Source organism: Actinophytocola sp., from assembly GCF_050699935.1.
Lineage (GTDB): Bacteria > Actinomycetota > Actinomycetes > Mycobacteriales > Pseudonocardiaceae > Actinophytocola.
In genome coordinates, this window is the sequence record NZ_JBOHGB010000010.1 from 1 (window position 1) to 88,824 (window position 88,824).

An 88,824-nucleotide genomic window follows, 5' to 3' on the forward strand; every position below is an offset into this window, starting at 1 on the left:
GACCTGGGTGGTGGCGGCGACCTGGGTGGTGGCGGCGACCTGGGTGGTGGCGGCGACTTCGGTGGTGGCGGCGACTTCGGTGGTGGCGGCGACCTGGGTGGTGGCGGCGACCTGGGTGGTGGCGGCGACTTCGGTGGTGGCGGCGACTTCGGTGGCGGTGGCGACCTGGGTGGTGGCGGCGACCTGGGTGGTGGCGGCGACCTGGGTGGTGGCGGCGACTTCGGTGGCGGTGGCGACTTCGGTGGCGGTGGCGACCTGGGTGGTGGCGGCGACTTCGGTGGCGGTGGCGACTTCGGTGGCGGTGGCGGCGGGGGCGGGTTCTGATCATCGCCCTGACACCGCGACGAAGGGTCTCGGCGGCTGGCGGGTCGCTCCTCCTCGACCTTGATCACCGAGATCGAGGAAGTCAACACCGACGGCCTCGGCGCCCCCGTGGCCCGCGCCCCGTTGATTCCTCAACTCCGGGTTGATGGCCCCAGCGTGTCGACGAGGCGACCTGGCTGGAGAATGTGCCGGCCATGCGGCACAACCTCGCCGTCGCGTACGCGCAGATGGGCTGTCTCATCGAGGACTGCCATACGACGATCAGCTACGCCGCTGAGGAGAGCGGGATCACCGGGGGTACGGGAGGCGGCGATGATGGCCAACCTCGGTGCAGAACTGGAGGGCTGGGTCCTGCCGCATCCGTACGCACCTGAGCTCCAAGGCCCCTTCCGTTCCATCGCGATGATGACCCGGCGTGGGACGCACAGTTCCCCGACCATCCACTGTCGCGGGCACGGTCGTGGGTGCGGTCGTTGTGTCGGTGAAGTGCCCGCGCGCGGAGGCCTCGAGCGCGGGCGTTTGTCGCCGCGCTGGTCGGGTACCGCCTCATAACTACCCGGGTTGGAGGTGCGTTGTGGGCCGCATTCGCCACCGGCGGGGTGTTCACCGTCGACAACGGCTTCACCGCAGGACGAACTGATCGTCATGACGCGAGCCGGCTCAACCCAGACCGCGGCGGTACTGGTTGGTCACGGCGGCCTGGAGTGCCTGCGGGTGCGCCACGACGTCGCGGTGCCGTCGCCAGGTGTCGGTCAGGTCCTGGTGGCGGTCACGGCCGCGGCGGTGAACAACACCGATCTGTGGACGCGGCAGGGTGCCTACGGGCTTGCCGGCGACCCCGGTGCGTCGGCCGGCTGGCGCGGACCCATATCGTTCCCGCGCATCCAGGGCGGCGACATCGCCGGACGGATCGCCGAGGTCGGTCACGACGTGGACCCCACGCGGGTGGGGCAGCGCGTCGTCGTCGACCCCGCGCGCTATGACGGCCATGGCGACGGCGCTACTCCCGTCGCCTTGTTGGGCAGCGAAGCCGACGGCGGGTTCGCCGAGTACGTGATCGTCGACGCCGAGCGCGCGCACGCCATGGACGACTCACCGCTGACCGACGACCAGCTGGCCTGCTTGCCGATCGCCTACGGCACCGCGATGGGCATGCTGCAGCGCGGCCGGGTTCGGCCTGGTGAGACCGTGTTGGTCACCGGTGCGTCCGGCGGGGTCGGGTTGGCGTTGGTACAGCTGGCGGCTGCCAGTGGTGTGCAGGTCGTGGCGTTGACCCACGAATCTGTGCGCGAGCAGGTCGAGGTGGCTGGTGCGGCGCGGACCGTGTCTCGGTCGGCCGGCGACCTGCGCGCCCAGCTGTCCGATGCCGCCCCCGCCGGGCTGGACGCGGTGCTCGACGTCGTCGCGGGCCACGTGCTCGAGACTGCTTTCGACGCGCTGACCGAAGCTGGTCGCTGGGTCATCGCCGGCGCGATCGCCGGGCCGGTCGTCACGATCGACATTCGGCGGCTGTATCTGCATCAGCGTCAGCTCATCGGCTCCTCGATGCACACGCCCGCGCACTTCCGCCAGCTCGTCGACGCCGCCAGGCAAGGACGCGTGGCCCCGATGGTCGCGGCGACCTACCCGCTCACCGAGATCCACCAGGCTCAGCGCGACTTCGTCGGGGCCGGCCACGTCGGCAAGCTCGTCCTCCATCCCGCCATGGTGGCCGAGTAGCCCGGGCCGCCAGGCCTAGTGAGCGTCCCGGTCGGCGTCGAGGGGGCTCAGATGTCGGCGAGGCCGCGGAGGTGGTCGTCGTTCGCGTTCTTCGCGTCCGCGGGGGATCGTCACACAACGCGCCCGTCGCAACTATGCTGCTTGGGAACTCTTCGGGTGTGCGCCTGATACGGCACGGATGATGGGTGGTCAGACGATTACTGGACGGTACGGAGGCTCTACGGGGCAGAAGCAGCAGGTCTTCGGACGGGTTGACCCGTTCTGTCTGTTCGCCGTGCTGCCGATGCTGAGTATCGCGGGCCTCGTCATGTGGGGCGGCATCGTCATCCTTGGCGTGGTCTTGATCCTCCTCTCGCTCGGGATCGTGGCGGTCGATGCCTGGGCCAACCGGCCGAGAGGGAAACCCGCAAGTCGCTACCGTGGGGACTACTGACTCGCGTGGTCCTGTGGTCCGCCGGTGGTTTCGTGCCGCTCGTGACCCTCTCTTTTCCTGGTCGTCTGAATTGCTGTCGAAAGGGCGGGGAACGGCCGTAGCTATTGAGCACGGCGTTGTCGATACTCCGTTTCGACTCATGCGATGAGGCGGACGGACGCACCACAGACTGCGCTGAACACTCGCCTATTTCCGTCTTCTCAGCGCGCGGAAACTGTCGTACGCTCCACCTCGCCGTCGGATAGGGCCGCGACGGCAAACCAGTACTAAACCCCCTGGGGGAGAATTTGCGCTGCGCCAATTTCGGGATGGTGATAGCCATTTTGGCTGAACCGGAGTTCGTCCAGACATACGAGGTGACGAAATGACGCGCGGTTCTGAGGTGCCTCGGGGTGAGGTCGTGGACCGGGTGCTGGTCGCGTTCGAGGGGGAGGGGGCCGGCGAGGGTGAACTGGCGTTCGGTCAGCGCGGTCTCTGGCAGTCGATCGTCCAGTCGGGCGCGTCCACGGTCACGTACGTCGCGAAGGCCGACCCCGGCACGACCGTCGACGCGGTCGCCGACATGCTCGGCTTCATGGTCGGCAGGCACGAGTCGCTGCGCACGCGCCTGGTGTTGCGGGGGTCCGGGCCGCCGCGCCAGCAGGTGTCCGCGGCGGGGGAGATCCCGCTCCTCGTCGTGGCCTCCGGGGCCGACGATCCCGCCGAGGTCGCCGAGGCGCTCTCGATGCACTGGAAGGTCGTCCCGTTCGTCTACGAGACCGAGTGGCCGGTGCGGATGGCCGCGGTCGTGACCGGCGGCTCCGGCGGCTACACCGTCACGCACGTGGTCACCGTCTTCCTGCACACCTCGATCGACGGGTTCGGGTTGGCCGCCCTGATCGCCGACATCCGCGCGCGCGACCCGGAGACGGGTGCGCCCGCGGGCCCGGTCACGGCGCTCCCGCCGCTCGCGCAGGCGGCGTTCGAGGCGTCACCGGCCGGGCGACGGCAGAACGAGCAGTCGATGCGGTACCTGGAGCGCGTGCTGCGCACCGCGCCCACGCAGCCGTTCGGCGAACCGCGCCATGAGGGCACGCGCCGCTTCGCGATGCTGCGCTACCGGTCACGCGCGATCAGCATGGCTGTCCACACGGTCGCCGCACGGGACCGCCTCTACGAATCGCCCGTGCTGTTGGCGTCGTTCCTGGTCGGCGTCGGCCGGGTCGTCGGCGTCAACCCGTTGCCCACGTTGATGATGGTGAGCAACAGGTTCCGGCCCGGGTACGCCGACTCGGTCAGCGCGCTGATCAAGATCGTGCCCTTCGTGCTCGACATCGCGGATCTCTCCATGGGCGAGGCGGTCGCCCGGGCGTCGGGCAAGGCGCTCAACGCGTACCGGAACGCCTACTACGACGCGTACGAACAGGACGAGGTGGTGAGCCGGGTCGAACGCGAGCGCGGCGAGGAGTTCGATCTGTCCTGCTTCTACAACGACCGCAGGCGGCGGGATCGGGTGCACGCTGGGGTGGCGGCGCCGAGGGCAGCCGAGATCCGGGCCGCGCTCGCGGACAGCGAGCTGTCCTGGAAGCGGGACGCCCACGTCCCGAAGGCCAAGCTCCACCTGTGCGTCGAGGACCCGCCGGGTGCCGTCGAGCTGGTGCTGTCCGCGGACGAGCGGTACTTCTCCCGCGCGGACCTGGCGACGCTCGTGCGGGCGATCGAGGAGGCCGCCGTGCAGGCGGCGACCGACCCACAGGCACCGACCGGCATCACGCACCGGATCACGGCGGACGCGGTGCCGCGCTGAGGTAGCGGTGGCTAGGCGTTCGCTCGGCGGAGGCGTTCGGCTGCCTGTGCGCGGACGGCGTCACAGGACACCGGGGTGTCGCCGTGCAGTGCTTCCCATCGGGCGTTGTGCGCGGCCGGCCACAGGCTGGCCGCCCATGCGATCTCCTGCTCCTCCGCGGTGAACCGGCGCCCCCGAATGTCCTGATAAGCCGCCAGGAACGCGGCGGAGCTCTCGATCGGGGCCAGGGTCGTCGGCGAGCCGCTGGCGAACGCCCCGCACGCCGCACCCGCCAGTGCCGCGTCGGCCTGCCACGCCAGGCTGTCCCAGTCGTGCACGGCCCACACGTCCCCGTCGTGCCAGCGGAGGTTCTGCGCTTCGAAGTCGGCGTGGCCCAGCACGCACGGCAGGTCGGCGGCCAGCATCCGCTTGCGGGCCCGCTCGGCCGTGTCGACGACGTACGCGGGCACGGCGCTCTGGTCCCGGTCATCGAGGAACCCGATCGCCGGCCACACCCCGGAATCCGTGTGGTCCCAACGCGCCCAGCGTGGATTCGGCAGGGGCGGTGCGACGGTCATGTCGGCCAGTTCGGCCATCAGCCGGGCGAACACCTCCGCGTAGCGCACGGCCACGTCCGGCGAGTCGCCGCGCAGCGGCTCGCCGCCGGGCCGGAGCTCCTCGGCGTGCACGGCCAGCGCGCCGACGCCGACCGCGGGCGTGAGCGGCCGGGCGCACGGAAAGCCCCGCTCCGCCAACCGGGCCTGCGCCGCAACACACGACGCGGCCCGGCCGTCGTCCTCGCGCGCCTTCGCCACGACGTCGCGCCCGCCGGCCAACCGCAGCCCGAACACCGCCGAGATCCGCCGCAGCTCGAATAGCACGCTGACCGGCTCGTCCCCCAACTGGTCCACGCACCAGGCCGGCAGCCAGTCCGGCAGGTCATCCCACGGCACGGTGAGGACTGTAGGACGAGGTCGCGCCGCCGGCCGGTGGGGGGCGGGTCGCGGTGTCCAAGCTGGGCAACCTCCGCGGATGGGTCCGCGTCCTCTCGTGCGACGGCGCCTGGTTGCGGGCGTCGAACCGTCATCGACAGCCGACCGGCTAGGGGGAATCGGTGCCGCGTATTCGCCAGCTCTTCGGCAGACGGTGGGTGAAGATCGGCTTGGGCGTGCTGCTCGCGCTCGTACTGCTGGTCGGCGCCGGCCCGTACCTGTGGATCCGGTACGCCACGATGGGGATGGTCCACACGGTGGCCGACGCGCCGGCCGCTCCGGTGGCGATCGTGCTGGGTGCCGGGCTGAACGCGGACGGCTCACCCAAGCCCTATCTGCGGCTCCGGCTGGAGGACACGCTGCGGCTGTACCAGGACGGCAAGATCCGCGCCATCCTGGTCTCGGGTGATCATGGTCAGGTCGGCTACGACGAGGTCGCCGCGATGACCTCATGGTTGGTCGATCACGGCGTGCCGCCCGGCCAGGTGGTCGCCGATCATGCCGGGTTCGACACCTATGACTCGTGCGTGCGGGCGTACGCGATCTTCGGTGTGCGCGCGGCGTTGGTCGTCACGCAGGAGTTCCATGTGCGGCGCGCGGTTTTTCTGTGCCGAGAGGCTGGCATCGACGCGGCCGGCATCGGCTCGCCTGCCTCGGATGACGACACCCGCTACCAGGTGCGAGAGGTGCCCGCGGCGATCAAGGCCATGCTCGACGTGGTAGTCGGCGCCAGCCCCAGGTACCTCGGCAGGTACGAGACCGGCGTCGACGAGGCGCTGAGCACGCCGTAGACCACGCCCGCCGTCAACGGCTGGCCGCCCCCGCTCGCTGCTCGGCCGCCTTCGCGCGGCGTAGGTCGAGGGCGGCGGCGATGACCGTCTTCTGGACCTCGGTCGTGCCCTCGTAGATACGCAGCGCGCGGACCTGGCGGTACAGCCGCTCCGGCACGCTGTCCTTGACCAGGCCCGCTGCCCCGAAAACCTGGACCGCGGCGTCCACGATCTCCTGCGCGGACTCCGTCGCGTACACCTTGGCGATGCTGGAATGTTTCGAGAATCGACGGCTGCCTCTGTCGATCTCCCACGCCGCCCGGGCGACGAGCAGCGCGGCGGCGTTCAGCTTCACTTCCATGTCGGCGAACGTCGTCTTGATCGTCGGGAGGTCGAACAGCTTGCCCTCGCCCATCGGCCGGCTCCGTGCCCAGGCGAGGGCGGCGTCCGCGGCTCGGCGGGCGTAGCCGACCGCTGCCGCGCCCACCGTCATCCGGAACCGCTCCAGCATGTCCATGGCGACGACGAAGCCCTGACCCGGCCGGCCCAGCACGCAGTCCGCGGGCACGTCGCAGTCCTCGAAGTCCAGATGGGCGAACGCACGCGGAGCGATGGCGGCGATCCGTTCGCGCACCCGCAGGCCGGGGGTGGTGCCCGGGACCAGGAACGCGGTCAGGCCGAGCGCGCCCGGGCCCTCGCCGGTGCGCGCGATCACGCACAGGACGTCGGCGATGCTCCCGTGCGCGATCCACGCCTTCTCGCCGTTTAGCCGGTAACCGTCGCCGACCCGTTCCGCGGTCAGCTCGAGACCGGCGATGTCGGACCCGCGCTCCCGTTCGGACAGTGCGAACGAACCGACGAGGGTGCCGTTCGCCATGCCCGGCAGGTAGCGGCGTTTCTGCTCCTCGGTGCCGAACCGGAGGATCGGCCGCGCGGCCAACGTGTGCACGGCGAAGCAGTTGTCCGGCGTGTCGTCGGTGTACGCGAGTGCCTCGCGCCCCAGGCACAGCGACCGGAAGTCGCCGTCCGCCACCGCATCGGGTCCGGCGTCGGGGTCCAGGAAGGCGAACCAGCCGTCCTCCCCGAGCGCGCGCAGGATCCGCTGGACGGTCCGCTCCCGGAACTCGTCCTGTTCATGCGGTACGTCCCACAGGTCGGTGTGGGCGGCGCACCACTCGTCCACGCGCTCGGCGAAGGCCACGTGCCGCGGCTCGTAGAAGGGAAGACCCAGGATCTCTCGATCGAACGAAACGGTCACGGCTGATCCGCCTCCCCGGAATTCAATGTTGTGGTCGCCGTGCGTTGTCGGCTTCCGGTTCGGTACGTACTTGTGGCTGGGTTGCGTCCCGTTCCCCTTGGGTGCGGTTGGTGGCCACTCGGTTCATGCGTGCTTCGTGCTGCTCGACGACCTGTCATGGCTGCGTCAGATCACCAGCTCGTCGGCGGACTCGGGAGCGGTGTGCGCGCCGCCCGTGGCGGTCAGCTCGGCCACCAGTTGCGGCTCGGCGAAGTAGGCGAACGACGCGTAGCCGCGCCAGACGCGCCGCCATTCACCCTCGACGGCAGAGGCACCCAGATCGCGCCGCACGTCGTCCAGGTAGGTCACGATCGCGTCCACCGACTGCCTGGAGTGCCCGGCGGAGAAGTTGTCGATCGTCAGGTGTGCCTCCTCGTAGGCGGTATCGAAGCCGTGGTGGCGCAGCCGTTGGATCTCGTTCATCCGCATCTCTCCGAGTCCGTACATCTCGATGCCGAGGTTGTAGCCGAGGATCTCGTTGTAGAAGCTGTCCGGGAACATCGACATGCTCAGCTGGTGGTTCGCCGACTCGTACTGCCGGTGGCTCTCGGACAGCTGGTCCTGCTCGGTGAACGCGGCGTCCCGGATGTGCGGGAGCGTGAAGTCCATGCTGGCCAGGACCTGGTAGATCAGCGTGAGGTGGTTCTTGTGCAGCTCCCCGCGCCCCATCTCGTCGACGTAGATCGCGAACAGCAGCCCATCGCTGCGCCGGCGGAAGCGGCCGACATTGCCGATCCGGTGTGCCCAGGCGCCGTCGATCATGTTGCCGAGCGCCAGGTCGGCCTGGCCGAAGCGAACCTCCTCGCGGTCGGGGATCTCGGCGAGCGGGTGGTAGGGCTCCACCAGCTTCTCCCAGTAGATCCGGTCGACGCGGGCGCCCAGCGCCTCGGGGGAGTAGTCGAACCAGCTGGCATTGGTGTACCGGCCGCGCGCCCCGTGCGTGAACAGGACCTCCGCCTCGACGAAACCCGCTATCGCGCGTTGCCTGGCGAGTGGCAGCACGTTCGCGAAGTGTTCGACGTTGACCAGCCGGTAGAACAGCTCCCGCTCGTCGCGCGGGTTCGGCTCGGCGAAGCGCAGGTCCGGGGGCGAGGACGAGGCGACCGCAGCACCCCACCGCGCGGCCGCGTCGTCGCCGAGCCGGTTGACCTCGATCTCGATCGGTGACCGGTCCCCGGCCTGTGCCCGCTCCACCCACGCGGTGATCGTCGCGGCCTCGTCGGAGTCGAAGATGCCGAACATCGGTCCACCGAACCGCAGCGCGTTCAGCAGCCGGCAGCCGCCCGACGGCAGCGGCTTGACCTGCCGGGAGCGGCGCAGCTCGTCGAGGAACGCGGCGAGGTCGAGATCGGGGTCGGCGAAGGCCTCGGTGAGGCGCCGGCCCCGGACCGTCACGGTGCCGTGGTGCCGGCCCGCGAAGGGGGCGTGCCGGGCGACGATCTCCGCGAACCGGGAGTGCAGCGACCGCGCCGCGTGCCAGTCGGCCAGGTCGACGAGCAGGCGTACCTGCGCCAGCTCCAGCTCCACGGTGCGGGTGACGGCCGCGCGCAGGCGCGCCCGCTCGGCCGGGCCCCGCACCGAGTCGCGGGTCAGCGACAGGTACTCGGCCAGCGACTCCCGCAGCCCCTGCTCCGTCAGCAGCTCGGGCACGCCGGCGAGCCGGTCGTCGACCCCCAGCGCGTGGTACGCGTAGTGCACCCCGACGACCTCGGGCAGGAAGCTCGTGGCCAGCCGCGACAGCGCCAGGTAGAAGCACGCGTGCCAGGCCGTGAGCGGTCGGGTCCGTGCCGCGGGCAGGAAGTCGTCCGCGGTGATCTCCGGGAGGTAGACCCCGGCCTGCTCCAGTGCGCGCCGCCGGACGTGGTGCACCGAGCGTTGCGGGTTCCCCGCTCCCTTCAGCGCGAAGTGGTCCCGCAGCAGGCGGTTGACGATGAGCGCCGGCTGGGTCGCCGGCGAGGACACGGTGTCCAGCCAGCAGCCGGAGATCTGGCCGAGCGCGGCCCGTTCCCGCAGCGCGGCACCGCGGTGTGCCGGTTCGTGCCGGGCCAGGGTGTCGAGCATCGAGCCGATCTCGGCCCGGGCCGCGGCGACCCGCTCGGCGACCGCGTCCGGCGCGGTGTCCTGGTCGGTGTCCTGGTCGCCGTCACTGTCGGCGCCCGAGGGGAGCATCGCGTGGAGGATGCGGCGGGCGGCCAGCAGCACCGGCTCGGACTCCTGGTCGCGGACGAGCCGGCGGAAGACGTCGTCCGGGCCGCTCGCCAGAATCGTGTCGGCCTGCTCCGCGGCACCGGGGCCGAACTCGAACGTGGTCAGAGCCGAGGACGTGGTCCGGTCCGGAAGTTCCATGCGCAGCCTCCGTTCACTGGTCGGCCGGTCGCTTGCGCAGCAGCACGCCGGCACGGGAGCCGGGCACGCTCGCCGCGAGCAGGTAGTGCTCGCCTTCCCGCAGGTGTCCGGCCGAGCCGCGGTCGACCAGGTTGATCAGGGGATCGGCGGCGAAGCAGTGCCCGATCCGGGTGATGTTGTCCAGGTAGAGCTGGGCCGCGGCGAACCCGGCCTGCATCTCCTTGAGGAAGATGACGGGCTTGTAGACGTTGGTGTGCATGAGCCCGGCGACGTCGGTGAGGGTCAGGCCGAACGGCTTCAGCAACTGCTCGTTGACCTGGATGGCGAGGGCCGGGTCGATCTCGTTCGACCAGTCGAGCTCGGTGGCTCGGTTCGCCGCCGCGCAGGCCAGCAGCTCGAAGCCGTCCGGGTGGTCGTCGGTCACCAGGCAGCTCGCCGCGCCGTCGCTGAACAACGCGAACTTGTCCAGGCGGGTGGTCTCGTCGGTGACCCGGTCGGTGGTGATCACCAGGACCCGGCGGTGCCGGCCGCTGCGCACGTACGCGTCGGCGACCTGCACGCCGGCGAGCAGGTTCGTGCAGCGGTTGATGCCGACGCCGACGAAGTCCGCGTCGGCGATGCCGAGGCCGGTGAGGATCCGTGCCACGAACGCCCCGTGCACTCCGGTGCCGACGGGGAACTCGGTCGAGCACAGGACGACCGAGTCGACCGCTGCCGGGTCGAGGCGCGCGGCCGCCAGGGTCGCCGCCCCGGTCTCCACGGCCAGCTCCTCGATGCTCCGCTCGGTGCGGCGGATCAGGCCCCAGCCCCACAGGCTCGCCTTCGGCTTCATGCGGAACTCGGCGACCCGGTCGGCGAAGTTGACGATCGTGGTGTGGTCCTCGGCGTGCTCGCCGAGGACGTAGTGGGGTGCGGTGAGCACGACGGGCACGGCTAGATCACTTCGACGTGGTCGGTGGCCGGGGCGGGCATGGGGCGCAGGGCGTCGCGCAATATGTCCACGACGGCGGCGGGCCGGTCGGTGAAGTAGAAGTGCCCGCCGTCGCGCCAGTGGTACCGCGGCACGGCGGCGAACTCGCGTTCCCAGGGATGGAGCACGCCGTCGGCCACCCGCCAGTCGTCGGCGCCGTTGACCAGCGAGGCCTCGATCGTCAACGAGGCCGCCGGCCGGTAGCGGTAGTCCGCGAACAGGCGCACGTCCGCCCGCAGTTCGGGCAGCAGCAGCTCCTGCAGCTCGGGATCCTCGACGATCTCCGGCGCCAGCCCCTCGTGCTTCGCCGTCGCCTCGACGAACTCGCGCCACGGCAGCCGTGCCGCCCAGACGATGTACTCGGTCGGCAGCAGCGACGGGGCGGCACACCCCGACACCACCAGGTGCCGCAGCGGCGGCCAGTCACGCAGCCGCCGCGCCACCTCGAACGCGACCAGTCCGCCGAGGCTGTGGCCGAACAGGCAGACCGCGCGGTCGGGAAGGCCGCGGATCGCCTCGGCGGCGCCGTCGGCCAGCTCGTCGAGGCTGGTGGTGCGCGGCTCGCCGACGCGGTGCCCGCGGCCGGGCACGCAGACGGCGCGCACCGTCGCGGCCGGACCGAGGTGCCGCTGCCAGCCAAGGTAGGCACGCGGGTCGCCGCCCGCGTGGGCGAAGCACACCACGGTCGGCGCGTCCGGTCGGGTCGTGGCGCCGTCGGACAGGAACCAGCCGTCGCCGGGCATCGCGCTCACCTCGGCTCCGCCCGCGGGTTCTCCGAGGGACTCACCGAGGCCGCCAGGGTGGCGGGTTCCGGCGTCGCGGCGGCGGGTGGACGTGCGCGCATCCGGGAGATGCCGACCCCGGCGAGGCACAGGACGCCGCCGCCGATCGCGAGCCAGCCCGCAACCTCGCCGAGCACCACCCAGGACATCACGACGGCGAGCGCCGGCACGAGGAACGTGGTGATCCCCATGACGCTCGCGGGGGTGCGGGCGAGCGCGTACGCCCACGTCGAGAACGCCAGCGCGGTCGGGAACACGCCCAGGTAGACCATGTTCAGGATCGCCGACGGCTCGGCCTCGCCGAGCTGCGTGACGAGCTGGCCGGTGAAGGGCAGGCAGGCGACGGCCCCGACCACGCAGCCGAATGTCGTCACCTGTGCGGCGGATGCCTTGCGCAGCGCGGGTTTCTGCAGGATCACGCCGCCCGCGGACGCCGCGGCCGCGAGCAGACACAGCAGCACGCCGCCGAGGGAGTCGTCCGCGCTGCCCGACACGGACAGTCCGATGAGGACGGTGCCGCCGACGGCGACGGCGAGCCCGATGAGGAGGAAGCGCGAGATCTGTTCCCCGAGCACGGGCCCGCTGAGCAGCGCCACGAGGATCGGTGCCACGCCGATGATCATCGCCGCGGTGCCGGCGTCGACCCCCTGCTCACCCTGGTTCAGGGCGACCATGTAGATGCCGAACCACAGCACACCGGCGCCCATGATGGCGGGCCAGGCCGCGCGGGGCGGCAACCCCTCGCGGCGCAGGAGCAGGATCGCGACGAGCACCACCGACGCGGTCAGCAGCCGGCCCAGCGCGAGCGCGCCTGACGTGAAGTGGGGCGCGGCGGCACGAATGCCGACGAATGCGGAGGCCCACAGCAGCATCGTCACGCCCACCGCGACAAGGGCCCACCGCTGCCCGGTTTGCTGGCTCATGAGAATCCCAACTCCAGTGCCGTGCGTCGGGTCACGCTAGCTCGACCGGTCGGCTCGATCCAGGGAATGCGCGCGGCGCGGTCGGGATCCGGCCGCCCTGGCAGGAAGCTGCCACGAGTCGCTGGCAGGTTCCTGCATTCGGTCGCGGGTCGCTCGCACGCGTGCGCCCACCACCTAGACTCCGGCGCACGTCAGAAGGAGGTCGACCGGCCATGACGTCGATCATCGAGTCCCGCAAGCCGGAGATCCGCAGGATCGTCTGCGAGACCCTGGAGATCGATCCCGAGCAGTTGACCGAGACCAGCTCGTTCCGGGACGACCACGACGCCGACTCGTTGCGCGCCATCGAGATCGTCGCGGCGCTCGAGGAGGAGCTGGGCATCAAGATCGACCAGAGCGAGCTGGTCCGCATGGTCGATCTCGCCGGCGTCTACGCCGTGGTGTCCGAGGCGCTCGACGGGCAGTGAGCACTCGCCGCCGTGTCGTCGTCACCGGTCTCGGTGCCGTGTCCGCGATCGGCGTCGGCGCGCGGGCGTACGGCGCCGGCCTGCGCGCCGGCCGGGACGCGGCGAGGCCGGTCAGCTCCCCGGCGCTGAAGGACTTCGGGCACGCCAACGCGTGCGAGATCGGCGACTTCGACCCGTCGCGGTGGATCGAGACCCTCGACCCCGCCGCGCTGGGTCGGGCGGCCTGGTTCGGGCTCGCCGCCGCCCGGATGGCGGTCGCCGAGCTGCCGCTCGACGCGCTGCGTGGCCGGCCGAGCGTGGTCGCGATGGGCACGGCCTACGGCGAGGCGTCCACCGACCTCGACCGTCTGGTCGAGCAGGAGATCGCGCACGGCCCGGCCGGCATGGACGCGGACCTGGCCCGGCGGATGAACGCCGGCCGGCTGGCGACGACCGTCGCGCACGAGTTGGGGCTGCACGACACCGAGGCGGTGACCGTGCCGACCGCGTGCTCGGCCGGCAACTACGCGATCGGCTTCGGCGTGGACGCCATCCGTTCCGGCGACGCCGACCTCGCCCTCTGCGGTGGTGCGGACGCCCTGTGCCGCAAGACGATGGCCGGCTTCACCCGGCTGGGCGCGATGGCCCCGGACCGGTGCCGGCCGTTCGACCGCGACCGGAAGGGCATGCTCGCCGGCGAGGGCTCGGGCGTGCTGCTGCTGGAGGAGCTGGCACACGCGCGGGCGCGTGGCGCGCGCGTCCACGCCGAGGTGCTCGGCTACGGGCTCAGCTGCGACGCCGAGCATCCGGTGGCACCCGCCGAGGACGGCGTGGCTCGGGGCATGCGCCTCGCGCTGCGCGACGCCGGTGTCGAGCCGGGGGAGGTCGACCTCGTCTCCGCGCACGGCACCGGGACCCAGGCCAACGACGTGACCGAGGCGCGGGCGATCCACGCGGTGTTCGGCGAACGTCCACCGAGGACGGTGGGGCTCAAGTCGATGCTCGGCCATACCCTCGGCGCGTCGGCCGCGCTGGGCGCGGTGGGCTGCGTGCTCGCCATCACCGGCGGGTTCGTCCCGCCCACGATCAACCACGTCGAAACCGACCCGGAGTGCGACCTGGACTGCGTGCCCAACACCGCGGTCGAGGCTGACCTGCGGGTGGTGCAGAGCAACGCGCTGGCCTTCGGCGGCAACAACGCCGTCGTCCTCTTCGGACGGTACGGGTCATGACGGTGATCACGGCGTGGTCCGCGGTGTCGGCGTACGGGGTCGGTGCGGCGGCGCTCGCCGACGGTCTGCGCGAGCAGCGGACCGTGGCGTCCACGGTGGACCCGGAAGCCTGGCCGGTGCCCGGTGGGAAGGCCTGCGTGGTCCCCGGGTTCGACGCGCGGGAACTGCTCGGCGCGAAGGGCACGCGGTCGATGGACCGGGTGTCCGCGCTCGCCGTGCTGACCGCGGGTCAGGTGGCGCGCGACGCGGGCGACCTCGGCGAGGACGCCGGCCTGGTCCTCGGCGTCAACAACGGGAGCGCGCAGAGCATGCTGGAGCTCACCCGCGACTCCCTGGTCAAGGCGCGGCCCGAGTTCGTCAAACCGGCGCAGTTCCCCAACACGCTGATGAACGCCGCCGCGGCCCAGTGCGCCATCTGGCACCGGCTGCGCGGTCCGAACGCGACGGTCGCCGCGGGCCGGACCTCCGGGCTGGTCGCCCTGAACCACGCCCGGCGGATGCAGCGGTCGGGGCGGGCCGAGGCCGTGCTGTGCGGTGCCGCCGAGGAGTTCTCCACGACGCGGGCCTGGCTGGAGCACCACGCGGCGCCGAACCGGCCCGATGGCGTGCTGCTGGGCGAGGGCTGCGCGATGCTGCTGGTGGAGCCGGCGGCTCGGCACGGGCGCACCGAACTGGCCGAGTTGCTCGGGTTGGCGTTCGGGGTGTTCCGCGCGCCGGCGGAGGCCGGACCGGCGCTGGCCGGTTGCGTGCGCCGGGTGATCGCCGCCGCGGGGGAGTCGCCGGACCGGGTCTGGGCGCACGCCGCCGCGCACGACCCGGATCTGTCCGATGTGGACAAACCGGTCGATGCGGTGCTCGGCGCGCCGCTGCGGCTGCCGATGACGGAGCTGGTCGGGGACACCCACGCCGCGTCGGCCGCCTTCGGGCTCGCCGCCGTGCTGGCGTTGGCGGTGGACGAGCCGAGAGCCGGCGGCCGAACGGCTCTGGTGACCGCGGCGGACCGGGACGGCACGGTCGGTTGTGCATTGCTGCGCCTCGCGGACGCGGCCGCGTGACCGCCACGGCCGGCCCGTGCGTGCTCCGGGCACCCGTGACGGTCACCGCCCGCAACGGCCGGGCGGTGACCGCGGTGGTTCCGGTTCGGGCCGAGGAGCCGGTGCTCGCCGGCCACTACCCGGGCTTTCCCGTACTACCAGGCGTCTGCGTCATCGAGTGCGTGGATCGCGCCGCGCTCGCGGCGCCACCGGGGACCGTGGAGCTTGCGGCGATCGACTCGGCCCGCTTCCTCGGCCCGGTCCACCCTGGCGACGAGCTGACCGTCGAGCTGGTCTGGTCGGCGGAGGGTGGTGACTGGTGTTGCCGGGCCGAGGCCAGCACCGTCCGGGGCCGGACGGCCACGGTCCGCCTGCGCTACCGCGACCGTCCGCCGGAGCCGGAGGCGGCCGGGCCGCGGGGACTGGAGGCGGGCGCACGCCTCGGCGTCGACGAGATCACCCGCCTGATCCCGCACCGGCCGCCGATGCTGCTGCTGGACCGGGTCGACGGGCTGGTGCCGGGGGAGCGGCTCACCGCCACCCGGACCGTCCGCGCCGACGAGCCCTGGTGCGCCGGGAGGTCCGCCTACCCGGCCGTGCTGGTGGTCGAGTCGTGGTGCCAGGCGGCCGGGGTGCTCGCCGTGTACGACGCACCCGGCCTGAGCGCGGAGTCCGGCCGGGTCATGCTCCTCGGCGGCGTGCAGGGCGTCGAGCTGGCCGGTCCGGTGTCCCCCGGCGACCGGGTCGAGCACCTGGTCCGGTTGTCCGCGTCGGCCACCGACGCCGGGGTGCTGACCGGTGAGTCCTGTGTAGACGGACGGGTAGTGCTGCGGGTGCGGCGGATCGTGGTGGCCATGCGACCGGCCGCCGAACTGGAGGTCGGATGACGGCGTCTCGACGGGTGGCACTGGTCACCGGAGGCTCCCGGGGCATCGGCCGGGCCGTCGTGCTGCGGCTGGCTCGGGACGGCTACGACGTGGGTTTCTGCTACCAGTCCCAACAGGACGCGGCCCGCGACCTGGAGAAGGAGGCCGGTGAGTTCGGCGTACGAGTGCTGTCCCGGCAGGCCGACGTCACCGACGCGGCCGCGGTGGGGCGGCTGGTCACGGAGATCCAGCAGGAGCTGGGCCCGATCGGCGCCGTCGTCACCTCCGCCGGTGTGCTCGAGGACAAGCCGCTGGTGACGATGGGCGACGCGGACTGGAACCGGGTGCTCGACACCAACCTCGACGGCACCTTCCACGTCTGCCGGGCGGCCGTCTTCGAGATGATGAAGCGCAAGGCCGGCTGCGTGGTCACCATCTCCTCGGTCGCCGGGTTGCACGGCAACGCGGGCCAGACCAACTACTCCGCGGCCAAGGCCGGCATCATCGGCTTCACCCGGGCGCTGGCGAAGGAGGTCGGCCGCTACAACATCCGGGCCAACGTGGTCGCGCCGGGTTACATCGACACGGCGATGACCGAGGGCATGGACGCCGGCGCGCTCGACCGGGCGAAGGCCCGGATCCCGCTCGGCCGGCTCGGCCGTCCGGAGGAGGTGGCCGACCTCGTCGCGTTCCTCGCCTCCGATCGGGCGACCTACATCAGCGGCGCCGTGCTGCGGGTGGACGGTGCGTTCGGCTGAGCGTTCGGCTGGCCGGGCAACAGGCGCAGCTCCGCGACGCGCACCCCGGCCTGGAACCGGGACGCCGCGCCCATCCCGCGCAGGATCTCGGCGACGTAGCGCCGGTAGGTCCGCACCGACAGGCCGAGCTTGCGCGCGGCGGCGTCGTCCTTGTGACCGGCGCTCAGGCAGTCCAGGATCTCCAGGGTCAGTCGGTCGCTCGTCGGAGCCGGGCGGTCCGGCGCGGGGCGAGCGGCCTGCCACGTGCTGGTGAACAGCGCGCGCAGCGTCCGCAGGATCGACGGCACGTAGGTGACCGTCGCCGGCGCGTCGGCACCGCCGGGGTCGGGCTGGACCAGCGCGACCCGGTCGTCGGCCATCAGCAGCTCGGGCAGCGGCGAGTCGCTCACCCTGGCCTCGATGCCGTGGGCCACGGCGTTCTCGACGAACTCGACGCCCTCGACGGTCAGCATGGTGTCGGGGGCGCACAGCATCCGTACGGCGATGCCCCGCACCGGCAGCGCGCCCAGCTCCGCCAACGCCCGCCGCGCGCTGTCGGCCCGGTAGCGTGCCGGCGAGGGGACGCAGATCAGCTCCTCGCGGGTGAGTGCGACCAGCCGCCGCACGGTCGCGGACACGGTCTCCTCGTCCGGGGGCAGCTCGACGACGGGGGCCGGCGTGGATCCAACGGCCCGGCGGCGGTGGTTGGAGATCGCCGCGTCGACCAGCGCCCGTGCCGACAGCAGGGCCTGCTCGACGTCGTCGCCCGGCTCGACGGACGGGATCGTCACCGACATTCGTCCCTCCCTACCCCGGCACGCCGGCACGCAGTGAGAAGCTCGCGGTCCGCGACCGCGCTTCGCCGTCCCCCGGGCGCAGGTGCAGTTCCCCGCGCGCGGGCAGCAGCACCACTGTCGCCACGGTCCGCTCGACGGCGATGTCGCCGGTGTCCGGCACCCGGATCGGCGGATCCGAGAGCAACGCGAACTGGTCGGCGACCGTGGCACCGTCCGGCAACGCGGCCAGCCGGGAGCGGCAGGCGTCCAGCCGGCGGGTCGACGAGGTCCGCGCGAACACGTTCAGCTCGTCGTGCGGCGCGAGGTCGGGGTGCAGGAAGTGGTTGGTGTGCGCCAGATCCGTGCCACGCACCACCCGCTGCTCGTCCGTCAGGATCTCGACGTAGGCGGCCTGCTCGGGGTCGCACAGCATGATGGACCGGGAGCTGGCCAGGGGGAGACCGCGCAGGATCTCGACCGCCTCGTCCACGTCGCCCGCGGTGTCCAGCAGGTGCCGGATCGCGAGGTACGGCGGGAGTCCCGGCCGCCACCGCCCACCGAGGACGAGGTTCAGCCCGACCGCCAGCCCGTCGGAGTTGACGCCGAGGTAGCCGAGCAGCCCGGCGAAGCTCAGCACCAGCGACCGCCGTGGCGAGCCGTCGAGGCGGACGTCGAGCACCGCGATCTGGTCGTCGAGGTCGCCGTTGAGATCGACGGTCTGCGCCAGTACCGCCTCGGCGCCGGGCCGCGCGTAGGTCGTGCAGTCTCCGGCGGTCGGGACCCGTCGGTAGCCCATGACCTCGCGGCGCAGCTGCAGCAGCAGCGCCTGGTCGTGGCTGAGCCCGGCGCCGTCGGCGAGCCCGCGGACCTCCTCGGCGAGGTTCGGCGTGGCCGCCTCGAGCACGGCCCGATGCGCCTGGATCGCCGGTCGCAGCGCGTCCATCGAGACGGCGGGTCGCATCACCCGGTTGAGCCGGCAGAGCCCGTCGTCGACGAAGGCGCGCAGGGCGCGCGCCCGGGCGGCGCCGTGCTGCCGGCCGACGCGGTACGGGTCGCCGTCGACCCGCACTCGTTCCGCCTCCTCGGATTTAAAACGTGTGGTCACGTTGGGGAACGGAAAGTCCTGTTGGGGTACGTGCTTGTGGCTGGGTTGCGTCACGTTCCCCTGAGGTGCGGTTGGGGAGTCCTCGGGCTGATTTGATCTCGAGGTTGACATAGGGTGTCATGCCCTCGCGCCCGTATGTACCTTCGGTCCGGACTCCAGCTGGCGCTTGATCTCCGGCCACTCGGCACGCAGCACGCTGTAGTACACCGCGTCCCGCCGCCGGCCGCCGGGCATGAAGTTGAAGCTGCGCATCGTGCCCTCCTCGACCGCGCCGATGTTGCGCAGGCCACGGCGCGCCTGCTCGTTGAGCTCGTCGGTCTTGAACTCGACGCGCTCGGCACCCAGCCGCTCGAACGCGTGCTCCAGCAGCAGGTACTTCGCCCAGCGGTTGATTCCGTGGCCACGGAAGTCCTTGCCCAGCCACGACCAGCCGATCTCGATCCGGGCGTCTGCCTCGGCGAGGTTGCCGAAGCTCATGCTGCCGGCGACGCGCCCACTGGCCTTGTCGGTGATCACGAACACGACCCGCCGGCCGGCGGCGTGGTCGGCGAGCGACGCGTCGAAGTAAGCCTCGTAGTCGGCGTCGGTCTCGACCAGGGACACGAAGTAGCGCCAGATCTCCGGGTCCATGGCGATGGCGCGCACCGGCTCGCGGTCCTCCGGGGTGATCGGCCGCAGCCGCACGTACTCGTTTTCCAATGTGGACGCTGCGGTCTCGGTCCAGCTCATCGCGGTGTCCCTTCTCCGACGAGGTTCGCGTTTCGGGCCAGTGCGGTGACGACGTCGCGCAGCGTTCGCATGGCGGCGACGTCCTGCTCGGTGAAGTTCGCGACGGAGACCCCGGTCCGCTCGCAGACGTCGGTCATGAACAGCACCTTGTTCAGCGAGGTCAACCCGTACTCGCGGACCATGTCGTGGTCCGGGCCGATGTCCTCGGGCGCGACGTCGTCGAGCACCAGCGCCAGGCTGTCGCGTGCCACCAGTTCGATGGCCGCGAGCCCGTCACCCGTGTCACCGTGCATGGATTCCTCCCGTGCTGTCGACGATCTCCGCCCGGTAGAGCTCCAGGATCCGGTTCCGCCGTGGCTTGAACTGCGAGGTGAGCGTTTCGTTGTCCACACTGAACTTCGGCTGGGCGACGACGACCTTGCGGATCTGCTCGTCGCGGCCGAACGCGTCGTTGGTGCGTGCGAGCTGCGCGGCGATGGCCTCCTCGTCCGCCGGCTCGCCGCTCGGCGACACGACCGCGACCAGGTGCGCCCGGTCCGCGCTGACCAGCACGCACTCCTCGATGGCGGGGCTGGTCTTCAGGTGCTCCTCGATCGGGCGGACCACGACCTTCTTCGCGTTGTCCAGCACGATCACGTCGTCCGCCCGCCCGCGGACGTAGAGGAAGCCGTCCTCGTCGAAGTAGCCGAGGTCGCCGGTGCGGACCACCCCGTCCGGGCCGAACACCCGCTCCGACTCGCCGGAGGCGGCGTAGGAGTACCGCCGGTTCACCGGGTGGTCACTGCGGATGCTGATCACCCCGTCGGCGTCGATCAGCACCTCCTTGCCCGGCAACACCTTCCCCACGCTGCCCTCCCGGTGGGCACCGGGGTGGTTCTTGGCCACGATGCAGGTCTCGTTGAGCCCGTAGCCCTCGTAGATCGGCAGTCCGGCAGACGTGAAGAACCGCAGCACGGCGGCGCTGGCCGGGGCCGAGCCGGTCCACAGGTAGCGGATGCGGTCGCCGAACACGCCCCGCGCCGCCTCGGCGGTGACCCGCTCGTCCGGCTCGACGCCTGGGCCGGCCAGGCGGCGGGCCTTCGCCCGGACCTGCTTCATCGCGGTCTCGTAGAACGCGGGCACGCCCATCACGACCGTCGGCCTGGTCCGTCCCAATGCGACGAACGCCGCCTCGTAGGTGCTGACCGTGACGTCATGGCCGAAGCACAGCGCCGAGTAGATCCAGTACCGCTGCTGCAGCAGCGACAGTGGCAGGAACACGAACAGGTCGTCACCCGCGCGGTGGGCGAAGATCTCCTGCACCGCACGCAGCGAGCTGTCGACGCTGCCGACGGTCGCGGCGAGTCCCTTGGGTCTCCCGGTGCTGCCCGAGGTGAACTTCAGCGTGGTCACGTCGTCCGGCGCGTAGTGCACCGGCTCCGGCTCGGCGAGCGCGGGGTCTGGTTCCGCCATGGCCCGCACCTCGCCGATCGGCACGACCCCCGGCTCGTCGGACGTCTCGTCGGTGAACACCAGCCGAAGCTCGTACTCGCCCGCCAGTTCGGCGCCGGGCTTGACGCTGCCCGGCTCGAACCCGGCGGTGACCGCCTTGCACCGCAACGCGGCGAGGTCGAGCAGCACCCACTCCAGACAGTTGCGCGCGACCACGCCAATCCGCTCGCCCGGGCCGACGCCCTGCTCGCGCAGCCGCGCGGCCACCCGGCCGGCCATCGCCCACAGCTGCGGCAACTCGACCGACTCGGTGCCGTCCAGTCGCACCACCGAGATGCGGTGGCCGGGGGAGGGTGGTCCGGCGACCAGCCGGTTGATCACGCTCATCGACCGTCCTCGACGAACTCCGCCATCGCGCGCGGGGTGACCAGCTCGGGCAGCCGCTGCAGCGGGACGCTGACGCCGAACTCCTTGCGCACGGCGGTGACGATGCGTGCGGCGGCGACCGAGTGCCCGCCGAGCTCGAAGAAGTTGTCGTCCACGCCGACCTCGTCGAGCCGCAGTACCGACGCCCACAGCCGGGCCATCACCCGCGCGGATTCCGGTGCCGGTGCGTAGTTGCGCGGCCGGACCCGGGTCGTCGCCGCCTGGCGGGTGAGCGCCGCTCGGTCGACCTTGTTGTTGCGGGTCAACGGAAGCCGCTGGTGCCACACGAACTCCGACGGGACCAGGTACGCCGGTATCCGCGCCGCCAGGTGCGCGCGAAGCTCGTCATCGGTGGGACGGTCGGGCGGTCCGGTCAGGTGCGCGACCAGCCGGTCGCCGCCGGGCGTCTCCTGCCGCACCACCACGGCCTGGGCCACCGCTTCGAGCGCCGAGAGGTGGGTCTCGATCTCGCCCGCCTCGATCCGGTAGCCGTTCACCTTGAGTTGGTGGTCGAGGCGGCCGACGATGTCGATCGTGCCGTCGGGCAGGTACCGGCCGAGGTCTCCGGTGCGGTACAACCGCCCGCGCACCGGGTCGTCGCGGAACTTCTCGGCGGTGCGGGCCTCGTCGCCCCAGTACCCGCGGGCAAGGCCGAGTCCGGCGGCCCAGATCTCGCCGACCACCCAGTCCGGCGCGTCCCGGCCGTCCTCGTCCAACACGTACGCCCGGTTGTTCGCGTTCGGACGTCCATAAGGGATGGTGCGGCCGTCCAACTCGTCGATCGGGTGCAGGATGTTCCAGATCGTGGTCTCGGTCGGACCGCCGAGGGACATCAGCCGCAGGTCGTCGGAGAGCCGGCGGAGCGCGGGGGGCAGCGCCGGCGGGATCCGGTCACCGCTCATCATCACCAGCCGCAGCGTCGCCAGCTTCGCGGCGCCGCCCTCGGCAGCGGCCTGGTCGTGCAGGAGCGAGACGATGGCGGGCACCGAGTTCCACACGGTGACCCCGGCGGTCTCGCACAGGGTGAGCCAGTGCGCGGTGTCGGCGGCCTTGTCCGCGTCCGGCAGCACGAGCGCCGCACCGGCCGACAGCGCGCCGAACACGTCGTAGACGGAAAGGTCGAACGTGAACGCGCTGATGGCGAAGAACCGGTCCGCCGCGGTGACTCCGAACCGCGTGTTGCAGTCCGCCACCACGTTGACCACGCTGCGGTGGCTGACCATCACGCCCTTGGGTTCCCCGGTGGTTCCCGAGGTGTAGAGGACGTAGGCGAGGTCGTCCGGCTTCGCGTGGGCCGGCACGTCGGGCGGCGCCTCAGGTGGCGCGGCGTCGGCGTCGAGCCGCAGCACCGCGAGCGCGTCGGCCAGGTCGGTGGCCAGGTCGGTGTTGGTCAGCACGCAGCGCACCCGGCCGTCGCGCAGCAGGTAGTCGCGCCGTGCCGGCGGGACGTCGGCGTCGACGGGCAGGTACGCGGCCCCGGCGAGCAGCGTGGCGAGGATGCCGACGATCTGCTCTGGGCCCCTGGTCATCACCAGCCCGACCAGCTCGTCCCGGCCGACGTCGTTCTCCCGCAGCCAGTCGGCGGCGGCCCGGGCCCGCCGGTACAGCTCGCCGTAGTCCATCGTCCGCCGGGAGGTCACGATCGCCGGCGCGTCCGGGGCGCGCTGGGCGTTGGCGACGAAGCCGTCGGTCAGCAGCGCGTCGGCCACCGGGGTGGTCGTGTCGTTCGCCGCGTCCCGGCGTTCCCGCTGGGCCGCGGGCAGCAGGTCGAACGTCGTCGCCGACCACGCCTGCTCGTCGAGCAGCCGTTCCAGCATCGTCAGGTAGCCGGCCGTGAGGTCGTCGAGCAGTCCCTCGGGGAACAGGTCCTCGACCCCGTCGATGGTCACCACCAGCCCGTCGTGCAGCTCCGCGACGAACGTGTTGATCCACACCTGCGGGGTCTCGGTGACCGCGTAGACCCGCGGCCCGAACAGCTCGCGGGCCGAGTAGTCGAGGTCCTGCTGGAGGTAGCCGACCGTGCTGGTGAAGGTGAACGGCATCCGCGCGGCCGCCGGGTCGCCGCGGTGGCGACCCAGCTCCCGCAGGACCTCGATCCCGGAGAAGTGCCGGTTGTCGAGGTCGCGGTGCATCCGCGACTGGAGGGCCCGGGCGCGGTCGGCGAAGGCGAGCCCGGGGTCCAGGTCGATCTCCACCAGCAGGATGTCGGTGAAGTTGCCGACGGTGTCCGCGATCCGCGGGTGGATGGGTGGGCGGTTCGCGATGGTCGAGTTGAGGGTGAACCGGCTGCCGCCGCCCCACGCCGCCAGGGTCTGCGCGTATGCGGCGAGCAGAACCGTCGACGGGGTCAGGCCAAGCTCCGTGCAGCGCGCCTTCAACCGGGCCCACGGCTCGGGCTCGACCCTCAGCACCCGAGGGGTGAAGCGGGGGTGGGTGATCGCCGAAGGCGCCGTCCGCAGCGGCAGCGCCGGCGGTGGCGGCAGGTCGTCCAGCCGGTCGAGCCAGTAGGTCCTGGACCGCCGGGCGGGCGCCTTGCCGCGGGCGGTCTCCGTGGCGGCGACGAACGCCCGGAACGACGCACCCTCCTCGGTGACGGGCAGCCGTTCGCGTTGGTAGGCCCGCCACCAGTCGCGGAAGACCAGGAACCCGCTCACCGCGTCGGCGGCCAGCCCGTCCAGGCCGACGTGCAACACCATCCGGTCGTCGGCGAGGACCGTCACGCCCGCGTCCATCAGCGGTGCCCGGTCCGCGGGTAGCAGCAGGTGGGAGCGTTCCTCGCGCAGCCGGTGCCAGGCCGCCTCCCGCTCGGCCTCGGGTCGGTCACGCAGGTCCACCCGCCCGAGTCGCACGTCCACGGACTCCTGTTCGAGCTGGCGATCACCGACGATCCTGGTGCGCAGCATGCCGTGGCGGGCGACGACCGCGCGAAGTGCCTCCTCCAGCCGGTCGATGTCCCAGACGCCTTCGACCTCCTGGTAGACGTACGCCGCGACGTTGCCGATCTCGAAGTCGCCACCCCGGCCGAGCAGGTAGCCGCGCTGCAGCGGGGTCAGCGGGAAGCCGGTGTCGAGCCGCTCGTCGGGCAGCGCGGCGAGGTGGGCGAGCAGGTCCGCCTTGTGCGTTCGGATCCGCGCGATGAGGTCGGGGTCCATCCGCTCCTTCGGTCCCCGCAGCCGCAGCTCACTGCCGGCCGCGGTGATCCGCAGGCCCCGTGACTCGATGTCGCGGATGACGTCGGTGTGGCTCATGCTCGGCCTCCCCACCTGGTCGCGGGCCGGGCTAACACGAGACGACCTCGTCGGTCAGCTCCGCCACGGCCTCCGGTGTCGCCTTCTGCTCGAGCAGGCGCGCCAGCGCCGTGACGTCCCGCTCGCCGAGCAGTTCCTCGACGGTGACGTCGACATCGAGCTGCTCGAGGAGCTGGTACTGCAGCGCGACGGCGTGCAGCGAGCCGACGCCCAGTTCGACCAGGGTGGCGCGGTCCAGGTCCGATTCGTCGGTGAGCTGCACGGTGCTGACCACCAGGTCGCGTAGCCACGGCAGCAGGGCCGGCTGCTCACCGTCGGCCGGCGCCGCCTCTTGGGTCGCCGGTGTCGTCGTCGCGCTGAAGAACTCCTGGCCGGCAAGGTCGATCGGGGTGCCGGCCGCCACGAGGTCGACCGCACTCGGCCAGCGTGCCGGCGCCGGCCCGCCGAGCGCGGCCGCCAGCTTCGCGGCGAAGCGCGGCATCACGGGCGCGGCGCAGTGGGCGAGCATCCTGGCGGCCGCCAGCTCGTGGGCGATCGCCGTGCCACCGGTCTCCTCGCGGAACCGGGTGGCGTCCTCGACGATGCCAGCCAGCTCCCTAGTCGCCCGATTCAGCGAGAAGTCGTCGCGGCCGAGGCAAGCGGTGAGCGCGGCCAACCGCTCGGCGATCCGGTCGCGGAACGCGGTCTGCACCGGCGTGGGCGGCCCCACCCGCGGTGCCTGGCCGCCGCAGGTGTCACGTACCCGCACGCCGAGGTCGGCGAACCAGAGCTGCCAGGTGCCGAGCAGCACGTCCTTCACGACGTCGGCGAAGGCGTCGTGCCGGAAGCTCGTCCGCCGGCCTTCGGGACGGGTGTGGGAGAGGAAGAAGCGGACGGCGTCGACGTTGTGCGCGCCGACGAAGTCCTTGGCCCACACGACATGTCGGCGGCTGGTGGAGAACTTGGCGTCCTCGAGCAGGTAGAACTCGTTGACGTGGTAGTCGATGTCGCAATCCCAGTCGGGGTAGGCGAGCCGGTACAACACCGGGTAGAGCACGGAGTGGTAGAAGCTGTTGTCGTAGCCGAAGAAGTGCACGATCTTCCAGTCCGGCCGGGGCGCGCCGGCGGCCCAGTCCCGGCCGAGGCGCCGGCCCAGTGACTCGATGCCGTGCAGGAAGCCCCAGGCCATCTCCGGCCACACCCAGATCACCTGCTCGTCGCCGAGCCCCTCGGCCGGGGCCACGCCCCAGGCCGACGGGTGGCTGACCGCGACGTCGAGCCGGTCGCGCCGGAACAGCCGCTCGGCCAGGTCCCGCAGCCGGTCGGGCACCCGCCCGCGGTCGTGGTGGGCGGCCAGCGCGTCGCGGAACTCGTGCAGCGGCAGGGAATAGCGGGTCACCATGCCCCGGCGTGGCGGCGCGTCGGACCGTCCGGACCGCGGGTCGCCGAGGTCGGCGCAGGAGTTGGGCTCGCCGCACTCCTCGCAGATGCTGCCACCGGTCGGCTCGTGGCAGGTGGGGCACCGCCCGCTCACGTCGACCTCGTACAGGTACGCCCCGGTCTCGCCGTCGAACAGGGCCGCGTCCTCGCGGGGCGCCACCGAGCCGGACTCGACGAGTCGGCTGAAGTACGCCCGCAGCCCGTCGGCGTACCCGGGGTCGGTGCTGGTCACCGTGTACTGGTCGACCTCGATGTCCATCAGCCGCAGCGTCTCGGCGATCTCGGCGCCGTAGTGCGCGGCGGTCCGCTCCGGCGTGCTGCCCTCGCGTCGGGCGCACTCGACGACGTAGCTCTGGTAGTCGTCGCTGCCGGTCAGGTGCCACGCGGTGACGCCGTTCATGCGTTGGAAGCGCACGAACGCGTCGGCCCCGAGGTACGGGCCGGACACGTGACCGAGGTGTAGGTCGCCGTTGGGTGTCGGCGGGGTGGAGAACACGAGGACGGGCCGGGTACCAAAGGGGTTGCCGGTGGTCACCTTTACCTCCATGGGCGGCTCAGCGCCGACCCGCGGCCGGCGCGGTGTCGGATGATCGGTTGGACGGGGTGGGGTCGCCGGCCGTGCGCAGTGCCGCGGCGGCCAGTGCGGGCGCGAGCCGGACCCCGGAACCGGAGCCACCACGGATCGACACCAGGCCGGGGTGGTCCGGGTGCGCGGTGACGACCGGCAGGCGGTCCGGGGCGTACCCGTCGCAGAAGGCCCGGCCTGCGGTGACCGCCTCGGCCGCGGCGGGACTACGGCGCCGCACCGCGTCCGTCCCGCACCGCAGGTCGTCCTCGCTCGCCCGGCCGTCCATCGACGCCGGGTCGAGGTCCCAGATGTCGCGGTAGAAGCTCACCAGCGTCGGGCCGGTGGCCGACGGCAGGAAGAACAGGTCGTCGTCGAGGAAGTACACCAGCGGGTCGCCGGGCTCGGTGGGCAGGTCGGCGTGCAGCGCGGCGACCCTCTTCGTGCGCACCGCAGGTCCGTCGGATCGCGGCCCGGGCACCGGCCAGGCGCCCGTGGCGACGATCGCCCGCCCGGCGGACCACGTCGCGCGGTCGCCGACCAGCCGGTAGCCGCCCGCCTCCGGATGGATCCCGGTGACGTTCTGTCCTGAGTGGACGGTCACGCCCTCGGACACCAACCACTCCGCGAGCCCGCGCGCGTCGACCGCGAACCCGTACCCATCGTGGGTCAGCAGCTCCTCGTCCGCGCCGAGCCGGACGCCGGGAAGCATCCGCTCGACCCGACCGCGCTCGTCCTCGGTGACCACGCGCAGCTCGGCGTCGACGACCCGGCCGTGGAACGCGTCGCGGCCGGCACGGCCGACGACGTAGATCATCCGCATCGGCCGGAGGAACCGCCCGGCCGTGGTGTCCCGCAACCGCGCGAACGCGGTGGCGGCATCACGGACCAGCCGCCTGTGCGGCGCCGTGGCCGCGAGCGGGAAGCTGACGCCGGCCGACCACGCGGTGGCGCCCGCGCCGATCGTGGACCGCTCCAGGAGCACGACGCGTCGGTCGGGCCGCGCGTGGGCCGCCTGGTGGGCCACGAAGCAGCCGATGATGCCGCCGCCGATGATCGCCAGGTCCGCGGATAAGTCGGTGGTCACGAGGACGGCCCTCGCCACCACACGGAGAACAGGCGCAGCTGGTCGGTGCCGGTGTTCGTGACCCGGTGCGGCACCCGACTGGCGAAGTACACCATCGCGCCGGGCGCGACGTCCATCGTCGTGTCGCCGGAGACGACCCTGCCGGTACCGCTGCGCACCATCCACAGCTCGACCACGTCGTGCACGTCCAGCTCGGTGGTCGCCCCGGGCGGGACCTCGAACCGGGCCGCGGTGAACGGCCAGTGCTCGGCGGCCGGAGCGGCCTCCTCCATGACCATGCCGGAGTCGTACCGCTCGGCGGCCTGGTACTCGATGCGTGCGGGCTGAGTCATGGCAGGGTCACACCTACTCTGTCCGAGGTGATCGTTGCGTCCGCCGGCTGGTCGGACTGTTTGGTGCCGTCCCACGAGATCGTCGACCGCGTGTCCTCGGTCCGGTAGACGGGCCGGCCGCAGATCGAGTTGATGATCCGGGCGCTGCGCCACGCCGCGAGGCTGAGGTTCGGGTCGGCGATCCCGTGCGTGCTCTCGGCGGAGTTCTGGACGTAGAGCCCCAGATGCTCGGGCCCGTCCCAGTCGAGCCGGTAGTCGCGGCGCACCCGGAGTGTGCCGTCGGCGCCCAGGATCCGCTCGCGCAGTGGCTCGAGGTACCGGGGGAACTCGCTGTGGTAGCCGGTCGCGAAGATCACCACGTCGGCGCCGCAGGTCTCGATCTTCCCGGTGTCGTCGTCACGAATGATCGCCATGAGCCGGCCGTTGCCCGTGTCGCCGTCGGCGAGCAGGTCGGTGACCCGACGGCTCACCAGCAGCCGGCGGGAGAGCCGGCTTCGACCCAGCGCGTCCAACTCGTACAGCCGGCGGTAGATCTCGCGGAGCAGCGACTCGGAGACCCCGTCGCTCGCCATCCGCTGCCGGTCCAGCAGCATCCGGCGGCGTTCGGGGGACAGGCTGTAGAAGTGGTCGACATAGGCCGGGTGGAACCACTCGTTGCTGAACGGCGAGTCGTCCATCGGCAGGAACCCCACCCGGCTGGAGACCCAGGTCAGCGACTGCGGCACGCCGACCTCGCCGCCCAGCAGGTGGTTCACCACCTCCGCGCCGCTCTGGCCGGCGCCGACCACCATGACGTCCCGCCCGGCGACCGCCGGTCGCACGATCCGGAACTCGGAGCTGTGCAGCACGGTGTCGCCGCGCAACTTGGCCGCGAAGTCGGGCAGCGACGGGGTCCGCCCGGAGCCGATGACCAGGTTCCTGGCTGTCACGGGCTCCCGGCCGGTGCAGGTGATCTCCAGGACATCACCCCGCAGGTCCACCCGCTCCACCTCGTGGTCCCAGCTGACGCCGCTGATCCGGTCGGCCGCCCACTGGTAGTACCGCTCGAACTCCTGGCGCGAGCACCGGTCGGTGTGCGCGATCAGGAAGCGGTGCAGCAGCCCCTCGGTCGCGAGGTAGTTGAGAAACGAGAACCTGTTGCAGGGGTCGACGAGCGTGACCAGGTCCTTGAGGTAGGAGACCTGCAGCTCGGCACCGGGCACCATGATCCCGCAGTGCCACTGGAACGACCGCCGTGCCTCGAGGAAACGAGCCCGGACGTCGGCCAACGGTTCGAGTAGGGCGGCGAGGCTCAGGTTGCACGGGCCCAACCCCGCCCCCGCCACGTCTAACTCGACTTCGGATCCGCCGTCAGGCACGTCCTTCGCCCCCTTGCAGTCGAGGTGACGACAAGTTCCAGACCTAAACGGACAAGGCCAGCGCCTGTCAAGACAATCGCCGAGAGAAGGCGCGTAGGTCGTACTGTCCACTGTGTCTGCCTGTCCACTGTGTCTGCTTGCTCGACGAGGACGAATCAATCCGGTGAGGTGGGCCGAGGGGCATGGAGAAGACGTGCACCAGCCGGCTGAACGGCCAGAACACAACAGTGCCCAGGCGGCGAGGGCATGGAGCTGGAAGCCGAGTGGGGCGGCGGCCATCAGGTCGGGTTCGGGCTGGAAGTAAGATCGAGCGGAACCAGGGCGAGACGGACTCGCGGTAGTCGTGCGGGTCGCCGGTGAGGTTGCCCAGAACGGTGGTGCCGAGGCCGAGCACGATCGTGCCGACCAGCAGCACGTACATGACCTTGTCGTTGCGCGTGGTCGCGGAGAACACCGGCCCCACCGTGCGGCGGCGGTAGACCAGGATCGCCGCACCGGCCAGGATGCAGAACCCGGCGACGGCGCCCAGCCCGACGGCCACGACGTGGTAGGCGGTCTCACCGATCCCGACGGCCTCCGTCCAGGACTTCGGCAGGAGCACCCCGCCGACGTGGCCGATGGCGACCAGCAGGATGCCGACGTGGAACAGCGGGCTGCCCAGCCGCAACAGCCGGCTCTCGTACAGCTGCGAGGAGCGGGTGGTCCAGCCGAACTTGTCGTACCGGTAGCGCCACACGTGGCCGACGACGAACACCGCGCTTCGCCACGCGGCCACCTTCGTGCGGGCGGGCAACCCAGGTGTGGCGGCCGACCACCTGCGGAGTAGGGCCCTTCGCCCCGCTGGTTCGGGGCCCTACGACCCGCTCGCCGTCACCGCCGGCGGGTGGTGTCATTCGGTTGGCGCGCAACGGGTTGCGGCTCGCGCGAGCCCGGGGCGAGGCGAGCCATGGGGTGCACGCCGGCTGACGTGTGTGATCAACCGTCCCTCGATGGTCGGAACGCGATCGCGTGCACCGACGCGGCGACGTCCGGCCAGTGCGGGTCGGCGGAATCGGTGGGAAAGCCGAGCAGGGGACCGAGGCGTTTCCAGGCGTGCGGGTGGTTGCGTTGGTAGGCGAGCAAGGTCCGCTGGGTCTCGTCGGCGTCGAGGAGACGGTGGCGTGGCCGCGGCCAGCGCTGCCCGCCGACGCGCACCTCGATGGCGGGTGCGGCCAGCAGGTTGCGGTACCAGTCGGGACCGGGACCCCACGCCGCGACGACGACTATCTCTGGGGTGGCCGGGTCGAATCGAACCGTCTCGACGACCACCTCGCGCCGGGCGCCCGTGCGCCGGCCCAGATGTGCGATGTAGGTCAGCCGCCGGCCCGCGAGCCGGCCCAACCTCATCCGGTACAGCCAGATGGGCGCGCGCAGCAGGGCGCGCAGCAGTCCGGTCGGCTTGCGGTCGGTGATGGCCATCGTGCCTCCTCGGTACGTCGTCATCCCGCGGCGGAGTCGTCGCGGACGAGCCGGGTGAGCACGGGTGTCACGGCGTCGGCGGTGATGCCCGCGTCGAGCGCCCGGTGCAGGAGCAGGCCGTCGACGGCCGCGGCGAGCACGACGGCGGTGCCCTCCGGGTCCGCGACCTCCTGTGCTCGCAGCCAGGTCGTGAACTCCGCGCGGAGGTCGTCGAGAACGCTCGCGACCGCCTCACGCAGCGCCCGGTCCCGGGTCGCGGCGAGGTAGGTCTCGACGAACATCCTCGATGCCGGATCGCGGCCGGTGTACTCGTCCAACGACGCCATCAGCAGGCGCACCGCGTCCGCCGGTGTGCCCGCGGCGGCGAGCAGCGGCCGCACCGCCGCGGTGACCTCGCGCATCGTGTCGACGGCTGCCTCGGTGAGCAGAGCGTGCAGCGAGGCGAAGTGGTAGTGCACGAGGCCCGGGCCCACACCGGCCCGCTCGGCCAGGGTCCTGGTGCTGACCGCGGACCAGCCGCGCTCCCCGATCAGGGCGGCCGCCGCCTCGAGTAGGCGCGCTCGGACCTCGCGACCTCGCTCAGCAGATGTGGGCATGTCATCCTCTGCGGTACTGTGCAATTGCCTTGGGCGAATGCCCAATAGCATAGCAGCGATCGTGACGGGAGGGTGCGACGTGCGGGATACGCGGATCCATCCGTTGCCGGACGGGCGTGACCTGGCCGATCTGGAGGGCGGCGATCCGGATGGATTTCCGGTGCTCTACGTCCACGGCACGCCGGGCAGCCGCCTGGAAGGAGCGTTCGCCGAAGCCGCCGCACGCGCCCAGCGATTCCGGTTGATCGCGGTGGACCGACCGGGATTCGGGCGCTCCACGTATCAGCGCGGCCGCACGTTCGCGGACTGGCCGGCTGACGTGACCTCGCTGGCGGACGCCCTGGGGGCGGGTGGGGGAGTTCGGCGTCGCCGGGCATTCCGGCGGCGGTCCGCACTTGTTCGCGTGCGGGGTGCTGCCGCCGGAGCGGCTGCGGTTCATCGGCGCGCTCGCGCCGGTGGCGACGCCGCGGATCATGGCGGGTCTCGAGCAACTCGACCGGGCCTACGCACGGTTGGCCCGGCGCGTGCCGTGGGCGATGCGGGTGTCGTTCGCGCCGCTGGGCTGGTGTGCGAAGTACTGGCCGCGAGTGTTCTTCTCGCTCATGGCATCGGCCGTGTCCACCCCGGACCGGGAGGCGCTCGAGTCCGGCGGCGCGCACGAGGCGCTGATCGCCTACCGCTCCTGGGAGGTACCTGCGGCGAACCATCCCGGACGTCGACGTCCAATGGATCGTGGGCTCCGGTCATTTCGCGGTGTCCACTTGGGACGAAATCCTCGCCGCCTGCGCGGCCGACACCAGATAGGGAGAACACCGATGAAAGTCGTGATCTGCGGTGCCGGGATCACCGGTCTCACGCTGGCGAACCGGTTGCCGGCGCTCGGCGCCGAGGTCGTGTTGCTCGAGCGGGCCGCCGGTCCGCGCGATCAGGGTTACATGATGGACTTCTTCGGACCGGGCCTGGACGCGCTGGAGGCGATGGGACTGATGCCAGCCGTCGAGGAGGAGTCCTACCACATCGAGGAGGCGAGCCTGGTCGACGAAGAAGGGCGGCGGCGTGCCGGGGTGCGACTCGCGCAGTTCGCGAACGGTCGGTTGCTCGACATCATGCGGCCCGACCTCGAGCGTGTGCTGCGTGACCACCTTCCGCCGCGGGTCGACCTGCGCTTCGGCACCGGCCCAGTGCGAGTGGCCGAGCGTGATGGCGGCGTGCGGGTGGAACTGGACGGCGGCGATATGCTCGACGCCGACCTACTCGTCGGCGCGGACGGCATCCACTCGACGGTTCGCCGCCTGGTGTTTGGCGACGAAGCGCGCTTCGTCCGCCACCTCGGCTTCCACACCGCCGCATTCGTCGTCGACGCCCCGGACATCCATGCCGTCGTGCAGAACCGGGTTCATCTCACCGACTCGGTCGGCTGCCAGATGGGCTTCTACGGTCTGCGCGACGGCCGGGTCGCGACGTTCGCCGTGCACCGGAGCACGGACACCGCGCTGCCGCACGACCTCCGCGCCGCGGTGCGGGCCGCCTATGCCGGGCTGGGCTGGGTCGTGCCCATGGCGCTCGACCGGTGCCCGCCGTCGGCGGAGATCTACTACGACCTGGTCGCGCAGATCGAGATGCCGCGCTGGAGCCGGAGACGGGTGGCCCTCGTGGGCGACGCCTGCTACGCGGTGTCGCTGCTCGCCGGCCAGGGCGCATCGCTCGGTGTGGCGGGGGCGTTCGTACTCGCCGACCAGCTGGCCCGGGCACCGTCAATCGACGCCGCGCTGGCCTCCTACGAGCGGCTGTGGCGACCGGTGGCCGAGGACAAGCAGCGGGCCGGCCGGGCCGGCGCGCGGTGGTTCCTGCCGGCCACCCCCGGACAGCGGCGGATCCGGCGCGCCGCGCTGCGGATGGCGCGGTTGCCCGTGCTCGACCGTCTCGTCGCGGCTATCGTGGCCGGCAAGTCCACCGCACTCATCAGAAACCTGCGGGACAGCGCGTCGCACCCGGTCACCGAGCGGGAGAGTGGAGAACGGTGACGTACGTGCGACGGCGCGGGCACTCGGCGGCGGGTAGCTCAGTGCGCCTCAACGGGAATCGAGGTGTACCCGGCGACGAGCGGGTCGGCACTTTCCGAACCGAGGTCGGTGGTCGGCGCCCTATCATGCGAGCCCGTGGGGCGATGGGAGCGTCGGGGCAACGACCTGGCACAGGCGATCGAGGACCGGGCGGACGTTCCGGTTCTCGTCGCCGCGTTGATGTCGGTGCCCGCGGTGTTCCTCACCATGACCAGCGGCATCTGGGCCATCGTCGGCGCGGTGCTGAACACGGCCTCAGGCGTGACGCTGATCGGCGAGTCGGTGCTGCTGCTTCTGGTCAGCCGCGAGCGGCTCAGATGGATTCGCGAACACCGGGCCGAGCTCATGCTCGCGGTGGCGACGGTGCCCGCTGTGGTGCTGGTCGTGGGACCGGTGCAGATCTTTCGCCTGGTCATCTTCCTCTCCGCGGTCCGGCTCCTGAGGGTACGACGCATCCTGGGCGCCGCGGACGTGATCAGTCGGCGGGCTCGCCTGTCGCGCCGCCATCGCAAGCTCGTTCTCCTGGCCGTCACCGGCATCGCGGCGGTGTTCGTGGCCGTAGTGCTGTTCGACCCGAGGTCGCCCAGCCACCGGGTGGCCGACTGGATGGCCCGGCACCTCGGCCTGGCGCCGACGGTCGTCACAGTCCTGCTCGTAGTGATCATCGTGATCGGTGCGTGGCTGCTCGAGCGGGCATACTGGCTCATCGCCTACCTCGTGCAGCGCCGCGGGAACAAGGCTGTGCCCGCCGAGGAGTGAGCCCACGGCCTCCTAGCGCAGCGACTGTGTCGGTCGCGATACGGTCCGGGTTGGCCGTCGATCGTGGGAGGCGCGATGACCGAGCAGCCCGAACCGCCGGACATGGATTTCGAGGAGGTCTACCGCGACCGAGCCGACGGCAGGGGTGTCCCGTGGGACATCGGGGAGCCGCAGCCGGCGCTCGCCGAGCTGGTGGACATGGGCTGGTGCCGCGGGCGAATCCTCGACATCGGTTGTGGCACCGGGGAATTGGGCCTGGCGCTCGCCGCTCGGGGGCACTCGGTCACCGGTGTCGATCTGGCGTCGAGTGCTATCGCGCGGGCGCGGCACAAGGCGGCGGAGCGCGGACTGGAGGTCGAGTTCGTCGTCGCGGACGCCACCGAGCTGGGCTATGACGGGTCGTTCGACACCGTGGTGGACAGCGGACTGCTGCACTGCTTGCGGCCCTCGGCGCAGCGGCGGTACCTGGAGGTGCTAGGCCGGATCTGCCGGCCGGGTGGTCGGGTGGCCGTGCTGTGCTTTGCCGACGTGCCCCGCGCACGTACCCCGGACCGCGGCCGGCTCACCGAACGCGGGTTGCAGGAGCTGTTCACCGATGGCTGGGACGTCGAGGCGCTCGAGGCCGCCGAGATCGTCGGCTTGCTCGGCGACGGTCTCGGTGAGATGAGCGCCTGGCCCCGGGACAGCAAGGGACGCACTCCGATGACCGGTTGGCGACTCCGGGCCGGCCGCGCCGAGGCACGCCCTCGGTGAAGATCGTCTTCGCGGTGTAGGTGGCGTTACGCTGAGGTACATGTACCGGCCGGGGTGGTGGAACTTCCTACTGGGTCTGCGACCGGTGCAGCGCATGGTGACGCAGGAGATCAGCGAGGCCGTGGACCGGGCGTTCGAGCGGTCCGCGGAGGGCCGGCGCGCGATGCGGCGGGCGGCGGACCGGCGCGAGGCCGCACTCGAGCGGGAGGCCACCAAGCTGCGGCAGGACATCGCCGTCCTCGCCAGCCGGGCCGTCGAGTCGGAACGTCGCACGGCCGAGGTGGCGCGCCGGGCGGCCGAGTTGAAGCGCCACGTCGCCTCTCTCCGCGACGAGAACGAGCGCCTCTCGGCGGAGAATGCCGACCTGACTCGACGAAGTGAAGTCCTCCGAAAGCGTGCGACCGCCCGGGACGCCCGCCGCTGGGCCGACATTCTGAGCCCGGAGAACGTCCCGGTCCGCCAGCACGCCGGCGGTTCGGACTCCGGCGCCGAATGCGACGTGTTCGCCTGCCTGGACTGCGGCTCGATGCTGATCCTGCAAGCCCCGGCCGACGACGAGCCCAGCTGGCACCGCCCAACCGGCGAGGGCTGCGACACGTGCGCCGACCTCCCGTGCTCGCGGCCTCCCGGGCGGTCCGTCGCAGAACCACCCGCGGTGGTGGAAACGGACCTGCCGGTGCCGGGCACACGCGAGGAACGCGTGGACATCGCCGCGGAACTGGTGGCGGGCCTGGCGAAGAACTCTCCCGTCGAGGTAGCGGCCGACGCGTATGCCAAGAAGGCGGCGGCGCTCACCCGCGACGTGCTGGAGCGAATCTCGCCAACGCAATCCTCGAGCCTCGACACCGTGGCCGGCGGCCTGGACAAGGTCTCGGACACGGTGCGATCGGGCATCGCGTGGTGCGGCACGGAGTTGTTGGGCATGCCGGACTTCCTCGGCAAAGTCCTAGGCCACGTCGTGTCGGAGTTGGTCACGGATCCCCTGCACTTGAAGGAGGTGGCCCGAGCAATTCGCGTGGTCGACACGGTCGCGTGCGCCCTGGAGGGCGACCTGAGCAAGTGCGCGAGCCTCCGCCACCTGGCGATCATGGATCTGGGCCAGGCCGAGTTGGCCGATTATCTGAAAGAGATCGCCAAGGACCCCGAGCTGGCCTACCAACTGAACGAGATCACCAAAGACCTGGCCGAAGTCAACCTGGCCGAACGCCTCAAGGAAGCCCTGGTCGCGGCGATAGCCCTACACAAACCAACCGAACTGGCCAAACCAGTAGAACAACCCGCCCCGGTCAGGAAACCAGACCGCTGGTTCAAGCCCGAACCACCGGACGTCGACGGCCCCGCGCGACGGTGGCCCGGACGCGGCGTGCTCGGCCTCTAACGCTCGGCCGTGGCATGGACAGTCTACGTCGAATAGACACATTGGACACTGCCAGTTGGACACTGCCAGCCATGGCGGGGACGCGGAGTTCGGTGTCAGGCCGGGTCTCCGTCCGGTCGGCACGGCGGGTCGTAGGGGAGGTCCGGTAGGTAGGTGTGCCATTCGCGTTCGGTGATGGATCACCGGTCCGGGCGCAGACGTCGTCGGTGTCCCACAACCAGGTCCAACCGTCGATGACGCTGGCCGCCAGCAAATCCTTGGCCGGGTGAAAGGTCAGCTCGAAGATCCGGCGTGCCGGACCGGTGAGCGATCACCATGCCGTCCACACCACCGACCGCGTGTCGGTCGCCGGCCGCGAGCGCGGACAACGCCAGCGCGTAGACGGTCGCGCGCGAGGACACCGGCGGCAGCGTCCCGGCGCGGGTGAACCGCTTTCCCGACCGGGTGAGCAGCCGGACTCCGGCCCCGGCCGCGAACCCCGGTGCCCTGCCCGACGCCGGGACGCTCCTGCGGCGCGTCAACGACAACTTGCGTGCCAACGACATGCCCACCGTGGCCATGCTCGAGGTCTGCGACGAGACACGGTCGATGCCGTTGGGCGCCACGGGAAAGGTGCTCAAGCGCCTGCTGCGGGAGCGCTACGCGCTGGCCGACGGTTCGCGGGCGGCGGCCAGGACGCCCACCGCGCATTTCGACGACATGACCTTCAACCACGCACCGGGCCAGGCATTGTTCTCGGCCATGCTGCCGTTCTTGCCCGACCCGCCCGCCGGCCGCGACCAGGTCTATGTCGTCCTGCCGTGGCGACCGCGGTGGCGGCTGCCGGCCATCGGCGTGCTCTTCGTGATCGCCGCCGTCGGTACCGCAACCAGCACCGAGGAGGACACCGCCGGCGGCGTCCTCGGCATGATCGGCCGCCTGGGGCTGCTGGCCGTCATCCTGCTGGCCTACTACCTGCGTGGTTCCCGAGTGGTCGCCGTCGACGTGCACACCGCCCGCGGCCTGCGCAAGGCCCGCTCGACCTGCTACCTGGCGGCGATCGGCGCGGCGGTCGGTCTCATCGTCCTGTACAGCATCGGCTTCTGACGCCGGGAGAGATTGCTGGCGGGATTCCCGCAGGGAGCGAAGCGGTACCGGTCAGGCGATGCCGACGATCCGGTTCGTGTCCGAGTGCCAGGCGACGATCGCACCGGGTGCGAGTTCGAGTTCCGGATACTCACAGTACTGGTCGGCGTCGTGCCGTCCGAAGTGGATATTCGCACGCCGCGGTGGCGCACCATCCCACGGCGCGATCGACACCATGTTGCGGCACGCGTTCTCAGTGCTGAACCACTGGCCGAACCCGACGACCAGTTCGCCGGTGAACCACCGTTCCGAGGGGCCCCGCACGGATATCTCCCCAACCGCGCGGCTGCTTCCGGTGACGATCGTGGTGATCGTGTACGCGTCCGACACGGAGCCTTTTCCGGTCACCAGCCATTCCTTCGTGAACTCGACGATTTCGCCGGTCGGGAGCGCGGTGGCATCGAGGAGGACGTCACCGGTAGCCGCATCGGCCAGAAACCGGTCCTCCGCACCGGTTTCACTGTCGGTCCAACCGAAGGAGACGGCCGACCCGTCCGACGCCAGCTCGAGGAACTGGTCGATGTTCCAGCCGGGGCTGGTCCAGAAGTCTCCGTCGGGACCGCTGCCCTTTTGCGCGAGGGCGGGAACCTGCCGTTCGATGCTCCACCGCTCGGCACCGGTACGATCGTCCAGCGCGAGCAGTGTGACTGTGACGGTGACGTTCTCACTGCGCGGCTCCTTCGGTCCGCAGACCAACCCGAACAACACGACATCACGCCCGACCATCGGCTTGCCGGCCACGTCGCCGAATCGGCAGGTTTGCGGCTTTCGGTACTCCCACAGGCGCTCGCCGCTGCGCAGGTCGTAGCCGCGGAACAGGCCTTCGTCGGGGTTACCGCCGAGCAGAACCCGGTTGGTCATCTCCATTCGAATCCCGCGGAACACGCCGCCTTCGGTGACTTCGTCGAAGCCGGCCTCCTCGCCGGTCATGGCATCCAGGCTGATGACCCTGACGCCTTCCACGTCCTCCACGGAGGAGTAGAAGCTGACCAGGAGAAACCTGCCGTCGGGACTGACGCCGAGCCCACTGGTACGAGATCCGGTGCGGCGGTAGTGCCAGCGTTCCTTGCCTGTCGTGCCATCGATGGCGATCACGCCGTCGACGACCCGCACGGCCACGCCGGCACCGGCGGTAACCACCTCGTTCACCCGCTGGCCTTCCGGGGCCTCCCATGCCCAGGCCTGCCTGTGCGGGTCGGTCGGCACCGCGGCGGGCCGCACCGTGGCGGCGGTCGTGACGTCCAATGGCCCAATGTGGACAACGACAAGGGAGGCCAGCACGGCGACGGCGACGACCAGCACGCCGGCACCGGCCCCGACAAGCCTCCGGCGCACGGTGGGCCCGGCAACTGCTCCTGGTGGGCTGAGCACCGCAAGCAGCAGCGCCGCGCAGAGCATCGCGGTGAACCCGATGGCGAACAGCATCGGTCCGAGCACCGGCAACCCGCTGGACAGGTTCTCCGAGGCGTCCCCGAACGACCACCACGCCGGCCAGGCCAGAGCGGCGACCAGCAGCACGCACCAGCGGCGAAGACCGCGCCAGTGAGCTGGGTCAGCGCGGCCACGCAACGCGGCGACGGCGAGCGCCACCAGAAGTATCGCCAACACCACCACCATGGCCGTCAGCCACCCCGGCCGCCGCGGCACGGCAGGCTCCCGCGGCAGAAACATCGCGACGATCACCGCGCTCGACCCGAGCACCAGCAGCGTCGCCGCCACCCAGCGCAGCATGCCTGCGAGCGGGGCCGGCGCCGGCTCCACGCTGGGCTCGGTCACCGGTGCGTCATCCTGATCCATGGCCGTCCCCCTGGGTCGCATCGGGATCGCGACCCGTATGACCAGACGATCAACCGGGACGTTCCCCTCGGCTCGCTGAAGAATTCCTGAAGGTGTCAGCGCGCGGTGCGCAACCAGTCGAGGACCACCGTCGCCGTCCAGGATTGTTGCCCGCTGCCACGGGGCTCGCCAGTCGGTTCATGCGGGGGCGTGTCATTCGTGGGGTTGGTCTCGGAGGAAGGCGAGTACGGCCGCGACCCTGCGGTGTACTGGCTGCTCGGCGAGTTCGAGCTTGCTGAAGATGGAGTTGACGTGTTTTTCCACGGTTGACGCGGACAGGTGCACTGCTTGCTCGATGCCGGCGTTGGTCTTGCCTTGGGCCATTTCGCGGAGCACGTCGAGTTCGCGTGGGGTCAGTGTGGCCAGTGGGGAGGGGGAGGTGCGGGTGCGTCTGGCGACAAGTGCTTCGACGATGAGTGAGTCGATCACCGAGCCGCCGCGGGAGACCTCGCGTAGCGCCCGGATCAGGTCTTCGACGTCGCCGAGTCGGTCCTTGAGCAGGTAGGCGAGGCCAGCCGTGCCGTCTCGGAACAGCGCGAAGGCGTAGCTCGCGTCGGTGTGCTGGGAGAGTACGGCCACGCCGGTACCGGGGTGTTCGGCCCGGATCGCGTGCGCGGCGTCGATGCCTTCCATGTGGTGACCGGGTGGCATCCGGATGTCGGTGAGGACAGCGTCCGGGCCTAGCCTGCGTACGGCGTCGCGCAGTTCGTCGGCGGTGCCGACCGCGGCCAGCACGTCCACGACGCCCGTGTCCTCCAGGAGTCTTCTGGTGCCCTCCCGGACGAGGTAGTTGTCCTCAGCGATCACCACCCGGAGCCGCTCAGCCATGGTGGGCCCCGATCGGGAGTTCGGCGTGCACCTTGGTGCCCGTGCCGGGGCTGCTGTCCACCTGTACGTGGCCACCGAGGGCCTCCACCCGGTCCCGCAGGTTGGTCAGCCCGTTGCCGTTGGCCTTGGCCGACGTGAAACCGACGCCGTCGTCACGCACCCGCACCACCACCTTTCCATCCTTTGTGGACAATCGGACGCCGGCCGTGCGCGCTGCGGCGTGTTTGACCACGTTGGTCAGTGCCTCACAGATCACGAAATATGCCGCACCTTCGATCTCGGTGCCGAGTCGCTGGTCGTACAGCGCCGGCTCGGCGTGCACACGCACGTTCAGTGGCATGCGGTCGGCTCGTGCCTGCACGGCGGCGACCAGTCCTTGGTCGCTGAGCACCGGTGGATGGACGCCGTGGGCGAGCTCGCGGAGGTCGGTGAGCAGTCCCTGGGCGTCGCGCTGCAGTTCGTCGAGCACCTCGTCGGTGGACCGGTCGCCGCGGTCGAGTTGGTTGCGGGCCAGCCGCAGCTTCATGATCAGGGCGACGACGTGCTGCTGGGCGCCGTCGTGGATGTTTCGCTCGATGCGGCGGCGCTCGGTGTCCTGTGCGGCGACGATCCTGCTCCTGGACCGAGCCAGCTCGTTGACCTGCTCGCCGAGTTGGGTGGTGAGCTGGGCGTTGGCGATCGCGGTGGCCGCCTGACCGGCCAGCGTGTCCAGCAGTTCTCGGTCTCCGGGCTGGTAGCCGCCGTCCTTGGGCCCGCATTCGATATGACCGACGACCTCGCCGCCTCGTTCGAGCCCGACCCGCAGCGCCGCGTCGCCGGAGCCGGACACCGTCCCGGCCACGACATCCACGCCGGGCAAGGTCACCCGCACCCACGGGGCCGCCAGCCCACGCCGCACCGTGTCGGCCAGATGCGGCAGCAGCTCGCCCAGCGCGACGGTCTGCTCGAGGCTCGCGCCGAACGTGGTGAGCAGCTTGTAGCGGTTCACCCGCTCACCGAACACCAGCCGGTCGGCCAGCCGCTCGAGCCGGCGGCGCAGCGGCTGGAACACGACGGCCGCGACGATCGTCAACACCACGGCCAGCTCCACCGGAATGGTGTCGCCCAGGGCCAGCCCGGGGGCGGCGGCCAACCCGAGGTACACCGCCGCGATGCCCAGCGACAACGCGCCGTACACCACCGACCGGCGGATCACCAGGTCGATGTCGTACAGCCGGTGCCGCAGGATCGCTACCACGATGATCACCGGGGTCAGGGACATCAGTACGGCCAGCACACCGGACAGCAGCTGCAGCCAGACCGGGTTCTCCGGCCCGTGCCGGGGTGTCAGCAGGAAGTGCGCCATATAGAGGGGGCTGATCGCGGCCAGCAGGTAAGCCACCAGCCGCATTCGTACCCGCTGCGCCTGGTCGGCACGAAGGAAGCGGGCGGCGAGGATCGCGACCAGGAGCAGGCCGCCGAGCTGGCCGGACAGCAACCATTCCAGCGGTTCGGCCAGCCAGTGCAGCCACGGCACCGCGAACGGACTGGCCATCCGTGGTGCATCCTCGAGCAGATGGGGCGCGAGCAGGTAGGTCATGGGCAACAAGGTGGGGCTGGCCAGCAACAGCAGCGGCGGCACAGCCACGTGCAGCCGTATCACCCACAACCCCCAGCGTTGCCACGGGCGCTCGATCGTCCCATCCGGAAACGACGCCAGTGCCAGCGCATTTGCGGTCACGGCGACAACACCCGTGAGCTGTAGAGCCAGGTTCGCCCACCAGAACCACGGTTCCGGATCGCCGCGGCCGGCGGCGGCGCGGAGAAGTCCCGCGGCGGCGAGGTTGACCGAATACGCGCTGCCAGCGACCAGCATCCTGCGGGCCTGCGGATGGTCCGGGCGCTTGAGCGCGACCCACGTCCCGACCAGATAGCCCGGCACCACACCGAAGACAAACCAGCCGAACGGGCCCAGCGCCTCGTGCGGGCCGTGCACGAAAGTCGCGTGCCGCTCAACGGTCGCGCGCCAGCCGGCGACGAGCAGCCCGACACCGCCGAGCGAGACCAGGGAGTAAAGGTTGACCCGCGACCACGTGGACACACCGGAATTGTCGACCGTGGCCGACCGGTTCGTCCACGAGGTGAACCTCGCCCCCACCACGGGGCTGTCCTCCAGTGTGTCGTGCGCCCGCACCGCGTTCCCGCCCGATCCGGACGTCATTAGCGTCACCCCTATGCAACGGCGCACGTCACCAACCAGTACGACACCGCCAACAGGTCGCTGGAGGTGGGAGATGGCTGTGCGACAAGGGAGTTCGCGGCTTCTCCTCGCCGCGTCGGCCCTTCGGGGTCGTGGGCGGCTGACCGGTCGTCGTCCGGATCGCGACCGGATTCCGACGCTGGCCGATCCGGAGTATTGGTCGATCGTCGTCATCGACATGGCCGGCTCGGGCCGGTGGGACGACCGTGCTCAACTACACGCACGGGCAGCGCTCGACGAGCTGGTCCGGGCCGCCTTTCGTGCCGCGGACATCGCCTGGCACACACTCGTGGTCGAGGACCGCGGCGATGGCATGATCATGCTCGTCCCGGCCGCGGTATCCAAAGTAGACATTTTCGACCCGGTGGTTCCGTCACTCTGCGCCGCCCTGCGCGAACACAACTCGACGACCGGCCGGGCTCCGCGCATCAGGTTGCGGGTCGCGGTACACGCCGGCGAGGTGCTCCGCGGCCGCTTCGGCTGGGTCGGTACGGACCTGAACCTGACCTGCCGACTGGTCAACAGCCAACCGCTCTACCGGGAGCTCGTGCGCCGTCCACATGCCGACCTGGTTCTCGTCGTCTCCGACATGATCCACCAAACCGTTGTGCGGCACGGCCATCGCGGCATCGACCCGTCCAGATACACGCCCGTCCACGTCATGGCCAAGGAAGTCGACACTCGGGCCTGGGTCCACACTCCGGGCACAATGACAACCAGCCGAACCCAAAGGCTCACCCAGCGATTCCGCGGTCACCAGTGAGGTCCTCCGCGATGCGGTCGGCGATGCTCGCGCGGCCGAAGCTGTCGCGGCGGTACCGGGTCGTCCGACCGTGTCTACTTTCGACACTACAAGTGCGACGCCTGGTTCACGGCGGCGAGGAGGGATCGTGCGGCATCCGTGGCGGTGTAGAGCACGTTGTGGCCGTCCTGGCGGCGGGTGACCAGGCCGTCTGAGCAGAGACGGTTCAGGTGGTAGGACACCGTGGCGGGGCTGAGCTGATGCCGGGTGGCCAGTTCCGAGGTCGACCGTGGTGGGTCGAGGTCCGCCAGCAGTGCGACCCGGCGGGCGCCCAGCACCGATGCGCCCAGCACTTGGGATGGGGACGACCAGACGGCGCCTCGGCCGCGGGCGGGGTAGCCCAGCAGGACGTCTGTGGGAGTTCCGTTCCACACGGCGGGCCACGGCAGGAACACTGACGGCGTCAGGACCGGGCCGGGCGCCGCTTCCAGCGTCAGGTCGTGGGTGGTCTGTCTCGTCAGCCGCGTGCCGTCCCAGTGCAGGGTCGGGTGCAGGTCACCGAGGATCTCGGCGAAGCCGAGCCGCGCGGCGCGGGCGGCGCGGTGCCGGACGTCCTCATCGAGAACCCGCCGCAGCGCCGGCCACGAGTCGGCGAGCGTGGCTTGCCAGCAGCGGTGCAGTTGCTCCGCCGCGGTCTCGGCGACGGCGCGCTCGCCGCCGCGGTCGAGCACACGGGCGACCGCGTTCGGCAGCGGGTCGGACGGGAAAGCCCTCGTCAGGTGTCGCCGCACGGTGTCGGCCGGCGTGGTCGCGACCGCGGCCAGGTCGTCGTCCAGCGTCGGTTCGTAGGTAGCGGGCAGGGGCACCAGGAAGTCCGGCACGTAGGCGGAATCGTGTTCGACCAGGGCGTGGATCAGCGACACCTCGTCAACGTCGAGGCGATGGCGAGTGGTGTCGACCCACCGCCGGGCGAAGGGTGCTCGGCTGGGGTGGGTCAACACTTCCAGCGCGCAGGACAGCTCCGCGAGCCGGGACAGGGCGAACCGGGAGCGGGTCAGCTGTCCGGGATCGACCCACACGGTCAGCATGACCGAGCTCCCTGGGGATTCGATGTTCTTCGAATCGCTCGCACCGGCCCAGCACCCCTGATCGACTCTTCGCACCGGAGTATCGCAGACGGCACGAGGAGGGAGTCGAACCATGAACGGTGTGCGAAGGCGTACGTTGCTGCTCGGCGGCATGACCGTGGGACTGGCCGTGGCTGGAGGTGGCATGTCCGCCGCCGCGTCCGCACCGCTGTCCGGGCAGGCGACCATGCGGGTCGGCCGGTTTGAGATCGTCGCGCTGCTCGACGCCAGCGGTCCCTTCTTCCGCACCGCCGGTGAGGCGTTCACCGGGGCCACCGGACGGGACTGGGCGCGCGCCCGGCGGGTCGACCCGGACGCCTTCGGCCCGGGCGACGCCTGGAACCTGGACTTCCGGTGCTTCGCGATTCGCCTTCCCGCCGGTGGCGTCGCGCTCGTCGACGCCGGGGTCGGACCGGCCGGCAGCCCGGCGTCCGCGTGGGCGCCGGTGCCGGGGCATCTTCTGGAACGCCTGGCAGAGGCGGGCATCGACCGCGCGGAGGTCCGGCTGGTGGTGCTGACCCATCTGCACGAGGACCACTTCGGCTGGTCGGTGTCACCGGACGGAGTGCCATATTTCCCGAACGCCCGGTACGTGATCCAGCGGAGGGAGATCCGTGCCCTGGAGGAAGCCGGCGACGAGGTCGTGCTGCCCTACGTCGTAGAGCCGTTGCGACGCAGCGGGCAGCTGGATCGGGTGGACGGTGAGGTATGCCTCGCACGTGGCGGCGCCGGCACCGTGTCCACGATCCCGACGCCCGGCCACACCCCGGGCCACCAGTCCGTTCTGGTGCGCGAGCCGTGGCGGCAGATCGTCATCACCGGCGATGTCCTCGTGCACGCCGTGCAGCTGGTCGCCCCCGGCGTCGGCTACGAGTTCGAGTCGGACCAAGAAACCGCACGCCACACCCGACGGGCACTGCTCGACGAAGCGGACCGGATGCCGACCTGGCTGGCGACCGCACACCTCACCACGCCCTTCGTCTGGGCGAACGGGCACGTGGGCCTGAAGCGCTGAGCGGGATCGGACCCTGTGCCCCGGCACAGGGTCGATCTCCTTGCCGGCGAAGGGCGCCACAAGACCGGGAATCCCGTGCTCGGGCACAGAGCGTCGCGCCGGATACGGCGTTGGCCTCGACGCATGGCGGCACTGCCACTGGCTGGCAACGACGCGAGCATGGGGGAGACTGCCGCGCTGCGTGGCTTTGTCGCGGCATATCCGCGCTCATGGTGCACCGTCGTACCCGTCTGTGCTCCATCACGGTCGTGGAGCCCAGGCGGCGATTTCGGCGATGGCGTCGAGCATCTCGTCGTTGAATTGGCCGGTGCCGTAGGTGTCGCTGATGTCCCGGAACCTGCGGGCGGCAGTCCTGCCACGGAACTCCACCCACGAGACCGCGAGCACGGCGATGTTCCCGTCGCCAAGAGCGAAGAGCATCCGGTTGAGCCGCTGGCACGGTGTGCGCGCCAAGAACTCTCGCACCTGACCGACGGAGTGCGTGACGCATTCCGCGTACTGTTCGGCGTGGTTCTTGAGGGAGCGTAGGCACATGCGTCGCCAGGCGGCGAGCGCCGCCGCCCTGGCGACAACGACTTGCGCACCTTTGCGCGGACCGGGATCAGAACCCCCACCGGCACCACCGATTCGTCTACTCACGTCAAAGAAACCCTCGAACGGCCTATTCAGGGCACGCGGGTCTGATGGACCAGTTGGGTTCTTCGAGCCAGTGCTGGATGACGTCGCGGTTGAGTTTGGCATATCATTAGTTGGCTATTTCGTCGAGTGCGATGCAGCAGCGGCAACGGGGTTCTCCCTGGTCGCCGCCCGGCCGTACGACGACCTGACCGGTGGCGCCATCCTCCCCAGCCCCGACGACCTGACGGGTGCGAGACCCGACGACTCGTCGATAACGGCCGCACGGTGCCGCGACTCGTCGTAAAGTCGGACATCGCAAGCGTGAATCAACCGTGTGGGAGCTTCGATGTCCGATCCGCTGTCGGCCACCGAGCGGATGGTCGACGACTGGCAGCGCGGCGCCAACCAGAAGGCGGAACGGTTCCAGCAGCTGGCCGACCGGGTTGAGCAGGTCAGCATCACCGAGTCGGTCGCCGGTGGCGCGGTAAGTGTGACCGTCGGGCACAACGGGCTGCCGACCGACGTGAGCATGACCGAGCGGGTCCGGCAGATGAGCCCGGACGAGATCGCGGCCAACGTCATGGCCGCGATCCGCAAGGCCCAGTCGCGGTACCCGGAACGGCTGGCGGAGATCGTCGCCGACACGGTGGGGGAGGACGACCCGGCCTCGCAGCACATCATGGCCAAAGCACACGAAACCTTTCCGCCGCCCGAGGAGTCGGAGGAGGAACCGACCGAGGACGAGCCGCTGCGGTTCTCCGACGGCGACACCGAGGACACCGGCGGTGACCAGCCGCCACCACCCCGACGCTCGCCGCCGCGGCGGCCCATGCCCGGGCAGGTCGAGGACGACGAAGACGACGACGGGTCGATCTTCCGAGGCTGAGGGGGCAGAGGGTGGACGGCTACGAGGTTCTCCCCGACGAGTTGGCCACGCACGCGGGCAAGCTCGACGGGTTCGTCGAGCGGTTCCGTACGGCCCGGGACGCGGCCAACCAGGTCACGATGAACAACGAGGCGTTCGGGGTCATCTGTCAGCCGTTCGCGTTGCTGCTCCAGCCGTTCGAGGAGAAGGGCGTGTCAGCGCTGGAACAGGGGAGTGACGCGCTGAGCGACACCGCGCGGAAGGTCCGGGACACGGCCACCTCCTACACCGGCACGGACACCGGCGAGGCCGCCGAGTTCCGCGGCATCGAGGGGGAGATGTAGATGCCGGAGGGGAACCCGCTCGTCGCCGCGCCGGTCGAGACGACCAACGCGGCCACCGGGATCGGTATCGCCGAGTCGGCGATGGACCTCGCCAACGGGGTGTCGGACGGATCGTGGGTGGAGGCGGGGCTGGGCGCCGCCGGCGTGGGCCTCGAGGTCCTGTCCATGGTGATCGACCCGGTCGGCACGTTGCTGTCCTACGGGGTCGGCTGGATCATCGAGCACTTCCAGCCGCTGAAGGAGGCACTGGACTGGCTGGCCGGTGACCCGCCGGAGATCCGGGCGTTCAGCGAGACGTGGGCGAACGTGGCCGAAGAGGTCAGCGCCATCACCCAGGAGTTCCTCAACGAGGTCAACTCCGGCACCTCCGGCTGGACCGGCCAGGCGGCCGACAGCTACCGCGCGCACGGCGCGGAGGTGGCCGACGCGCTCAGCGGCGCCTCCTCGCTGGCCGGCGGCATCTCCACCGGTGTCGCGATCATGGGCGAGGTCGTCGCCGCGGTCCGCGAGCTCGTGCGGGAGATCATCGCCGAGCTGGTCGGCCGGCTGATCGCGTGGGCCGCGGAGATCGCCGCGTCGCTGGGCTTCGCCACTCCGGTGGTCGTGGCGCAGGCGGTCTCCGCGATCACCAAGACGATCAACACGGTCTCCACCTTCATCCGCAAGCTGATCAAGACGATCGGCAACGTGTCGCCGCTGATCCGCAACGTCGTCACCAAGCTCGACGAGATCATCGGCAAGCTGTCGACACTGATGCGTGGTGCCGACGCCCCGTCGACCCCGAACGCGCCGAACGTCGCGCCCACCACCCCGTCCAGCATCCCGGATACGCCGACCACTCCGAGCGCCCCCACCACGCCTTCGAGCACTCCGGACGCCCCGACGACCAGAGGTCCGGACGGCCCGAGCTCCCCGGACAGTCCTGGCACGACCCCGAGCGGCACGAGTTCCCCCGACACGACGACCTCCCCCAACGGGTCCAGCTCGCCGAGCAGCGTCGCGGACAACAACACCAACCCCAGCGCGAATTCCAGAACCAACGAGAGCACGCCCAGAGGCGGCGACCCGATCGACCTCGCGACCGGTCGGATGTTCCAGACGATGGTCGACTTCGAGCTTGCCGGCAAGCTACCGCTGACCTTTGTCCGCGCACACCGGTCGGACTACCGCGCCGGCAGGTGGTTCGGCGCGTCCTGGTCGTCCACTTTGGACCAGAAGGTCGAGGTCACCACGGACGCCGTGCACTTCGCCGCGGACGACGGCATGCTGCTGAAGTACCCGATCCCGGGCGAGATCGGCTCGGTGCTCCCGGTTCAGGGGACCCCGATGCCGTTGTCCCGCACCGACGACGGTGGATTCACGATCAGCGCTGACGACCGGACGCTGCATTTCGCACCGCGAGCCGGTGTCCAGCTGCCGATATCCGCGATCAGCGACCGCAACGGCAACCGGATCGACGTCGACTACGACGCCGACGGCGCACCGGTCCAAATCCGCCACTCCGGCGGCTACCGGATCGCCGTGCAGACCGAGTCGAGCCGGATCAGCGCGTTGCGCCTGCTCGACCAGGACAGCGGTCCCGGCCTGCCGCTCGCTAACTACCGGTACGACGAAGCGGGCCGGCTCGTCGAGGTGGTCAACTCGTCGCGCCAGTCCATGCGGTTCGAGTACGACCAAGACGGTCGCATCACGCGGTGGGAAGACCGCAACGGCATGTGGTATCGGTTCGCCTACGACGCCGAGGGCCGGTGCGTCCGCGGTACGGGCCGGGACGGATGCCTGAGCTACACGTTCGAGTACGACGACCGGAACCGGATCACCCGGTCGACCAACTCGCTCGGCAACGTCACGACCTACCACCTCAACGACCAGTCGCAGATCGTGCGCGAGGTCGACCCGCTCGGCGACGAGACCCTGTTCGAGTGGGACGGCCACCATCGGCTGGTGTCCCGAACCGATCCACTCGGTCGCCGGTACGACTACACCTATGACGAGGCCGGCCACCTCGTCGTGAGCACTCGGCCGGACGGGACGAGGTCCACAGCCGAGTACAACGATCTCGGCCTCCCGATCACCGTCGTCGACCCGGACGAAGCGGTGTGGCACCAGGAGTACGACGAGCGCGGCAACCTCACCGCGGTCGTCGACCCCACCCAGGGCAGGACGACATACACCTACGGCGAGAGCGGTCAGCTGCTCACGACCACCGACGTGACCGGCAGAATCCGTCGGTACCAGACCGACGCAGCGGGGCTGCCGGTCGTGGTCACCACCGGAAAGGGCGCGACCACCCGGTTCGACCGCGACGCGTTCGGCAGAGTCTCGGCCATCACCGACCCGGTCGGCGGGGTCACCCGGTTCGGCTGGACCGTCGAGGGCCGGCCGGCGATGCGCGTCCTGCCCGACGGCGCCACCGAACGGTGGTCCTACGACGGGGAGGGCAACGCCAAGGAACGCGTCGACGCGATGGGCCGGGTCAGCAGGACCGAGATCAGTCACTTCGACTTGCCGGTCGCGCACACCGGTCCGGACGGCGCTCGCCTCGAGTTCGCCTATGACACCGAGCTGCGCGTCACCGCCGTCACCGACCCCCGGGGTCTGGTGTGGCGGTACTCCTACGACTCGGCGGGGCGGGTGGTCCGCGAGGTCGACTTCGACGGCCGCGAGCTCACCTACCGGTACGACGCGGCTGGGCAGGTCGTCGAGCGCACCAACGGCGCTGGCCAAACCGTGAGCTTCCGGAGGGACCCGTTCGGCCGGGTGGTGGAGCGGCGCGCAGGCGACGCGCTGACCAGCTTCGAGTATGACCCGGCCGGTCGGATGACGCGGGCGGTGAACGCCGACGCCGAGCTGGTCTTCGAGCGCGACGCGTTCGGTCGGGTGGTCGCCGAAACCTGCAACGGCAGAACGGTCCGCTCCAGTTACGACGTCAGGGGCCGGCGGACACATCGGGTCACCCCGTCCGGCGCGGAAAGCGTGTGGGAGTACGACGAGAACAACCAGCCGGTCGCTTTGCACACGGCCGGTCGCACGCTGCGGTTCGGGTACGACGCCGCGGGCCGGGAGATCGAGCGTCACCTCGGCGTGGGCGCGACGCTCACCCAGACCTGGGACGCCAATCACCGGTTGACCACACAGGCGCTGACGACACCGGACGGCGACCGAGGACCGGGGCTGATCCAGCGTCGCTCGTACCGGTATCACCTGGACGGCAACGTGGCGGCGGTCGTCGACCAGCTGGCCGGTCTCAGGGAGTACGACGTCGACCCGATCGGCCGGGTCACCGCGGTCCGCGGTCGTGACTGGACCGAGCGGTACTCCTACGACGCGTCCGGCAACATCACTGTGGCCGGGTGGCCCGCACGCGAGGATGACGCGGTCGGGGACCGCAGCTACGCCGGAAACCTGATCCGGCAGGCCGGGAACGTTCGCTACCAGCACGACGCCGAGGGTCGGGTGGTGCTGCGCCAGCACAAGACCCTGTCGAGCAGCGCGCGAAACTGGCACTACGCCTGGGATGCCGAGAGCCGGCTGGTCGGGGTGGTCACCCCGGATGGTCAACAGTGGCGATACCGGTACGACCCGCTCGGCCGCCGCATCGCCAAGGAGCGGCTCGACGGCGCGGCGGTCGTGGAGCGGGTCGACTTCGCCTGGGACGGTGAGGTGCTCGCCGAGCAGACGCACAGTTCGCGCACGACGGTGTGGGACTGGGAACCCGGTGGTTTCCGCCCGGTCAGCCAGCTCGAACGGGAGTCGGTCGACGAGCGGTTCTACGCGATCGTCACCGACCTGGTCGGCACGCCGACCGAACTGGTGGACTGGAGCGGCGCGCTGGCCTGGCGGTCGCAGGACACCCTGTGGGGCGCCGCACCGGCCACGCCGGCCGGCGAGGTCGCTACCCCGCTGCGCTTCCCTGGGCAGTACTTCGACCAGGAGACTCAGCTCAACTACAACTACCACCGCTACTACGATCCGGCGAGCGCCCGGTACCTGAGCAACGACCCGCTCGGCCTGGCGCCCGCGCCGAACCCACAGGCGTACGTCAGCAACCCGACCGCGTCGTTCGACCCGCTCGGTCTCGCGCCGTACAACCTGTACCGGGGCATGCGGACCGAGGGCGACCTGCCGAGGACGGGGCCGTCCGCGCGGACATTGGGTGCCCGTCCCGGAACCGACGTCACCCCAGACGCCGACGGCATGGTCCATCCTGGCGGCGGTGGCATCTCGATCGCGCCCGAGACTGCGAACAACCTGCCGTCGCACCGCCGTCCCCCGGAGTTCGGCGGCACCGGAAGGGACCCCGTGTGGTCGATCGATCCCGACGACCTACCGGAGGGGCTGGCCTACCGTCGCGACAGCCCGACATCGGGGCACGGCGTGATCGAACCGTCCAGGACGATGACCTACGAGGAGTACCAAAGTCTGATCGAGTCGACCGCGGGCAGCTGGAATAGGGTGGACCCATGACCTGGGAGGAAGACTTCGAGCAGGCGCTCGCGTCGCCGGACCCACTCAGGCGGCTGTCCGACAAGGTCGGAGAACTGGTCGACGGTGGCGCCGATCGCGAGGCGCTGCGGCAACGGCTGGAAGCATTTCATGTCAGGCTCGCTGATGCGGGCCGGGACGACGAGGACGACGTCGTGCTCGATGTGCTGGACTTCCTGACCGGCTGGTGCAATCCCAACCAGCGAATCTGACCAGACGCACCCAGCGGCGGTGTGCGTTCGTTCCCTCGGAGCGCCGGCGCGACCAGAGTTTCCCGGACCAGCCCAACCCGCGCCTGGTTCGCCGTATCTTCACGCACCGTGGACGACCTTACGTTGCGGCGTGAACTGGACTCCGTGATCGCCAGCGCGCTCGAACATGAGGAGGTCGTCGAGCAGCTCAGGGAACTGAAGATCCCTGGGATCGAGGTCGCCCGCGCCATCCGGAACAAGCCAGGCGTCATGGCGCGGTACCGCTCGGCCCGGGACTGGGCGCACCAGGCGGCGGTGGCCATTGGGTCGGACAGTGAACGGCTGTGGACTGCCCCGCTGCGTCGCCGGCGGTGGATCACCGTGTTGCCGCCCGCCGCCCAGCCACTGCTCGCTGTGATCATCGCGTTCGGCTACGGGAGCCTGTCGTTGACGGCCGTTCCCCGCATGCCGCTCGGGCTGGTGCTGTTCGCGATCGCCGGCGGGGCCGCAGTCCTGGCACTGTCTGTTCGGCTGGCGAGTGGCGCCGTGTACGGGATCTACAAAGGCGTCCGGCTGACCCGTGACTCGCGCCTCTGGGAGTCGGAGGTCCTGCGCACCATCGTCCTGCCCGAGATTCGCCAGTACCTCGCCGAGCAGGGGGAACCGCTGTACGGCACCGAGCTGTCAGTGGCCCGGGCGCGCCACGACGACGATGACCGGGAGGCGCCGACGGTCGTTACGACGGCGGGCAACCAGCTCAGGAGGATCCTCGGCCGCTCGACCGCCGAGGCGGTCGGCATCGCGGGACCACGCGGTGTGGGAAAGACGACGACGATCCGCGCGATCGCGGACGGCATGTTCAGCGCCCCGCTCGCGGCCCCGCCGCTGCCGGTGATCGCGGCCGCGCCGTCGAAGTACGAGGGCAGAGACTTCGTGCTGCACCTGCACGCGCTCCTGTGCAACGAGGTGGTCGCGCACACCAGTCCGCTGCTGCTCCTGCCCGGGCAGGAGGTGCGCCGACGCCCGCCGACCTGGCGGGTACTGAAGTGGCCCGCGGCCGTGGTGCTCCTGTTCGCGTCACTGCTGGGGGCGGCAGCCCTGCTCGGAACCGGGTTCACCGCCGCGATGGGCGAGCCCTTGGATCAGCGCGGCGTGTTCAGCCTCGGCACAGTGACCAGCGGACGGGCTCAGATCGCGCTGGTCCTCGTCGACGTCGCGGGCCTCGTCGCCGTCGCGGTGGTGCTCGCGGTGCTCTGCCTTGTCCCGGTCGGGCTGGCGATGGTGCTCGACGGCGGCGCGATCCGTCTCCAACGCCTCCGCCGCGCGAGCACCTACCCGTGGGCCGTGCGGTTGCGAGCGGAGGCGTTCGAGCAGCTGCGGAGCATCCGCTTCCTCCAGACCTATACCAGCGGGTGGTCCGGCAAGATCGGCCTCCCGCTCAAGGCGGAGGCCGGGTGGAACGCCGCGATCGCACGAGCCGAGCAGAACCGCACCCACCCGGAGGTGGTAGCGGACTTCCGCCGGTTCGCGGAGCGAACCGCGACCACGCTGAGCAACGCGGGAGTCATCGACCAGGTGATCATCGCGATCGACGAGCTCGACAAGGTGGACGACCCGGCCGAGGCGCACGCACTCGTCAACGACGTCAAAGGCATCTTCGGGATCCCGAACTGCCTTTTCCTCGTGTCCGTCTCAGAAGACGCGCTGTCGGCGTTCGAGCGGCGCGGGATCCCCGTGCGGGACGCGTTCGACAGCGCGTTCACCCAGATCGTACGCGTGGACAACTTCACGCTGGCCGAGAGCCGGCGCTGGCTGTCGCGGCGGCTGCGCGACGTGCCGGAACAGTTCACGTACCTGTTGCACTGCCTGTCCGGCGGACTGCCACGCGAGCTGCGCCGCGCGACGACCGAACTGGTCGACATCGTCGCCGAGGACGACCGCGGCGACCTCGAGTACGTGACCGAGGCGCTGCTCGATCGAGAGCTGGATCGCAAGACGCACGCGTTCATGGCCGCCGTGCACCGGTGCGACGACTCCGCCGAGCGGAGCGACTACGTCGCCGACCTCGTGACCGTCCCGGACGCGCGCACACCCGGGCAGCAGGTGGCGCTGGCGGAGAAGCTGCGGCCCAAGGAGACGGTCACCGAGCTGCGGAGCGTGCGGTGGCAGAGCGCGTGCTTCCTGCTGTTCTGCGCGACTGTCCGGGAGATCTTCGGCAACGCGCTCGGCCCGTCGGGACTCGGCGCGGAGCTCGAATCGCTCGCCCGGGCCAGGGCCCAGCTGAGCGTCGACCCGCAGGTCGCCTGGCGACTGGTGTGGTCGGTGCGCGAGGCGAGGGTCATGATGGCGGCGCCCTCCGAAGGACCGCGTGACGACTAGGGTGTCCGCGATCGTCAGCAGTCACACGATCCGTACGCCTCGACGTCACCTGAGCTTGAGCTCGCGCCCAGCGACCCGGCCAGATCCCGTCCGGATTACGTCGCCCCGGGCACTCGCTTCGTCTGCCTCAGCTCCACGGCCGTGCTGGCCGCCGACGCGGATGGCCCCCCACCGGGGCGTACGTGCGGTTCTCGCCCCGGTGAACGCGACGATCTGCGGCTCGGCTGGGTAATCGACCCGACCGACGAAGTCGCCTACCTGCACCTGTGGCCGGCCTCCGGACACGAGGTGATCGTGGGCGGTCTTCCGGTGCCGATGATCGGCCTTTGCGACGTGGCGACGGCGATCGTGCGGATCAGCGAGGCGCCGGCTGACACCCTGACAGGGGTGATCGACCTGGTCGCCGGTTGCCCGACCCAGGCCGAACCGGACCCAGGACCGCCAGCCCGATCACCTCCCTTGCCAGCTTTGGCAGCTACATCGTGATCGTCGGTTCAGCGGTCGCGAAGGACCGCTACGCCGATGATGTTCAGCGGTTCCTCGACGAGCATTAGCACCGTGGGGCGGCCGATGTGCGTGAGGCGCGAGTCCTTCACGTGCCGCTGGCCTGGGCGCTCGGCCAGCCGGCGTGCTCGACCGCCCAGGCGAGTGCGTAGTCGGCGACCTCCTCACAGCCCTTCTGCGCGGGCAGCAGGTGCGCCTTGCCCTCGTACTCTTTGATCTCGGTGACGGTGTTCGACTTGTAGTGCTTGGCGTTCGATCGCTGCACGTGTGTTGGCGAACGCGTAGTGCCACTGCTCGGCGGTGAGGCCGACCGCCCGGTGTCGGTTGGCCGGGTTCTTCAGCACCGGCGAGCCTGGCCAGCCGGTGACAGCGTTGGTCCGGTCGTCAGGTGGTGGCTTCGGTGAGGAACGCCGGTGGCGCCTGCAGGTCGTGGGCTCGGAACAGCACCGCGTGCTCGACCCCCAGCCGCTTCCCGTTCATCGCAAGGATCTTCGGGATGAAGTCCGCCGGCGCGGGATGGTCCGGGAGCGCGGCCAGGTACCCGGCATGTGCCTCCAGTGACGCGATCCCGCGCCGCAGTGGCTCACCGGTGACGTCCACACCGTGGGTCGCGTCGAGTCCGCCGGCGATTCCGGGGATGATGATCCAGCGCACGTCGCACGGTTCGAGGCCGTCGTCGTCGATCTGCTCGGCGAAGACCCACCGGTTGCCGGCGTCGCGCACCGCGTCGACCGTCGCCAGACCGGCGGCACGGTGATCGGACTGGTCGAAACCCATCGACGTCTCGACCTCGAACCCACCGCCGATCACGACATCCGGCTTGAACCGGCGGATCTCCTGACAGATGTCGCGGCGCAGATCCAGGCCGTATACCAGCATGCCGTCGGGGTGTTCGAGCACGGTGAGGTGCTTGACGCCGACGGCCGCGCACGCGGCCCGCTGGTCGGCGAGACGCAGGCGTGCGGTCTCCTCCGGCGGGTTCGGCATACCGGCTTCCCCGCGGGTGAGCAGCAGGTAGCCGACGTCGACTCCGCGCGCGGTCCAGCGCGCGACGGCGGCGGAGGTGCCGTACTCCATGTCGTCCGGGTGCGCGACGACGCAGAGTACGCGCTGGAAGGACTCGTCAGGCAGGGCAGGCAGCAACTCAGTCATGCTTACAGCTTGCACCTCGCGCCCCGAGCAGAGCCGGACGCACGACTGTCGGTATGGCGACTGATTCCGAACCGACTGTTCCCGAACGCTGGGAAACGCCCCGATCAGGTCAGAAGCGGCCCAGACCGACCGCGATCGGCGGCTCGCGGCGGCGATAGTCCAGGTTGACTTCCGGGAACTCGGAACAGGCCTACTGGATCAGGCCGTCACAGCCGACTTCAATACAGGCCAAGTCCCAGTAAGGGGACACGGCTCCACTCGGCCGCGCCGCCGAAGCAACGAGTGCGGCCACCGGGCATCGCTGCCCACGCCGTCGTGAACCCACGGTAGCGCGAGCACCCAGGCCTCATCGTCCGTCTACTGTAGACGAAATGCCGCGGCCTGACACCACACGGTGGCCTCCTGTGCACACTGGTCCCTCGGCGAAGCGGTGAAGAGGCCCGGCGCGTCGATCTGGAAGAACTGACCCGTCTGGCCGATGTCATCGGAGTACACCGAGAACGTGGTCAGGTAGTCCTGGCCGTCCACGATCTCGCCCGGCGCTCGGCGCCCCACTCGATCCACGAAAGATCCCCCGCGGAGTGCCCTGGTGGGGTCACGCCGGGCGGGCCACTTGACGTCCGGCACGTCGAAGGCGGCCGTGGAATCACCGGACGTCGGCGCGTACACCGTGCCCGCCGACTCCAGGCCGGCGAGCGCCCGACCCCCGCGAGGATTCGCCGTCGTGCTCGGCGTCACCAGAACGGCAATCCCGACCGCGACGACGAGCACGCCTGTCATCCGGCGCCGAGTCTACCGTCACCGACCACGGCAAACTGCTGACCGTTTTCTCGAAGTCCTTGGCGTCGGATCCGGTGTAGACAACGGTCGGCGGCGACTCTGAGGTGCCGGTGATCTCATAGGTGATGCTGTTCGTCGGAGCGGCGGAAGTTGACTTCTCGAGCTCGTTGCTGTCGCCCGTGTTGTCGGCGTTGTTGTCCTCGCCGCCGGGGAGGGTGAAGAACAGCACCGAGGCGACACCGACAACCACGACCGCCACTATCGCGCCGATGATCAACGGCAGGTTGCTCTTGCGCGGCGGCCCGCTCGGAAACCGTAGCGGGAATTGTTGATTCGGCACCTGCGGTTGGTTCGGATCGGGAACACCATGACCAGAGCCTGGCTGCATGCCTTGTCGTCCTTCTCAATGAACTGGAATCGCGGGGCTGAGTCAGTCGACCAACGACGCCTGTGCGGCCGGGCCGACGCCGTGCATGTCGCGGTACGGACCGTCAGCGTCGCGTTCTGGACATCCGGATGGGCACGCACCCTGCGGTCCTGGCGGCTGCGCACCCACGTCCACGCGGGATGGACACGTGCTGGGCTCGATGTAACCGCACCCACGTACGGATTCCCAGGCTCCTGCCGGCGGTAGTTCGACAGCCGCCGAATGCCCTGCTCGAGGTCTACGTTCGCCGCGTCGCGGTGCGGGCGAGATTGTCGTATCCGGGGTCGCTGCCAGGCCCAGAGCGGGCCAAGGTGGCGGCGGGTCGCGAGCGCACGGGCCGTGACAGTCACAACTTCCGATTACCGCCGTATGTCCGCGGGAGGGCTTGCATGCTCGATGCCAAACAGCACCAGGAAACGTTCCCGGCAGGCCACGACGGCGGCGCGAGCGGCAGCCGAAACAGGCACGTCGACCCGCGACTCACGCAGTCTCACGTTGGTCGACCGCCTCCTACGGAGTGTGCGGAATCAGTCACCTCACGCTGGGACGACCTCATCGCGGACGCCATGTCCACATGAGACATTCAGGGTTGGCGTTCGTAGTCGCGGACGTCGCAGCGAGCTTGGGAGATCGGCTGGGGCGTTGAGCCCGTTGTGGGGGCGACGCGGTTGACAACACTGTCGGCGGCCGCCCGTTTGTACGTGTTTTATACGCGGGGTTGCCACCATGACCGTGGATCTGAGCGAACGGAGTGTGCTGATGGTTCAGTCACCGGATGGGAGTGCGATCTACTCGAGGCGCCGGTTGCTCTCTCGTGGTGTCGCAGCCGGGGCGGTGCTGGTGGTGCCGGCGTTGGTTGGCACACAGGTTGCGGCCCGTGCGGCCACCCCGACTACCAGGGCGTTGGCGGTGGTGGACATGGAGATGGTGTTGGTTGCCTGCCAGGTGGATCCGCCGAAGTCGGGCACGGGTACCACGCCCGGCGCCGAGGAGCATGTGCTCACGGTGGAGCAGGCGCTGCGGGCGAAGGGCTTGCTCGCCACGGCTCAGACCGACGGCCATTTCGGTACCGCGACGTTGGATGCGTATGCCGCGTGGCAGCGCAGCCTGGGTTTCGAAGGCCTCGACGCCAACGGCGTCCCGGGTCGCACCTCGCTGATCCAGCTGGGCTCCGGCCGGTTCGACGTGACGCGGCCGGTAACGGCCGGCTCCCGCACCGACTCCTACGGCGGCAAAAGGGTCAACACCCGGACCGCCGACATGCTGCGGGCGGCGGACGGCATGCTCTCCTGGAGCCTGACCCTGACGCAAGGGTCCTACACGCCGGGCAACCCCGACTCGGCAGGCACCCACGACGGTGGCGGGGTGGTCGACATCAGTGTGAGCAGCATGAGCATGACCCAGCGGTGGCAGACCGTCCGTGCGCTGCGCACCGTCGGGTTCGCGGCATGGCTGCGCACACCCGATGACGGGTTCGCGTACCACATCCACGCCAACGGTATCTCCGACCCGGACATGTCCCGGCCCGCCCGCAACCAGGTCCACGACCACTACTTCGGCAGGAACGGGCTGGCCAACCACGCTCCGGACAACACGCCGGAGCAGTATCGCGTGGCGTTCACGTGGTGGGAGAGGTACAAACGCGGCTGAACATGCTGTGGTCGCGGTGAACGTGGCAGTCGCGTCGGGTGCGACAGTGTCCGTGCGAATCGATGTACTCGGTCGATCGTGGCACCTGGGTGGAGTCTTATGGTTCTGGCCGAACCGCGACCACGATGAGCCGTGCTCCGAATCGGCCGGCTTGGCCGGCGTGTGACCGGCCGAGCTGGACGACGTGTGCGTCGCCGGGGTCAAGCTCATGTATGGTCTCCCGTCCATCCGCTGCCACCGTGACTACGGTCAGCGTGCCGGCGAGCAGGTACCACACCTCCTCGCTGTGATGGCTGCTCGTTCAGTCGGGAAACAGCACGATCGGCCCGTTCACCAATAGCCGTCCATCATCCGTATCGGGCTGTTCGCGGCCAGTCGGGCCGAGCCCGTGGGTGTCGACGGGGGAGCGGCCTGGCCCGACCGGGTTCGGGTTGGCCCGCGCCTTGTCTGCGGTGGGGATCCGGTGTGTGGTCGCGACGCCCTCGAAACTGCGGCGGTCGTCGGGTGATCGGGTAAAGGGCGGTCGTCGGGTGATCGGGTAAAGACCGACGCTCGGGACGCGGTCCACTTGGACCGGTGCCCACGGCATGGTTGCGCCGTCAGCGGTTCCCCGGCCCGACGGTGCAGATGACGTTCGAGTCGGACTACGACGCCGTGCTCACCGTCCAAGCACGCCGCGACCGGCTCGACGAGGCGATCGCGGCCATGGCCGCCCACAGCGAGTTCACCCCGTTCGTGCGGCGTCTGGGCTGCCGCCTGGTGCCCAGCGAGTTGTCCTCCGGGACGGCGCGGGTCCGGGGCCCGATCACCAAACGGGCAACACCCATGCGCGGCGGCTGCTGGTCGAGGCCGCCCGGCACCACCGCGCCCGCCACGTCGTCGGCAAGACCATGCGCGACCTGTGGCGGCGATGAGGATCAGCCGTGCATCGTGTCCGTGTCCACCCGACTGCCGGGGTTCCAGCCGAGCTCGCGCAGCTGGATCCGCAAATGAACACGCCCGAGCGCGGTCCATCCTGCGCGTCGACACCAGCAACGCCGCCGGGTCGAGGTTGTCCAGCCGGCGAAGCGCCGGCAACACAGCCGGCCGGACCGTCACCGGGACCGAGCGCGTCAGGGATGAGCGCGCCGATCAGCCGCTCCCGCACCTGGCGACGCGATGAGACGGTTCACGCTCCAGGTCACTGCCCGGGTCGGCCCGCAACTGTGCGGACACCAGTATGCGTGGCGGCGGACGCCGTTTCCGTTGGCCGGATGCACGTACGCCGGAGGAGGTAACCGGTCGGCCTCCAGGACCGGAGAGTCAGCCGAAGGCGACCATTTCGCGGAGCCACTCCGTGAGCTTGGCGATCTCAGCGGCCGAGGCGGTGCCGAGTGGCTGGGAGCGGGTGAACCGTTGGGTGGAGACGGTAATGACCTCTTCGGTGCGCGCCCAACTTGGCCGGAGGAGCCCGGATCCAGCGGAGTCGATGCGCACGTGGTGGTCCAAGCCGCGGTCGCGGGTGGTCAGCGGCACGACGATCGCCATGTCGATGGGAAAACGGCAGTGGACCGACGAGCCCACCACCACAGCGGGCCGCAGACCGCCCTGCTCGTGTCCGATCGGCTGGCCGAAGTCCACCAGCCACACCTGCCACGGCGCGACACGCAGCCGTCGACTCACCGGCGGTACTCCGGGTACTCCTCCCCAGCATCGGGTAGGCCGTCACCGACGACCTGGTCGGTCAGTCGCGCTTCGGCCTGGTAGCCGGCCCACTCCTCAGGGTCAGCACGTAGTTCCTCGTACCGTTGCATGATCCGGTTGATCTGATGCTCCTTGACCAGCCGCCGGACCGCCTCACCCAACGCCACACCCTGGAAGTCGCGCTCCGCGATCATCGCCAGCTCGTTCCGTAACTCGCTGTCCAGCTGCATCGATGTCGTCGCCATAGACCCCAGTATAGTCGATGCTATAGACGTTGCTGGGTTGGACACTACGCGAGCCGACCTGGTTGACCTGTACCGGCGCACCGGTGACACGGACGGTGAAGCCGGCGCACGCGGCAACCGGGACTCACCTGTGCGAAGCTCGGCCGGCATGCAGAGGTACCGACACGCACTCCAGACCGCAGGCGATCGCCGTGGCGAAGCCGAGAAACCCCAGCGACTTCGGGATATCGCACACTCGCCAGAGCAATCGAGATCGGCGACGCCGAGCAGCAGCGGGCTCGCGACGGTCTCACCACATGCCGTCGCGAGACGCCGCGGATCCCGCGGGCCGGCTAGCGGAAGCCATGGGGCAATTGAGTGTGCGACGCGCTACCCACACGGCTCGACCTCGTGCCGTAGCGCAGCTTTGATGGGTGCGTCTGCCTGCTGCGATACGCGTCGAGCACCTCAAGGTCGATCTCGTCGCACACCGGGCGGACGGACTCGAAGTCCTCCCGGGGAAGATCGGGCAGGTGCCGCGGTCATGGCGACCACCACATCGGCGGGACATCGTGCGCCGGAACGGCGAGACGGGGTTGGTCTTCCTGGGACGTGCCGACGACCAGGTGAAGGTTCGGGGTTTCCGCGTCGAGCCGGGTGAGGTCGAGGCCGTGCTGGCGTCGTGTGCGGACGTGCGGCACGCCGCGGTGACGGTGCACGAGTACCGGCCGGGGGACAAGCGGTTGGTGGCCTACTACGTGCCGGCGGAAGGCGCGGCGATCGAACCGGAAGCGTTGCGACGACTCTCGGCCGACCGGCTGTCGGACTACTTGGTGCCCGCCGACTTCGTGTGTGTGGCCGAGCTGCCGGTCACCTGAACGGCAAGGTCGACTGGAAGTCGCTCCCGGCTCCCGATCGTGGTGACGACGAGCAGCGGGCTGCCGGAGGTAGGTCCCGACGACGACTTCGATCTCGGCGGGCATTCGCCGCTGGCGACAAGGATAGTGAGCCGCGTGCGGTCGGTGCTGCGTGCCGACGTCGATGTCCGCACGGTGCGCGACAACCCCACGGTCGCGCAGCTGACGGCGCGGCTCTCCGCTCGATGAGGTGGGGGAGGAGCGTGATCAGCGCGAGGGTTCCGTGGGACCTCCGCAACACCGCACGCAGTGCTACATCACTGCGTTGCTGTCTTCGCGATTTCAGCGCTCTGATCGCTGCTGGATGATCACGACGAGGCAGTCGTCACCTGTTTCCGTAGTCGTATGGTCTGTAGGGCAGCACCTCGGGCTCGGATGGCGGCTGGATCAGGCCGGCACCTGGCCGAAATGGGCCCCGCGAGACGAAGTCCTCGACGTGCCTGGTCAGCGTGTCGAGCTCCGCTCGCCGATCCGCTGGGCCGAGCCTCTCCTGGGGTCCGTCGATGTAGAGCACGGTGTGTTCCGTATATGGACCATTGCCGAGCACGGCGGTCGCCCGACTGCTCAGGCCCAGCGGCATCGCGTCGCAGCGGCGCTCCCGAGAAAGTCGCACGACCTCCTCGACGACTCGCTCCCAGTCACCGATCTTATGCCACAACGCACCACCATCGAGCTCGTACGTCAACGTCGACAGCGGGACGACGCAGCCCTGTGTGCGGTCCGGGAACTCGGTCAGGCACCGGAACATCAGCCCGCCGTCGGGTTGCGGAAGCCTGGAATGGAGCAAGGTCCTGGCGTGGACGATGGTCGCGTCGATCGGAACCGGGTGCTCGGGCGCGGAATAGGGTTCATGCAGCGCTAAAAAGTACACGTCCTCGACGGGCAACACGTGCTCCCTTCGGTAGGTGGGTGATCAACTTAATGCACTGCGGCGCGCCGACTCGCCGCGACCCGCCGTCCAGCTAACCCGGTGACGGTGTAGTTGGTCAGCTCGTTCCCGAGCCCAAAGCGGCAGACACTCATGAACGGGAGGAAGTGCGCGAACGCAGCCCAGGCGTTGTCCCACAGCGTTGCTTGGCGGCGGCTTCAAGGGTGCGGCGTAGACCGGTTTGGGTGCCTTCGAGATGACGTCCCAGTGCTGGCGGCCGGCGTACCGGGAGCTGTCGCGCAGCGGGTGCACGAGGCAGGTTGGGGTGATCGTGCGTGGCCACACCGCGCCGATCGCGTCCGACAGGCCCACCACGCGTTCTGGCCTTGGCTGTAGCCGGACGTGCGGCTCGAACCGAGTGCTCTTCGCGCCGGGCCGGCAATGCCAAGGGCCACGTGTGGGAGGCCAGGATGGCGAACGACGCCAAAGGTGAACCGGGCGACGTCGAGCTGCCAAACCGGTCAGGGTCTGTCGTTACACCGGGCCGCACATCATCGGGTGGTGGGGTATGGCCCCCGGCGGCCACGCGCTGGCTTATGCCAACGACGTGAACGAGTACAGCCCGATGTGGTTTCCGGCGGGCATCCGCGGGGCTTCCGCGGACTTTACGTCGGGGACGACGAGCACTCACCCTCAACCTCGGATAACCGCTGGTCGGCGCGGCGCAGCCGCCGGCGTCGCGCCTGCGACCCGGTGCACCACAGCCCGGACGTCAGCCTGGGAATGCCGCCGAACGTGGGTCGTTGATCGAACCCCAGGATCGTGGGTTAGCTTGGTCAACCATGTCGACTCAGGCCGAGCGCTCGATCACGTCTGCTGCGGTGGGTGCGTGATGGACTGGCACCTCGTGCTCGCTGGCGGGCTGGTCGGCTTCGTGGTCGGGTTGACCGGCATGGGCGGCGGTGCGCTGATGACGCCCATCCTGGTGTTGTTCTTCAAGGTCGACCCACTCACGGCGGTCTCGAGTGACCTGGTGGCCTCGGTGGCCATGAAGCCGGTGGGCGCCGCGGTGCACCAGCGGCGCGGCACCGTGGACCTGCGACTGGTGCGGCTGCTGTGCTACGGCTCGGTGCCGGCGGCGTTCTGCTCGGTACTCCTGCTGCGCCTGCTGACCGATCCGGCGTCGCTGCAGTCGGTGATCCGTGGCGGACTGGCCGTCGCGTTGTTGCTGGCCGTGTCGACCGTCGTGGTGCGGGGGATCATCGTACGGATCCGAGTGCGCGAGCCGAAGACGGGGACCCTGGCGGTCCGGCCGGTGCCGACCGTTCTCGTGGGATTCGTGGGCGGGCTCGTGGTCGGAGTCACGAGCGTCGGCTCCGGCTCGCTGATCATCGTCGCGCTGATGCTGCTCTATCCCAGCCTCACCATGGCGAGGTTGGTCGGCACCGACCTGATGCAGGCGATCCCGCTGGTGGGTTCGGCTGCGCTGGGGCACCTGCTGTTCGGCAACGTCGAGTTCCACCTGACGACGACGCTGCTGCTGGGCGCGCTGCCCGCCGTCTACCTCGGGGCAAGGTTGTCGTCCCGAGCGCCCGCCGGACTGATCCGGTCAGCGCTGCTGATCGTGCTGATGGCCTCGGCGCTCAAACTGCTCGGCGCACCCGACACCGTGGTGCTGTGGGTCAGCGCCGGCATGATCGCCGTGGCCATACCACTGCTGCTGGTCCGGGTCCGGCGGACCAGCGGGTCGACCGCAGGGTCCGGGTGACCGGGCCGCGGTCGGGAATCCCGGGCGTGGGATTCGCCCGCGTGGGTGGGAACAGTCAGCGGTCACTTCTGTGCCGGCGGCAACTGTTGTCCTCGCGCCCGACGGCACCACAAGGCGGGTTTCCACGTTGGACGCGTCGTCGCCGGCCGGATCGCGCCCCTGCCCGTCGTCGGCAAGGTGGCCGTCTTCGCCGCCTCTGACTGGGCCCATACCCTGACCAGCTTGGCCAGGCCGTGGCGGTGGCGGTGGGTTAGGGATGTGTCAGGGTGATCAGCAAGCCGGGGTGGTCGGTGGTGTCCATCATGTCGATCTTGGTGGTCGTGCTGTACGCCAGGTCGTTGCTGGCGTACAGGTGCTGGACGGTTCCGTCGCCCCGGCGGGAGAACCCGGTGGGATCGCAGTCTTGCATGCTCGGGGAGTCCTGGTTGTGCAGGTTGAAATCACCGACGACGATGGTTGGCCGCGGATAGCGGGCTGCGCGGCGCATCAGGTCCTGGCATTGCGCGAGGGCGGTTGGTGCGTGGTCCGAGGACAGGTGGGTGGTGCAGGCGCTGAGTGTGGGGGCGGGCAGGCACGCCCAGGACCGCAGTTCCTTGTGGCCGTCCGCGGCCGTGTACTGGGCGTTGTACACGCCGGACTGCTCGGTGGTGCCGGCGAATCTTGCCGCGACCATGATGATGTTGCCGTACTGCTGGTTACCACCCCGGCACAGAGTGGGTGTGCCGTCCAGGTTGCGTGCGGCGACGAACAGGGCCCGTGCGGGCCCCATGGCCGGTCGCAGCCGGTCGATGTCACCGGAACACGCCTCGTTCACGGACAACACCTGCGGCTTGCTTGACCTGATCACGTCGGTAGCCTTGGTCAACACCGCGTCGTCTCGATAGCAGTGGTTCATGCCACCGTGACAGATGTTGAGCTGTAGCACGGTGATCGTGGCTCCGGCGCTCGTCGCAGTCGCCGACGGCACGGCCAACAGCGCGAACGTCGTCAGGACGGTGATCACGCGGTTCACCCCAAGACATAAGCAGAAATCCCAGCACACCCACAACCGGCAGTCGCATGACCTGAGACCGAACGCTCAAGGCACTACCGAACCCGCGCGATGCTGGTCTTATGCTGTCCGGCGGAACCGGAGAATCTCTGCGCCGGGTGCGGATGTCCTTCACGGCTTGGTGACCGTCGGTGATGACGTGTGCGTGACTTGAAGTCACCATGTCATCAGGTTGGGATCAGCTCCACGATCTTGGTGGTGCGACATGGACAGAAGATTCGAGAGCGTCGGCTGACGTTCGAGGAGTTTGCGGAGTTCGATTGGGGAGGTGTGGCCGGCGACCACGCGGCTGTTCGAACGCAATTTTGGTATGAACGTGGACGAGCTACCCACGGGCAGCGAGGTGCGCGTATCGACGACACGTCATTGGCAGCTATAGGTGAATGTAACGCGAGCGTCGCTTACCGGACGCGATCCACGTAGGCGCATGAGGTGGCGAGCAGTGCGGGAAGCGCATCGATAAAGTGCTTCAGCACCTGGTTCGGGTCGGTCTCGCTTCCGGAACGAGCCACAGACTCCCGACGGCGGTCGGAGACCACATACTCGACGGCATCCCACAGCGAAGCGTGTCGGTGCGCGAACATCCACAGATGGTAGGCGTCGTGCCCGACGTTTACCCGCGGTGCACCCGGAAGTCCGATCTGGAAGTAGTGCGGGGTTTCCGGAGTATTGCCCAATCCCACTGCCAGGGGATCGACTTGATGGGTATAGGCGAATTTCTGCATCTGTTCGGCGTTAAGCGGTAGCTCGACAACGAGTCCGAACTCAACCAGGCGGTCGACAACTTCGGTAACCTTTGGCGCGTCCATCTCGGTGGCTTTACGGTGCACTCGTTCGCGACACGGCGGGTCCTCGTTGATCGTCGCCGGGTCGCCGTGTGCGAGTGCCCACACCCTCAGCTCTTCGTGGTCGATGCCGAAAATGCCATCCGCGTACCGGATTTCGTAAGAATCCGGACGGCCGCTCTCGTCCGTGAACAGCGGTCCAACAGAGTGACCAACAGGAACAAGAATAGCCTCGCCGCTTCCCGCCAGAAGCGGCCCGTACGATTCGGACACTAGTTTTGAGGCGACCTCGTGCGGCATGTTGGACCTCAGAAAGTCGTTTAGCTCGCGTCGTAGCGCGTCCTCGTGCTCGTACAGCACCTCAAGTTGATGAAAGGTTGGTCTCGTTTTCGAGGATCGGATTTTGAAGGCCTCTGCCCAGTACAGCGATCGAAGGTGGTGTTCTTGCCCCGAGCCGATCAAATCCTGGTAGTCGTCGATCGCTCGGGTGATCTGGTTGTCGGCTTCCTCGTGTAGACCAGCTTCGTCCGCTCGGCTCGCCAGGGCCGAGCGTGCATCGGCCAAACTCGCAAGGAGGTCGTGACGTCCAGAGCCGACAGCCTGCACGTAGTACTCCACGGCTGCCCGGGCCGCGACCAGCGCCGCTTCGGCCGCGCCGGCACGTTCGTGCGCCTCACCCAGCCAATAGTGGGCGTAACCGATCTCGTTCGCGCTGGCGTCGGTGCCAAGTGTGTCGAGGTGGTGCTGCCAGAGTGCGACTTCCAGCGGCGCCAGCACCTCCTGCGTTGCCGGTAGGTGTTCGGCGGCGAGGCGAGCCGCCTCGCTGGATGCCGATCTGATCTGCGGCCGGATTATCTCGATCATTGGTTCGGGGTTGGCGAGACCGGCGACGATGGTGCTGCTGGCCGGGATGAATACCTCAGGAAATTGATGTAGAAGAGTGCGAATGCACTCGATGGTGCGCTCTTGCGCGAGTGTTGGGTTGCCCGCGCTGGTCGAAGCGGCTGCGAGGTCTGATGCGCGGGTCAGCACGAGCAGCGTATGGACCGCCTGTACGGTGGTCACCGTCTCCGTGAACGGTCGGCAGACGGTGTCAACGCAATACTCGGTGCTCCCTGCCGTGGCCGCTGTGTCCAGCACGAGCGTCTCGCCGAGCCGGTCTGGCCGTAGTGGATCCCAGTATCGGTCTGTAACCGAACTTGGGTACACCTCATGCAGTGTCGCCGCCAAGTGGCTCTTGAACACCTCCGACACCGGGAACCCGTCGAGCGCGATGGCGAGCGCCCGCTCGGCCTGCGAGACGTCAGCGGCAAGGTAAAGAGCGGGAACTGCGAGTATCCGGTCCACGATCTCGCCGAATGTCACGTGGGCTGGATCCATTGCGGCGTTCTGAGCGCGGAGCCATTTCGCCCACCAGCGCCGTTCGTGTCCGAGAACCGCGTGGAGTGGCCCCAACGGATCGATGCGCGGTGGAGGCTCTCCATGCTCCTTCTCGTGTAGAACTACGCTGAGGGCGGCGGCGTGCATACCGAGAATGCTTTGGTCTCCCGCTGGCTCGGATGCGAGGACTGTGGGCATTGACTTGGGCGGCCGATCGAACACAGCGGCGTAAAAGTCACGGTAGGCCAGTGTCAGCAATTCGCGCCGGTCCGTCCCAGCGTGGATCTCGCCGAGCCTGATCGGCTCGCTGTCGACCAGGTGTCCGACGTCGGGGTTGCTGGTGAGGGTTCGCCACCAGGCGCCGACCGTGCGGGCGAGCAACAGGATGCGAACATTCTCCAGGCGCGCACCAGCCATCCTGGCGAGGAACTTCGGCAGTTCGTAAGCCCAGTCCTCGGCGTAGTCGACGCACAGCAGCACTCTCGCTTCGACACCGGCCAGCGCGTCGGCGAGTGCGTCTAGGTCGCCGAGCGGTCGGCTGGTGAGATGTCCGACGAACCAGTCGGGCTCACGATCGAGTAGCGCACCGAGTTCGATCGAGAGGCGCGTCTTGCCCGCGCCTCCTGGACCGTGGACGAGACGCACAGTCTGTGCCGTGTCTTGCTCGCACCATTGGCGCAGTTCAACCAGCTCTGGTCGAGCCACGAACCCCGCGACTCGGCGTGCCGGGTCCAGATAGTACGAGGGCAGGCGGCGGTCCTCGTCGACCTGCGGGGTGGGCCGGGAATGCAGTAGATGGTGCAGTCGCTGCGCGGGTGACGACCGGGATGTCTGGCGCCGCCACCGCGGTGCCGGCGCGAGCTCGGCTACAAGGCGTTCATGTCGCTTTTCCCAGTAGATGAGGTCGGTCGACACCGACAGCGGCCGCTTCTGCCTCGCCGCTTCGGCGCGGCAGGCTCGCACCCAGGCCAGCACCAGGTCGAGGTTGGGTGCCCGGTTGATGTTGCGCCCGTTCTCGATCTCGTTGACCCGACCAGTACTCGCCGACTTACCCTGCGTAGCGAGGTCGGGCGTCATCAGGCGGGCAAGGCGCTCGCAAGTCAGGCCGGATTCGGTCCGCAGCGCCTTGAGTCCCGCGCAGAACTGCTGGAGTGGGCTGCCCTCCTCTGCCGTTGACGCCATCTCGTATGTACCCCTCGCGTTCGACGTCTCTTCGAGGCGTGGCTGGCCGCCATGGCTGTGACCAGTCGCGTCCCGTGTTCGATGTTCGGACCCGTTCGAAGTTCCCGCTCGTGTCTAGCACAGCAGCCACCGTGATGTCAGACCTGACAACGCGGCGGATGGAGCCACGACATGACAAATGCCTTCGAACTCGGAACGGCGATTGTGCAGCTGCTGACGGCCGTCGCTGTCATACATCGCACGCTCGGAAAACGCCGAGACCGGCGACCACCGCGTGATGGTGAATGAGGAGTTGGCGACCCGCTCCGTTGCTGACGACCGGCGCCACCAACCGTGTGAATTTTCGAGCCATTCCGGTGCTGCCGGATTGTCTCCGGACCCGACCAGAAAATATCCAGTGAGAGGCTCGATTTCTCATGACATATACAGAATCCGGAGAAACCTTCAACTGTCGGTGGTGGCCCCGTGGGCCCTCCATTTTACCGACTATCGGAACGACATGTGATGGTGCCGGTTGCGCGAGTCAGCGGGTTCTGGACGTGTTTGCGTTGGTGTCGAGCAGCTTGCTGTTCTCGACCAAGAGCCGCTGGTTGAGAGTACGCAGGGCGACGAGGTCGGCTTCCGTGGTGCGCAGTGCGTCTGGCGCGACTCGTCCGGCCAGCGTTCTGGTGACTGGCACACCGGCTCCCGCGAGCCGGTGTGCCAGTGCCGCCACGCGGCCGCGCTCGTGATCCGCTGGCGCGCACCCCTGGCGGAAGGCCGCACCGCGATCGCGTCGTCGACGCGTTGTGGCCGGACCTCACTCTCGAGCTCGCCCTTCCTCGCCCGCACAAGTCCGCGAGGGCGACATCAACCTGCTCAGCGCCGCCGGCCACACCAGCCATCGTCATGATCGTTCCCCGATGGACGTCTTGCTGCACACCACCTTGGTGTTGGCGTCCGTTCACGGCATCGTGGTACCCACCGCGATTAGCCGGCGGCCACCGCGTGGAGTGACATCGAGACGAGGAGGATCGTGGATGAAGGTCCTTGTCGTGGGGGGTGGGCTGGAGGGACTCAGCATCGCCTACCACCTCGCCGACCGTGGCTGCGAGGTGACGGTGCTCGAGCGTGGGGAGCTGTGCGCGTGCGGGACGGCGAAGTCCAGTGGCGTGGTCCGGTGCCACTACACCGTACGGTCGCTGGCGGCGATGGCCTGGTACTCGGTGGCCGAGCACGAACGGTTCGGCGAGGCGGTCGGGTTCCACCGAGTCGGCTATCTGATCGGGGTCGGACCGGAGAACGAGGCGGCACTGCGGCATAACGTGGCGATGCACCAGGAACTCGGCATCGACTCGCACACCATCGACCATGACGGTGTTCGGGCCCTGTGGCCGGCGGCGCGCATCGACGACTTCGCGGTGTTCGCCCACGAACGGCGGGCGGGGTACGGCGATGCGTATCAGCTGGGGATGGCCTACGCCCAGTTGGCTCGGAGGAACGGGGCGGCGATCCGCCGGCACACGCCGGTAGCCAGGCTCACCACGAACCCGGTCGGGATCGAGCTCGTGACCGGCGAACAGCTCGGCGCGGACCTGGTCGTGTTGGCGGCCGGGCCGTGGTCGCGAGAGTTGGCGGCTACGGTCGGGCTGGAGCTGCCGATCCAACCGCAGCGGGAAGAGATCGTGCTCGTACGGCCCGGTCGAGACTCGCCCGACCACCCTCCGGTGTTCGGTGACCTGGTATCGCTTCAGTACATCAAGCCCGAGCCGTCGGGCGAGCTGCTGTGGGGGAATGCCGACCACACCGATCCGCAGTACGCGGACCCGGACCATTACTCCAACGGTGTCGACAGCGAGCTCGCCGCCGAGAAGATGGCCCACCGGCTTCCGGGTCTGCTCGACCCTCGGATCACCGGTGGGTACGCAGGCATTTACGACGTCACGCCGGACTTCAACCCGATCATCGATCGGGTCGGCGACGGTCTGTTCGTCGCCGCCGGATTCTCCGGTCACGGGTTCAAGCTCTCCCCGGCCGTCGGCCGGTTGGTCGCCGACATGGTCATCGACGGTGCACCCGGGATCCCGCACGTGCACCTGCACGACTTCCGGTTGAGCCGCTTCGCCGATGGCGCCCCGCTCGTCGGCGATCATCCGTACACCACAGTGCGAGGCCACCTCTGAACAAGCCGGCCAAAGGCTCTGCACCGCGGCCGCGGTGTTGGCTCGGCTGCGCGCGGGGGGTCAGACCGCGACCTTGCGGGTGAGCGCCCAACTCGCGGCGAGGCCAGCAGGACACTCGCGACCGAGTCATCATGGCGACCTCGGAGGTCGGTCCCCGGCCCCAGCAGGTGGGTGGTACCCACGGAGTCCTCCGTCAGGCCGACCACCTCGGCGATGTCGGCGCGGCCCTCAACGAGGGGCAGCCGGAGAGTCTGAGCCAGCTGCTGCTGCACCCGGCCGACTCGGAGCCGCCCGAGGCTACAACACGGGCGAACCGCAGGAGGACCTGCACACGTTCGGGCCGCGACTGGTGTCACTGGTCAGCGGGTGGTGAAGGCGATGGGCACGCGACCGACCCGAACGCGCACGCCGAGCGGGTGCGGGACATGGCTGGCGGGGCGACCTGGCGGCGTTGTCGGAGATCGGGGTGCCCGGCGGACACCTGGACCCTCCGCCGGCCGGTGCCCTCGTCGGCGAATTCCGGGCGGCGAGGCTGGTCGTGCGGGCGCCGGCTTGGTGAGCCTGGTGGCCTGATGCGGACAGTGCCGTTGAGCAGCTACGTATTCGGTGTGACGATCGACGGGCGTTGTCAGGTGGGCTCGCGGTGGGGTGTGTCTGTGTTTCGGATGTGGCCGTTGTTCGTGGTGGTGCGCGCACTGGGAGCGTCGCTGATTGCCTGGTGGTCGCCCGCCGACCGCGGCTTTGCCGACGACCAATCGTTCGCCGATTCCGACGTGCCAACCACAGGGCGTGCTTGGGTGGGGTCGACGAAATCACCCGATCCGCGAGGTCCACGGCCGAATGGACGCACCGCCTGCTCCAAAGGTCTGGCGACGACCGACCGCTGTCACCACGCCCGGTGGCTGGCTAGATTCGACCCGGCCGGGGCCACTGACACGACCACCACCGTCCGTGACTTGGCCGCCATGACTGGCGGGAGGATTCGGTGACTGACAAGCAGATCCCGGCAGAGCGCCGACCGCTGTATGGCACCGCGCTGGCAGCGGTGCTCGCCGCGATGGACATTTCGCCGACGGTGGCCCTGTCGGTGCTGAACCTTTCGTCAGGGCCGGACCACGCGCACCGCCCGAAGCCGTCCAGCCAACACGCGGAGACGGCGCGAAACCTGGACATGGCGATCTCCCTGGGTATCGGCGTTCGTGCCATCGAGTCCGCTATGGACGAGTCGGGTACAGGACGTGGTGGTGGCACGGATCCGAACGTCCCCACGCGGCCCCGAGGCCGGCTCTCCGCCGTCCTCGGCCGGTTCCGCGTGCCACTCGACCCGGTACACCCGAACGTTGCTCCACTATGGATAGCAACCGTTCGCAGGCGGTCGCGGCCACGACGTCGTCCCCACCGGGGCAACAGTGGAACGACAGGACGATTGGAGTCACCGATGAGCGGCGACCGTTTTGGCGGCGGGAGTGGCGATGCGGGCGACTGCTTGCCCACCTCCGGCGAGCTGATCGCGGGACTGAATCGGCTGCGGGACGCGATGGCGCAGGTTCAGCATGACATCGAGAACGTGATCGTCCACGGCCACTCACGGGACAACATGGTCACCGCGACCATGCAAGGCACCGGACAGCTCGTCGACATCACCATCGACCCGGACCAGCCCCACCACCGCACCACGGACGACCTCGGCAGGGTCGTCGCCGAAGCGGTCAACGACGCGCTACTGAAACTCGGCGACACCACCAGGGCCCGCATCACATCCCTGCTCACGTCACCGGACGCCGCGTAGCAACACGACCGGCAAGCAAGGCGTCAGGGGCGTGCCGGTCACGACCTGGGTCACCCACACCACGTCCAGGGCGAGGAACGCCGGGTTGCCGGCGATCGCGATGAGGTGCGGGTAGGCGACCAGACCGATGCCGGTGGGCGACGTGCAGCAGGGAGGCGTACTGGCACGAGTGCCGCACCGTCAGGTCCGGGTCCTGGTGGGTGCGGATCGAGGTCAGCGTGCCCAGCACGCTCATGCCGGCTCGGCAGGGCACGTCGTACTCGTACGCGGCGTGGGCAGGAGGGCGGTCTCCGCGGCGCGGCAGGACGCGCTCACGCCGAGCATGGCGCAGCCAGATCGACGGACGCCTCCCGGCCGGAGCCGGTGTCCGCGCCGGGCTCGATCAGCGGGCGCACGGTCGACCACGCCGCGGTACCCGGCGACCGCCGGAACCAGCTGCGCTCCCTCCGTCAGGTTGGCTTGGACGGGATCCGGCGACCCTCGACCTCGTCGGGATCGTCGGTGGTCCACGAGCTCGTGCCCACAATGGACAGCCGCGCTGGGGGGAGCACGATGGTGAGAGATCCGGCTCGAGATCCAGCACGCCCATCGGGACAGCACCCGTGTGGGGGTGCCATCGCAGTGTGGAACGAGACCTCGTCGCTTCATGACCGCGAATGGTGAGGTGCGGGCTTGAAGACAGTGCGGAGGTCGCGCGGATCGCGACCGTCGGCCGCGGCTGCTTCGTCGATCAACGGTCGCGACGCACGGCATCGCTCGCTGAGCATCGCGCTTGCTGGCCGAGTCGAGGCGGTCGGACCGCGGTTGGTCGGGCGTGGTGGTGGGCGAGGGCACCCACTGTTGGTACGGCAACGCCGCCCGCAACTGCACATACCGGGGCCATCGTGTGGTGGTCACACCCGACCAACCGGCCGATGTTGATCAACCAGCACCCGGACATGATCACCGGGGAGATATCTGGCCACCAACGGGGAACTCGATGGCCACCAGCGGGGCGGGTAAACGGCAGCCTACGGGGATTTCACTGGCGCGGACACCGCACGACGGACACCAGCTTCGACCCGACGCGCCGCGCGGACGCGCTCGTGCGCACCGATCGGGTCGTCCTGGCGTCGGGGTGCCGCCGAGGACGGGCTGACGCGACCCGGTGGGTAACGTCGCGGTTCTGTCCGCACCGGAAATCCGCGCCGGGTCGGTGGTCCGAGTCCACTGTCGGAGGGTCTCTTGATGGGTCGAAGAGCCACTGACGCGACCGATTCCCGTAGCTAGCCTCTCCGCCATTGTCTCGGCCGAGAGTCGTTCACGGGAGAGCGCATGCCGTTCGACTTCACAGCGGTGAACAGCGGTGCCACGGCGTGGATACTGGCGAGCGCCGCGCTCGTCCTCCTGATGACCCCCGGGCTCGCGTTCTTCTATGGCGGCATGGTCCGGGCCAAGAACGTGCTGGGCATGCTCATGCAGAACCTCGTCGTGATGGCGTTGGTGAGCGTGCTCTGGATGCTGATCGGCTACAGCCTTGCGTTCGGTGGTGCCAACGGCGTGCTCGGCGGCCTGCACTTCGCCGGGCTGGCCAATCTCGACGAGGTCGTGCCCGGTTTCACCGATGAGGCCGCCATGTCGATCCCGCCGGTCGTCTACGTCGCCTTCCAGATGATGTTCGCGGTGATCACCGCAGCGCTGATCACGGGGGCGACCGCGGACCGTTGGAAGTTCGGGTCCTGTGTCATCGTCATTACATTGTGGACAGTCGTGGTGTACTCGCCCGTCGCGCACTGGGTGTTCTCGCCGACCGGCTGGCTCGCCGGGTTGGGCGTGCTCGACTGGGCCGGTGGCACACTGGTGCACGTCAACGCTGGAGCGGCCGCGCTCGCCTTGTCGATCGTGCTGGGCCGCCGGCGCGGCTGGCCGGAGCGGGCGATGCCACCGCACAACCTGCCCTTCGTCGTGCTCGGCGCGGCATTGCTGTGGTTCGGCTGGTTCGGCTTCAACGCCGGGTCGGCGCTCAACGCGAACGCGCTGTCGGGATACGCCTTCGTCAACACCAACACCGCGGCCGCCGCCGCGCTGCTGTCCTGGATCGCAGTCGAGAAGCTGCGCTACGGCAAGCCGACGACACTCGGTGCGGCGTCCGGCGTGGTCTCCGGTCTGGTCGCGGTCACTCCCTGCGCGGGCTTCATCGGGCCGATCGGCGCGGCGGTTGTCGGGATGCTCGCCGGCGCCCTGTGCGCGTTCGCCGTGGCGTTGAAGACCTGGCTGCGTTTCGACGACTCACTGGATGTGGCCGGTGTGCACCTGGTCGCCGGCATGCTCGGCTCGCTGATGGTCGGTCTGCTCGCGACCACCTCGGTCAACTCGGCGGGCGCGGACGGTCTGTTCTACGGGGGCGGGTACTCGTTGCTGGGCAAGCAGGCGCTGGCGGTGCTCGTCGTGGCGCTCTACTCCTTCTGCGCCACGATGGGGATCGGCGTGCTCGTCGGGCGCCTGATCGGCAACCGCGTGTCACCCCGTGCCGAGCAGGCCGGCCTCGACCTCACGGTGCACGGTGAGGCGGCGTACGAGGCGGGTGTACTGGCGAACTCGAACCGGCCGGTGGCCGCCGTGGCCAGGCCCGCCACCGGAACCGATGCCGTGCCGCAGCGACCGCAACCACGGACGCCATCGCCGGCCTGGCCGCGGCAAGCGCCGCCACAGGCTCCGGACCAGCCGAATCGGGGATCGCCGTGGAATCCCGCCGACTTCGACGGGAATCGTCGATGACCGCGCACGCTGGCGGCACACGTGTTCGCGGCCTGGCCGCCGGATCGTCGCCCGCACGCCGGATGCTCGTGCCCGTCATCGTGATGGCCCTGATCGTGGTACCGGTTGGCTACATCGTGGTGCGGGCGTGGTTGGGCTCGTCCGCCGCGGCGGACGCCGTCGCGGCCGAGCGGCGCGGGGTGGCCTACCTGCGTCCAGTGGTGCCGCTGGTCGCGGCTGTGTCCTCGGCGCAGTCGGCGGCGGTGCGCTTCGACCAGATTCCGGTCGAGGAAGTGCGGGACGCGCTCGCCGACGTCGGCGCGGCCGACGCGGAGCACGGCGCGCGGCTGGGCAGCACCACGCGGTGGACCGCCTTGCGTGACCGGATCAACGAGCTGGTGAAGACGTCGCCAGGCGGGGCCGCCGCGTACCGCGCGTTCGCCGATGTCAGCGACCTCGCTCTGGCACTGATCGCCAAGGTCAGCGACAGCTCCGGCCTCGCGGTGGGCGGCGACCCGGGGTCTCACCGGCTGGCCAGGTCGGCCCTGCAACTGCCGTTGGTGCTCATCGACGCGGGCCGCTACACCGATCTGGTGATGTTGTCCGACCGCGCCGAGGAAGACCAGCGGGCGCGCTACGCGACCCAGTCGTCCGTGGCCAGGGAGCGGCTGGCGAGTTCGGCGGCGGCCGCGGACGACATGCTGCGCACGGCCCTGGGCGCGACCGGAGCCGATGAGCTCGATCCGGCGTTGATCGGCCGGGCGGACGCGTTCCGCACGGCGGCCGGTGATGTCGCGCCGGTGGAGCAGCTCGTCGACGCGGGCGAGTCCCCGCCGCTGCCCGGCGTGGTGGTGTCCGGACGCGACCAGCTCAGCAAGGCCGCGGTGGAGCTCGGCCAGGTCACGTTGGCCGAGTTGGACACCCGGCTCGCGGACCGGCAGGGCACCGTCACCGCGGACCTGGTCGGCGTGATCATCGCCGCGGTGCTCGCGTTCGGCGGTGTGTTGTGGGGCCTGTGGCTGCTGCCGCCGGCGCAACGCGACCGGCGATCGTCCGTAGTCGTGGCTGAGGACGAGGACGACGACGCGTCGGCGGCGGCCGTGTCCGAGGACGACGACCTCGTGCTGCTCGATGCCCGGACCCTGCTCGGCCACGGCGAGCTGGTCCGGGTCGGGCGGGCCGTGCAGCGCAGCCGACAGGAACCGGACGATGCTGAATAGGTTGCTGGTCGGCGAAAAGCTCAACCTGTTCGTCATCGTGCCGCTGGTCGCCATCGTCTTCACGACGGTGCCGCTGGTGGCCAACGAGGCGCGGCAGGCGCACGAGGACTCCGTCGTGGCCGCGAAACTCCGCGCGGCCGGCGCCGTCGCCCCCGTGCTGCGCGACCTCGAGCGGGAGTGGTTGCTCGCCACGGCTTATCTCGCGCTGCCGGACAGCACCGGCGGACCGCTGGTCATCCAGGCAGAGTCCACACGGGACAGAGCTGCCGACACGACCGCCGCGCTGGGGACCTCGTTGACCTCCGCGCTGCGGGCCAGCATCGAGGCACTGGACACATTGGAGCGTACGCGCGCGGACGTGCTGGCCAGGGCGGTCACCGTGGACGAGGCCGGCGCCGAGTACCGCGACGCGGTCGACGAGGTGACCGACGCACTCGACCTCGCCGGCGAGCCGCGTGCCCGGCCCGTCGATCTGCTGCTGCAGGCCGGTGCGCAGAGTACGAGCGCCAGCGCGACGATGCTGGCCGCCGCCGGCGACCAAGGCAGCGTCGGCGCGCAGGCCACCGACGTCGCCCGCGTGTCTGCGGTGGAACGCAGCTACCTCGACCAGTTCGCGCGGCTGGCCCCGCCCAGCGGGAGCGAGCTGGTCACCCAACTCGAGCGAGGTCCCGGTGCGCGGCGGCTCGACGACCTGCGTGTCCGGTTCCAGAACGACCCAGCGGGGTTCGTGCGTTCCGAAGGGCGTGCGACAGTGGTGGCGCGGACGCTGGACGCCACGGATGCGCGACTGGCCCTGCGCGGGCCGGTCGAGGACGCGATCGCCCGCGATGCCGCGGCCGGGGAGGCGGCCGAGCAACGGCGTGCGACGGTCGCGGCCACCGTGTTCGGCGTGCTGTCGCTGGGGCTGGTCGTCACGATTCTCGTGCTGAGCGTCCGGATCAGCCGCTCGGTCGCCAAACCGTTGCGGCGCCTGACACTGGCCGCGGACCGAGTCTCCGAGCTGGCCAACGCCGAACTGATCCGGGTCGCCGACGAGGACGACGACGAGCAGGGGCCGCCCCGGCTCGCGGCGGTCGACGTACGCACCGCCGACGAGATCGGCGACCTGGCCGCGGCTATCAACCGGGTCCAGGCGGTTGCCGCGCTGCTGCTGGAACGGCAGGTGGCCAGCAGGCGCAACGTCGCGGTGATGTTCGGGAACGTCGGGCGGCGCACGCAGAACCTCGTCGGGCGCCAGCTCTCGCTGATCGACACGCTGGAACAAAACGAGCAGAACTCCGAGCTGCTGCGCCGGTTGTACCGGCTCGATCACCTCACCAACAGGTTGCGCCGCAACGCGAACAGCCTGGTCGTGTTGTCCGGGGCGAAGGACGACCAGGAGATCGCCGAGACACCGATGCCGGCCGCCGAGCTGGTGCGTGCCGCGCTGGGCGAGATCGAGGACTTCCAGCGAGTCGAGATCGGCGAGCTCGACGACGTCCTCGTGCGCCCTCGGGTGGCCTCCGATGTGGTCCTGCTGCTCGCAGAGCTGCTGGAGAACGCCACCTCGTTCTCCCCGCCGAGCACGGGTGTCGAGGTCAACGCCGTCATCACCGGCACCGGTCTGCGGATCAACGTGATCGACTACGGCCTCGGCATGTCGGAGGAGCAGCTCGCGCGGGAGAACCAGCGAATCCTCCGCCGCGAGCGACTCGACATCGCCCCGACGAACGTGCTCGGCCTGTTCGTCGTCGGACGGCTCTCGCGACGGCACGGCATCCGTGTGCGGCTGCACTCCACGCCTGGCAGCGGGGTCACCGCGGAGGTGGTCCTGCCTCCGGACGTGCTGCTCACCCAGCCGCCGCGCGCGCCGAGCCGTACCGGGGACACCTCGCGGACCGCGGACCAGACCGAACGAACGACCCGGACCGACGAGATGGACCGCACTGCGCCGGTGGCGCCGGTGGATGACCGCGTGGACAGGCCGGAACCCGACCCGGTACTGGCGCACAGTGCCGCCCCGGCACCGTCCTCACCATCCGGACAGGTCGCCGAGCAGGCGGGCACGGTGCCGGCGACGGCCGGCCTGACCCGTCGAGTGCGGGGCGCCCAACTGCCCGACACCGACCGCACCAGTGGGGCGCGGACGCCGGACGTGGAACGACCGGCGAGCTCGCCGTGGACGGCCGCGCCGTCGCCGGACACCGCCCGGTCGCTGGTGGACGAGTTCGAGGCCGGCCAGAGGCGTGCGATCGAATCGGTCTCGATCGGGCAGCGGACGGGGCAGACCCAGGCCCTGCCGGACCAGAACGCCGCCGCGGCCGAAACCGGGCTCCCGCGCAGGGTTCGCGGTGCCCAGGTTCCGGACACGGACCTGACCAGGAACTCCCGGACGCCTGGCGGTGCGCCCGCGGCGGGCACGGGGCGGGACGCGACCTCGCCGTGGACGGCCGCGCGGTCGCCGGAAGCGGCCCGCTCTCTGGTGGACGAGTTCGAGTCCGGCGTACGGCGCGCGGCCGAGATCCCGGCGATGCGGAGCGAGCCACCGGGACCTGAGACTTCGGACACTGGGACCGGCCTGCCACGGCACGCGCTCCACGAGGACGTGGCAGAGCCGGAGACCGATGAGCCCGAAGCGATCTCCGTCGCCGAGTTCCGCCAGCTCGCCCGCCAGGTGCTGGACGCGGTCAGCTCGATCGTCGGCGGCGCTTCGGCAGCCGCGACCGGCTCACCCGTCGCGTGGTTCCTGCGCGGGGCCGGGGAAACCGGCGACAGGTCCGATGCCGGCCCGGCCGTGCGGCGAACGCCCCGGCCGGCGGGCGCCGAGGAGCTCCCGCGACGGGTGCGGGGAGCCTCGTTGCCGCCGGAGGCACTGCGCCCCACGCGCAGGGGAAGGGTCCTCTACGTGCGGTCGGAGGACCCGGCCGCCGCGCGTGAGGCGGTGCGGATGTTCGAGGCCGGCGTCGCGAGAGCCATCGAGGACGACATTGCGGACATTGATCAGGACGCTGACGGGACGACACGATGAGGTCATTGGCATGACACGCGCACTGAGCACAGAGGCGCAGAACTTCAACTGGCTGCTCGGCAAGTTCGCCGCGGAGACCCCCGGAGTGATCGACGCCGTGGCCGTCTCGGCGGACGGCCTGTTGATGGCGATCGCGGCATCCGGCGACATGCCGAGTGCGGAGCGCCTGGCCGCCGTCGTCTCCGGTATGACCAGCCTCGCCGGTGGTGCCGCGAAGACCTACGAGCTCGGCGGGCTGAACAAGGTGATCATCGACATGGAGCAGGGCTACCTGCTGGTCACCGCGATCAGCTCGGGCTCGGTGCTGGGGGTGATCGCGTCCAACGCGGCCAACCTCGGCAACGTCGCCTACGAGATGACGGCGTTCGCGAACCGGGCGAGCGTCGCACTGAGCCCTCGGCTGATCGCCGAGTTGAAGAGCTCGCTCGGGTGACATGACCGGCGAGGAACCCTTTCTCGACGGGCATCCATCGGATGTCGAGCCCGTTCGGCCATACTTGGGACGACCGCGGCCGAACGGGTACGTGGGCCCGAAAGGCAGCGCGATCGCCCGGCCCTTTCTGCAGACCCGGGGACGCGTCGTCGCCGACACCGACCTGCCGATCGAAGCGCAGGTCGTGTCCACCACGCGTGGAATCGCCCGCCACCGGCAGCTGTCGTTCGAGCGGGGTGACATCGTGAAGATGTGCATCCGGCCGTTGTCCGTGGCGGAGGTGGCCGCGTCCCTGAACCTGCACCTTGGCGTGGTTCGCGTGCTGGTGACCGATCTCAGCGCCGACGGTGACCTCGCCGTCCATGAAGCTCCTGTCGATGCGTCGTACGACGTCAACACATTGCTGAGGGTGATCCGTGGTCTCCAAGCAATCTCCTGACATATCAACAGACATCGCAACAGACATCGCATCGGACCGGCGCGCACCGGTACCGGTCAAGATCGTCGTGGCCGGTGGGTTCGGCGTGGGCAAGACCACGGCCGTCGGCAGCATCTCCGAGATCAGTCCGCTGACGACCGAAGCGGTCATGACGTCCGTGGCAGCCGACGTCGACGACGGCGGACTGGTGCCCGAGAAGTCGACGACGACCGTGGCGATGGACTTCGGGTGCATCACCATCGACGAGAGCCTCAAGCTGTACCTGTTCGGCACGCCCGGTCAGGACAGGTTCGGGTTCATGTGGGACGACCTCGCCAACGGCGCACTCGGCGCCTTGGTCATCGTGGACAGTCGCCGGCTGGACGACTGCTTCCCGGCGGTCGACTACTTCGAACAGCTCGAGCTACCGTTCGTCGTGGGCGTCAACATGTTCGACGGCGAGCTGCACCATGAATTCGACGCCATCCGCTGGGCGTTGAACATCGACGAGGCCACAGCACTTGTGAGCTTCGACGCCCGTGACAGGCTCTCGGTCCGCGACGCGTTGCTCGCCGTTCTCGACCGCACACTGGGTCGCGCGCAGCGCTGATGCGTATGGCAGGTGAACTTGCTCAGTCGGGGTCATCGCCCAGCGTCGGGCGGAGGCGGCGTAGCCGTAGCGCGAGTTGCAGTTCCAGGGCGGGCAGTGGATCGCGCCAGTCCGGGCCGAGTAGTGCGGTGATCCGGTCCAGGCGCTGTGCGACGGTGTTGACGTGCACGTGCAGCTCGGTGCGCGCGCGGTTGAGGTTGCGGTTGGCGGCGAAGTAGGCCTCCAGCGTGTTGACCAGCTCGCTGCCCTTCTGCGCGTCGTGCTCGATCAGTGGGCCGAGCTGGGTGTGCACGAACGCGTCCACGTCCTGGGGTTCCTGCGGGCCGAACAGCAGTCGGACGTAGCCCAGCCCCCGCACATCGGCCGACTCACCCCGGCGTCCCAGCGCGAGGAGCGTGGACAGGCACTGGTGCGCTTCGCGGTAGGCGTCCCGGATGGGGCGCGCCCCGGCGGCGGGACCGGCCCCGCCGGCGGTGACCGTGCAGTCCAGCACCTCGGTGAGCCGACGCACGACCAGCCGTGCCGCGTCGGTCGGGGCGACTCGGGGCAGCGTCAGCACCACCTCACCGTCGCGCAGTGCGGCCAGGCCACGTCGATCCATGGCGAGTCGCGCGGCCGCGGCCAGCGCGCGGCCGCTGTCGATCTCCTCCGCCCGAGCGACCACCACCGCGTGCGGATCGTCCAGGTTGGCCCGCAGCCGCCGCGCCCGTTCCCGCAACATCGCACAGTCGCGTTCCGGGTAGGCCAGGACGTCCGCCAGCAACTCGCCCCGGACCCGGTGCTCCGCATCGGCCACCGACCGCTGAAACAGCAACAACAACGCGGTGACCACGGCCGCACGCTCCAGGACACGCCGATCCGACTCCGGCAACTCTGCGTGCTCACCGAGGACCAGTGTGGCCAGGTGGTCCGAGCCGGCAATCGCGGGTGCCAACCACAAGCGCCCGTCGCTGGTGTCCAACGCGACCGTGCGGCCGGACAACCGGACTTGCCGCGCCGCCGTCAGCAGAGACTCGTCCACATCCGCCGCCGCGGCCAGCACCGTGCCGTCCGGGTCGAGCACGGCGACCGACCCACCGAGCACCTCCGCCACCACCTCCGCCACATCGGCGGCATCACCACCGTGCAACAGCACCGCATTGAGGCGATCATGCGCACTCGCCGCCACCTCCACCGCCTCGGCGTGCCGCTGCACCAACGCCCTCGCCCGGTCCAGCTCACGAAGCGCCGTCTGGCTGGACTGGAACAGACGAGCATTCTCCAACGCCACCACCGCATGCGCGGCCAGCGACGTGGCCAGCGCGATCTCGTCCGGAGGGAACGGACGCGGAGCCCGGTTCGCCGCGAGCAAACCACCGATCACCCGGCCCCCCAACACGAGTGGCACACCCAAGATCGCGTGCACCCCCTCCTCGGCCACCGCGGCATCAACCGAATCACCGTGCACGAACCGGTCATCGCTGTGATAGTCACCCGTCGCATACGGCGTCGCGGTCTGCACCATCAGCCCACCCAGCCCGACACCCAACGGCAACCGAATCGCCCGAAACCGCGCTGACGTCGACCCGTCGGTCACCTTGATGTAAACATCCTGCCGCTCGTCATCAACCAGGTTCAAATACGCCAGATCAGCACCCAGCAGCATCCGTGCACGCCGTACAATCGCCGCCAAGACCGCATCCACATCCCGAATCCCGGTCAGATCGGTCGCCGTCTCATACAGCGCCCGCAACTCGGCCTCACGCAGATGATGCCGCGCCAGCTTCGACCGCACCCGCAACGCCGCCACAACCTCCACCCGCAACCGCTCGACCACCTCAGGTGACGCCCCCTCCTCCCGCGCAACCCGAAGCTGCTCCTCGAACACCTCCGGCGGAGCCTCCTCATCGAGCAACTCGACGAGCGTCCGAACCGTGGGAGCAGGCCAATCTTGCTGGGCCATGCGAATCGCCGCCCGCGGCGTCGCATTAGGACTCACGACCACCACCCGGGCAGGCAGCTGATCTCCGCCGTTGCGCATCACCCGGGTTCGCGAACCTGAGGTGGGACGGGACCGGGACGAGAGGTAGACACAACTGACCCGCGGCGAAAGCCCGAGCACGGACGCCTCATCTGACCTCCTGCGCGCAGGCCTGTCAGGACCGCTGTCCAGGATCAATGTCGGGATCGACAGTGGTGCGGTGCGCGGGCGGTTGCAACCCGGGGCGGTACGGGTTGATTACGCGGTCGGCGCCATCCGGGTGGCGAGCTCGCGCCGGGACCGGATATCGAGCTTGCGCAGCACCTTGCCGACATGCTCTTCGACCGTGCGTTCGGACAGGCACAACGCCGCGGCGATCTGCCGGTTGGTGTTGCCCACCGCGACAAGCGCGGCGACTTCGCGCTCCCGCGGCGACAACGCCGTGCCGTAACCGCGACGGCCCCTCCGATGCGTCACGACGACCCCCCGCTGCCGCAGCAAGCCGCGGCAGCGTCCGGCGTCCCACGAGGCGCCGAGACGCTCGAACTCCGCCAAGGCGGCGCGCAGTTCGGTCGCTCCATCCGCACCGTCCGCGTACCGGCACAGGCCGGCCGCCTCAAGCGCCTGCGCCGCAAGGTACGGCAGCATCAGGCTCCGGTAGGTGTCTGCCACCGCACAGAACTCGGTCGTCGCCTCACCGTGCCGGCCGCATCCGACGGAAAGCCGGGCTCGCGCGTCACGATGCCGCGCGTGCGCGAGCGGGGCATCCAGTCCGGCGACCCCGGCGCCCATCTCGTCGACCAGGGCGTCCGCGTCCACGATCCGGCCCGCCCGCAGATACACGGCGACCGCGGCCGGCACGAGTGGGGACGACCACGCCCAGGCACCTTTGCGTCGTGCGAGGTCGACCAGCCTGTCGATCTCGGCTTCCGCGGACGCCGTCTCATCCCGGGACATCAGCAACCGGGCGAGCGCTGAGCCGGCCATGGCCGGCTCCGGCCCGCACAGGGCCGGCCCGGTCATCCCCAGTACCTCCCGCAGATCGCGGTCGGCCGCCACCAGATTGCCGCGGGCGAGCGCGAGCAGACCGCTCACCAGTTGGGCCTCGACGGCCATGCTGGTCCATTCGCGATGTTGGCGCCGCACCTGGGTGTGCAAGTCGGACCAGCGGCCCGTCAGCCAGCTCAGCCGGATCGTGGTCGCGCCGACCATCCCGTCGACGAATCCCCCGTCCGACTCCTGCCGCAGCTCCGCCGCCCTCGCCAGGAACCGCCGCGCGTGGTCGATGTGCCCGAGCAGCGCGGCCGCGGACGCGAAGTTCACCATGCCGCGCAGCAACTGGACCCGCTGCGCCGGCACCTCGTCCTGCGCGGAGAGCGCCTCAATCGCGGACCACGCCCCCGGGTCTCCGAGGTTCAACAGCACCATCGCCCGGTTGATCTCGACAACCAGCCGCTGGGTCGGGTCGTCGATGCGCGACAGCAGTTCCGTCGCCCGGTCCAGGTCACGCAGGTGTACTGCCACATGCTCCTCGGTCTGGTTCGGGTAGGCCATGACCGACAGCGCCCGAGCAGCGATGTGCGGGCGGGACCGCAGGTCCGCAACAGCCCGCTGCACCTCGGCCCGCCCCTCCCGTTTGTCGCTGTGCCCGTTGAGGATTTGCATGCCCATCAGCACCCGCAACTCACCACGGACCGGTGCGGGCAGGTGTTCGTCGGTAAGCACCTTGCGCAGTACCGACACGACGTTGTGATCACCTGTGACACCGGTACCGGCGGCGCGGCCCAGCTTCACCGCCAGCCTCATCCTCGTCGCGGACGGGACCGCCGAAGCCGACAACAACTCGATCAAGAAGTCGATGGCAGCCGGATAGTCGCCGTGCTGCGCTGCCCGGTCCGCCGCGGCCTCCGCGTAACGGCGCCAATCCCGCAGCTGACCGGCGGCGCGACAATGGCGGGCCAGCCGGGCATGCGGCACCGGGTCAAGTCGCCGCAGCACGCGCGCCGCCGCGGCATGCAAACCGCGCAGTTGTGGTCGGGGCACCGCCGCATGGGCGGCCTCCAGGGCGAGAGCATGACGAAACCAGTACGTCCCGGCGGGACCCGGCCATAGCAGCGCACTGGCCAACGCCTCGGACAGCGCGGCAGCGCCGGTGCGCTCACCCAGCCCGGCAGTGCCGACGAGGTCCTGCTGCGGGCTCGGCACGTGTAGCACCGCGGCCGCGTACACGATCCGCCGAGCCGATCCGCCGAGCCGGCCGAGTCGCTCGCGCACGGAGTCGCGAAGGACAGGCGGCACCACCGGTTCGGCACCATAGTCGGCCCGATCGGCCGGCGACTCGCCGCGGTCATGCAGCAGCCGCAGCAGTTCCTCCACGGCGAACGGCAGACCGGCGGTGCGCTGATGCATGTAGGCAGCGACCGCTCGAGATACTTCCGTGCCGAGGATGGCCGCTGTCTGCGCTCGCACACCCGCGACCGTCAACGGCGCGAGCTCCAGCTCAACGTAGGACACCCCAGTGAGGAGCTGGCTGCCGAACGCGGACGGCGCGTACTGTGCCCGCAGGTCCTCCGGCCGGTAGGTCAGCACGATGCGCAGGTCCGGCGGCGGCTGCCGGGTCAGGTAGCCGATCAGCTCCATCGTGCCCTGGTCCGCCCAGTGGAGGTCCTCGATCAGCAGCACAGCCGGTCCGACCGTGCCGAGAACCTCACGCACGGCGCGAAACTGCCGGTGCCGGTCGATCCGAGGGTCACCCGACGCCGCCGGCGCCGCCGGCAACCATCCGGCCAGCTCCGGAACCAGCGACCGCAACACACCCGCCAACGGCCCCGGCGGCGGGCGGCGCGCAAGCACCGCGGCACCATCGGACAACGCTTCCACGACCGGCCCGAAAGGGAACGCCTCACCGATCGGATGGCAATGCCCGACCAGCACGGCCAGGCCGGCGGCGGGGCCGTCCACGAACGCACCGACGACCTCGCGAAGCAACCGAGACTTACCTACCCCGGCCTCACCAGCGACACACACAACGGTCGGCGCTCCCACGAGCGCGTCACCCAGCGCGGCCCGCTCCCTGTCCCGGTGCACCATCACCGGAGACACCAGCCGTCCCAGACGGATTCTCACCTTCCGTCCCACGTGGCAACCATGCCAGACGAACGTCACAACCGACAGCGCGCTCGCGGGTTCGCCGCTTGGTCGTCGGGCTCGCCGACGGACCGAGGACGACAACACCATGCTGGTTCGATGACCACACAGGCAATGGCGCGGTGCCAGGTCGGGTGTAGGCGTCGCGGGAGGGGAACGACGGATGTCGGCGGTTTCGCCGACGATCGTGGCGGCGGTCGCCGCCACGTCATGTCACCGCGTCATCCGCCGGAACGCAAGCGCCGCACCGCCCGCAGACCTTGGGCAGCTCGCCGTCGATGAACAGTCCGCACTCCGGGCACACCCGCGACAGCCAGCACACCGGGTCACCGCCCGGTGCGGCCTCCGGTGCGGAGCCACCGTTGTCGGGCTCGCGCTCATGCTCGTTGACCGCCACCGCCACACCTCTCCTTCCAGGGACAAGTGTGCCCCCACCCGGATTATCGCCCGCCACGGTGCGGCGTCCTCGGTGCCGCGAGGCTGCCGGCGACACCGACGCGAGCTGGTAGCCGACCGACGCACCGCTGTAGCGCACCCCGGTGTCGAACAACTCAGCGGCCTGCGGCCCGTACATCGCCGCGTGGCAGAGCAACCCGACCGCGATCGCCAGCAGGATCCCGGTGGTCGACTTGGTGTCCAGCAGCACGAAGAAGCCGAACGCCCAGACCACCAGGGCGCCGGCGCCGAGCAGTAGACCGGCCGGCGGCCGACCCGGTCGGACAGCGCACCGAACAACGGATCTCGACCAGCCGGCTGGCCGAGGCCGCGAGCACCGCGTTCAGCGCCACGTCCTTGCTGAGCCCGACCGCACCACCCGCAGCGCTGGTGCGGGCTGCTCGCCCCGCCCGCGCTCCAGTTCGGCGCGCACCTGCTGGTACACCGACGATTCCGACCACGACAGTCGGATCCACAGCCCGACGACCACCAGAACGGCGGCCGGCACGCCGGCTTGTGGCCAGCTGGACCAGAAACCACGGCGGCGCGGGTCGCCGTGCTCGGCGACCATCAGTACCGCGCCGCCCCACTCACCACCAACCGCGAAACCCTGCGACAGCCGGCAGCAGGCCGATCGCGAAGTGCCTACTCCCATGATCAGCAGGCTGACGACCAGCATCCGCTCGCGCCCGATCCGGTCGTCGAAGTGCCCGAACACCAACCCGCCGAGCGGTCGGGCGACGAACCCGACCGCATAGGTCGCGAACGCCAGGATCGTGCCGACCAGCGGGTCGAACTCGGGGAGAACAGCTCGTTGAAGACCAGTGCGGCCGCGGAGCCGAAGAGAAGAAGTCGTACCACTCGACGGTGGTGCCGATCATGCTCGCGGCGACCACCGTGCGGATCGGGGAGTGTGCCACTGCCGGGAGGTAGACATCGCAGGCCCTCTCGCGAGGTCGGAGGTGCTGCGAGCTCGACCCAGCACAGGTGCCCGCACCCGCCGGGGTCACCAGCAGCCGGGCCAGCGGCGGTGCCGCGTTGGCGTAGGGCACCAGCCGGTCCGCCGTGCCCGTGCGCCCGCCCCGGTCACCTCGACGTGCAGCACGGTCCCATCGCCGGCCGCGACCGCCAAGTCCCTCGTCGCCGGCACGACCGGGCTACCGCGGGCCGGCTCGGCGGACGTGCTCGTCCAGCAGCCGGCCCACCACGGCCGGCCGCCCGACGACCAGGCCGTGTGCGGCGTCGGGCGGTTCCGCCTTGATCACCTCGCCGCCGGCCGCCGCGCACCTGGCCGGCATGGCCTCGGTCTGGGCAACCTGGGGCTGCGGCGAGAACATCGCCGCACCCGGCCAGCCGGGCACCTGCCCGAGCGAGCCGAGTCGAATGCCGAGCTGTCGCTTGATCACCTGGTCGTCGGCGGCACGCAGCCAGCACCGGTAAGCGCGGCGCGGCGGTGGCGAACGCGCTGGTGTCGCACCAGCGGCCGGAGCGTTCGTCGGGGAGGGCAAGACCGATGCCAAGGACGCCCGAACGGCTTGGCATGATCATTGATACTCCCTGTGTCGTCGGGGCAGCGGTACGGACGTCGTCGGTACCGTGCCGCGCGGCCGGGGCATGGCCAGCGCGTCGACGGTCCACGACGGACGAACCCCGAGGTCGGCGGCCAGCCGCGCCCGGCACGTGACGAACACCGCACGCGCAGCGGCCGGATCACCAGTGGCGAGGCACGCCTGCGCCAGCAGGCGGTAGGCGACCTCCCGATACGGGTCGGTGGAGATCACCGACCGGGCCAGTGCCGCCGCGCGCCCGACCATCCCGGCCGCGAGCTCGGCCCGCCCGGCATGCACCGCGAGATCGAGGTAGGTCGCCTGCGCGGCCTCCCGGATCGACTGCGCCCACTCCAGGCACGGGGCGTCGGCGAGGAACGGGCCCCGGTAGAACGCGACCGTGGCTCTGGCCAGACCGGCCATGCGCGCCGCATCCCGTTCCGCGCCGGCCAACCGGGCGAGCCGGTGGAACTCGTCGATGTCCAGCCACACGGCGGAGTCGAGCCTGATGAGGTCCGCGTCAGCATGGATGAACGCCGTCGGGGCGTGGGGCGTCCGGTCCGGTTCGAGAGCCTGGTTCAGCGCGTGCAGCGTCACCCGCAGCCGGCCCGCTTGTGATCTCGACGGCGCGTCCGGCCAGAGCAGACCGGCCGCCGACTCGCGGCTGACCGCGTGTCCCGGCCGCGCGCACAGCAACCAGAGCAGCTCCCGCGCCTTGCGCCGCCCCCACGCGCCGGGGGTGATCTCGACGCGGTCCCGGATCGCGTGGAAATCGCCGAGCGTGCGTACCACCAACCGCCGCCCCCGCCGCGGCCCAGTCAAGATCATATCGGCAGGTTAGAGGCTCCCGGCCGGAATGTGACCGTGTCGACCCGACACCACTATGTGCTCGGGATGGTTGTTCGCCCCACCCCTATCGGCACCCACTGCCCAGCGGTGTCAAGAGGAACGGGACTGTTCCAAGATCGGTGTTTCCGGCCCGACACGCCGGGCCGAAGGTCTGGCGGGATGGGCACTGTGAGTGATGACATCGGACCTTGTGAGTCCACGCAAGCGTGACAAGCCGGCGCGAGAGC

76 protein-coding genes and 3 pseudogenes are annotated in these 88,824 nt (G+C 70.0%); 38 read left to right on the top strand and 41 right to left on the bottom strand.

Translation table 11 applies throughout. The annotated features are described in order from the left end of the window. The 4 genes from ACRDTB_RS06190 to ACRDTB_RS06205 form a co-directional block, all read left to right on the top strand. On the top strand, positions 1-324 hold a 324-nt coding region (locus ACRDTB_RS06190), incomplete at its 5' end, for a hypothetical protein (RefSeq protein ID WP_431428990.1). Between the two features lie 645 nt (positions 325-969). Next, complete coding sequence (locus ACRDTB_RS06195) at positions 970-2,043, top strand: zinc-binding dehydrogenase (protein ID WP_431428991.1); 1,074 nt, start codon at positions 970-972, stop codon at positions 2,041-2,043. Between the two features lie 178 nt (positions 2,044-2,221). Beyond that, positions 2,222-2,476: a hypothetical protein gene (locus ACRDTB_RS06200; protein ID WP_431428992.1), complete on the top strand. Its 255-nt coding sequence runs from the start codon at positions 2,222-2,224 to the stop codon at positions 2,474-2,476. Between the two features lie 364 nt (positions 2,477-2,840). Further along, positions 2,841-4,262 (top strand): condensation domain-containing protein, encoded by a 1,422-nt coding sequence (locus tag ACRDTB_RS06205; RefSeq protein WP_431428993.1) that lies wholly within the window; start codon positions 2,841-2,843, stop codon positions 4,260-4,262. A gap of 11 nt (positions 4,263-4,273) precedes the next feature. Here ACRDTB_RS06205 and ACRDTB_RS06210 read toward each other — a convergent pair whose 3' ends face one another. After that, complete coding sequence (locus ACRDTB_RS06210; RefSeq protein WP_431428994.1) at positions 4,274-5,194, bottom strand: hypothetical protein; 921 nt, start codon at positions 5,192-5,194, stop codon at positions 4,274-4,276. A 197-nt stretch (positions 5,195-5,391) separates the two neighbouring features. On the opposite strand from ACRDTB_RS06210, the gene ACRDTB_RS06215 reads away from it, so the two are divergent. After that, positions 5,392-6,024 carry a SanA/YdcF family protein gene (locus ACRDTB_RS06215; protein ID WP_431428995.1) on the top strand — a complete coding sequence of 211 codons (633 nt, stop codon included), beginning with the start codon at positions 5,392-5,394 and terminating at the stop codon, positions 6,022-6,024. A 13-nt stretch (positions 6,025-6,037) separates the two neighbouring features. Here ACRDTB_RS06215 and ACRDTB_RS06220 read toward each other — a convergent pair whose 3' ends face one another. The 5 genes from ACRDTB_RS06220 to ACRDTB_RS06240 all read right to left on the bottom strand — a co-directional run bounded on the left by ACRDTB_RS06220 (position 6,038) and on the right by ACRDTB_RS06240 (position 12,321). Then, positions 6,038-7,261: an acyl-CoA dehydrogenase family protein gene (locus tag ACRDTB_RS06220; RefSeq protein WP_431428996.1), complete on the bottom strand. Its 1,224-nt coding sequence runs from the start codon at positions 7,259-7,261 to the stop codon at positions 6,038-6,040. Positions 7,262-7,426: 165 nt separating this feature from the next. Further along, entirely contained in the window at positions 7,427-9,646 is a 2,220-nt protein-coding gene (locus ACRDTB_RS06225) for an iron-containing redox enzyme family protein (protein WP_431428997.1), read from the bottom strand. A 13-nt stretch (positions 9,647-9,659) separates the two neighbouring features. Further along, the gene (locus tag ACRDTB_RS06230; RefSeq protein WP_431428998.1) at positions 9,660-10,577 is read right to left on the bottom strand and encodes a hypothetical protein; all 918 of its coding nucleotides are present in this window, start codon (positions 10,575-10,577) and stop codon (positions 9,660-9,662) included. Positions 10,578-10,579: 2 nt separating this feature from the next. Further along, the gene (locus ACRDTB_RS06235) at positions 10,580-11,359 is read right to left on the bottom strand and encodes a thioesterase II family protein (protein ID WP_431429061.1); all 780 of its coding nucleotides are present in this window, start codon (positions 11,357-11,359) and stop codon (positions 10,580-10,582) included. Between the two features lie 5 nt (positions 11,360-11,364). Beyond that, positions 11,365-12,321 (bottom strand): DMT family transporter, encoded by a 957-nt coding sequence (locus ACRDTB_RS06240; RefSeq protein WP_431428999.1) that lies wholly within the window; start codon positions 12,319-12,321, stop codon positions 11,365-11,367. A 212-nt stretch (positions 12,322-12,533) separates the two neighbouring features. Here ACRDTB_RS06240 and ACRDTB_RS06245 point away from each other — a divergent pair, with 212 nt between their 5' ends. The 5 genes from ACRDTB_RS06245 to fabG are packed head-to-tail and all read left to right on the top strand — an operon-like array spanning position 12,534 to position 16,657. Then, a complete protein-coding gene (locus ACRDTB_RS06245) occupies positions 12,534-12,788 on the top strand; it encodes an acyl carrier protein (protein WP_431429000.1) in 255 nt (84 codons plus the stop codon). Beyond that, positions 12,785-13,999: a beta-ketoacyl-[acyl-carrier-protein] synthase family protein gene (locus tag ACRDTB_RS06250; RefSeq protein ID WP_431429001.1), complete on the top strand. Its 1,215-nt coding sequence runs from the start codon at positions 12,785-12,787 to the stop codon at positions 13,997-13,999. Before ACRDTB_RS06245 ends, ACRDTB_RS06250 begins: the two co-directional genes overlap by 4 nt. Continuing rightward, positions 13,996-15,054 (top strand): beta-ketoacyl synthase N-terminal-like domain-containing protein, encoded by a 1,059-nt coding sequence (locus tag ACRDTB_RS06255; RefSeq protein WP_431429002.1) that lies wholly within the window; start codon positions 13,996-13,998, stop codon positions 15,052-15,054. The genes ACRDTB_RS06250 and ACRDTB_RS06255 overlap by 4 nt, the downstream gene beginning before the upstream one ends. After that, positions 15,051-15,920 (top strand): 3-hydroxyacyl-ACP dehydratase FabZ family protein, encoded by an 870-nt coding sequence (locus ACRDTB_RS06260; protein WP_431429003.1) that lies wholly within the window; start codon positions 15,051-15,053, stop codon positions 15,918-15,920. Before ACRDTB_RS06255 ends, ACRDTB_RS06260 begins: the two co-directional genes overlap by 4 nt. Next, on the top strand, positions 15,917-16,657 hold the full coding sequence (gene fabG, locus ACRDTB_RS06265; RefSeq protein WP_431429004.1) for a 3-oxoacyl-ACP reductase FabG: 741 nt from the start codon (positions 15,917-15,919) through the stop codon (positions 16,655-16,657). Before ACRDTB_RS06260 ends, fabG begins: the two co-directional genes overlap by 4 nt. Here the strand turns inward: fabG and ACRDTB_RS06270 are convergent. The 13 genes from ACRDTB_RS06270 to ACRDTB_RS06330 all read right to left on the bottom strand — a co-directional run bounded on the left by ACRDTB_RS06270 (position 16,612) and on the right by ACRDTB_RS06330 (position 31,166). Then, the gene (locus ACRDTB_RS06270; RefSeq protein WP_431429005.1) at positions 16,612-17,433 is read right to left on the bottom strand and encodes a hypothetical protein; all 822 of its coding nucleotides are present in this window, start codon (positions 17,431-17,433) and stop codon (positions 16,612-16,614) included. The two genes, fabG and ACRDTB_RS06270, sit on opposite strands and share 46 nt — an antisense overlap. 10 nt (positions 17,434-17,443) lie before the next feature. After that, a complete protein-coding gene (locus ACRDTB_RS06275; protein ID WP_431429006.1) occupies positions 17,444-18,571 on the bottom strand; it encodes a C45 family autoproteolytic acyltransferase/hydolase in 1,128 nt (375 codons plus the stop codon). A gap of 63 nt (positions 18,572-18,634) precedes the next feature. Beyond that, positions 18,635-19,246, bottom strand: coding sequence for a GNAT family N-acetyltransferase (locus ACRDTB_RS06280; protein WP_431429007.1), 612 nt, complete (start codon positions 19,244-19,246; stop codon positions 18,635-18,637). Beyond that, positions 19,243-19,539: an acyl carrier protein gene (locus ACRDTB_RS06285; protein WP_431429008.1), complete on the bottom strand. Its 297-nt coding sequence runs from the start codon at positions 19,537-19,539 to the stop codon at positions 19,243-19,245. Before ACRDTB_RS06285 ends, ACRDTB_RS06280 begins: the two co-directional genes overlap by 4 nt. Further along, positions 19,529-21,064, bottom strand: a complete 1,536-nt coding sequence (locus ACRDTB_RS06290) for an AMP-binding protein (RefSeq protein WP_431429009.1) — start codon at positions 21,062-21,064, stop codon at positions 19,529-19,531. The genes ACRDTB_RS06285 and ACRDTB_RS06290 overlap by 11 nt, the downstream gene beginning before the upstream one ends. Further along, complete coding sequence (locus ACRDTB_RS06295; RefSeq protein ID WP_431429010.1) at positions 21,061-24,351, bottom strand: non-ribosomal peptide synthetase; 3,291 nt, start codon at positions 24,349-24,351, stop codon at positions 21,061-21,063. The genes ACRDTB_RS06290 and ACRDTB_RS06295 overlap by 4 nt, the downstream gene beginning before the upstream one ends. Before the next feature lie 31 nt (positions 24,352-24,382). Next, complete coding sequence (locus tag ACRDTB_RS06300; RefSeq protein ID WP_431429011.1) at positions 24,383-26,305, bottom strand: class I tRNA ligase family protein; 1,923 nt, start codon at positions 26,303-26,305, stop codon at positions 24,383-24,385. A 19-nt stretch (positions 26,306-26,324) separates the two neighbouring features. Next, positions 26,325-27,422 (bottom strand): NAD(P)/FAD-dependent oxidoreductase, encoded by a 1,098-nt coding sequence (locus ACRDTB_RS06305; RefSeq protein WP_431429012.1) that lies wholly within the window; start codon positions 27,420-27,422, stop codon positions 26,325-26,327. Next, entirely contained in the window at positions 27,419-27,754 is a 336-nt protein-coding gene (locus ACRDTB_RS06310) for a cupin domain-containing protein (RefSeq protein WP_431429013.1), read from the bottom strand. The genes ACRDTB_RS06305 and ACRDTB_RS06310 overlap by 4 nt, the downstream gene beginning before the upstream one ends. Continuing rightward, complete coding sequence (locus ACRDTB_RS06315; RefSeq protein WP_431429014.1) at positions 27,751-29,112, bottom strand: lysine N(6)-hydroxylase/L-ornithine N(5)-oxygenase family protein; 1,362 nt, start codon at positions 29,110-29,112, stop codon at positions 27,751-27,753. Before ACRDTB_RS06315 ends, ACRDTB_RS06310 begins: the two co-directional genes overlap by 4 nt. A gap of 67 nt (positions 29,113-29,179) precedes the next feature. Continuing rightward, the gene (gene narI, locus ACRDTB_RS06320) at positions 29,180-29,905 is read right to left on the bottom strand and encodes a respiratory nitrate reductase subunit gamma (RefSeq protein WP_431429015.1); all 726 of its coding nucleotides are present in this window, start codon (positions 29,903-29,905) and stop codon (positions 29,180-29,182) included. 182 nt (positions 29,906-30,087) lie between these two features. After that, entirely contained in the window at positions 30,088-30,570 is a 483-nt protein-coding gene (locus ACRDTB_RS06325) for a nitroreductase family deazaflavin-dependent oxidoreductase (RefSeq protein ID WP_431429016.1), read from the bottom strand. A 20-nt stretch (positions 30,571-30,590) separates the two neighbouring features. Then, a complete protein-coding gene (locus tag ACRDTB_RS06330) occupies positions 30,591-31,166 on the bottom strand; it encodes a TetR/AcrR family transcriptional regulator (protein WP_431429017.1) in 576 nt (191 codons plus the stop codon). A gap of 815 nt (positions 31,167-31,981) precedes the next feature. On the opposite strand from ACRDTB_RS06330, the gene ACRDTB_RS06335 reads away from it, so the two are divergent. The 5 genes from ACRDTB_RS06335 (at position 31,982) to ACRDTB_RS06355 (ending at position 37,205) form a co-directional block, all read left to right on the top strand. After that, positions 31,982-33,190, top strand: coding sequence for an FAD-dependent monooxygenase (locus ACRDTB_RS06335; protein ID WP_431429062.1), 1,209 nt, complete (start codon positions 31,982-31,984; stop codon positions 33,188-33,190). 135 nt (positions 33,191-33,325) lie between these two features. Beyond that, positions 33,326-33,988, top strand: a complete 663-nt coding sequence (locus ACRDTB_RS06340) for a hypothetical protein (protein WP_431429018.1) — start codon at positions 33,326-33,328, stop codon at positions 33,986-33,988. Between the two features lie 75 nt (positions 33,989-34,063). Next, on the top strand, positions 34,064-34,741 hold the full coding sequence (locus ACRDTB_RS06345) for a class I SAM-dependent methyltransferase (RefSeq protein WP_431429019.1): 678 nt from the start codon (positions 34,064-34,066) through the stop codon (positions 34,739-34,741). 40 nt (positions 34,742-34,781) lie between these two features. After that, positions 34,782-36,119: a hypothetical protein gene (locus tag ACRDTB_RS06350; protein ID WP_431429020.1), complete on the top strand. Its 1,338-nt coding sequence runs from the start codon at positions 34,782-34,784 to the stop codon at positions 36,117-36,119. Positions 36,120-36,542: 423 nt separating this feature from the next. Beyond that, complete coding sequence (locus ACRDTB_RS06355; protein WP_431429021.1) at positions 36,543-37,205, top strand: hypothetical protein; 663 nt, start codon at positions 36,543-36,545, stop codon at positions 37,203-37,205. Between the two features lie 51 nt (positions 37,206-37,256). On the opposite strand, the gene ACRDTB_RS06360 is transcribed toward ACRDTB_RS06355, so the two are convergent. After that, entirely contained in the window at positions 37,257-38,546 is a 1,290-nt protein-coding gene (locus ACRDTB_RS06360; RefSeq protein ID WP_431429022.1) for a PQQ-binding-like beta-propeller repeat protein, read from the bottom strand. A 109-nt stretch (positions 38,547-38,655) separates the two neighbouring features. Here ACRDTB_RS06360 and ACRDTB_RS06365 point away from each other — a divergent pair, with 109 nt between their 5' ends. After that, entirely contained in the window at positions 38,656-38,790 is a 135-nt protein-coding gene (locus ACRDTB_RS06365) for a hypothetical protein (RefSeq protein WP_431429023.1), read from the top strand. A 69-nt stretch (positions 38,791-38,859) separates the two neighbouring features. Next, entirely contained in the window at positions 38,860-39,036 is a 177-nt protein-coding gene (locus tag ACRDTB_RS06370) for a hypothetical protein (RefSeq protein ID WP_431429024.1), read from the top strand. 197 nt (positions 39,037-39,233) lie between these two features. Here the strand turns inward: ACRDTB_RS06370 and ACRDTB_RS06375 are convergent, their stop codons facing one another. Together ACRDTB_RS06375 and ACRDTB_RS06380 are read right to left on the bottom strand one after the other, a co-directional pair. Then, positions 39,234-39,908, bottom strand: coding sequence for a response regulator (locus tag ACRDTB_RS06375; protein ID WP_431429025.1), 675 nt, complete (start codon positions 39,906-39,908; stop codon positions 39,234-39,236). Beyond that, a complete protein-coding gene (locus tag ACRDTB_RS06380; protein WP_431429026.1) occupies positions 39,901-42,108 on the bottom strand; it encodes a histidine kinase in 2,208 nt (735 codons plus the stop codon). The genes ACRDTB_RS06375 and ACRDTB_RS06380 overlap by 8 nt, the downstream gene beginning before the upstream one ends. A 73-nt stretch (positions 42,109-42,181) precedes the next feature. Here ACRDTB_RS06380 and ACRDTB_RS06385 point away from each other — a divergent pair, with 73 nt between their 5' ends. Further along, the gene (locus ACRDTB_RS06385; protein WP_431429027.1) at positions 42,182-42,910 is read left to right on the top strand and encodes a hypothetical protein; all 729 of its coding nucleotides are present in this window, start codon (positions 42,182-42,184) and stop codon (positions 42,908-42,910) included. 86 nt (positions 42,911-42,996) lie between these two features. On the opposite strand, the gene ACRDTB_RS06390 is transcribed toward ACRDTB_RS06385, so the two are convergent. Beyond that, the gene (locus tag ACRDTB_RS06390; RefSeq protein ID WP_431429028.1) at positions 42,997-43,977 is read right to left on the bottom strand and encodes a helix-turn-helix domain-containing protein; all 981 of its coding nucleotides are present in this window, start codon (positions 43,975-43,977) and stop codon (positions 42,997-42,999) included. Positions 43,978-44,089: 112 nt separating this feature from the next. Here ACRDTB_RS06390 and ACRDTB_RS06395 point away from each other — a divergent pair, with 112 nt between their 5' ends. Then, positions 44,090-45,031 carry an MBL fold metallo-hydrolase gene (locus ACRDTB_RS06395; protein ID WP_431429029.1) on the top strand — a complete coding sequence of 314 codons (942 nt, stop codon included), beginning with the start codon at positions 44,090-44,092 and terminating at the stop codon, positions 45,029-45,031. A 240-nt stretch (positions 45,032-45,271) separates the two neighbouring features. On the opposite strand, the gene ACRDTB_RS06400 is transcribed toward ACRDTB_RS06395, so the two are convergent. Continuing rightward, positions 45,272-45,484 (bottom strand): hypothetical protein, encoded by a 213-nt coding sequence (locus tag ACRDTB_RS06400; protein ID WP_431429030.1) that lies wholly within the window; start codon positions 45,482-45,484, stop codon positions 45,272-45,274. Positions 45,485-45,995: 511 nt separating this feature from the next. Between ACRDTB_RS06400 and ACRDTB_RS06405 the strand changes: the two genes are divergently transcribed. The 6 genes from ACRDTB_RS06405 (at position 45,996) to ACRDTB_RS06430 (ending at position 54,399) form a co-directional block, all read left to right on the top strand. Further along, complete coding sequence (locus ACRDTB_RS06405; RefSeq protein WP_431429031.1) at positions 45,996-46,535, top strand: YbaB/EbfC family nucleoid-associated protein; 540 nt, start codon at positions 45,996-45,998, stop codon at positions 46,533-46,535. An 11-nt stretch (positions 46,536-46,546) separates the two neighbouring features. After that, the gene (locus ACRDTB_RS06410; protein WP_431429032.1) at positions 46,547-46,858 is read left to right on the top strand and encodes a type VII secretion target; all 312 of its coding nucleotides are present in this window, start codon (positions 46,547-46,549) and stop codon (positions 46,856-46,858) included. Further along, positions 46,859-51,325, top strand: a complete 4,467-nt coding sequence (locus tag ACRDTB_RS06415; protein ID WP_431429033.1) for a DUF6531 domain-containing protein — start codon at positions 46,859-46,861, stop codon at positions 51,323-51,325. Next, positions 51,322-51,555 carry a hypothetical protein gene (locus ACRDTB_RS06420; protein ID WP_431429034.1) on the top strand — a complete coding sequence of 78 codons (234 nt, stop codon included), beginning with the start codon at positions 51,322-51,324 and terminating at the stop codon, positions 51,553-51,555. The genes ACRDTB_RS06415 and ACRDTB_RS06420 overlap by 4 nt, the downstream gene beginning before the upstream one ends. Before the next feature lie 108 nt (positions 51,556-51,663). Beyond that, positions 51,664-53,913 carry a P-loop NTPase fold protein gene (locus ACRDTB_RS06425; RefSeq protein ID WP_431429035.1) on the top strand — a complete coding sequence of 750 codons (2,250 nt, stop codon included), beginning with the start codon at positions 51,664-51,666 and terminating at the stop codon, positions 53,911-53,913. 141 nt (positions 53,914-54,054) lie between these two features. After that, a complete protein-coding gene (locus ACRDTB_RS06430; protein ID WP_431429036.1) occupies positions 54,055-54,399 on the top strand; it encodes a hypothetical protein in 345 nt (114 codons plus the stop codon). Between the two features lie 106 nt (positions 54,400-54,505). Here ACRDTB_RS06430 and ACRDTB_RS06435 read toward each other — a convergent pair whose 3' ends face one another. From ACRDTB_RS06435 to ACRDTB_RS06450, 4 genes are all read right to left on the bottom strand, one after another. Then, the gene (locus ACRDTB_RS06435) at positions 54,506-54,682 is read right to left on the bottom strand and encodes a hypothetical protein (RefSeq protein WP_431429037.1); all 177 of its coding nucleotides are present in this window, start codon (positions 54,680-54,682) and stop codon (positions 54,506-54,508) included. A 119-nt stretch (positions 54,683-54,801) separates the two neighbouring features. Beyond that, a complete protein-coding gene (locus ACRDTB_RS06440; protein ID WP_431429038.1) occupies positions 54,802-55,569 on the bottom strand; it encodes a PIG-L deacetylase family protein in 768 nt (255 codons plus the stop codon). Between the two features lie 357 nt (positions 55,570-55,926). Next, positions 55,927-56,133 (bottom strand): hypothetical protein, encoded by a 207-nt coding sequence (locus ACRDTB_RS06445; RefSeq protein WP_431429039.1) that lies wholly within the window; start codon positions 56,131-56,133, stop codon positions 55,927-55,929. An 82-nt stretch (positions 56,134-56,215) separates the two neighbouring features. Continuing rightward, positions 56,216-56,737 carry an MmpS family transport accessory protein gene (locus ACRDTB_RS06450; protein WP_431429040.1) on the bottom strand — a complete coding sequence of 174 codons (522 nt, stop codon included), beginning with the start codon at positions 56,735-56,737 and terminating at the stop codon, positions 56,216-56,218. Between the two features lie 957 nt (positions 56,738-57,694). On the opposite strand from ACRDTB_RS06450, the gene ACRDTB_RS06455 reads away from it, so the two are divergent. Continuing rightward, a complete protein-coding gene (locus tag ACRDTB_RS06455) occupies positions 57,695-58,426 on the top strand; it encodes a peptidoglycan-binding protein (RefSeq protein ID WP_431429041.1) in 732 nt (243 codons plus the stop codon). A gap of 576 nt (positions 58,427-59,002) precedes the next feature. Next, positions 59,003-59,419 carry a hypothetical protein gene (locus ACRDTB_RS06460; protein ID WP_431429042.1) on the top strand — a complete coding sequence of 139 codons (417 nt, stop codon included), beginning with the start codon at positions 59,003-59,005 and terminating at the stop codon, positions 59,417-59,419. A 309-nt stretch (positions 59,420-59,728) separates the two neighbouring features. On the opposite strand, the gene ACRDTB_RS06465 is transcribed toward ACRDTB_RS06460, so the two are convergent. Beyond that, positions 59,729-60,088, bottom strand: coding sequence for a type II toxin-antitoxin system PemK/MazF family toxin (locus ACRDTB_RS06465; RefSeq protein WP_431429043.1), 360 nt, complete (start codon positions 60,086-60,088; stop codon positions 59,729-59,731). Next, positions 60,085-60,354 carry a hypothetical protein gene (locus ACRDTB_RS06470; RefSeq protein WP_431429044.1) on the bottom strand — a complete coding sequence of 90 codons (270 nt, stop codon included), beginning with the start codon at positions 60,352-60,354 and terminating at the stop codon, positions 60,085-60,087. Before ACRDTB_RS06470 ends, ACRDTB_RS06465 begins: the two co-directional genes overlap by 4 nt. 413 nt (positions 60,355-60,767) lie before the next feature. Here ACRDTB_RS06470 and ACRDTB_RS06475 point away from each other — a divergent pair, with 413 nt between their 5' ends. Both ACRDTB_RS06475 and ACRDTB_RS06480 read left to right on the top strand, forming a co-directional pair. Continuing rightward, positions 60,768-61,211 carry an AMP-binding enzyme gene (locus ACRDTB_RS06475; RefSeq protein WP_431429045.1) on the top strand — a complete coding sequence of 148 codons (444 nt, stop codon included), beginning with the start codon at positions 60,768-60,770 and terminating at the stop codon, positions 61,209-61,211. 39 nt (positions 61,212-61,250) lie between these two features. Beyond that, complete coding sequence (locus ACRDTB_RS06480; RefSeq protein WP_431429046.1) at positions 61,251-61,439, top strand: phosphopantetheine-binding protein; 189 nt, start codon at positions 61,251-61,253, stop codon at positions 61,437-61,439. Between the two features lie 136 nt (positions 61,440-61,575). On the opposite strand, the gene ACRDTB_RS06485 is transcribed toward ACRDTB_RS06480, so the two are convergent. Then, positions 61,576-62,136 carry a hypothetical protein gene (locus tag ACRDTB_RS06485; protein ID WP_431429047.1) on the bottom strand — a complete coding sequence of 187 codons (561 nt, stop codon included), beginning with the start codon at positions 62,134-62,136 and terminating at the stop codon, positions 61,576-61,578. A gap of 204 nt (positions 62,137-62,340) precedes the next feature. Continuing rightward, positions 62,341-62,487, bottom strand: a pseudogene (locus ACRDTB_RS06490) (transposase); the annotation flags it as partial. Positions 62,488-63,010: 523 nt separating this feature from the next. On the opposite strand from ACRDTB_RS06490, the gene ACRDTB_RS06495 reads away from it, so the two are divergent. After that, complete coding sequence (locus tag ACRDTB_RS06495) at positions 63,011-63,886, top strand: sulfite exporter TauE/SafE family protein (RefSeq protein WP_431429048.1); 876 nt, start codon at positions 63,011-63,013, stop codon at positions 63,884-63,886. Positions 63,887-64,136: 250 nt separating this feature from the next. Here ACRDTB_RS06495 and ACRDTB_RS06500 read toward each other — a convergent pair whose 3' ends face one another. The 3 genes from ACRDTB_RS06500 to ACRDTB_RS06510 form a co-directional block, all read right to left on the bottom strand. Beyond that, positions 64,137-64,889: an endonuclease/exonuclease/phosphatase family protein gene (locus ACRDTB_RS06500; protein WP_431429049.1), complete on the bottom strand. Its 753-nt coding sequence runs from the start codon at positions 64,887-64,889 to the stop codon at positions 64,137-64,139. 449 nt (positions 64,890-65,338) lie between these two features. Beyond that, positions 65,339-68,284 (bottom strand): hypothetical protein, encoded by a 2,946-nt coding sequence (locus ACRDTB_RS06505; RefSeq protein WP_431429050.1) that lies wholly within the window; start codon positions 68,282-68,284, stop codon positions 65,339-65,341. 523 nt (positions 68,285-68,807) lie between these two features. After that, positions 68,808-68,963 carry a hypothetical protein gene (locus ACRDTB_RS06510; RefSeq protein ID WP_431429051.1) on the bottom strand — a complete coding sequence of 52 codons (156 nt, stop codon included), beginning with the start codon at positions 68,961-68,963 and terminating at the stop codon, positions 68,808-68,810. Positions 68,964-69,303: 340 nt separating this feature from the next. Between ACRDTB_RS06510 and ACRDTB_RS06515 the strand changes: the two genes are divergently transcribed. From ACRDTB_RS06515 to ACRDTB_RS06550, 8 genes are all read left to right on the top strand, one after another. Beyond that, positions 69,304-70,446, top strand: coding sequence for an NAD(P)/FAD-dependent oxidoreductase (locus ACRDTB_RS06515; RefSeq protein WP_431429052.1), 1,143 nt, complete (start codon positions 69,304-69,306; stop codon positions 70,444-70,446). A 1,438-nt stretch (positions 70,447-71,884) separates the two neighbouring features. Continuing rightward, positions 71,885-72,235, top strand: coding sequence for a YbaB/EbfC family nucleoid-associated protein (locus ACRDTB_RS06520; RefSeq protein WP_431429053.1), 351 nt, complete (start codon positions 71,885-71,887; stop codon positions 72,233-72,235). A gap of 1,314 nt (positions 72,236-73,549) precedes the next feature. Beyond that, entirely contained in the window at positions 73,550-74,992 is a 1,443-nt protein-coding gene (amt, locus tag ACRDTB_RS06525; protein ID WP_431429054.1) for an ammonium transporter, read from the top strand. Next, on the top strand, positions 74,989-76,191 hold the full coding sequence (locus tag ACRDTB_RS06530; protein WP_431429055.1) for a hypothetical protein: 1,203 nt from the start codon (positions 74,989-74,991) through the stop codon (positions 76,189-76,191). The genes amt and ACRDTB_RS06530 overlap by 4 nt, the downstream gene beginning before the upstream one ends. Further along, a complete protein-coding gene (locus ACRDTB_RS06535) occupies positions 76,181-79,198 on the top strand; it encodes an ATP-binding protein (RefSeq protein WP_431429056.1) in 3,018 nt (1,005 codons plus the stop codon). The genes ACRDTB_RS06530 and ACRDTB_RS06535 overlap by 11 nt, the downstream gene beginning before the upstream one ends. A 10-nt stretch (positions 79,199-79,208) precedes the next feature. Next, positions 79,209-79,631 carry a roadblock/LC7 domain-containing protein gene (locus ACRDTB_RS06540; RefSeq protein ID WP_431429057.1) on the top strand — a complete coding sequence of 141 codons (423 nt, stop codon included), beginning with the start codon at positions 79,209-79,211 and terminating at the stop codon, positions 79,629-79,631. A 1-nt stretch (position 79,632) separates the two neighbouring features. Beyond that, positions 79,633-80,070 carry a DUF742 domain-containing protein gene (locus tag ACRDTB_RS06545; protein ID WP_431429058.1) on the top strand — a complete coding sequence of 146 codons (438 nt, stop codon included), beginning with the start codon at positions 79,633-79,635 and terminating at the stop codon, positions 80,068-80,070. 13 nt (positions 80,071-80,083) lie between these two features. Next, positions 80,084-80,659 carry a GTP-binding protein gene (locus ACRDTB_RS06550; protein ID WP_431429063.1) on the top strand — a complete coding sequence of 192 codons (576 nt, stop codon included), beginning with the start codon at positions 80,084-80,086 and terminating at the stop codon, positions 80,657-80,659. Between the two features lie 22 nt (positions 80,660-80,681). On the opposite strand, the gene ACRDTB_RS06555 is transcribed toward ACRDTB_RS06550, so the two are convergent. From ACRDTB_RS06555 to ACRDTB_RS06580, 6 genes and pseudogenes are all read right to left on the bottom strand, one after another. Next, the gene (locus ACRDTB_RS06555) at positions 80,682-82,679 is read right to left on the bottom strand and encodes a helix-turn-helix domain-containing protein (protein ID WP_431429065.1); all 1,998 of its coding nucleotides are present in this window, start codon (positions 82,677-82,679) and stop codon (positions 80,682-80,684) included. Between the two features lie 198 nt (positions 82,680-82,877). Then, positions 82,878-84,425: a helix-turn-helix transcriptional regulator gene (locus ACRDTB_RS06560; RefSeq protein WP_431429066.1), complete on the bottom strand. Its 1,548-nt coding sequence runs from the start codon at positions 84,423-84,425 to the stop codon at positions 82,878-82,880. 798 nt (positions 84,426-85,223) lie between these two features. Next, a pseudogene (locus ACRDTB_RS06565) lies at positions 85,224-85,856 on the bottom strand (AAA family ATPase); the annotation flags it as partial. A 397-nt stretch (positions 85,857-86,253) separates the two neighbouring features. Continuing rightward, positions 86,254-87,082: pseudogene (locus tag ACRDTB_RS06570) on the bottom strand (MFS transporter); the annotation flags it as partial. 276 nt (positions 87,083-87,358) lie between these two features. Next, positions 87,359-87,607 carry a hypothetical protein gene (locus ACRDTB_RS06575; RefSeq protein ID WP_431429059.1) on the bottom strand — a complete coding sequence of 83 codons (249 nt, stop codon included), beginning with the start codon at positions 87,605-87,607 and terminating at the stop codon, positions 87,359-87,361. A 138-nt stretch (positions 87,608-87,745) separates the two neighbouring features. Then, on the bottom strand, positions 87,746-88,576 hold the full coding sequence (locus ACRDTB_RS06580; RefSeq protein WP_431429060.1) for an AfsR/SARP family transcriptional regulator: 831 nt from the start codon (positions 88,574-88,576) through the stop codon (positions 87,746-87,748). Positions 88,577-88,824: the final 248 nt, after the last annotated feature.

What these genes read in the sequence shown, in the direction of transcription:
- ACRDTB_RS06295 (WP_431429010.1), bottom strand. Translation starts at nt 24,351, where the DNA reads ATGAGCCACACCGACGTCATCCGCGACATCGAGTCACGGGGCCTGCGG.
- ACRDTB_RS06580 (WP_431429060.1), bottom strand. Translation starts at nt 88,576, where the DNA reads ATGATCTTGACTGGGCCGCGGCGGGGGCGGCGGTTGGTGGTACGCACG.
- ACRDTB_RS06420 (WP_431429034.1), top strand. Translation starts at nt 51,322, where the DNA reads ATGACCTGGGAGGAAGACTTCGAGCAGGCGCTCGCGTCGCCGGACCCA.
- ACRDTB_RS06345 (WP_431429019.1), top strand. Translation starts at nt 34,064, where the DNA reads ATGACCGAGCAGCCCGAACCGCCGGACATGGATTTCGAGGAGGTCTAC.
- ACRDTB_RS06270 (WP_431429005.1), bottom strand. Translation starts at nt 17,433, where the DNA reads ATGTCGGTGACGATCCCGTCCGTCGAGCCGGGCGACGACGTCGAGCAG.
- ACRDTB_RS06245 (WP_431429000.1), top strand. Translation starts at nt 12,534, where the DNA reads ATGACGTCGATCATCGAGTCCCGCAAGCCGGAGATCCGCAGGATCGTC.
- amt (WP_431429054.1), top strand. Translation starts at nt 73,550, where the DNA reads ATGCCGTTCGACTTCACAGCGGTGAACAGCGGTGCCACGGCGTGGATA.
- ACRDTB_RS06205 (WP_431428993.1), top strand. Translation starts at nt 2,841, where the DNA reads ATGACGCGCGGTTCTGAGGTGCCTCGGGGTGAGGTCGTGGACCGGGTG.
- ACRDTB_RS06280 (WP_431429007.1), bottom strand. Translation starts at nt 19,246, where the DNA reads ATGAGCTGGACCGAGACCGCAGCGTCCACATTGGAAAACGAGTACGTG.
- ACRDTB_RS06385 (WP_431429027.1), top strand. Translation starts at nt 42,182, where the DNA reads ATGGCTGTGCGACAAGGGAGTTCGCGGCTTCTCCTCGCCGCGTCGGCC.
- ACRDTB_RS06195 (WP_431428991.1), top strand. Translation starts at nt 970, where the DNA reads ATGACGCGAGCCGGCTCAACCCAGACCGCGGCGGTACTGGTTGGTCAC.
- ACRDTB_RS06470 (WP_431429044.1), bottom strand. Translation starts at nt 60,354, where the DNA reads ATGGCGACGACATCGATGCAGCTGGACAGCGAGTTACGGAACGAGCTG.
- ACRDTB_RS06380 (WP_431429026.1), bottom strand. Translation starts at nt 42,108, where the DNA reads ATGACGTCCGGATCGGGCGGGAACGCGGTGCGGGCGCACGACACACTG.
- ACRDTB_RS06225 (WP_431428997.1), bottom strand. Translation starts at nt 9,646, where the DNA reads ATGGAACTTCCGGACCGGACCACGTCCTCGGCTCTGACCACGTTCGAG.
- ACRDTB_RS06285 (WP_431429008.1), bottom strand. Translation starts at nt 19,539, where the DNA reads ATGCACGGTGACACGGGTGACGGGCTCGCGGCCATCGAACTGGTGGCA.
- ACRDTB_RS06515 (WP_431429052.1), top strand. Translation starts at nt 69,304, where the DNA reads ATGAAGGTCCTTGTCGTGGGGGGTGGGCTGGAGGGACTCAGCATCGCC.
- ACRDTB_RS06505 (WP_431429050.1), bottom strand. Translation starts at nt 68,284, where the DNA reads ATGGCGTCAACGGCAGAGGAGGGCAGCCCACTCCAGCAGTTCTGCGCG.
- ACRDTB_RS06415 (WP_431429033.1), top strand. Translation starts at nt 46,859, where the DNA reads ATGCCGGAGGGGAACCCGCTCGTCGCCGCGCCGGTCGAGACGACCAAC.
- ACRDTB_RS06365 (WP_431429023.1), top strand. Translation starts at nt 38,656, where the DNA reads ATGGCGAACAGCATCGGTCCGAGCACCGGCAACCCGCTGGACAGGTTC.
- fabG (WP_431429004.1), top strand. Translation starts at nt 15,917, where the DNA reads ATGACGGCGTCTCGACGGGTGGCACTGGTCACCGGAGGCTCCCGGGGC.
- ACRDTB_RS06255 (WP_431429002.1), top strand. Translation starts at nt 13,996, where the DNA reads ATGACGGTGATCACGGCGTGGTCCGCGGTGTCGGCGTACGGGGTCGGT.
- ACRDTB_RS06310 (WP_431429013.1), bottom strand. Translation starts at nt 27,754, where the DNA reads ATGACTCAGCCCGCACGCATCGAGTACCAGGCCGCCGAGCGGTACGAC.
- ACRDTB_RS06370 (WP_431429024.1), top strand. Translation starts at nt 38,860, where the DNA reads ATGGCCGTCAGCCACCCCGGCCGCCGCGGCACGGCAGGCTCCCGCGGC.
- ACRDTB_RS06395 (WP_431429029.1), top strand. Translation starts at nt 44,090, where the DNA reads ATGAACGGTGTGCGAAGGCGTACGTTGCTGCTCGGCGGCATGACCGTG.
- ACRDTB_RS06375 (WP_431429025.1), bottom strand. Translation starts at nt 39,908, where the DNA reads ATGGCTGAGCGGCTCCGGGTGGTGATCGCTGAGGACAACTACCTCGTC.
- ACRDTB_RS06390 (WP_431429028.1), bottom strand. Translation starts at nt 43,977, where the DNA reads ATGCTGACCGTGTGGGTCGATCCCGGACAGCTGACCCGCTCCCGGTTC.
- ACRDTB_RS06330 (WP_431429017.1), bottom strand. Translation starts at nt 31,166, where the DNA reads ATGCCCACATCTGCTGAGCGAGGTCGCGAGGTCCGAGCGCGCCTACTC.
- ACRDTB_RS06335 (WP_431429062.1), top strand. Translation starts at nt 31,982, where the DNA reads ATGAAAGTCGTGATCTGCGGTGCCGGGATCACCGGTCTCACGCTGGCG.
- ACRDTB_RS06535 (WP_431429056.1), top strand. Translation starts at nt 76,181, where the DNA reads ATGCTGAATAGGTTGCTGGTCGGCGAAAAGCTCAACCTGTTCGTCATC.
- ACRDTB_RS06405 (WP_431429031.1), top strand. Translation starts at nt 45,996, where the DNA reads ATGTCCGATCCGCTGTCGGCCACCGAGCGGATGGTCGACGACTGGCAG.
- ACRDTB_RS06545 (WP_431429058.1), top strand. Translation starts at nt 79,633, where the DNA reads ATGACCGGCGAGGAACCCTTTCTCGACGGGCATCCATCGGATGTCGAG.
- ACRDTB_RS06555 (WP_431429065.1), bottom strand. Translation starts at nt 82,679, where the DNA reads ATGCGCAACGGCGGAGATCAGCTGCCTGCCCGGGTGGTGGTCGTGAGT.
- ACRDTB_RS06520 (WP_431429053.1), top strand. Translation starts at nt 71,885, where the DNA reads ATGAGCGGCGACCGTTTTGGCGGCGGGAGTGGCGATGCGGGCGACTGC.
- ACRDTB_RS06540 (WP_431429057.1), top strand. Translation starts at nt 79,209, where the DNA reads ATGACACGCGCACTGAGCACAGAGGCGCAGAACTTCAACTGGCTGCTC.
- ACRDTB_RS06455 (WP_431429041.1), top strand. Translation starts at nt 57,695, where the DNA reads ATGGAGATGGTGTTGGTTGCCTGCCAGGTGGATCCGCCGAAGTCGGGC.
- ACRDTB_RS06560 (WP_431429066.1), bottom strand. Translation starts at nt 84,425, where the DNA reads ATGAGGCTGGCGGTGAAGCTGGGCCGCGCCGCCGGTACCGGTGTCACA.
- ACRDTB_RS06440 (WP_431429038.1), bottom strand. Translation starts at nt 55,569, where the DNA reads ATGACTGAGTTGCTGCCTGCCCTGCCTGACGAGTCCTTCCAGCGCGTA.
- ACRDTB_RS06350 (WP_431429020.1), top strand. Translation starts at nt 34,782, where the DNA reads ATGTACCGGCCGGGGTGGTGGAACTTCCTACTGGGTCTGCGACCGGTG.
- ACRDTB_RS06290 (WP_431429009.1), bottom strand. Translation starts at nt 21,064, where the DNA reads ATGAGCGTGATCAACCGGCTGGTCGCCGGACCACCCTCCCCCGGCCAC.
- ACRDTB_RS06200 (WP_431428992.1), top strand. Translation starts at nt 2,222, where the DNA reads ATGATGGGTGGTCAGACGATTACTGGACGGTACGGAGGCTCTACGGGG.
- ACRDTB_RS06530 (WP_431429055.1), top strand. Translation starts at nt 74,989, where the DNA reads ATGACCGCGCACGCTGGCGGCACACGTGTTCGCGGCCTGGCCGCCGGA.
- ACRDTB_RS06495 (WP_431429048.1), top strand. Translation starts at nt 63,011, where the DNA reads ATGGACTGGCACCTCGTGCTCGCTGGCGGGCTGGTCGGCTTCGTGGTC.
- ACRDTB_RS06325 (WP_431429016.1), bottom strand. Translation starts at nt 30,570, where the DNA reads ATGGCCATCACCGACCGCAAGCCGACCGGACTGCTGCGCGCCCTGCTG.
- ACRDTB_RS06450 (WP_431429040.1), bottom strand. Translation starts at nt 56,737, where the DNA reads ATGCAGCCAGGCTCTGGTCATGGTGTTCCCGATCCGAACCAACCGCAG.
- ACRDTB_RS06240 (WP_431428999.1), bottom strand. Translation starts at nt 12,321, where the DNA reads ATGAGCCAGCAAACCGGGCAGCGGTGGGCCCTTGTCGCGGTGGGCGTG.
- ACRDTB_RS06235 (WP_431429061.1), bottom strand. Translation starts at nt 11,359, where the DNA reads ATGCCCGGCGACGGCTGGTTCCTGTCCGACGGCGCCACGACCCGACCG.